The 112,287-nt window shown below is 72.5% G+C and carries 103 protein-coding genes and 3 pseudogenes (1 of these 106 running past the window's edge); 57 read left to right on the top strand and 49 right to left on the bottom strand.

Annotated features, from left to right (window positions below; all coding sequences use genetic code 11):
• Positions 1–157 precede the first annotated feature (157 nt).
• A complete protein-coding gene (locus ACH45E_RS01430) occupies positions 158–901 on the top strand; it encodes a universal stress protein (protein ID WP_361436396.1) in 744 nt (247 codons plus the stop codon).
• The gene (locus tag ACH45E_RS01425; RefSeq protein ID WP_399039740.1) at positions 850–1,041 is read left to right on the top strand and encodes a universal stress protein; all 192 of its coding nucleotides are present in this window, start codon (positions 850–852) and stop codon (positions 1,039–1,041) included. Before ACH45E_RS01430 ends, ACH45E_RS01425 begins: the two co-directional genes overlap by 52 nt.
• A 45-nt stretch (positions 1,042–1,086) precedes the next feature.
• Here ACH45E_RS01425 and ACH45E_RS01420 read toward each other — a convergent pair whose 3' ends face one another.
• The 4 genes from ACH45E_RS01420 to ACH45E_RS01405 all read right to left on the bottom strand — a co-directional run bounded on the left by ACH45E_RS01420 (position 1,087) and on the right by ACH45E_RS01405 (position 4,039).
• Complete coding sequence (locus ACH45E_RS01420) at positions 1,087–2,112, bottom strand: 6-phosphofructokinase (protein WP_361436401.1); 1,026 nt, start codon at positions 2,110–2,112, stop codon at positions 1,087–1,089.
• A 225-nt stretch (positions 2,113–2,337) separates the two neighbouring features.
• A complete protein-coding gene (locus tag ACH45E_RS01415) occupies positions 2,338–2,796 on the bottom strand; it encodes a CBS domain-containing protein (RefSeq protein ID WP_361436403.1) in 459 nt (152 codons plus the stop codon).
• Positions 2,797–2,829: 33 nt separating this feature from the next.
• A complete protein-coding gene (locus ACH45E_RS01410) occupies positions 2,830–3,711 on the bottom strand; it encodes a universal stress protein (RefSeq protein WP_361436405.1) in 882 nt (293 codons plus the stop codon).
• Positions 3,695–4,039, bottom strand: coding sequence for a DUF1918 domain-containing protein (locus ACH45E_RS01405; RefSeq protein WP_361436408.1), 345 nt, complete (start codon positions 4,037–4,039; stop codon positions 3,695–3,697). Before ACH45E_RS01405 ends, ACH45E_RS01410 begins: the two co-directional genes overlap by 17 nt.
• Before the next feature lie 185 nt (positions 4,040–4,224).
• Here ACH45E_RS01405 and ACH45E_RS01400 point away from each other — a divergent pair, with 185 nt between their 5' ends.
• A complete protein-coding gene (locus ACH45E_RS01400; protein ID WP_361436410.1) occupies positions 4,225–4,647 on the top strand; it encodes an Hsp20/alpha crystallin family protein in 423 nt (140 codons plus the stop codon).
• A gap of 64 nt (positions 4,648–4,711) precedes the next feature.
• Here ACH45E_RS01400 and ACH45E_RS01395 read toward each other — a convergent pair whose 3' ends face one another.
• Genes ACH45E_RS01395 through ACH45E_RS01355 form a run of 9 tightly spaced genes read right to left on the bottom strand, consistent with a single transcriptional unit; the run spans position 4,712 to position 12,451 of the window.
• Complete coding sequence (locus ACH45E_RS01395; RefSeq protein ID WP_361436412.1) at positions 4,712–5,332, bottom strand: V-type ATP synthase subunit D; 621 nt, start codon at positions 5,330–5,332, stop codon at positions 4,712–4,714.
• Positions 5,329–6,723 carry a V-type ATP synthase subunit B gene (locus tag ACH45E_RS01390; protein ID WP_361436414.1) on the bottom strand — a complete coding sequence of 465 codons (1,395 nt, stop codon included), beginning with the start codon at positions 6,721–6,723 and terminating at the stop codon, positions 5,329–5,331. The genes ACH45E_RS01395 and ACH45E_RS01390 overlap by 4 nt, the downstream gene beginning before the upstream one ends.
• A complete protein-coding gene (locus ACH45E_RS01385) occupies positions 6,720–8,528 on the bottom strand; it encodes a V-type ATP synthase subunit A (protein WP_361436416.1) in 1,809 nt (602 codons plus the stop codon). Before ACH45E_RS01385 ends, ACH45E_RS01390 begins: the two co-directional genes overlap by 4 nt.
• Positions 8,525–9,034: a hypothetical protein gene (locus ACH45E_RS01380; RefSeq protein ID WP_361436418.1), complete on the bottom strand. Its 510-nt coding sequence runs from the start codon at positions 9,032–9,034 to the stop codon at positions 8,525–8,527. Before ACH45E_RS01380 ends, ACH45E_RS01385 begins: the two co-directional genes overlap by 4 nt.
• Positions 9,034–9,258, bottom strand: coding sequence for a V-type ATP synthase subunit F (locus ACH45E_RS01375; protein ID WP_361436420.1), 225 nt, complete (start codon positions 9,256–9,258; stop codon positions 9,034–9,036). The genes ACH45E_RS01380 and ACH45E_RS01375 overlap by 1 nt, the downstream gene beginning before the upstream one ends.
• Before the next feature lie 2 nt (positions 9,259–9,260).
• A complete protein-coding gene (locus ACH45E_RS01370) occupies positions 9,261–9,674 on the bottom strand; it encodes an ATP synthase subunit C (RefSeq protein ID WP_361436422.1) in 414 nt (137 codons plus the stop codon).
• Positions 9,659–11,101 (bottom strand): V-type ATPase 116kDa subunit family protein, encoded by a 1,443-nt coding sequence (locus tag ACH45E_RS01365; protein ID WP_361436424.1) that lies wholly within the window; start codon positions 11,099–11,101, stop codon positions 9,659–9,661. The genes ACH45E_RS01370 and ACH45E_RS01365 overlap by 16 nt, the downstream gene beginning before the upstream one ends.
• Positions 11,088–12,017, bottom strand: a complete 930-nt coding sequence (locus ACH45E_RS01360; protein ID WP_361436426.1) for a hypothetical protein — start codon at positions 12,015–12,017, stop codon at positions 11,088–11,090. The genes ACH45E_RS01365 and ACH45E_RS01360 overlap by 14 nt, the downstream gene beginning before the upstream one ends.
• Positions 12,014–12,451 (bottom strand): hypothetical protein, encoded by a 438-nt coding sequence (locus ACH45E_RS01355; RefSeq protein ID WP_361436428.1) that lies wholly within the window; start codon positions 12,449–12,451, stop codon positions 12,014–12,016. The genes ACH45E_RS01360 and ACH45E_RS01355 overlap by 4 nt, the downstream gene beginning before the upstream one ends.
• A 167-nt stretch (positions 12,452–12,618) precedes the next feature.
• Between ACH45E_RS01355 and ACH45E_RS01350 the strand changes: the two genes are divergently transcribed.
• The gene (locus ACH45E_RS01350) at positions 12,619–13,458 is read left to right on the top strand and encodes a CBS domain-containing protein (protein ID WP_361436430.1); all 840 of its coding nucleotides are present in this window, start codon (positions 12,619–12,621) and stop codon (positions 13,456–13,458) included.
• 97 nt (positions 13,459–13,555) lie between these two features.
• Here ACH45E_RS01350 and ACH45E_RS01345 read toward each other — a convergent pair whose 3' ends face one another.
• Positions 13,556–14,269, bottom strand: a complete 714-nt coding sequence (locus ACH45E_RS01345) for a CBS domain-containing protein (protein ID WP_361436432.1) — start codon at positions 14,267–14,269, stop codon at positions 13,556–13,558.
• A 197-nt stretch (positions 14,270–14,466) separates the two neighbouring features.
• On the opposite strand from ACH45E_RS01345, the gene ACH45E_RS01340 reads away from it, so the two are divergent.
• Both ACH45E_RS01340 and ACH45E_RS01335 read left to right on the top strand, forming a co-directional pair.
• Positions 14,467–15,405, top strand: a complete 939-nt coding sequence (locus tag ACH45E_RS01340; RefSeq protein WP_361436434.1) for a universal stress protein — start codon at positions 14,467–14,469, stop codon at positions 15,403–15,405.
• Between the two features lie 23 nt (positions 15,406–15,428).
• Positions 15,429–16,304 (top strand): universal stress protein, encoded by an 876-nt coding sequence (locus ACH45E_RS01335; RefSeq protein WP_361436437.1) that lies wholly within the window; start codon positions 15,429–15,431, stop codon positions 16,302–16,304.
• Between the two features lie 134 nt (positions 16,305–16,438).
• Here ACH45E_RS01335 and ACH45E_RS01330 read toward each other — a convergent pair whose 3' ends face one another.
• From ACH45E_RS01330 to ACH45E_RS01320, 3 genes are all read right to left on the bottom strand, one after another.
• Positions 16,439–16,633, bottom strand: a complete 195-nt coding sequence (locus ACH45E_RS01330; protein ID WP_361436439.1) for a hypothetical protein — start codon at positions 16,631–16,633, stop codon at positions 16,439–16,441.
• A 174-nt stretch (positions 16,634–16,807) separates the two neighbouring features.
• On the bottom strand, positions 16,808–17,980 hold the full coding sequence (locus tag ACH45E_RS01325) for a site-2 protease family protein (RefSeq protein ID WP_361436441.1): 1,173 nt from the start codon (positions 17,978–17,980) through the stop codon (positions 16,808–16,810).
• Positions 17,981–18,008: 28 nt separating this feature from the next.
• A complete protein-coding gene (locus ACH45E_RS01320; protein WP_361436443.1) occupies positions 18,009–18,581 on the bottom strand; it encodes a hypothetical protein in 573 nt (190 codons plus the stop codon).
• 331 nt (positions 18,582–18,912) lie between these two features.
• Here ACH45E_RS01320 and ACH45E_RS01315 point away from each other — a divergent pair, with 331 nt between their 5' ends.
• Positions 18,913–19,983, top strand: coding sequence for a zinc-dependent alcohol dehydrogenase family protein (locus tag ACH45E_RS01315; protein WP_361436445.1), 1,071 nt, complete (start codon positions 18,913–18,915; stop codon positions 19,981–19,983).
• A gap of 98 nt (positions 19,984–20,081) precedes the next feature.
• Here ACH45E_RS01315 and ACH45E_RS01310 read toward each other — a convergent pair whose 3' ends face one another.
• The 3 genes and pseudogenes from ACH45E_RS01310 to ACH45E_RS01300 form a co-directional block, all read right to left on the bottom strand.
• Complete coding sequence (locus tag ACH45E_RS01310; protein WP_361436447.1) at positions 20,082–20,579, bottom strand: pyridoxamine 5'-phosphate oxidase family protein; 498 nt, start codon at positions 20,577–20,579, stop codon at positions 20,082–20,084.
• 184 nt (positions 20,580–20,763) lie between these two features.
• Positions 20,764–20,983 (bottom strand): annotated as a pseudogene (locus ACH45E_RS01305) (putative PEP-binding protein); the annotation flags it as partial.
• Positions 20,984–21,039: 56 nt separating this feature from the next.
• Positions 21,040–21,129, bottom strand: a pseudogene (locus ACH45E_RS01300) (inosine-5'-monophosphate dehydrogenase); the annotation flags it as partial.
• A 162-nt stretch (positions 21,130–21,291) separates the two neighbouring features.
• On the opposite strand from ACH45E_RS01300, the gene ACH45E_RS01295 reads away from it, so the two are divergent.
• Both ACH45E_RS01295 and ACH45E_RS01290 read left to right on the top strand, forming a co-directional pair.
• Positions 21,292–22,212 carry a pyridoxamine 5'-phosphate oxidase family protein gene (locus tag ACH45E_RS01295; protein ID WP_361436449.1) on the top strand — a complete coding sequence of 307 codons (921 nt, stop codon included), beginning with the start codon at positions 21,292–21,294 and terminating at the stop codon, positions 22,210–22,212.
• A gap of 97 nt (positions 22,213–22,309) precedes the next feature.
• Entirely contained in the window at positions 22,310–23,299 is a 990-nt protein-coding gene (locus ACH45E_RS01290) for an Acg family FMN-binding oxidoreductase (protein ID WP_399039730.1), read from the top strand.
• A 39-nt stretch (positions 23,300–23,338) separates the two neighbouring features.
• Here ACH45E_RS01290 and ACH45E_RS01285 read toward each other — a convergent pair whose 3' ends face one another.
• Entirely contained in the window at positions 23,339–24,016 is a 678-nt protein-coding gene (locus ACH45E_RS01285) for a CBS domain-containing protein (RefSeq protein WP_361436451.1), read from the bottom strand.
• A 217-nt stretch (positions 24,017–24,233) separates the two neighbouring features.
• Between ACH45E_RS01285 and ACH45E_RS01280 the strand changes: the two genes are divergently transcribed.
• From ACH45E_RS01280 to ACH45E_RS01265, 4 genes are all read left to right on the top strand, one after another.
• Positions 24,234–25,109 carry a universal stress protein gene (locus ACH45E_RS01280; RefSeq protein WP_361436453.1) on the top strand — a complete coding sequence of 292 codons (876 nt, stop codon included), beginning with the start codon at positions 24,234–24,236 and terminating at the stop codon, positions 25,107–25,109.
• A gap of 475 nt (positions 25,110–25,584) precedes the next feature.
• Entirely contained in the window at positions 25,585–26,004 is a 420-nt protein-coding gene (locus ACH45E_RS01275) for a CBS domain-containing protein (protein ID WP_361436455.1), read from the top strand.
• A 219-nt stretch (positions 26,005–26,223) separates the two neighbouring features.
• Positions 26,224–27,165: an NAD-dependent epimerase/dehydratase family protein gene (locus ACH45E_RS01270; RefSeq protein WP_361436457.1), complete on the top strand. Its 942-nt coding sequence runs from the start codon at positions 26,224–26,226 to the stop codon at positions 27,163–27,165.
• Between the two features lie 71 nt (positions 27,166–27,236).
• Positions 27,237–30,539, top strand: a complete 3,303-nt coding sequence (locus tag ACH45E_RS01265) for an aminotransferase class I/II-fold pyridoxal phosphate-dependent enzyme (protein ID WP_399039932.1) — start codon at positions 27,237–27,239, stop codon at positions 30,537–30,539.
• Positions 30,540–30,549: 10 nt separating this feature from the next.
• Here ACH45E_RS01265 and ACH45E_RS01260 read toward each other — a convergent pair whose 3' ends face one another.
• From ACH45E_RS01260 to ACH45E_RS01245, 4 genes are all read right to left on the bottom strand, one after another.
• Positions 30,550–31,128, bottom strand: coding sequence for a toxin (locus ACH45E_RS01260; protein WP_361436462.1), 579 nt, complete (start codon positions 31,126–31,128; stop codon positions 30,550–30,552).
• Positions 31,125–31,565 (bottom strand): helix-turn-helix domain-containing protein, encoded by a 441-nt coding sequence (locus ACH45E_RS01255; RefSeq protein WP_361436465.1) that lies wholly within the window; start codon positions 31,563–31,565, stop codon positions 31,125–31,127. The genes ACH45E_RS01260 and ACH45E_RS01255 overlap by 4 nt, the downstream gene beginning before the upstream one ends.
• 304 nt (positions 31,566–31,869) lie before the next feature.
• Positions 31,870–33,024 (bottom strand): MAB_1171c family putative transporter, encoded by a 1,155-nt coding sequence (locus ACH45E_RS01250; protein WP_361436467.1) that lies wholly within the window; start codon positions 33,022–33,024, stop codon positions 31,870–31,872.
• Between the two features lie 40 nt (positions 33,025–33,064).
• On the bottom strand, positions 33,065–33,754 hold the full coding sequence (locus ACH45E_RS01245) for a WHG domain-containing protein (protein WP_361436469.1): 690 nt from the start codon (positions 33,752–33,754) through the stop codon (positions 33,065–33,067).
• 99 nt (positions 33,755–33,853) lie between these two features.
• On the opposite strand from ACH45E_RS01245, the gene ACH45E_RS01240 reads away from it, so the two are divergent.
• Positions 33,854–34,321, top strand: coding sequence for an RpiB/LacA/LacB family sugar-phosphate isomerase (locus tag ACH45E_RS01240; RefSeq protein WP_361436471.1), 468 nt, complete (start codon positions 33,854–33,856; stop codon positions 34,319–34,321).
• 155 nt (positions 34,322–34,476) lie between these two features.
• Here the strand turns inward: ACH45E_RS01240 and ACH45E_RS01235 are convergent, their stop codons facing one another.
• On the bottom strand, positions 34,477–34,644 hold the full coding sequence (locus tag ACH45E_RS01235; RefSeq protein ID WP_361436474.1) for a hypothetical protein: 168 nt from the start codon (positions 34,642–34,644) through the stop codon (positions 34,477–34,479).
• A gap of 57 nt (positions 34,645–34,701) precedes the next feature.
• Positions 34,702–35,067: a DUF6479 family protein gene (locus ACH45E_RS01230; RefSeq protein WP_361436476.1), complete on the bottom strand. Its 366-nt coding sequence runs from the start codon at positions 35,065–35,067 to the stop codon at positions 34,702–34,704.
• A gap of 136 nt (positions 35,068–35,203) precedes the next feature.
• Here ACH45E_RS01230 and ACH45E_RS01225 point away from each other — a divergent pair, with 136 nt between their 5' ends.
• Both ACH45E_RS01225 and ACH45E_RS01220 read left to right on the top strand, forming a co-directional pair.
• Positions 35,204–35,581 (top strand): four-helix bundle copper-binding protein, encoded by a 378-nt coding sequence (locus ACH45E_RS01225; protein ID WP_361436478.1) that lies wholly within the window; start codon positions 35,204–35,206, stop codon positions 35,579–35,581.
• A 93-nt stretch (positions 35,582–35,674) separates the two neighbouring features.
• A complete protein-coding gene (locus ACH45E_RS01220) occupies positions 35,675–36,853 on the top strand; it encodes an acyl-CoA dehydrogenase family protein (RefSeq protein ID WP_361436480.1) in 1,179 nt (392 codons plus the stop codon).
• Here the strand turns inward: ACH45E_RS01220 and ACH45E_RS01215 are convergent.
• Positions 36,810–40,493, bottom strand: a complete 3,684-nt coding sequence (locus ACH45E_RS01215) for a CHAT domain-containing protein (RefSeq protein ID WP_361436483.1) — start codon at positions 40,491–40,493, stop codon at positions 36,810–36,812. The two genes, ACH45E_RS01220 and ACH45E_RS01215, sit on opposite strands and share 44 nt — an antisense overlap.
• A 3-nt stretch (positions 40,494–40,496) precedes the next feature.
• Positions 40,497–41,447, bottom strand: coding sequence for a hypothetical protein (locus ACH45E_RS01210; RefSeq protein WP_361436486.1), 951 nt, complete (start codon positions 41,445–41,447; stop codon positions 40,497–40,499).
• A 411-nt stretch (positions 41,448–41,858) separates the two neighbouring features.
• Between ACH45E_RS01210 and ACH45E_RS01205 the strand changes: the two are divergent.
• The 10 genes and pseudogenes from ACH45E_RS01205 to ACH45E_RS01160 form a co-directional block, all read left to right on the top strand.
• Positions 41,859–42,363: pseudogene (locus tag ACH45E_RS01205) on the top strand (oxygenase MpaB family protein); the annotation flags it as partial.
• A gap of 118 nt (positions 42,364–42,481) precedes the next feature.
• Positions 42,482–44,698 carry a serine/threonine-protein kinase gene (locus ACH45E_RS01200; RefSeq protein WP_361436489.1) on the top strand — a complete coding sequence of 739 codons (2,217 nt, stop codon included), beginning with the start codon at positions 42,482–42,484 and terminating at the stop codon, positions 44,696–44,698.
• A gap of 54 nt (positions 44,699–44,752) precedes the next feature.
• The gene (locus ACH45E_RS01195; protein WP_361436492.1) at positions 44,753–46,315 is read left to right on the top strand and encodes an NAD(P)/FAD-dependent oxidoreductase; all 1,563 of its coding nucleotides are present in this window, start codon (positions 44,753–44,755) and stop codon (positions 46,313–46,315) included.
• A 92-nt stretch (positions 46,316–46,407) separates the two neighbouring features.
• Positions 46,408–47,520, top strand: a complete 1,113-nt coding sequence (locus tag ACH45E_RS01190; RefSeq protein WP_361436495.1) for a nitronate monooxygenase family protein — start codon at positions 46,408–46,410, stop codon at positions 47,518–47,520.
• Positions 47,517–49,067 carry an acyl-CoA synthetase gene (locus ACH45E_RS01185; protein WP_361436498.1) on the top strand — a complete coding sequence of 517 codons (1,551 nt, stop codon included), beginning with the start codon at positions 47,517–47,519 and terminating at the stop codon, positions 49,065–49,067. Before ACH45E_RS01190 ends, ACH45E_RS01185 begins: the two co-directional genes overlap by 4 nt.
• A 53-nt stretch (positions 49,068–49,120) precedes the next feature.
• Complete coding sequence (locus ACH45E_RS01180) at positions 49,121–50,617, top strand: acyl-CoA synthetase (RefSeq protein ID WP_361436501.1); 1,497 nt, start codon at positions 49,121–49,123, stop codon at positions 50,615–50,617.
• A gap of 278 nt (positions 50,618–50,895) precedes the next feature.
• Positions 50,896–51,234 (top strand): antibiotic biosynthesis monooxygenase family protein, encoded by a 339-nt coding sequence (locus ACH45E_RS01175; RefSeq protein ID WP_361436504.1) that lies wholly within the window; start codon positions 50,896–50,898, stop codon positions 51,232–51,234.
• Complete coding sequence (locus tag ACH45E_RS01170; protein ID WP_361436507.1) at positions 51,231–52,118, top strand: NAD(P)-dependent oxidoreductase; 888 nt, start codon at positions 51,231–51,233, stop codon at positions 52,116–52,118. Before ACH45E_RS01175 ends, ACH45E_RS01170 begins: the two co-directional genes overlap by 4 nt.
• A complete protein-coding gene (locus ACH45E_RS01165) occupies positions 52,115–53,083 on the top strand; it encodes an amidohydrolase family protein (RefSeq protein WP_361436510.1) in 969 nt (322 codons plus the stop codon). Before ACH45E_RS01170 ends, ACH45E_RS01165 begins: the two co-directional genes overlap by 4 nt.
• Complete coding sequence (locus ACH45E_RS01160) at positions 53,080–54,321, top strand: cytochrome P450 (RefSeq protein ID WP_361436513.1); 1,242 nt, start codon at positions 53,080–53,082, stop codon at positions 54,319–54,321. Before ACH45E_RS01165 ends, ACH45E_RS01160 begins: the two co-directional genes overlap by 4 nt.
• Before the next feature lie 9 nt (positions 54,322–54,330).
• On the opposite strand, the gene paaK is transcribed toward ACH45E_RS01160, so the two are convergent.
• A complete protein-coding gene (gene paaK, locus ACH45E_RS01155; RefSeq protein ID WP_361436516.1) occupies positions 54,331–55,626 on the bottom strand; it encodes a phenylacetate--CoA ligase PaaK in 1,296 nt (431 codons plus the stop codon).
• Positions 55,627–55,812: 186 nt separating this feature from the next.
• Between paaK and ACH45E_RS01150 the strand changes: the two genes are divergently transcribed.
• Entirely contained in the window at positions 55,813–56,691 is an 879-nt protein-coding gene (locus ACH45E_RS01150) for an alpha/beta hydrolase (RefSeq protein ID WP_361436519.1), read from the top strand.
• On the opposite strand, the gene ACH45E_RS01145 is transcribed toward ACH45E_RS01150, so the two are convergent.
• Together ACH45E_RS01145 and ACH45E_RS01140 are read right to left on the bottom strand one after the other, a co-directional pair.
• On the bottom strand, positions 56,660–58,534 hold the full coding sequence (locus tag ACH45E_RS01145; protein WP_361436522.1) for a sulfatase: 1,875 nt from the start codon (positions 58,532–58,534) through the stop codon (positions 56,660–56,662). The genes ACH45E_RS01150 and ACH45E_RS01145 overlap by 32 nt on opposite strands.
• A 152-nt stretch (positions 58,535–58,686) precedes the next feature.
• Positions 58,687–60,297, bottom strand: a complete 1,611-nt coding sequence (locus tag ACH45E_RS01140; RefSeq protein ID WP_361436525.1) for an acyl-CoA synthetase — start codon at positions 60,295–60,297, stop codon at positions 58,687–58,689.
• A 187-nt stretch (positions 60,298–60,484) separates the two neighbouring features.
• Between ACH45E_RS01140 and ACH45E_RS01135 the strand changes: the two genes are divergently transcribed.
• The 6 genes from ACH45E_RS01135 to ACH45E_RS01110 all read left to right on the top strand — a co-directional run bounded on the left by ACH45E_RS01135 (position 60,485) and on the right by ACH45E_RS01110 (position 65,442).
• Positions 60,485–61,285: a crotonase/enoyl-CoA hydratase family protein gene (locus ACH45E_RS01135; protein WP_361436528.1), complete on the top strand. Its 801-nt coding sequence runs from the start codon at positions 60,485–60,487 to the stop codon at positions 61,283–61,285.
• 22 nt (positions 61,286–61,307) lie between these two features.
• Positions 61,308–62,249 carry an OB-fold domain-containing protein gene (locus ACH45E_RS01130; protein WP_361436531.1) on the top strand — a complete coding sequence of 314 codons (942 nt, stop codon included), beginning with the start codon at positions 61,308–61,310 and terminating at the stop codon, positions 62,247–62,249.
• Complete coding sequence (locus ACH45E_RS01125) at positions 62,246–63,295, top strand: thiolase domain-containing protein (protein ID WP_361436534.1); 1,050 nt, start codon at positions 62,246–62,248, stop codon at positions 63,293–63,295. Before ACH45E_RS01130 ends, ACH45E_RS01125 begins: the two co-directional genes overlap by 4 nt.
• Entirely contained in the window at positions 63,292–64,458 is a 1,167-nt protein-coding gene (locus ACH45E_RS01120; RefSeq protein ID WP_361436537.1) for a thiolase domain-containing protein, read from the top strand. The genes ACH45E_RS01125 and ACH45E_RS01120 overlap by 4 nt, the downstream gene beginning before the upstream one ends.
• An 81-nt stretch (positions 64,459–64,539) precedes the next feature.
• Complete coding sequence (locus ACH45E_RS01115) at positions 64,540–64,782, top strand: DUF397 domain-containing protein (RefSeq protein WP_132855509.1); 243 nt, start codon at positions 64,540–64,542, stop codon at positions 64,780–64,782.
• Positions 64,783–64,944: 162 nt separating this feature from the next.
• Positions 64,945–65,442 carry a hypothetical protein gene (locus tag ACH45E_RS01110; protein ID WP_132855511.1) on the top strand — a complete coding sequence of 166 codons (498 nt, stop codon included), beginning with the start codon at positions 64,945–64,947 and terminating at the stop codon, positions 65,440–65,442.
• A 5-nt stretch (positions 65,443–65,447) separates the two neighbouring features.
• On the opposite strand, the gene ACH45E_RS01105 is transcribed toward ACH45E_RS01110, so the two are convergent.
• Both ACH45E_RS01105 and ACH45E_RS01100 read right to left on the bottom strand, forming a co-directional pair.
• The gene (locus tag ACH45E_RS01105) at positions 65,448–67,418 is read right to left on the bottom strand and encodes a peptidoglycan recognition family protein (RefSeq protein ID WP_361436541.1); all 1,971 of its coding nucleotides are present in this window, start codon (positions 67,416–67,418) and stop codon (positions 65,448–65,450) included.
• Between the two features lie 299 nt (positions 67,419–67,717).
• Positions 67,718–68,860: an aminoglycoside phosphotransferase family protein gene (locus ACH45E_RS01100; RefSeq protein WP_361436544.1), complete on the bottom strand. Its 1,143-nt coding sequence runs from the start codon at positions 68,858–68,860 to the stop codon at positions 67,718–67,720.
• Between the two features lie 272 nt (positions 68,861–69,132).
• Between ACH45E_RS01100 and ACH45E_RS01095 the strand changes: the two genes are divergently transcribed.
• Positions 69,133–70,632 (top strand): hypothetical protein, encoded by a 1,500-nt coding sequence (locus ACH45E_RS01095; protein WP_361436547.1) that lies wholly within the window; start codon positions 69,133–69,135, stop codon positions 70,630–70,632.
• A gap of 12 nt (positions 70,633–70,644) precedes the next feature.
• Here the strand turns inward: ACH45E_RS01095 and ACH45E_RS01090 are convergent, their stop codons facing one another.
• Positions 70,645–72,078 carry a SpoIIE family protein phosphatase gene (locus ACH45E_RS01090; RefSeq protein WP_361436550.1) on the bottom strand — a complete coding sequence of 478 codons (1,434 nt, stop codon included), beginning with the start codon at positions 72,076–72,078 and terminating at the stop codon, positions 70,645–70,647.
• Positions 72,079–72,586: 508 nt separating this feature from the next.
• Between ACH45E_RS01090 and ACH45E_RS01085 the strand changes: the two genes are divergently transcribed.
• Positions 72,587–73,000 carry an SsgA family sporulation/cell division regulator gene (locus ACH45E_RS01085; RefSeq protein ID WP_361436553.1) on the top strand — a complete coding sequence of 138 codons (414 nt, stop codon included), beginning with the start codon at positions 72,587–72,589 and terminating at the stop codon, positions 72,998–73,000.
• A gap of 23 nt (positions 73,001–73,023) precedes the next feature.
• Here ACH45E_RS01085 and ACH45E_RS01080 read toward each other — a convergent pair whose 3' ends face one another.
• Together ACH45E_RS01080 and ACH45E_RS01075 are read right to left on the bottom strand one after the other, a co-directional pair.
• Entirely contained in the window at positions 73,024–74,031 is a 1,008-nt protein-coding gene (locus tag ACH45E_RS01080) for a Gfo/Idh/MocA family oxidoreductase (RefSeq protein ID WP_361436556.1), read from the bottom strand.
• A 62-nt stretch (positions 74,032–74,093) separates the two neighbouring features.
• On the bottom strand, positions 74,094–75,191 hold the full coding sequence (locus ACH45E_RS01075; RefSeq protein ID WP_361436559.1) for a chemotaxis protein: 1,098 nt from the start codon (positions 75,189–75,191) through the stop codon (positions 74,094–74,096).
• Positions 75,192–75,683: 492 nt separating this feature from the next.
• On the opposite strand from ACH45E_RS01075, the gene ACH45E_RS01070 reads away from it, so the two are divergent.
• Positions 75,684–76,469 carry an alpha/beta fold hydrolase gene (locus tag ACH45E_RS01070; RefSeq protein ID WP_361436562.1) on the top strand — a complete coding sequence of 262 codons (786 nt, stop codon included), beginning with the start codon at positions 75,684–75,686 and terminating at the stop codon, positions 76,467–76,469.
• Positions 76,470–76,513: 44 nt separating this feature from the next.
• On the opposite strand, the gene ACH45E_RS01065 is transcribed toward ACH45E_RS01070, so the two are convergent.
• Positions 76,514–78,097: an alpha/beta hydrolase gene (locus ACH45E_RS01065; RefSeq protein WP_361436565.1), complete on the bottom strand. Its 1,584-nt coding sequence runs from the start codon at positions 78,095–78,097 to the stop codon at positions 76,514–76,516.
• A gap of 273 nt (positions 78,098–78,370) precedes the next feature.
• Here ACH45E_RS01065 and ACH45E_RS01060 point away from each other — a divergent pair, with 273 nt between their 5' ends.
• From ACH45E_RS01060 to ACH45E_RS01050, 3 genes are all read left to right on the top strand, one after another.
• Positions 78,371–79,093 carry a chaplin gene (locus ACH45E_RS01060; protein WP_361436568.1) on the top strand — a complete coding sequence of 241 codons (723 nt, stop codon included), beginning with the start codon at positions 78,371–78,373 and terminating at the stop codon, positions 79,091–79,093.
• A 164-nt stretch (positions 79,094–79,257) separates the two neighbouring features.
• Positions 79,258–80,112 (top strand): GNAT family N-acetyltransferase, encoded by an 855-nt coding sequence (locus tag ACH45E_RS01055; RefSeq protein WP_361436571.1) that lies wholly within the window; start codon positions 79,258–79,260, stop codon positions 80,110–80,112.
• 46 nt (positions 80,113–80,158) lie between these two features.
• Positions 80,159–80,956, top strand: coding sequence for a GNAT family N-acetyltransferase (locus tag ACH45E_RS01050; protein ID WP_361436574.1), 798 nt, complete (start codon positions 80,159–80,161; stop codon positions 80,954–80,956).
• A gap of 301 nt (positions 80,957–81,257) precedes the next feature.
• Here ACH45E_RS01050 and ACH45E_RS01045 read toward each other — a convergent pair whose 3' ends face one another.
• On the bottom strand, positions 81,258–81,521 hold the full coding sequence (locus ACH45E_RS01045; protein WP_361436577.1) for a GlsB/YeaQ/YmgE family stress response membrane protein: 264 nt from the start codon (positions 81,519–81,521) through the stop codon (positions 81,258–81,260).
• 225 nt (positions 81,522–81,746) lie between these two features.
• Here ACH45E_RS01045 and ACH45E_RS01040 point away from each other — a divergent pair, with 225 nt between their 5' ends.
• Positions 81,747–83,195 carry a hydrolase gene (locus ACH45E_RS01040; RefSeq protein ID WP_361436580.1) on the top strand — a complete coding sequence of 483 codons (1,449 nt, stop codon included), beginning with the start codon at positions 81,747–81,749 and terminating at the stop codon, positions 83,193–83,195.
• Positions 83,196–83,264: 69 nt separating this feature from the next.
• Here ACH45E_RS01040 and ACH45E_RS01035 read toward each other — a convergent pair whose 3' ends face one another.
• Together ACH45E_RS01035 and ACH45E_RS01030 are read right to left on the bottom strand one after the other, a co-directional pair.
• Positions 83,265–85,988, bottom strand: a complete 2,724-nt coding sequence (locus ACH45E_RS01035) for a glycosyl hydrolase 2 galactose-binding domain-containing protein (protein ID WP_361436583.1) — start codon at positions 85,986–85,988, stop codon at positions 83,265–83,267.
• A 102-nt stretch (positions 85,989–86,090) separates the two neighbouring features.
• Complete coding sequence (locus ACH45E_RS01030; protein ID WP_361436586.1) at positions 86,091–87,275, bottom strand: ROK family protein; 1,185 nt, start codon at positions 87,273–87,275, stop codon at positions 86,091–86,093.
• Positions 87,276–87,401: 126 nt separating this feature from the next.
• Between ACH45E_RS01030 and ACH45E_RS01025 the strand changes: the two genes are divergently transcribed.
• Positions 87,402–88,883, top strand: a complete 1,482-nt coding sequence (locus tag ACH45E_RS01025) for an APC family permease (protein ID WP_361436589.1) — start codon at positions 87,402–87,404, stop codon at positions 88,881–88,883.
• A 111-nt stretch (positions 88,884–88,994) separates the two neighbouring features.
• Here ACH45E_RS01025 and ACH45E_RS01020 read toward each other — a convergent pair whose 3' ends face one another.
• Positions 88,995–89,432: an SPW repeat protein gene (locus tag ACH45E_RS01020; protein ID WP_361436592.1), complete on the bottom strand. Its 438-nt coding sequence runs from the start codon at positions 89,430–89,432 to the stop codon at positions 88,995–88,997.
• 70 nt (positions 89,433–89,502) lie between these two features.
• Positions 89,503–90,069 carry a sigma-70 family RNA polymerase sigma factor gene (locus tag ACH45E_RS01015; RefSeq protein ID WP_361436595.1) on the bottom strand — a complete coding sequence of 189 codons (567 nt, stop codon included), beginning with the start codon at positions 90,067–90,069 and terminating at the stop codon, positions 89,503–89,505.
• Positions 90,070–90,171: 102 nt separating this feature from the next.
• On the opposite strand from ACH45E_RS01015, the gene ACH45E_RS01010 reads away from it, so the two are divergent.
• Positions 90,172–91,203, top strand: a complete 1,032-nt coding sequence (locus tag ACH45E_RS01010; RefSeq protein ID WP_361436598.1) for a MerR family transcriptional regulator — start codon at positions 90,172–90,174, stop codon at positions 91,201–91,203.
• Positions 91,204–91,224: 21 nt separating this feature from the next.
• Here the strand turns inward: ACH45E_RS01010 and ACH45E_RS01005 are convergent, their stop codons facing one another.
• Positions 91,225–92,598 (bottom strand): deoxyribodipyrimidine photo-lyase, encoded by a 1,374-nt coding sequence (locus ACH45E_RS01005; RefSeq protein WP_361436601.1) that lies wholly within the window; start codon positions 92,596–92,598, stop codon positions 91,225–91,227.
• A 78-nt stretch (positions 92,599–92,676) separates the two neighbouring features.
• A complete protein-coding gene (locus ACH45E_RS01000; protein ID WP_361436604.1) occupies positions 92,677–94,206 on the bottom strand; it encodes an SDR family oxidoreductase in 1,530 nt (509 codons plus the stop codon).
• A gap of 194 nt (positions 94,207–94,400) precedes the next feature.
• Here ACH45E_RS01000 and ACH45E_RS00995 point away from each other — a divergent pair, with 194 nt between their 5' ends.
• Complete coding sequence (locus tag ACH45E_RS00995; RefSeq protein WP_361436607.1) at positions 94,401–94,577, top strand: hypothetical protein; 177 nt, start codon at positions 94,401–94,403, stop codon at positions 94,575–94,577.
• 17 nt (positions 94,578–94,594) lie between these two features.
• Here ACH45E_RS00995 and ACH45E_RS00990 read toward each other — a convergent pair whose 3' ends face one another.
• Complete coding sequence (locus ACH45E_RS00990; RefSeq protein ID WP_361436610.1) at positions 94,595–95,503, bottom strand: LysR family transcriptional regulator; 909 nt, start codon at positions 95,501–95,503, stop codon at positions 94,595–94,597.
• Between the two features lie 137 nt (positions 95,504–95,640).
• Between ACH45E_RS00990 and ACH45E_RS00985 the strand changes: the two genes are divergently transcribed.
• The 5 genes from ACH45E_RS00985 (at position 95,641) to ACH45E_RS00965 (ending at position 99,968) form a co-directional block, all read left to right on the top strand.
• A complete protein-coding gene (locus tag ACH45E_RS00985) occupies positions 95,641–95,724 on the top strand; it encodes a putative leader peptide (RefSeq protein ID WP_356352894.1) in 84 nt (27 codons plus the stop codon).
• A gap of 128 nt (positions 95,725–95,852) precedes the next feature.
• Positions 95,853–96,980 (top strand): dimethylsulfone monooxygenase SfnG, encoded by a 1,128-nt coding sequence (sfnG, locus tag ACH45E_RS00980; protein ID WP_361436613.1) that lies wholly within the window; start codon positions 95,853–95,855, stop codon positions 96,978–96,980.
• Positions 96,981–97,009: 29 nt separating this feature from the next.
• Positions 97,010–97,564, top strand: a complete 555-nt coding sequence (gene ssuE / locus ACH45E_RS00975; protein ID WP_361436616.1) for an NADPH-dependent FMN reductase — start codon at positions 97,010–97,012, stop codon at positions 97,562–97,564.
• Between the two features lie 5 nt (positions 97,565–97,569).
• Positions 97,570–98,754: an SfnB family sulfur acquisition oxidoreductase gene (locus tag ACH45E_RS00970; protein WP_361436619.1), complete on the top strand. Its 1,185-nt coding sequence runs from the start codon at positions 97,570–97,572 to the stop codon at positions 98,752–98,754.
• Positions 98,755–98,825: 71 nt separating this feature from the next.
• Positions 98,826–99,968, top strand: coding sequence for an LLM class flavin-dependent oxidoreductase (locus tag ACH45E_RS00965; protein WP_361436622.1), 1,143 nt, complete (start codon positions 98,826–98,828; stop codon positions 99,966–99,968).
• Here the strand turns inward: ACH45E_RS00965 and ACH45E_RS00960 are convergent.
• Positions 99,947–101,005 (bottom strand): acyl-CoA dehydrogenase family protein, encoded by a 1,059-nt coding sequence (locus tag ACH45E_RS00960; RefSeq protein ID WP_361436625.1) that lies wholly within the window; start codon positions 101,003–101,005, stop codon positions 99,947–99,949. The two genes, ACH45E_RS00965 and ACH45E_RS00960, sit on opposite strands and share 22 nt — an antisense overlap.
• A gap of 140 nt (positions 101,006–101,145) precedes the next feature.
• Here ACH45E_RS00960 and ACH45E_RS00955 point away from each other — a divergent pair, with 140 nt between their 5' ends.
• From ACH45E_RS00955 to ACH45E_RS00925, 7 genes are all read left to right on the top strand, one after another.
• The gene (locus tag ACH45E_RS00955) at positions 101,146–101,496 is read left to right on the top strand and encodes a YciI family protein (RefSeq protein WP_361436628.1); all 351 of its coding nucleotides are present in this window, start codon (positions 101,146–101,148) and stop codon (positions 101,494–101,496) included.
• Entirely contained in the window at positions 101,496–102,695 is a 1,200-nt protein-coding gene (locus tag ACH45E_RS00950) for an RNA polymerase sigma factor (RefSeq protein WP_361436631.1), read from the top strand. Before ACH45E_RS00955 ends, ACH45E_RS00950 begins: the two co-directional genes overlap by 1 nt.
• 115 nt (positions 102,696–102,810) lie before the next feature.
• A complete protein-coding gene (locus ACH45E_RS00945; protein WP_361436634.1) occupies positions 102,811–104,133 on the top strand; it encodes an aldehyde dehydrogenase family protein in 1,323 nt (440 codons plus the stop codon).
• 152 nt (positions 104,134–104,285) lie between these two features.
• Positions 104,286–104,660: a BlaI/MecI/CopY family transcriptional regulator gene (locus ACH45E_RS00940; protein WP_361436637.1), complete on the top strand. Its 375-nt coding sequence runs from the start codon at positions 104,286–104,288 to the stop codon at positions 104,658–104,660.
• A complete protein-coding gene (locus tag ACH45E_RS00935; protein ID WP_361436640.1) occupies positions 104,657–105,583 on the top strand; it encodes a M48 family metalloprotease in 927 nt (308 codons plus the stop codon). The genes ACH45E_RS00940 and ACH45E_RS00935 overlap by 4 nt, the downstream gene beginning before the upstream one ends.
• 111 nt (positions 105,584–105,694) lie before the next feature.
• Positions 105,695–106,087, top strand: coding sequence for a VOC family protein (locus ACH45E_RS00930; RefSeq protein WP_361436643.1), 393 nt, complete (start codon positions 105,695–105,697; stop codon positions 106,085–106,087).
• 78 nt (positions 106,088–106,165) lie between these two features.
• The gene (locus ACH45E_RS00925; RefSeq protein ID WP_361436646.1) at positions 106,166–107,260 is read left to right on the top strand and encodes an adenosine deaminase; all 1,095 of its coding nucleotides are present in this window, start codon (positions 106,166–106,168) and stop codon (positions 107,258–107,260) included.
• On the opposite strand, the gene ACH45E_RS00920 is transcribed toward ACH45E_RS00925, so the two are convergent.
• On the bottom strand, positions 107,227–107,739 hold the full coding sequence (locus ACH45E_RS00920) for a DinB family protein (protein WP_361436649.1): 513 nt from the start codon (positions 107,737–107,739) through the stop codon (positions 107,227–107,229). The genes ACH45E_RS00925 and ACH45E_RS00920 overlap by 34 nt on opposite strands.
• Positions 107,740–107,821: 82 nt before the next feature.
• Entirely contained in the window at positions 107,822–108,697 is an 876-nt protein-coding gene (locus ACH45E_RS00915; protein WP_361436652.1) for a LysR substrate-binding domain-containing protein, read from the bottom strand.
• A gap of 111 nt (positions 108,698–108,808) precedes the next feature.
• Here ACH45E_RS00915 and mgrA point away from each other — a divergent pair, with 111 nt between their 5' ends.
• A complete protein-coding gene (gene mgrA / locus ACH45E_RS00910; protein WP_361436655.1) occupies positions 108,809–109,798 on the top strand; it encodes an L-glyceraldehyde 3-phosphate reductase in 990 nt (329 codons plus the stop codon).
• Positions 109,799–110,211: 413 nt separating this feature from the next.
• Positions 110,212–112,287: the 5' portion of a LuxR C-terminal-related transcriptional regulator gene (locus tag ACH45E_RS00905; RefSeq protein ID WP_361436658.1), read on the top strand. Its footprint extends 603 nt past the window's final position; only the first 2,076 of its 2,679 coding nucleotides appear in the window; it begins with the start codon at positions 110,212–110,214; its stop codon lies off the right edge, out of view.

The following is a 112,287-nucleotide window of genomic DNA, read 5'->3' as shown; positions in this document are numbered from 1 at the left end:
TGCTCCTGACGCACTGAGCGGCATCCACGTGGCCGAGCCGGCTCCGGCAGGCCGCTGTCGCCATGGATGCGCGCGGATACGGTGCGGGCGCCGCCTGGACCCGACCGTGGAACAGTGGAGGAGAAGGGGGGCTGCGTGCCGGGTGAAGGAGGGCACGATGAGGCAGCCTGTGCTGGCGGGTGTCGACGGATCCCAGGGCAGTCTGGCGGCAGCCCACTGGGCGGCGCAGGAGGCAGAGTTGCGTGGGGTGCGGCTGCACCTCGTGCATGCTTCTCCACCGCTTCCGGGGGGCGTTCCCGTCTCGGCCGTGGATACCTTGCGCGGCGTGGGTGAGCGGCTGCTCGAGCGGGTGATCGCCGATCTCCGCGAGCGCTACCCGGGTATCGATGTGCGCGGTGAGCAGGTCGACGGTGCTCCGGCCGCGGCACTCCTGGCCGCGTCACGCGGTGCCGGGCTGCTCGTCGCCAGGACACGGGGATCGGGTGGCTTCGACGGTCTCACGGTCGGTTCGGTGGCCCTGCGAGTGGCGGCAGCAGCCGCTTGCCCCGTCGTGCTGGTGCCCGCACGGCCCGCCGGTGCCTACGAGAATGGACCGAGCGCGGGGAACGGCGCCGGTCGGGTGGTGCTGGGCTTCGACGCGCACCGTCCGGCCGACGAGGCTGCGGACTTCGCCTTCTCGGCCGCTGAGGCGCGCGGAGCGGTTCTGCACGTGGTTCAGGCGTGGGCCTTGCCTGCCGAGTCCGTGTCTCCACGAACGCTGTTCGTGGTTGAAGAGGACCGCGCCACCTGGGAGGACCAGGAGGTCTTCCGACTCTCGGACGCCCTGCGTGGCAGGAGAAGTATCCCGGGGTGGCGATCCGCGGCGATGTCGTCCTGCTTCACCCCGCGCAGGCAATGGTGAACGCCTCCCGGAGAGGAGATCTGCTCGTCGTCGGCTCCCGCACCGATCCCCATGCGGCCGAGGGACGGCTGGGGCCGGTCACGCACGCGGTACTGCACCACACCTGCTGCCCGGTGGCGGTCGTACCGCACGCCGAATGACTGCGCCTGCGGGGCTGAGCGGCGATGCGGCGGACGCCAGGACGGTCAGCCGAAGAACACCTCGAACTCGTCGTAGAGCGACAGGTCGACTTTCTTGGTCCGGGCCGTGGCGTCGGCGAGGGGCACGCGGACGATGTCGGTACCGCTCAGGGCCACCATCATGCCGAAGTCGCCGTCCTTGACCGCGTCGATGGCGTGCAGCCCGAAGCGCGTGGCAAGCCACCGGTCGAAAGCACTGGGCGTACCGCCGCGCTGGACGTGACCGAGGACCGTGGTGCGGGCATCCGTGCCCGTGCGGTGCGAGATCTCCCGCGCCAGCCACTCGCCGACGCCGGACAGCCGCACATGACCGAACTCGTCCACCGCCTGGTCCCTCAGGACCATCTGCCCGTTCTTGGGGACGGCCCCTTCGGCCACCACGACGATCGGCGCATAATTGATCTTGAACCGCTTCTGCACCCACGCGCAGACCTGCTCGACGTCGAACGGACGCTCCGGGATGAGGATCACGTTCGCGCCGCCGGCGACCCCGGCGTGCAGGGCGATCCATCCCGAGTGCCGCCCCATCACCTCCACCACGAGCGTGCGCATGTGCGACTCGGCCGTGGTGTGGAGACGGTCTATCGCCTCGGTCGCGATGCCTACGGCGGTGTTGAAACCGAAGGTGAGGTCGGTGCCGGACACGTCGTTGTCGATGGTCTTCGGCACGCCGACCAGATCGATCCCCTGCAGGCTCAGCTCGGTGGCCACACCGAGCGTGTCCTCCCCGCCGATCACGACGAGCGCGTCCACGCCCTGCGCGGCGAGGGTGTCCTGCACGCGGCGCAGGCCGTCCTCGTGCTTGAGGGGATTGGTGCGGGACGAGCCCAGGATGGTCCCTCCCCGCGGGAGGATTCCCCGCACACTGGTGATGTCCAGCGGGACAACAATGTTCTGGAGCGCGCCGCGCCAGCCGTCCCGAAGTCCGACGAAGTCGAAGGCGTACTCCTGAACGCCTTTGCGCACGACGCTGCGGATCACCGCATTGAGACCGGGGCAGTCGCCGCCGCCGGTCAGCACTCCGACCTTCATGGCTTCCTCCCTTCCGCCGGTCAGCCCACGATGTCACGCGGATCACCTCTCTCCAGCGTCCTCCCAGAGGCCGACAGCGACCACTCCACGGGCGGCACTGGCCGGTGGCTCAGACGTCACGTACGCCTGCTCGCGGCACGCGTGCACCGCGTCCCGCACCTCCGGCCGGGGCGGGTCGTACGTCCCGGCGAGTCCCGGCAGCGTCAGCTGCGACTCCAGGCCGGTTCAGGACTCGTACGAGGCTCCGGCTGCCGGCGGAGGCCCAGGTGGCTCCTGGAGCACACTCCAGGTGACCGGTCCCAGAAGGTCGGCCAGACGCCGGAAGACGTCGAGGAACAGGTCGTCGATCGTCAGCACCCCCACCACCCGGTCCCCGCCCAGTACCGGAAGCCGGCGCACACCGGTGCGGCGGAACGTCCGGTAGGCCGCCTGGAGGTCGTCTTCGGCGTCGACCGTGACCACCCGCGCCGACATGACCGCCTCCACCCGTGCCTCCGGCTCCAGGCCACCGCCCATGCCCCGTACGGCGAGATCGCGGTCGGTGACGATGCCGCGCAGAACTCCTTCATCGACCACGAGGAGCGACCCGACGGCGGACTCGGCCATCCGGCGGGTCGCCTCCACCAGGGAGACGTGCGGAGCGACGGCCACCGGCGGGGCGGTCATCACCTCGGACACCTTCATACGGCAACTCCACGGCGGGCGCTTCTCCCGAGATCAGCCCGCGGTCGACGGAACGACGATCACAGGGCAGCGGGCGTGGTGCAGCACACCCTGGCTGACCGAGCCCAGCAGCATGCCGGTGAAGCCTCCGCGACCCCGGGTACCCACCACCAGGCCCAGCGCGTGGGCGGAGGCGTCGGTGAGCGCTTGCACGGGATGTCCCACGACCAGTTCGTGGTGCAGGTCCACCTCGGGGTAGCGGGCATGGCGGCCGGCCACGGTCTCGGAGAGCAGACGGCGGCACTCCTGCTGCGGCTCGTACTCGTCGAAGATCCTCAGCGGCGCGGGCTGCCAGACGATCAGGGCCCGCAGCTGGGCGCCGCGCAGGGCCGCCTCCTCGAATGCCACGTCGACCGCGGCCACGGAGCGTTCGCTGCCGTCGACGCCGACGACGTAGTACGCGGGCTCCTGGGTCAGGTGCTCCGCCTCGGGAACGACGACCACGGGGCAGTGCGCATGGGCCATGAGCGGCAGGGCGACGGAGGCGGAGCCGAACACCTCCTGGGTCCGGCTCAGGTGCCGCGACCCCAGTACGACGGCGGTGGCTTCGCGACTCTGCTCGCGCAGTGCCCACGCGGGGGCGCCCTCCATGAGCAGGGTGTCCACCTCGAGCTGCGGGTGCCGCGTGGTGACGAAGGCCGCAGCCTCTTCGAGCACCTGCTTCCCGGCCTTGTGGAGTGCTTCGTTCCACTCCTCCCAGGACGGTGGGACCTCCCTCCCTCGGTAGCCCCTGGTCGGCACGCCCTCCGCATGGACCGGACGCAATGGCAGCCGACGGCGAGCGGCCTCGTCGGCGGCCCACGCCAGAGCCATCCGCTGGGTGGGGTCGGGAGCGACGCCCACCACGATCGGCCGGCGGTCACTCGACTGCGACATGGCCGCCTCCCGCTGCCGACTCGTCCCGAGCCGACGGTGTGCCGGCGGCTGGGCGCGCATGGGGCGGTGCCGACGTCAGGTGCCTGACGTAGGCGTCCGGTCCCGGGAAGTACAGAGTCACCCGTCCGCTGTCGGCCCAGCGCACGTCGTACGGGGGGCTGCCGTCCGGATGGTGCAGCCCGACGACCTCGCCGTCCCGTGCGACGACCCCTGCTCTGGTGCCGCGTACGACGATCTCGTCCCCGATGCGGGCGCGCAGCGCGGCTCCGGTCGCCTCGGTACTCGGGGCGGTCCGGTCGTTCTTCTTCGTGGGTGCGGGAGCGGTCATCGTTCTCGCCTCCTCCCTGCGGCGTGCAGACGAATGCTGCCGCCGATCCCATGGAAACCCCGGGGCCGCCGCGGCGAAAGGGACTTATGGGACCCAGGCGTGGGCTGTTCGGCCTCAGCGGCGGGGGACCGTGCGCGCTGGACTGGAAGCGTTGCCGGCCGCGACCACACCGAGGAGGTACCGCGATGGCCACGCTGACACGCAGGCAGAGGTTCCCGTTCCCGGAGATGCCGGACTGGTTCGAAGGCCTTCCGGCTCGCTTCGGGATGCCCACGATGAGCGACCTGTACACGGTCCGCATCGAGGACTACACGGAGGAGGGCCGCTATGTGATGCGGGCCGAGCTTCCGGGCATGTCTCCCGAGGACATCGACGTCCTCATCAGCGAAGGGGTGCTGACCGTCCAGGCCGAACGCACGGAGAAGGACGTCACGAAGGACCACAACGAGATCCGGTACGGCGCGATCAGCCGCAGCGTGGCGCTGCCGCCCGGCGCGAACGAGGACGACGTCACGGCCGACTACGCCGACGGCATGCTCACCGTCAGCGTGGGCCTGGGCGCCGAGAAGGCGCAGGCCAAGCACGTCGAGATACGGCACGGCAAGTGACGGCAGCCGATGCCGTTCGGCGGGCCCTGCCGGGGCCCGCCGTCGACTGTGCCCCTCGCCGCGCTCACCGGGCGCCCTGGGACGCGGCCCAGCGGCGTCGCACCGCTTCCTCGTGTTCGGCCTCCTCCAACGCCAGCTCCAGGGAGGCCAGTTCGCGCCGCAGCCGGGGGATCCAGTGCCGGCGCAGGGCGCGCACCCGCTGCCGGGTCCGTTCCGCTTCGGCGGCGAGCAGTTCGGCGGCTGCCCGGTGGGCGGCGTTCTCCGCCGCAGCGCGGGCCGCGGCACGGTAGGCGGTCTCGGCGTGCGCGAGGGCGGTGTTGGGCGGAGTCGGTTCCGCCGGGGAGCGGACGGGGTCCGTCCAGGTCACGGCCGCGGGATGGCGTACGCCCATCAGCGCGGCCCACTCGACGTCGACGCGCGCCCGTTCCACGGGCACCGCCTGGGCCAGCGCCTGTTCGCCGCCGAGGAGCACCCCGCGCACCAGCCAGGCGTCGGCCTCGGCCAGCCGTTCCTGCCACACCCGGCCCGTTTCCTCCGCCGCCCGTCGTGCCGCGCGCTCCCGGTCCAGCAGGAGCCGGAGCTTGCGTTCCAGCAGGTCCGCTCCGCGCAGCGCCGTGGCGAGACCGCGGCGCAGCCGCAGCCGGCCGGCCCGTCCCGCCGGTACGCGGCGCCCGTGCAGGCTCATGGCGGCTCGTCCTCCAGTGGAGGGGCGTGGGCATCCAGCAGGTCGGCCGGGATCATGCCGAGCTGGCTGCGCGGCAGGGTCAGCAGCGCCTCCCAGGCCCGGTCCAGGGCCTCTTCCAAGGGCCGGTTCTCGTCCATCGCCTGGGCGAGGAACCGGTGCCGGAAGACATCCTCCAGGTCGAGGTGGCGCAGGTCGGTCGGGCTGAGCGCCGGCCGTCCGATCAGGTCGGCGAGTTCCCGCACCTGCCGGGACCGGGCCAGCGCGGCGATCAGCTGCGCGGCCACGGCCGGATGCTCGGCCCGCGTCCGTCCCGGTCCGGTTCCCTTGCGCATCAGACGTGACAGGGAGGCCAGCGGGTCGACGGGCGGATAGGTGCCGGCCGCGTTGAGCTCGGCCGACAGCACGATCTGGCCCTCCGTGATGTAGCCGGTGAGGTCGGGCACAGGGTGGGTGATGTCGCCCGCCGGCATGGTGAGCACCGGCAGGACGGTCACCGAACCCGGCCGGCCCCGGATTCTGCCGCAGCGCTCGTAGAGGGAGGCGAGGTCGCTGTAGAGGTAGCCGGGGTAGGCCCGGCGGGCCGGTATCTCGCCGCGCGCGGCGGACACCTCGCGCAGTGCCTCGGAGTAGGCCGTCATGTCCGTCATCACCACAAGGACGTGGCGGCCGTTCGTGAACGCGAGGTGCTCGGCGACGGTGAGGGCGAGACGCGGGGTGAGCAGTCGTTCGATCACCGGGTCGTCGGCGGTGTTGAGGAACAGGACCAGCTCCCGCGCGGCGGAGCGTGCCGCCAGCCCGTCACGGACGAAAGCCGTGTCGGCATGGGTGAGTCCCATGCCGGCGAACACGACGGCGAACGGCTCGCCGCCGCACGTCGCCTGGGCGGCGATCTGCACGGCCAGTTCCAGGTGCGGCAGCCCGGCCGCCGAGAACACCGGAAGCTTCTGGCCCCGCACCAGTGTGGTCAGCACGTCCACGGCGCCCACGCCGGTGAGCACCGGCTCGTTCGGCGGTTCCCTGCGGACCGGGTTGATCGGCGCGCCGCCGACCGCCGCGTACGCGCCGCCCAGCACCGGCGGCCCGTCGTCGGCCGGTTCGCCCCGCCCGTTGCACACCCGGCCCAGCCACCCGGTGCCGACCGGGATCCGCAGCGGCGTGCCGGAGAAGGCGACGCGGGTACCGGTGCGATTCATGCCGGCCGTGTCCTGCAGCACCTGTAGCACGGCGAGATCGCGGTCCACCTCCAGCACCAGCCCGTGCCGTCGCTCACCGGAGTCGAGGACGATGGTGGCGAACTCGTCCCACCCCACCCCGCTCACCCCGTCGACGACCACGAGAGGGCCGCGCAGTTCCCGTATGCCTGTGTACTCGACGTCCACGAGGCGGCTCATCCCGCCTCCCCGAGCCGGGCCAGCACGGTGTCGCGGGCCGCCGCCACCGGAGCGGTCTGGGCCGGCCCCGCTGTCTCGCGCGCCCGTAGCAGCGGTGTGAAGTCGACTGCCTCGACGGAGTCCACCGGGGCACCGGAGTCCACCAGTCCCAGACAGCGGTCGATCACCGCCAGCACGGCCTCCACCAGGGCCGCGGTCTTCTCGGGGGCGCTGTAGACGTCCGTGGGCGACAGTGCGCTCTGCTGGACCACGGCCTCGCGCAGCAGCCTTCCGGCGAGCACGCTGATCCGTTCCCGGGGCGGCAGGGCCGTGATGCCGACCAGTTCGACCAGATCGGCCAGCCGGTCCGCATCGGCCAGCAGTCGGCTCACGCGTCCGCGCCGCTCGGCCCACTCCGGGTCGTCGGCCCGCGCGTGGGCGGCGGCCAGCGCGGCGGCGTCCCGGGAGAAGGAGTCCGCCCAGGAGACGGCCGGGTAGTGCCGTGCGTAGGCGAGGTCGCGGTCCAGGCTCCACAGGCATCGCACGAAGCGTTCGGTGTGCGCGCTGACCGGTTCGGTGCGGTCGCCACCCGGTGGGGACACGGCGCCGATCACCGTGACGGAGCCCGTCGTGCCGCCGAGGGTGCGCACAGCGGCGGCCCGCTCGTAGAACGCGGCCAGTTCCGAGGCGAGTCCCGCGGGATAGCCTTCCTCCGCGGGGAGTTCGCCCATGCGGGAGGCGAACTCGCGCAGTGCTTCCGCCCAGCGGGAGGTCGAGTCGGCGATCAGGACGACGTCGAGGCCCATGTCGCGGAAGTACTCGGCGACCGTCGCGCCCGTGTGCACGCTCGCCTCGCGAGCCATCATCGGCATGTTGGACGTGTTCGCGATCGTCACCGTCCGGTCCGCCAGCCGGCCCCCGGTACGGGGATCGGTCAGCTCGGCCAGTTCCTCGATGACGTCCGCCATCTCGTTGCCGCGCTCGCCGCAGCCGACGTACACGATCACGTCGGCGTCGCACCACTTGGCGATCTGCTGCAACAGCATGGTCTTACCGGTGCCGAAGCCGCCCGGTACGGCGACGGTGCTGCCGCGAGCCACGGGGAAGAGCAGGTCGACGGCCCGCTGCCCGGTGTGCAACGGCTGGTCCGCCGGCAGCCGCCGTGCCACCGGTCGCGGCCTGCGGACCGGCCAGGTCTGCGCCATGCGCACTTCATGCCCGTCCACCACGGCGAGCACGGCGAGCAGACGCTGTTCGCCCGCCGACGCGACGCGGGTCACCTCACCCGAGCGGTCAGGAGGCACGAGGAGCCGTAGGGGCACGCTCGCCCCGAGATCCCCGAGGACGTCTCCGGCCGCGACGCGCGCTCCCTCGGCCACCTTCGGTGTGAACGGCCACGTGCGCCGGTCGGGCACGCGGGCCGCCCCGCTCGGCAGCAGCACGTCGCCCGCACCGGACAGTGGGCGCAAGAGGCCGTCGAACACGCCGCCGAGCAGATCCGGGCCCAGCCGCACCGACAACGGACGGCCCTGCGGCTCCGCCGGGTGGCCAGGGGCCAGCCCGCCGGTGTACTCGTACGCCTGGACGGTGGCCGTGTCGCCGTGGATGGCGACCACCTCGCCCGGCAGCCGGGCGGTGCCCAGCACGACCAGGTCGTGCATGGCGACCGTGGCGGGGCAGGTGATCTCCACAAGGGGGCCCGCGACACGGAGGACGCTGGGGCGGGCCGCATCGTCCGTCCCGTCGGCCGCAGCACCGCCGCGAGTGGCCTGCGGGCGTGTCCTGGTGCCGGTCGGGGCCGCCATGGGGTTGCCGAGGACGGTCACGGCGGCCCCCACAGGGTTTCGGCCCGCGCACCCAGCCGCTCCAGGGCATGGTCGGCCAAGGCGTCCGCCGACAGGTCGACCCGTCGGCCGGGCACCTCGGCCGTCACTCCGCCCCCCGCGGCGGCCGTGATCCGGGCCTCCGCTCCCAACAGGGCCCGTGCCGCCTCCGCCAGCCGCGCCGACGGGACGGTGCCCTCCGCCAGTGCCCGGCGCACGCCCGCGCGGATCCTGGCGCGGAGTTGGGCGTACACCTCGGCGCGTGCCGCGAGTTCCACCGCCCAGGCGTCCTGCACCGCCCGGACCCGCTCCCGGTCCGCCTGCGCGGCACCGTCCGCCTCGCCGAGGTCCCGGGCCCGGGCGAGCATCGCCTGGGCTCTGCTGCGAGCCGCCCGCAGGGTTTCGTCCGCGTCGGCCCGCGCGCGGTCCAGGACGGTGTCGGCCGAGGCCCGCGCCGCGCGCAGCAGTTCGGCGCGCACGGGGTCCAGCGCGTTCACGGGTGCTGTCATCAGGGCATCACCGCCGTCAGCGGCCGCGACGGGTCCGGCGCCCTGGCCGCGACCTCCAGTGCTTCGGCGGCCTCGGCCGTCAGGATCACCAGGCCGACCGTGCCCGGAAGCGTCCGCCAGGCCCGGCGGACGGCGTCCGCATCCTCCGCGACGAGGACATCGATCCCTGCCAGGGCCAGACCGCATACGCGGGTCCGTGCGCCGATGGCGGCCACGGTGCCCATCGTCACGCCTTTCCGATCAGCAGGATCGCGACCACCAGGCCGTACACGGCGATGCCCTCCGCCAGCCCGACGATCACCATCGCCCGGCCGAACATCTCCGGTCGCTCGCTCAGCGCGGCCAGCGCCGCGGCGCCCGTGTAGGCGACGGCGATCGCGGCCCCGATCGAGGCTCCGGCCACCGCGATGGCGGCCCCGATCAGAGCGGACCCGTTGACCCCGACGGAGGCGGCGGCCGGCGCCGACGCCTGGGCGGGGCCCGCGAGTGCCGTGGCCAGGACGACACCGGCGCCGGCCAGGAGAGCCAGGTTCGTGGCCAGGAGCCAGCGGAAGGCGTGCCGGACCCGGCGCCGCCGCAGCAGCCGGACGGCGCCGACCACCGCGGCCAGGACCGGCAGGACGATCAGCCAGGTGAGCATGGGACCACCTTCGCAGCGCGGTCGGCAGGTTCCGCCGGGGGAACGTGCCAGGGACGGAACGGACGGCCCTCCGTCTCGAAGATCCGGGAGAAGAGCTCGTAGTACTCCAGCCGCAGGGCCTGCACACCGGCCACCAGGGCCTCCAGGCCGAAGGAGACGGCCGTACCCACGGCGAACAGCAGCATGGCGCCCACGACTCCGGCGGCACCGTGCCCGGCCAGGCCCGTGGTGCCGCGCCACACCAGGTCGGCGAGCGCGGCGTGGGTGAGGCCGAAGGCCGCGAGCCGGGCGAACGACAAGGTGTTCGTGCCCGTGCGCACGACGACGTCGAACAACCGCACCACCGTCTCGGCGAGTCCCGCACCGCCGCGCGCCGTGGCCCGGAACAGGCCGAACGCCACCAGCGCCAGTCCGGCCACGGCAAGCGCGGCCCCCACCGCGGCCATGGGCGGCCGGTGCAGGAGCAGGCCCGTCGCGGCCAGCGCCAGCCCCAGGTAGAACAGCAACCCGGCGCAGCCGGAAGCCGCGTACAGCCCCGTGCCCCAGCCGCCCTCACGCACGCGGTTGACCGCGCCGACGGCATGCGCGACCGCCAGCAGGCCCGCGCCGAAGACCACGGCGGCGGCGAGCAGACGGGCCGGGCTGCTCAGCGGGCTCAGCCACAGCACCGGCAACAGGCCGGTCGGACCGAAGAACTCGCCGTACGCGGCGCCCGCGAGCATGGCGGCGACTCCGGCGCCCGCCAGGAACGGCCACAGCCGCCCCAGCCGGGCCGGCCCCCGGGGCCGCCCGAGACGCAGCGCGAGCGCGCCCAGCAACAGCAGCGCCCCGTGCCCCACGTCACCGAACATCATGCCGAACATCACGACGTAGGCGAGGCCCGCCGGCCACGAGGGATCGAGGTCCGCGTAGGCCGGTGTGCCGTAGGTCGTCACCAGCGGCGCGAAGGAGACGGACCCGCCCGGCCGCAGCAGCGTCGGCGGATCGGTGCCGCGCGGGGAAGCCAGCGGCAGCAGCGCGCCACCCGCCGCGGCCAGCCTGCCCGCGACGCGGGAAACCTCCGAGGCCGGGCACCACCCGGCCAGCGCGGCCACCTCCCCACGCCATACGGCACTTTCCGCGCGCTCCTCCAATTGGGCCTCGCCCGCGAGCAGTCCGACATCGCGCTGCTGTTCGAGAAGGTCGAGATCGGGTGCGGCGGCAGACAGAACAGCCGCGGTGGCACTCGGCGACTTGGCCGTCTCGCCACGCCCCCGCAGCCGTTGCAGCCGCACGGCCGCCGAGCCCGAAGCCGTTTCCTCGGCGCGGTCCAGCTCCACGCAGCCTTCCTCCGCGATCCGCACCAGCGCGTCCCGCAGGGCCGCCTGCGGCACGATCACCGCGACACGGCGCATCCGGACGGGCGTCACCGACTCAGGCCAGGGCATCGAACACCTCTCCGGGCCGCCCGCCCCGCGCCGCCGATTCCAGCGCCGCCCGCACCCGCCAGGCGTCCACGGAGAGCACCGCGACCGCGCCCACCACCACACCGGGTCCGTACCGGCCGTGCCGCAGCAACGCCGCGCCATCGACCTGCACCGTCCGCCACCAGCGGCTCTCGGCCCGCCACAGTTCGCCCGGCTCGTCGACGTCCGCCAGCACCCAACGGGCCGCCGAGGGCAGAAGGTCGCGGAACTCCCCGTACGAGGCGGCGGCCGGTGCCCGCGCGCCGAGCAGCCGTGCCGCGTTCCGCCGCACGGCCTCCGGCAGAGCGCGGCGGTGCACGAACAGCTCCCGGGCTGTCAGCAGCACGGCGCGCCCCTCGGCCCAGCGGCGGGCGGACGGCACGGCGACGGCGGTGCGCCGCGCGGCGGCCATCCGCATGCCGGTGACCACGGCCCACGGCGTGTCGCCGCCCGGATCGCCCCAGGGCGAGCCGGCGAGGGCCGCGCGCAGTTCCGCGAGTGTCCCCGCGTGCTCCAGGCTCCGCCAGGCCGTCTCCAGCGCCCCGAGCCGGTACGGCTCCCGGGCATCTGTGCGCCGACCCTCCGGCGTGGGCAGCCGGGAGACCACGTTGGCGATCTCGAAGCCCGCGGCGAGCGGAACGAGCAGACGGGCACCACCCCGGGGCAGCCAGCCGGCCAGCACCCGCAGGTGCCACAGCAGGGTGGCGGACACCGCCCGCTGGGCCTCGGGCAAGCCGGCCGCCGTCCGCGTGTACCTCACGTACGGTGTCGCGGCGAGATGCTGAAGGGCGTCGTCGAGTGTCGGGCTCACCGCGATCCGCCGCGCTCCGCCGGCACCCGGGTACCGGCCGACGAGGGCCTTCGCCCGCGCCGCTGCGGCGACCCAGCCGGCAGTCATGGCGCTTCGCCCAGCCCGTCCGCCAGGCGCAGGGCGTCGGCCACCGCGAGGTCCACCAGGACCGGCATACGCTCCCCGGCCCGCTCGCGGATCGCCGAGGCTGCGCGGTCCCCGGCGGCGCGCAGGGTGTCCGTCTCCCGCCGCGCCTCCTGGAGGACGGGTTCCGCGGCCTGCCGGCGCATCTCCGGGGCCTGCTCCCGGGCGGCCGCGACGAGGCGCGCCGCTTCTCGCTCGGCGTCGCCCTGGAGGGCCACTGCCGTCTCGTCGGCGGCGGCCCGGATGCGTGCCGCCTCCATCTGGACATCCGACAGCTGGGCGAGAGCGGGTTCGAGCTCCGCGGCGCGTTCCGCCGTACGGTCGGCGGGCACGCCGGTCGCGGACGCACCCGGCGTTCCCGCCGGACGGAACCGTTCCAAGAAGTCCCGCAGGCTCATCGGCGGCCTCCTGCCGGTCGGCTGCTCCTTCAGTTTCGCCGTTCCCCTTCCGCCCCGCACCGGATAGGGCCGGCACGCCGTAGCGCCAGGGCCGTTCGGCTCTTGGGCGTGGCCAGTGAGAGCGAAAGACTGGGACGGCAGGCAGCTCGACGAGTCCGGAGGCCGCGGTGAACAAGCACGAGAACTTCTCCACGCAGGCCGAGGCCCGGCGGGACATGCCCGCCCGTCCCTGGAGCCCCGGCGAGACGGCAGGGCAGGACACGCTTGTCCGCTACCTGGGCGCCGTTGCCACGGCCGCGGCCAGACACGCGGGCACCCAGTGGGCCCCGGCGAGCGGCACGCCGCCGTCGGTACCCCCGGCCGAACCCGGGCTGCCGCTGGTGCGGGACGTGATGGACGTGCCCGCCGCCTCCCTCCCCGAAGACCTGCCGTATCGTGACATCGCCCGTCTGCTGGCCCGCGAGCAGGTCGGCGCCGTCCCGGTCGTGGACACCGAGGACCACGTGGTCGGCGTCGTCTCGGAGAACGATCTACTGGCGAAGGTCGCCTTCGAGGCCTCCGGCCACCGGCCGGGAACCATCGGCAGACTGCGCGAGCGCCGGGTGCACGACAAGGCCCGCGGTGAGACGGCGGCCGACCTGATGACGAGCCCGGCGATCACGGTGCTGCCGGGGGCGACCGTCGCCGAGGCCGCCTGGCTCGCCGCGTTGTCCCGGTTGAAGCGGATCCCGGTCACCGACCGTGAGGGCCGTCTGGTCGGCGTCGTGCGCCGTGAAGCGCTGCTGAGGGCGCTCATCAGGGACGACGCCGGAATACGGGCTGAGGTGGAGGCCAGGATCGCAGCTTGCTGCCCGCCGGGGGACCGGGCCGCCGTGGAGGTGGCCGTGCACGACGGCATCGTGGAGCTGACCGGGCGGATGCCCTCGGCGACGACGGCCCGGCTGGTGGCGGAGATCGAGAACATCGCCGATGTCGTCGAGGTGAAGAACCTTCTCACCGCCGCCTGATCGCGCCGCCCTCATCGCGGGGCTGCCGGAAAGGGTCGTCGACCCCCGGGCGGCAGCGAGGGGTGTCGAGTACGCTCTCGGTCCACGAGGCAGGTCGTCACCCGTCGGTGCCGGATGGACGGGGGTCGGCGGCCCCGCCCACCGCGTGGCTGGTGCCCTCCACGGCGTGCGCCCCTTCGTCGGGCGCGAGGTCGAACCGCACGTCCACCACCCCCTCGACCGCGCGCACCAATCGTGCGGCCACGGGGACCAGGGAGGTGTCGCGGACCCGGCCCGTCAGCGTGGCGACTCCGTCGTGCACCTCCACCTGGATGGCTGAGGCAGGTGGCGGGAAGAGGTACGAGACGATCTCGCGACGGATTGCGTCGGCGATGTCCTCGTCTTCGCGCAGGAACACCTTGAGCAGGTCGGCGCGGCTGACGACGCCCTCCAGCAGACCGATCCCGTCGACAACGGGCAGCCGCTTGACCCCGGCTCGCGCCATGATGCGCGCGGCCTCGGCGAGGGTGGCGTCCGCCCGCACGGTCAGCGCGGGGGAGGACATCAGGTCCTCCGCTGTGACGGCGCCGACCTTCGCCCGGTCGGCGGGCAGTCGCGGCTGGTCCTCCGGGGCGTCCCGGAGTTCCTCCGTGGGCAGCAGGTCGGCCTCGGAGACCACGCCGACCACCCGGCCCTCCCCCTCGATCACGGGCAGGGCGCTGACCTGCCAGTCCTGCATCATTTGCACGATCTCCTTGAAGGGGGCCCGCCGTCCGACGGCGGCGACCGTGTGGGTCATGACATCGCTGACGATGCGCGGTGTGCCGTACATGGTGACTCCGTAAGGTCCTCGGCGGGCCGTCCAACCCCTTCCAGGATGGGCCCGGGAGCCCGGGCCGGGCCATGCGGCCGCCCGGTGCCCCGTCGTCCCAGGGTCGGTCGGTCCCCAGCCGGGACGTGTGGCCCTGAGACCTGGGACCACCGCGGCGGCCAAGCTGGAAGGAACCCTCATCCCGGGAGGCGGAGGCCATGTCCCGAACCGTCACCGCAGGTCTCGACGACTCGCCCGAGAGCCGGGCCGCAGCAGAATGGGCGGCACGCGAGGCACTGATGCGCGGCCTGCCCCTGAAGATCGTCCACGTCTGGGAGCCGGTGCCCAGGACCCAGGCGTCACCGCCCGGTTCCGAGGCGCAGCGGCCATGGACCGAGCGAAGCGAGACGGGGGTGCCCCCGGCCGAAGAGTGGGGGAGCATGCCGCGCGCGTCCGCGGAGGGCATCCGTCTGCGCCACCCCGGTGTCGAGGTGCTCGGTGAGCAGCTCACCGGGAGCCCGGCCGAGGTGCTGTCCGAGGTGGCGGCCTCCGCTGAGCTGCTGGTTCTGGGCTCGCGGGGCCTCGGCCCGATCGGCGGGTTCATGGTCGGCTCGGTCAGTCTGGCCGTCGTCGCCCACGCCGAACGGCCGGTGGTGCTGGTGCGAGCCGGCGAGCAGGCCGCTGACGAGCACCTGATGGACCCCGCCGGCGTGCCGTCCGCGGCGGCACCCTTCCGGCCCGTCGTCCTCGGTCTCGACACCGGTGACGTGGACGAGACGTTGCTGGAGTTCGCCTTCGACGCCGCCGCGCGCCGGAACGCCCCCCTGCGGGTCGTGCACGTCTGGCCCGAGCCACCCACCTCCTTCTACCGCTTCTACGGTGACGCCGAACTCTACGACCAGCTCGAGCGCGGGCAGGCCGTCGTGCTGACCAAGGTGCTGCGCCCCTGGCGTCAGAAGTTCCCGGACGTCGAGGTCATCGAGGCGAGCCGGTGCGGCAGCTCCGCGCAGGTCCTCGTCAACGCCTCCCGCGATGCCTCCCTGGTCGTCGTCGGCCGGCGCATCCGCACAAGCCCGCTCGGTGCCCACATCGGCCACGTCACCCACGCCGTCCTGCACCACGTCGCCGCCCCCGTCGCCGTCGTCGCGCACGGCTGACCCGTCGCCCCGGAGGAGAACCCGTGACGGACATCCCGATCGTCGTCGGTGTCGACGGATCCGAGCCCAGCCTGAGGGCTGTCGACTGGGTTGCCGACGAGGCAGCCCTCCGCAAGTCAGCCCTCCGGCTGGTGTACGCCTCGCCATGGGAGCGCCACGAAGGCGCCCTTCTGGCCCAGGACCTCGGCGCACCGTCGGAGGAAGCGATGGCCGAGGACATCGTCGGGACCGCCGAGCGGCACGCTCACCGTCGCCGGCCGGGCGTGAAGGTCACCACCGACGTGCTGCCCGAGGAACCTGAGTACGCGCTCGTGCGCGAGAGTCGCACCGCCCTCGCGATGGTGCTGGGCTGCCGTGGCCGCAGCGGTGTGACCGAGGCACTCCTCGGCTCCGTCGGTGTCACGCTGGCCGGGCGCGCGCACTGCCCGGTGATCGTGCTGCGCGGCAGCCACGACAACCAGGCCCGCTGCGGGGCGCGCGGCCGCATCGTCCTGGGTGTGGGCGAGAAACCGGTGGGCTCGGCCGCCGTACGGTTCGCAGCCGAGGAGGCCCTGCTGCGCGGAGTTCCGCTGGTGGCCCTTCGGGCCTGGCGCGGCACCGTACACGCGACCACCGGCCATCCGCCGATCATGGGGGAACCGGCCCACTTGCAGGAGCGGCAGGCCGTTGAGGTGTTGGAGGAGGCTCTCCGGGACGCCCCGGCCGGCTTGCGGGTACAACGGCGTACGGTCGAGGGACTGGCCCGCGACGCCCTGCTGGCCGCCTCCCACGAGGCCGCCCTGCTCGTCGTCGGCGCCCGGCGCCGCCCCGGCCACTTCGGCCTCCAACTCGGTCGCGTCGCCCACAGCGTGATCCACCATGCCGCGTGCGCGGTGGCCGTGGTGCCCGAGCCGGGCTGAGGCCCGCACAGCGCCCACGAGTCGCCAGGCTTCGCCGTTTGCTCGGAGGAGCAACGACGGAGCGAGGCAGGGCGGGCTGGTCGCGTTCACCCGGCGTCGCGTTCACCCGGTGGTGCGGGCGGCGCAGGGACGGCTCACCCGAACCCGACCGACACCCGGGGAGATTTCGCCGTGGTGGGTTGTGCACCGTGCAGGCGGATGGAAGCGACGCGCGCCGGCCGGTCGTCGGCCATCGTGAAGTCGGCCTTGACGCGCAGGTGTTCGCGGTCGACGTGGTGGCGCTCCGGGAAGCGCCCCGCGTAGTGGGCGACGCACGAGGCGAGCGCCACGACGAGGACCTCGACGGGCGGGGGCCGCGGTCGTCGCCACTCGCCTCGACGGGCTGGTCGGCGATCGGGCCGCGGCAGCTACGGCGACTGTGAACGCCCGGCCTCCCGGGTGACGTACCTCGACGCGGCCCTCGGGCACGGGGACGGTCCGGCCGGCGGGCGAGACGGTGTCGCTCATGACGCCCCCCTCGGAACGTTCGGGCCGGTGCTCGGCCGGGTGGGGGCGGACGTGGTCGGCCAGGACAGGGCGCGGGCGACGTCGGCGATGGTGAGGATGCCGACGAGGCGTCCTTCGTCGAGGACCAGTGCCCGGCGGACGGGGCTCGTCTCCAGGCGCGGGAGCAGGTCGAGTACGGGTTCTCCGGGCGCGGCCGTGACGATGTCGTCGAGGGGCCGCATCACCTCGCGGACCGTTGTGTCCGTACGTGCCCGGGGCGGCGTCGCGTCGACGGTTCGTACGGTGAGCAGACCGGCCACCGAGCCGTCGGCCGCCAGGACCGGGAACGCGGAGTGGCGGTAGTGGCCGAACGGCCCCTCGGCCAGGAAGTCGGCGAGAGTCGCCGTGGCCGGCACGGTTGTCGGGTCCGCAGTCATGACGCGGCTGACCGGTACTCCGCCCAGTACGCCCCGCATGTCGGCCTGTCGGGCCTCGGCGGTGGCCGCGCCGATGAGGAACCAGCCGATCAGCGCCAGCCACAGACCGGACAGGGCACCGGCGAACAGCACGGCCGCGAAGCCGGTCACGACCAGGAACCAGCCCAGCGCCCGGCCGGCCGCCGAAGCGCCCCGTGTGGCCCGCAGCCGGTCGCCGGTGCGGTGCCACAGGTACGCCCGCAGCAGCCGTCCCCCGTCCAGCGGAGCGGCGGGCAGCGCGTTGAAGACGGCCAGCAGGATGTTGATCGCGGACAGCCAGCCGATCGCCTCGACCAGGAGCCCGGATGTGTTCAGCGCGTCCAGCCCCGCCGCGACGGCGGCCAGTACGCCACCGGTCACCAGGCTGGTGAGCGGACCCACGCCCGCGATGCGCAGCTCCGCGCCCGGTGTCGGGGCCTCGCCGTGCAGGCGGGCGGCACCACCCAGCATCCACAGGGTGATGCCGTCGACCTGGACGCCGTTGCGGCGGGCGACCACGGCGTGCGCCAGCTCGTGCGCCAGCAGCGAGCAGAGGAAGACGACCGCGGTCAGCAGGGCGAGAGCCCAGTACAGCGTGGGGGAGTGACCCGGGTGGGCGTCGGGGAAGCGGCCGCGCGCCAGGGTGACCGTCACCAGTACGACGATGACCAGGACACTCCAGTTCAGTCCGACCCGTACGCCGGCGATCCGGCCGAGGGACACCGTCTCGTTCATGAACCTCGCCTCATCCTCCGGCTGGGATTCAGCCCGTCTTCGGGCCCCAGCGGGGGCCCACCAGATCCCACTCCCGCTCCCAGTGGGCCATGCGTCGCCGGTCCAGCCGCGTTCGCGCGAGGGCACCCGCGCCGACGACCGGAGTTGCGACGGCGAGGGCGGCCGCGGCGCCGAAGAGGGCGGCCTCGACGTGCGCCTCGGCGCGACCCGTGGGCTGTGCGGGGGCGAGCCGACCCCGGTCGTCCTGCCAGATCACCACCCGGGTTCCAGCCTTCAGACCGGCGTCCACCGGCGTCTGCCCGGTACGGGATGTGCCGTCCGGCGCCGTCCAGCGGACCGATCCCCGGACCCGACCGTCCGTCGACCGGTCCGTGGCGGCAATGAGCGGGGAATCGGCGAGCAGCACCGCTCGAACGGGATGCCGGTGGGCGCGCTGCTCCGCGAATCCGTGCTCCGCAGCGCGGAACGTGACGAGTCCGGCGAGGGCGCCGCCGACCACCACGAACACCGAGACGACCAGGACGATCCAGGCCTCGACGAGGTCCTCCCGCCGCCGCAGCGGATTGCTCCGCCACCGCCACAGCCGTTTCCTGGCGCTCATGACGAAACACCTCCTCGTCGGACGGCTTCTTCGACGGTGACTCCGGTGGGCCTGCGCCCACAGGGGCCGAGGGGCCTCGTCGGCGGGCCACCCGGACCCGGCTTTCCTGTCAGGAGGGTCCATTGGTCCCCGGCGGCCCTCCGCGGCCGCCGGAGCCGATGGGCACCGTCCGGCCGTGGACGAGGGCCGGACGGCCCAAGCACAGTCCTCGCTCACCGCCCAAGCTGAACGTGCGGGGCACTTCCGGCACCGTGCCGGAGCCCGGCCCGCGTTCCCCGTCGTACGCGCCGGAACCCGGTCCCGCGGCAGACCGAAGAGGGTGAGGAGCGGGATGAAAGGCTTCGTCTTCCACGGCCCCGGCCACGCCTCCTGGCAGGACGTCCCGGATCCGGCCGTCAAGGAGCCCACCGACGCGATCGTGAAGGTCGGCGCCGTTACCATCTGCGGCACCGACCTGCACATCCTCAAGGGCGATGTCCCCGAGGTACGCCCCGGAACGGTGCTCGGCCACGAGGCCGTCGGCGAGATCGTCGAGGTCGGCGGCGACGTGCGCACCGTACGCCCCGGGGACCGGGTGCTCATCTCCTGCATCAGCTCCTGCGGGCGGTGCCGATTCTGCCGCGAGCGCAGCTACGGTCAGTGCCGCGGCGGCGGAGGCTGGATCCTCGGCCACCTGATCGACGGCACCCAGGCCGAGTACGTCCGCGTCCCTCACGCCGACCTGTCCGTCCACCCGCTGCCGGGCACCGTCCGCAGCGAGGACGCCGTCCTGCTCGCGGACATCTTCCCGACCTCCTACGAGGTGGGCGTCCTCAACGGGCGGGTACGCCCCGGAGACACGGTCGCCGTCGTCGGCGCCGGTCCCATCGGTCTGGCGGCGATCGCCACGGCGCGTCTGTTCACGCCGGAGCGGATCATCGCCGTCGACCTGGCTCCTGCCCGGCTGGAGGCCGCCCGGCGGCTCGGTGCCGACGCCGTGGCCGATGTCCACGAGGCACCGCGCGAACTCGTCGCCGACCTGACCGACGGGCTCGGAGCGGACGTGGTCATCGAGGCGGTCGGGGTGCCCGAGAGCTTCGAACTGTGCACCCGCATGGTCCGCCCCGGCGGACACGTGGCCAACATCGGAGTGCACGGCAAGCCGGCCACGCTGCACCTCGAAGACCTGTGGATCAAGAACGTCACCATCACGACAGGACTGGTGGACACGTACTCCACCCCCACGCTGCTGCGGATGGCGACCGCCGGCCGACTGCCCACCGGGCAACTGGTCACCCACACGTTCCCGCTGGGCCACATGGAGGAGGCGTACGACGTCTTCTCCCGGGCCGCCGAGACCGGCGCGCTCAAGGTGGTCCTCGGCGGGGAGCAGCACGCCGAAGTGGCCGTTCCCTCGCCCTGACACGTCCCTCGCCCTGACACGAACGTCCTGACACGAAAGCCTGACACGGAAGGAGGCCGCCGCACGCACCGGGATGGCGGCGGCCTTCGCCGCCCGCATCAGTCGGGCGGGCGGCGCCCGTGCGCTGTGGGTGCGGATCGATGCCGCCACTCGGTGAGGAGGACACCGGTCACCAGCTCGGGACGGATGCGCACCGCCTGGTCCATGCCCTCCACCTGGCCCAGCCCCTCCATGGGTGCCCAGGGCCGCAACGACTCCCGGATTCGGAGCAGTTCACCAGGGTCGGTCACCAGGCGGGCGTAGCCCGTGACCACCACGCTCCAGCCGAGGTGCGTGTCCGGATCGATGGCGTCGGCCTCGTAGGCGACGACAACACTGTTGTCGCCGGCCTGTTGGGCGTGGGACGTCAGGGCCTCGCCCTCGTGGGTGCGGATCACGATGTCCCCGTCGTCCAGGATGTGGTTGACCGGGCGCACGGTGGGCAGGGCCTGCCGGGTGAACACGATCCTGCCCAAGGACACGCTGCCCAACAGGCGCAGGGCCTCGGCTCGGTCGAGGTCGATGCGCCGGTGCTGCGACTCGTCGTTGCGGGTCATGGCTGGCTTCTTCGCGGGTGCGCGGCTTTCTTCTCGCCGGCTCCGGTGCCTCCGTGGGTGCCGGGCGGGACGCGGGCGGAGCGACACCGCGGGGGATCGGTGTCGCTCCTGTTCTGACTGTCGCTCATGACATGCCTGCCTTCCAGTGCCGTCCGGACCCGATGGAGGGGGCCGGACGTCCCTCTCACCTGCTGTCGCTCGAATCCATGCCGTTCAGTGCCGCCCGGCCGGCCTCCAGCCGGGCCACCGGGACCCGGAACGGCGAGCAGGAGACGTAGTCCAGACCGACGGTGTGGAAGAAGTGGATCGACTCGGGGTCCCCGCCGTGCTCGCCGCAGACGCCGGTCTGCAGACCGGCCCTCCTCGACGGCGATCCGGACCAGTCGGCCCACTCCCTCGCGGTCTGGATCCGCGCTCGTACCGGCAACTGCGTGAGCACGCACAGACGTTCGTCCACCACGGGCACGGCGGTGACATCGTTCTCCGCCAGCAGCCTGACGATCTCCTTGAACGGCGTGTCACGCCGTGCCCGGACGACGTCTTGGGTCATGAGGTCCGCGAGCGTTCGGTGGTGCATGTCGCCTCTCCCCTTCGGGACGTGGCAGCCGGTCGTCCCGGCCTGCCCCGCGGATACCGCCCTGCCATCCCGTGCGGCGGTCTGTCGCGCGTGGCACGTTGGATACAGCACGATTCTGAGGAGAGGGCGGCGATCATGCGAGCTCACCTCGGCGACCAGATCGTCATCGAGAGCCCGGCGACCGGGGCCACCAGGCGCGACGGCGAGATCATCGGACTTCATCATGACGACGGGACGCCTCCCTACGACGTGCGCTGGTCGGACAGCGAGGAAGTGACCCTCGTGTTCCCCGGGCCCGACGCGCACATCCGCCATGTCGAGCACGAACAGCCCGGCACCACCCTCGAGTCGCAGCAGCACGCGGGCATGGCAGAGGCCGCGTCCGCAGCCGCCCCGACAACCGGGACGCCCGGCCCCGGCGACATCGGCCGGCGGGTGACGGCCGAACGCCACAGGCGGGGACTCAGCCGGGTGGAAACGGCCCGCCGTGCCCGTATGGCGCCCGAGTACCTCGCCTATCTGGAGGAACAGCCCGCCGACCCGACCCCGGCGTCTCTTTTCAGGCTGGCCGATGCGCTGGGCACCACCGTCACCGCTCTGCGCGGCGGAGGCGCCGATCTGCCACCCGGCCAGGGACACGCGCTGCTGCACCCCCAGCTGCAGGACCTCGGTCCAGAGGAATGCCGCACCCTGCTGTCCACGCACGGTGTCGGCCGGATCGCGGTGTCGGCGCCCGACGGCCACCCGGCGGTCGTCCCGGTCAACTACGAGGTCATCGATGACGCGATCGTCTTCCGTACCAGGCCCGGCTCGGTGGCCGCGGCGGCCGTGGGAAGGGAAGTCGCCTTCGAGGTCGACCATGTGGACGAGGCTCTCAGCCAGGGCTGGAGCGTGCTTGCCGTCGGCCCCGCGCGCGTCGTCACGGAGCCGGCGGCCGTGCGGCGGCTGGCCCGCAGCGCGCACAGCGAGCCATGGGCGGGCGGTGAACGGGAGATGTGGGTGTCGATCCGGCCCACCCACCTCACCGGCCGCCGCATCACTCCGCCCCAGGAGTGAGCGGCCGGGGACTGCGCCTCGTCCGGCGCCCGCTCAGCGGCCGAGTGGAGAGGGCCCGCCTCGGTGGACCCGCGAGAGGGGGCGGGAGGTGGTTCCGGTGAGCCGACGAGCACCGTCCGACGAGCTCGTGTCGGACCTGGTCCACGACGCTGCTGCCGCCCCGTCCATGCACAACGCGCAACCATGGCGCTTCCGTTACGTCCGACGCAGCCGCACACTCGAGCTGCGCGCGGACCTCGAACGTGCCATGCCGCACTCGGACCCCGACAACCGCGCCCTGCCCATCGGCTGCGGCGCCGCCCTGCTGAACCTGAGGGTCGCCGTCGTCCACGAGGGCCGACACCCCGAAGTCCGGCTGCTGCCCGACCCCACCGACCGGGCGCTGCTCGCGACCGTACGCCTGACCGGCCCCGCGAGCGGCGAGCGGGACCTCGGTGCCCTGCATCCCGCGATCCATCAGCGGCACAGCAGCCGCTACCCGTTCGAGGAGACGGAGATCCCGGAGGCCGTGCGCGCGGCCCTCGCCGAGGCCGCTCGCGTGGAGGGAGCGACGCTGGCCTTTCCCACCTCATGGCACCTGCGGGAGGTGCTGGAGCTGGCCCAGGAAGCCGAAGCACGCAACATCACCGACCCCGGCAGCGACCAGGACCTGGCGCAGTGGACCCGTGTCGACACCCCGGCGGCGAACGCGGACGACGGAGTCCCGCACTACGCCTTCGGTCCGCGCATGCGTGGCGGCAAAGCCCCCATGCGCGACTTCGCGGGACCCCGGCAGACCGCGGGCCGGGACGCCGCGGGCTTCGAACGGACCCCCCAACTGGCCCTCCTCAGCACGGACCACGACAGCCCGGAGGACTGGCTCCGCGCAGGCCAGGCGGTGGAACGCGTCCTGCTGCTGGCCACCCTCGAGGGCTTGTCCAGCTCCTTCGCCACCCAACCCCTCGAGTGGACCGACCTGCGTTGGCCGCTGCGCGATCCGTTGACCGGGAGCGGCTACCCGCAGATGCTCCTGCGCCTTGGATACGGACCCGAAGGCCCCAGCACACCACGCCGCCCGGTGTCGGAGATACTCGACATCGAGCCCTGACCAGCCCCGGAGGATCGCCTTCGGGCCGGCGCACGTGGATCACCGGGCGGCTCCGGGCCCGCCCGGGCCGGCCTCCTCGCCACTGAGTCGGGACTCGACGGCCACCACGCCCTCCACCGCGCGGACGAGGCGCTCGGCGACCCAGACGAGCGAGGAGTCGTGGACCTGCCCGCGCAGCGTGACGACCCCTTCCTGCACGGACACGTGGATGGTGTGACTGAGCGCCGGGAAGAGGTACGACACCACGGTGCGGCGCACCTCCTCCTCGATCTCCTCGTCCGACCGCAGGAAGACCTTCAGCAGGTCCCCGCGGCTGACGATGCCCCGCAGCCGGTCCTCGTGATCGACCACGGGCAGCCGTTTGACACGCTTGACGGCCATGATCTGCGCTGCTTGGCCCAGGGTGGTGTCGGGGTGGACCGTGACAGCGGGGGTGCTCATGAGCTCCTCGGCGGTCACCGCCCCCGCCTTGGCGAGGTCGGACAGGCGTCCGGTCTGCTCGGCGCGGGTGAGGTCGCGGTCCCGGAACTCCTCCTTGGGCAGCAGGTCGGCCTCGGAGACCACGCCGACGACGCGTCCGTCATCCTCCACGACCGGCAGGGCACTCACGTGCCGCTGCTCCATCGCTCGCACGATCTCCTTGAACCGCGCGTCGCGTCCGACGGCCGCCACGGGCAGGGTCATCACATCGCTCACGATGTGCGGAGAGTCAGGCATGTCATGAGTCCTTGAACGGGGTCTTCGAGTGGGGTCCTCGAGGCGCGCCGGAACAACCGGTCGGCCGTATGCCTCCAGCATCACCGCAACCGGGCGTACCGCAATCCGGACCGAAGGCGATCCGAGTGCCGGTCCGTATGTCGCGGCGGTTCGTCGGCGGTGCGACGGTATTCACAGGGGGTCGCTCGGCAACCGGATGGACAAGGTGGTGGCGGCGATGGAACTCCCGCTGGTTGTGGGCGTCGACGGATCGGACTCCAGTCTGCGTGCGGTCGACTGGGCGGTGGACGAAGCGGCACGGCACGGGTTGCCGCTGCGTCTGGTCCACGCCTCCCTGTGGGAGCGCTACGAGGAAGCCTTGCCGTCCTTCAGCACCGACCGTCCTGCCGAGGACGTCATGGCGCAGCACATCGTCGCCTCCTGTACGGAACGCGTCGGGCTCCGCAACGCCGAGGTGAAGGCGTCGGGTGAGGTGCTGCCGGAGGATGCCGTGTCCGCGCTGTTGCGGATGGGACCCGAGGCGTTCGCCCTGGTCACCGGCTCTCGTGGGCGTGGCGGGATCGCCGGGATACTCCTGGGGTCGGTCAGCCTCGCGGTGGCGGCTCGTGCCACGTGCCCGGTCATCGTGGTCCGTGGCGCGGAGCCGAACCTTCAGGGAACCTTCGGTCGGATCGTGGTCGGGGTGGGCGGCTCGGCCGGGGCCGCGGACGCCGTGCGGTTCGCCGTCCGCGAGGCCGAGGTGCGCGGCTGTGCCCTGACGGCCGTACGGGCCTGGCGCAATCCCGCCCATGAGCCCGTGGACCACATGCTGATCGCCGACGATGCCGCGCGGTCGCGCGAGGAGCAGGCCGCGACCAGCCTCGACGATGCCCTGCGCGAGGCCGTGCGGGAGCATCCCCGAGTCGATGTCGATCGCCATCCGGTCGAAGGCCCCGCCCACAGGGTCCTCCTGAAGGCATCGACCGAGGCCGATCTGATCGTCGTCGGCGCCCAGCGGCGCCCCGGCAACACCGGTCTGCAACTCGGCAGGGTCGCCCACACCCTGCTGCACCACTCACAGTGTCCGGTCGCCGTCGTCCCTCAGCAGGACTGAGGTTCGCCGCGTGAACCCGGGCTCCCGCGGTCCCTGAAGCAGAGGGCAGGCGGCGAATGTCGGAGTGGACATGGGAGTGGACGGGCTACGAGCCCGCTGCCGAGCGGCTGCGGCCGCGCCTTCCGTCGCCGGGACGGGCGTGCTTCAGCGTCGAACGACCCGCCTGGTGCACATGGTGACCATGTGCACCGTGTGCGCACGGGGGCGCATGAGCCCCGAACGGATCCGTGTGGTACCTGGCCGACCGGGCCGTCACCGTCGCACCCGGAGAGACCTGCACGCTGGTGCTGCCGGAGAGTTGATCCGCGCAGATGGGCGTGGCCGGCCAGGCCCAGGCTCCCAGGAACGGTGTGCCGACCCTCCGCATGCGCAGGGGAGATGAGCAATCCACACTGTTCTGGAGGAGTATCGGCCGGGGCGGGCCAGGCTCCATGGGCTCTCCCCGCGTGGACAGCGACGCTCGAAGGAGACGACCATGACCACTGCCCGGGAGATCATGCACACCGGTGCCATGTGCGTCCAGGAGAACGAGACGCTTCAGGACGCGGCGCGCAGGATGAAAGAACTGGACGTCGGGGCCCTCCCGATCTGCGGGCCGGACGACCGGCTCCACGGAATCATCACGGACCGCGACATCGTGGTGAAGTGTGTTGCCAAGGGCAAGGATCCCAGGACCATGACCGCGGGCCAGCTGGAGCAGGGCAAGCCGGTCACGATCGACGCCGAGGCCGATGCCGGACGGGTCCTTCACGCCATGGAGGAGCACAAGATCCGTCGGCTGCCGGTGATCGACAACCATCGCCTCGTCGGCATGATCAGCGAGGCGGACCTCGCGCGTCACCTGCCCGAGGAACAGGTGGGCCACTTCGTTGAGGTCATCTGCGCGGCCCCCTGACCGCAGACACGGTCATCGCGCCGTCACGCGTACCGCCGTGATGGGAAGAGCAGAAGACCCGGCCGGGGACCGTCTGTTCACTGACGCGTGCGGTGAGCCGGGCTCGGCCGTGCCGGCGCTCCACCCCTACCCGCCGCACGCGCGGGCCTCACCCTTCTTGTGGCATGTCCCTGACGTCCCGGCCGCGGGTGTCACATGTGCTGGCGCTAGTGTGCGACCGTGAGCCTTCATATCGTCTTAGGTTTCGGGCCCGCCGGGGCGGCCACCGCCCGGTTGCTGGCCGAAAAAGGTCAATCAGTACGTGTCATCACCCGGTCCGGACGGAGTCCGGAACCCGGCATCGAGCATGTCGCGCTGGACGCGACCGACAGCGAGCGGCTGACCGACGCCGTGCGGGGCGCGGCCGCGATCCACAACTGCGCCGCACCGCCCTACCACCGCTGGGCGAGCGAATTGCCCCCGCTGGCCTCGTCGGTCTGCGCCGCGGCCGAGGTGAGCGGGGCCGTCCTGGTCGTGCTGGGCAATCTCTACGGCTACGGTCCGGTGGACGGTCCCCTGACCGAGAAGTCTCCGCTCGCGGCGACCGGCCCCAAGGGGCGGGTGCGCGCGGCGGTTTGGGAGCAGGTGCGGGAACTGCACGAGCAGGGGCGCATCAAGGCGGTCGAGGTACGGGCCTCCGACTTCTTCGGCCCCGGCGTGACCGACGGCGGGCACCTGGCCGCGCGGGTCATGCCACGGCTGCTGCGCGGCAAGCCGGTCGCCACCCTCGGGAACCCGGACACCCCGCACAGCTGGACCTACGTCCCGGACGTGGCCGCGGCCATGGCCGAGGTCGCGGGTGAGGAACGAGCCTGGGGACGGGCCTGGCACGTGCCGTCCCAACCCCCGCTGTCCACCCGGGAGATGACCGACCGCCTCGCCGCCGAGGCCGGCACCGGACCGGTCGCGGTCCGCAGACTGCCCCCGGCCGTGCTGGGCGCCGCCTCGGTCTTCTCCCCGCTGATCCGTGAACTCAAGGAGATCCGCTACCAGTTCGACCGCCCGTTCGTGATGGACTCCAGCGCCTACGAGGCGGAGTTCACGGTCCGGGCCACCCCTCTCGACGAGCAGGTCAGAGCGACCGTGGACTGGTGGCGCGGTCGACCGGGCACCAGCCGGTGACCTCCGTGACGGCGAAGGATTCCCCCGCGGACCCGGCGCGAGCCCGCCACGACGACATCGCGATCGTCGGGATGGCCTGCCGGTTCCCGGGGGCGCGGAACGTGAACCAGTACTGGCGGCTCCTGACGGCGCCGCGGGCCCAGTTCTCCACCGTCCCGGACTCGCGGTGGCGCACCGCCGCCTTCCTCAGTGACAACTTCCGTGACACGTCCGCGGCCTACACGGACACCATGGCGCTGCTGCCGGACGTGGACCACTTCGACGCGGCGCACTACGGCATCCCGCCGCGGCGGGCCCGGGCGATGGATCCGCAGCACCGGCTGCTGATCGACCTCGCCCGTGAGGCCGTCCAGGACGCGGGCTGGGAGGCCGACGGCTTCGACCGCGAGGAGACCTCGGTGATCACCTCGCTCACCGAGAGCGGCTACCGCGAGATCAGCACCCTGCACATCCGGATGCGTCAGCTGGCCGGCGGCGAGTTCGGGGCGCGGCCGGCCGACCCCCGGTGGCCGGACACGGCTCGCGCGGTCGACGGGCTGCACGGCACATCCGTGGCCGGGCTGCTGCTCAACATGGGCCCGAACACGATCAGTTCGGTCCTCGATCTGCACGGTGAGAGTTACGCGCTGGACTCGGCGTGCTCCGGCGGGCTCATGGCCGTGGCCAACGCCGTGTTCGCGCTGCGCGCGGGCCGATGCCGCATCGCCCTCGCCGGCGGCGCCCAACTCCTTCTCACCCCCGACCTGTTGGTGGGGCTCTGCCGGATCGGCGCCATCTCGCGCAGCGGCAGCTGCCTGCCGTTCGGCGCGGGGGCGGACGGGTTCGTCCTGGGGGAGGGGGCCGGGGTGCTGGTGCTGCGGCCCCTGGCCGACGCGCTGGCGGCCGGCGACCGGGTCTACGCGGTGATCCGCGGTGTGGGAACGGCCAACGACGGGACCGTGCAGGGCGGTATGCATCCCCAGGCGGCCGGTCAGCTCCGGGCGTTGCGCCGGGCCTACCGGGACGCGGATCTGGCCCCGGACGCGGTGGGCTACCTGGAGGCGCACGGCACGGGGACCACGGTCGGCGATCCGGTCGAGGTCGGGGTCCTGCGCGAACTGCGCGGCGAGCGGGGCGCGCCCGCCTTCCTCGGCGCGGTGAAGGCGGTGGTCGGGCACTCGCTCAACGCCGCCGGGCTGGCCGGACTCATCAAGGCCGTCCTGGCCGTGCACCGGGGAGTGGTACCGCCGCAGCCGGAGTTCGACCTGGCGGACCGTGCCGGGCTCGACGCCGCGCGGCTGACCGTCCCCACGAAGCCGGTCCGCTGGCCGGAGTCCGGGCAGCCGCGCCGGGCGGGGGTGAGCGCCTTCGGGTTCGGCGGCACCGGTGTGCATGTGGTGGTGGAGGAGTGCGCCACGGCATCGGCATCGGAATCGGCATCCGCCCGCCCCGTACCGGACGGCGGGCCGCACCCCCTGGTCCTCAGCGCCCGCGACCGGGCCGGGCTCGCCCGCTACGCCCGGGAACTGGCGGACACCGTCGCCGACGACCGGCCGCCGCTGGCCGTCGTGGCGGACACCCTGGCCCGCCGGGCCCCTCTCGCCGAACGCCTCGTTCTGGTGGCGGAGGACGCCGCCGACGCCGTCGCCAAGCTGGGCGCGGCGTCGGAGGCCGTCGCGGAGGGCCGTACCGTGGCGGCGCCTGCCGGGCTCGCGGTCACCGGCTCGGGACCGAGTCCGGGGACGGAGCGCATACCGCCTTGCACCCTGCCGCCCAGCCCGCTCGCCCCGGGCCGCCACTGGGTGGTGGACGAGTCGGCTCGCGAGCCGCAGGACACCTCCCGCCCCCTCGATGCCGTGGGGGAGGGGCGGCCCGGGCCGGTGGCGGCGCCGACCGGTGGCGCGTCGAGTGCGGCCATCGTGCTCGAAGAGGTGTCGCGGGCCGGTGTCTTCCCCCTCTCGGACCTCGGCGAGCGGATGGTGCTGGCGACCGACCTGGGCTTCGACTCCCTGATGCTCCAGGAACTGGAGGTCAACATCGGCAAGCGGGTGCCGGGCTTCCGCACCGACGAGATCTTCTCCCGCGGCCTCACCGTCGAGCGGCTGATCACGCTGGTCGAGCCGCACCTCACCGAGCCGTCGGCCCCCGGTGAGCCGCTGCCCGCGTGGACGCCGGCGGACTGGGCCGCCGGCACCGCGTGTGTGGACGAATTCCCGGAAGTACGGCTGTTCGAGGAGCGTTTGGGCTCGATCACCGGCAGCGGCGTGGACCTGCCGTACTTCCGGGTCCACGAGGGCAACATCCGCGACACCACCGTGATCGGCGGCCGGCCGTACCTGTCCTTCGGCAGCTACAACTACCTGGGGCTCTCGGGTCATCCGGCGGTCAACGAGGCCGTGCACGAGGCCGTGGAGCGGTACGGGACCTCGGTCTCCGCGAGCCGGGCGCTCTCCGGCGAACGGGACCTGACCGTACGGCTGGAGCGGGCGCTCGCCGGCTTCCTCGGAGTCCCGGACTGCCTGGCGTTGGTGAGCGGCCATGCCACCAATGTCACCGCGCTAGGGCATCTCGTCGGCGCGGGCGACCTGGTGGTGCACGACGCCCTCGCCCACGACAGCATCCTCCAGGGCTGCGCGCTGTCCGGTGCGGCACGGCGCCCGTTCGCCCACAACGACATCGGCGAACTGGAGCACATGCTGCGGCTCAACCGGTCCCGGTTCCGGCGGGTACTGATCGCCGTCGAGGGCGCCTACAGCATGGACGGCGACCTCGTCGACCTGCCCGCCGTGATCGAGCTGAAGCGGCGGTACGGCGCCCTGCTGATGGTCGACGAGGCGCACAGCATCGGCACCGTGGGCGAACTCGGCCGTGGCGTCGGGGAGTTCTTCGGGGCCGACCGGGCCGACGTGGACCTGTGGATGGGCACCCTCTCCAAGTCCTTCGCCAGCTGCGGCGGTTACCTCGGTGGCTCGGCCCGGATGGTGCGCTGGCTGCGGCACACGCTGCCCGGCTTCGTCTACAGCGTCGGCCTGACCCCGGCCAACGCCGCCGCGGCGCTGGCCGCGACCGAGCTGATGGCCGCGGAACCGTACCGGGTGCGCTCGCTGCGGCGGAACGCGGAACTCTTCCTGGGGCTCGCCGCCTCGGCCGGTCTGCCGACGGGCTCCAGCGCCCACACTCCGATCGTGCCGTGTGTGCTCGGCGACTCCGCGAGGACCCTGCGCGTCGCGGACCGGCTGTTCGCCCGGGGAGTCGTGGCCGATCCGATCTTCCATCCCGCCGTGGAGGAGGGGCTCGCGAGGCTGCGGTTCTTCGTCACCAGTGAACACCGTGAGGACGACATCCGACGGGCCGTGTCGATCCTCGCCGAGGAGGTGGCGTCCGCGGGAGGGTAAGCGACGCACGTCAGATCAGGGTGCGTTCGATCCGGCTGAGTGTGGCGTTCTTCGCCAAGTCCCGCTCCTTGCCGGCCTCCTCGGCCGGGGGCGCGCCATGCCGTTCCTGGGTGCTGCCCACCCGCTGGGAGAGCAGATAGGCGATGATCTCCGCCTCCTGTTCCTGTACGTCGTCGTAGGTCGCGCGCAGGAGCATGTCACGCACGAGCTCGGGGTCGAGGTTGGGGAAGAGGAGGCGGGCGGTCGCCTCGTCCAGCCAGCCCGCCCCGCGGTGGCAGCAGATGATGTGGCCCAGCTCGTGCAAGATGATGTGCTCCTGATGCGCGCCGGTGGTGTTGGCGTCGTAGAAGATGAGGTCCTCGTCGCGGGCGGCGACCCACATGCCGCACGGGTGCGACGCGGGCATCTGCATCGGCACCAGGGTGATCGGACGGTCGCGGACCTCCCCGAGATGGCGGCAGAGCTCGGCCACGTCGGCCACCTCCGGCAGACCGAGTTCGGAGATCCGCCGCGCGCCGGCTCTCCGGAGCCTTTTGAGCTGGGTGCGCCGGTCCTGGTCGGCGGACCGTCCCTTCCCGGCGCGTCTCACTCGGCGTCCGAGGGGTCGGAGACCGGTGGAAGACCCTGCAACTGCCGGTACTGGTCCATGATCGCCGTGATGGCCTGGAGGTTCTCCTTCTTCATCCCGGCCGCTCGCATCGCCACGGCACGGACCCCCGACTGGCGCAGTGCCTCCACGGCGGCGAGCTCGCCGAGTACCGACTCGGCGACCTTGTCGTCGAAGAAGTAGGCGACCGACACGCCGAAGAAGCGAGCCAGGGCGGCCAGCAGGTCCGGTGAGGGATTGGCCCGTTTGCCCGTCCGCAGCTGCGACAGATACACACCGCCGACCCTGAGTTCGGGGCTGGCCCGCTTCAGCTCCTCCGCCACTTCGGCGTTGGTCCAGTGCTTGCCCTTGGGACGAACCGTCTTGAAGAGGTCGTCCAGGCGCACTGCCAGCAGTGGGCGGTCGTCAGGCTCGGACACGGTGAATCTCCCTCCCGTCACCTCCTCGGCCTTACTCTGGGCTATTCATAAGTTTCGCAGATTAGCTGTCAGTTGACAATCGGACTGGAGTCCGTCAACGTGGATCTCGCCGATAGCTGGCAGTTAACTTGGCTCACGGGGGTGGCCGAGTTCGCCGCCGGCCGGGGCAGCCTGGCCCGGCCTTCGGGGGAGGGACGGGCCAGGCGAAGAGGTAGTGGGGAAGCACCGCGAAACACGGGGAACCACGGGGGAGACAAAGAAAAACCCGCCCGGTCTGACGGGGGAACAGACCGGGCGGGAGCTCTCAACCCACGTTGCTGAGTCTACGGTAGGCGGACGCGACCTTGGTGAGCCAGGCGACCTCCGCGGAGAAGTTGTCCGTATCCCGGTCCTCGAAGTCATGCGCGTCCCCGTTGTCGTCGGGGATGGTGCCGGTACGTTTGGCGTGCAGCGCCTGTCTGATACGTGCCGCTTCGGCGAGCGCCTGCCGGGACTCCTCGCTCGCCCCCGGGTCCGGCGTGCCGGACCCGTTGGGAGTGCGGTCGATGTAGGGACGCAGGTCCCGCCATCCGTCCCGGATCTCGATGACCCGCCGGTGCAGACGGTAGTCGAGGTCGGAGACCGAGGCCCCGGGCGGCTCCAGGACGATGTCCGGCGAGGACTCGTACAAGTCCCGCCAGAGCGGGTACAGAGCCCGGTACGACCGGTAACTGTCCGCCCAGTCCAGCAGCTTGGCGATCCGGGCCCCCCAGGAGGGCATCGTCAGGCTGAGTGAGAGGACGACGATGCCCAGCGCGCTGAAGACGGACGCGGCGACCTTCCAGACGCCGATGTCGATCCCGCACGCGGCGGTGAGGATGTTGAGCGTCCTGGCCAGGCAGTACAGGAAGAGGATCACCGCGGCGACGGAGAGCAGTTGCAGGGCCTGGCGCAGCGAGGCCTTGTCGGTCATCCGCGCGTAGGGGCCGCACTGGCGGAAGATGGTGACGCACGGAACCGCCTGCGACACGATGAAGAGCAGCAGGTAGGTGAGCACCAGCGGCTGCCCGCTGCCGGTGTCGAAGTCCGAAGCCGGCCGGCCGGGGCCGTCGGCGACGAAGAACAGCACCGTCAGCAGCGTGTCGAGGGCGATCCCGGTGATCAGCCAGTAGCGGGTCCCCCGCACCGCCTCCTCGTCCGCGATCGCCCAGCGCAGCAGGATGATCTGCGCGCTGACGCAGAAGGCGACCGCCGACAGATGCATCAGCAGGATGGCGAGATTGCCGACGCCGAGGAAGCTCTCGCCCCCCATGGCGACGGCACCCATCGTGAAGGTGAGGCACTGGAGCAGCAGAGTGACGACCAGCGTCCGGTAGGCGTTGTCCCGCCAGCCGCGCCTGACCTGGCACAGCCGGTACACGAGCGCGGCATACGAGGAGAGCGCCGCTATGACGAAGCAGAGTGTTCTGGTGGTGGTCACGGCCTGACTCCCTGCCGGTGCCGCGCACGCGGCGGACGGATCATTCGGCGTCGTCGCCCAGGGGCACCTCGAGTCCGATGCCTTCGGCCGCCACGGCGATGGCGAAGTCGAAGAACGCGGACTCGTCGCGGACGCTGTCGTGGGTACGGCTGAAGACCTGGAACACCAGCAGCCCGATCAGATTGCTCCACAGCACGATGCCGCGCTCGATGATGTCCGAGAACGGAGCCTCGGGAATGCCGCCGAAGAGCTCCACGGCCTCCGGGAGGAGCAGCGGCGGGCCGGCCACCGCCCGCCTGGGCGGGGCGAGTTCACCGGCCTGGAGCGCCGAACGCACGATGGCCGCCAGCACCGCGGGGGTGCGCGAGGCGGGCGGGACCGTGTCCTGCGGGGCGTGGTACCCCGGCACGGGCGAGCCGTAGATCAGCGTGAACTCGGCGGCGTTGTCGAAGGACCACCGCCGCAGCGCGCGCGTGACCGCGAGGAGCCGTGCGCCCGCCGACGCCCCCGCGTCCCTGGCTGCCTGGTCGGCCTGCTCCATCGCCGCGGCGGACTCGTTGTAGGCGTCGACGACCAGCGCGGTCAGCAGGTCGTCACGGCGTGGGAAGACGGTCTCCACGTCGGCGACCGCCAGTCCGCCCTCGCGGGCCACAGCATCCAGGGACAGCCCTCCGGCGCCCAGCTTTTCCAGCAGTTGGCGCGCGGTGGCCTTGATCTCGGAAAGCTCCATGGCCAAACCGTACCGGTGGGTCACAACGCCCAGGCGTACGGCCGTCCGAGCGCCGGGATCATGCGCTGTGATCCGGCCATCCGGCGTTACGCTCGGAGCATGCGGATCTCCGTCTCCTCCGACATGGACGAACCCGTCGCCCGGCTCCTCGTCGAGGAGCTGCGCCGGCGTGGTCACGAGGTGCGCGTGTACGGCGCGCTGGACCCGGGCGCGGATCCGCAGTGGGCCCTCTGCTCGGAGGCCGCCGCCCGTGAGGTGGCCGCCGGGACCGCGGACCAGGCGGTGGTGTGCTGCTGGACGGGGACGGGCGCCTCGATCGCCGCGAACAAGGTGCCCGGCGTACGGGCCGCGCTGTGCCCGGACGCGTACACCGCGGACGGCGCCCGCCGCTGGAACGACGCCAACGTACTGGCCATCGGTCTGCGCCTGACCTCCGAGGCGGTGCTGAAGGAGATCCTCGACGCCTGGTTCACCGCCCGCCCCAGCGAGGACGCCGAGGACCGGGACAACGTCGCCCACGTGACACAGATGGACGGGCACCGGGCGGGGGACCGCAGCCTTCCCTGACCGCACCCACATGGGTGCGCCACACCCGGGTACCCGGCGGCGCATGGTGGTGCACGACACGTCGGCCCGATCGCTCCCGGTGCCGCCGCGGCCGACGCGGCGCTCGCCCCTGGGCCGCGCCCTGCTGCGCTGGACGACCACGACCGATCACAAGGTCATCGGCAACCTCGTGCGTTCACCGGCGGCCGGTCGGCGTGGCCCCGCTCGTGGGCGAGGAGCTCCTCGACGTCCTCGGCGCCCAGCGAAACTCGGCTCTCCACGCTGCCGATCGGCAGCTGGTCGTAGTCGGGCAGGGGCAACCCGCTGTGGCCCGAGTCCGCCATACGTCTGACTTCCTTCGCCTGCCAGCGGGCCGCGCCTGTCAGTGAGGCCGCGCCTCGTCAGTGGGCGCCCAGTCCGCCACCGCCGAACGAGCCGCTCGACCCCTTGCTCCAGCGGGGCCGGTCCTTCGACTCGCTGGGCCTCGTGTCCTGGTTTCTCAGGTCGTAGGGGGTCATGGCGCGACCGCCCTTCGGGACCACGGGCACCTCTTCGGACTCCCGGTTCTCCCGTACCTCGTGCACGGCGCCGCCCGGGGGCAGGTGCGGCTGCTCATCCGGGCGCGGCCGGGGCGACTCGTTGTACTTGACCCGGGAGGTCAGCCAGAAACCCCCGGCCAGTACCGCAAGCACGACCACGGCCACCAGGAAGAGGACCAGACTCATGAGGCCGCTCGCGGCGGCCAGCTGCATCGACGCGGTACTCATACGAGATGAATACCCCGCCAGAACGGTGCGAACCGGACACCTTCCGTGACGGGTCGCGACGCCCGGCGACCACCCGCTGCCCCTTGCATTCCCCGGTCGCTGGTTTGACAGCTCGGGCCACGGCAACCCGGTCGGTGTGACACCGACGACGACTACCCAACAGGACCTGTACCGGTTCCTGGAGGACCGCTTCGCGTGTGCGCAGGCGTGTACGGAGTGCGCGCGGGCGTGCGCGCTGCGCGCGAGCCTCCTGGATCCGGGTGGTACGGACGAGCAGGAGCGGGCGCGGCGGCGGGGCATCATGTGCGCCGAGGTGTGCGACGCGACCTGCCGTGTGCTGTCCGAGTACAACTGCCTGGACGAGAACGGCATCCGTATCCAGCTGGAGCTGTGCCGGACGGTGTGCCTGGAGTGCGCGCACGCCTTCGACGAGCAGCCGGGCGCGGAGGAGAGTGCGGCGGCGTGCCGGGCGTGCGCGCGGGCCTGCACGGAGTTCATCGCCACGCTGCGCTGACGCTCTCCTTGCCTCCCTCGCTTCCCAATTTCTGTAACACGTTCTACGGTGTGCGCCGACAGGACCGACCCGCCCTGGGAGCCTGGAGGCGCCGTGCACCTCGACCACACGCCCGAGCAGCAGCGGCTGCGCACCGAACTGCGCGCCTACTTCGCCGGCCTGGTACCGGACAACGCCTACGCCCGCTACGCCGACCCGGTCGCCCAGAAGCGCTTCTACCGCGAGACCATCCGCCGGCTCGGCACCGACGGCTGGCTCGGCGTGGGCTGGCCGAAGGAGTACGGCGGGCGCGGCATGACCGCGATGGAGCAGTTCATCTTCTTCGACGAGGCCGCGCAGGCCGGCGTCCCGCTGCCGCTGATGGCGCTGAACACGGTCGGCCCGACGATCATGCGGTTCGGCACGGAGGAGCAGAAGGCGTACTTCCTGGCCCGCATCCTCTCCGGCGAGATCGACTTCGCCATCGGCTACAGCGAGCCCGACGCCGGCACGGACCTGGCCGCCCTGAAGACCCGGGCGGTCCGGGACGGCGACGAGTACGTGGTCAACGGACAGAAGATCTGGACGACCAACGGCGACACCGCGGACTGGGTCTGGCTCGCCACCCGTACCGACCCCGAGGCACCGCCCCACAAGGGCATCACCATGCTCCTGGTGCCGACCTCCGACCCGGGCTACTCCTGCACCGTCATCAACACCCTCGCCTCCCACGACACCACGGCCAGCTACTACGAGAACATCCGCGTCCCCGTCTCCCGCCGCGTCGGCGCCGAGAACCAGGGCTGGCGGCTGATCACCAACCAGCTCAACCACGAACGCGTCACCCTCGCCGCCCACGGCACCATGGCGATCCGCGCCCTGCACGACGTCCAGCGCTGGGCGATGGAGACCAAACTCGCCGACGGCCGACGCGTCGTCGACCTGCCCTGGGTGCGCCGCCTGCTCGCCCGTACACACACCCGCCTCGACGCCATGAAGCTCCTCAACTGGCAGATGGTGACCGCCGTCCAGGAGGGCACCCTCACCCCGCAGGACGCCTCCGCGGTCAAGGTCTACGGCTCCGAGGCCCGCCGCGACGCCTACGCCTGGCTCATGGAGATCCTCGCCGCCGCCGGCCCCCTGAAGGAGGGCTCCGCGGGCGCGGTCCTCCACGGCGACCTGGAACGCGGCTACCGCTCCGCGGTGATCTTCACCTTCGGTGGCGGCAACAACGAGATCCAGCGCGAGATCATCTCGTGGATCGGTCTGGGGATGCCCCGGGTGCGCCGCTGACGTCGGTGCCCACGTGGATGAACGCGGCCCAGTAACGGGCCTCCGCGTAACAGCGGGTCCCGGGCGGGCGGTCCCCGAAGAAGGCGACGGCCGTCTCGAGCCGCTCGCGGTGCGACGGCTCGTCCACCAGGTCCGAGAGGTGCCGGCACCACCGGGCGAACTCGGCGGCGGTGGAGTCCCTCAGCCACAGCTGCGCCAACTGCAGGGCCCGCCCGGTGCCGTGCCCGAGTTCGGCGTGGAAACGGGTCGCCAGCAGCATCGTCGCCAGGTCGTCCACGTTCCACAGGGAGGCGATGACCTCGCTCGCCCCCGCCTGAAGGAGGCCGGAGGCCAGCCCGATGGCCTCGTCGGCGACGAACGTGTCGGTGGACGCGGTGCCGCAGGCCGAGGCGAAGACCAGGCGGACCCCCCGGAAGGCACGCTCCGCCACGATGCGGCGCAGCGTCAGGCGGCCCCCCTCCGCGAGCACGAAGGCGGACTCCATCGGGCGCGCGGCGTCGAAGACGCCGTGGCAGGCGAGATGGACGTGGGTGGCGCCGCGCAGGTCCTCCTGGAAGGCCTCCGGGGCGGCGTCCGTGCCGTGCCGCACCGTCGCGCGCGACCAGGAGCCCAGCGCGGTCGCGGCGGCCACCTCGACCGACGCGTAGCGCAGGTCCGCCGTGGGGTTGCCGACGGCAGCCAGGACCGGGGGGCCGGACCGGGGCGGGTGCCGGCGGGCGAGGACGGCCGCCGACGGGGTGAAGGAGAGCCGGAAGTCGTCCACCAGGCAGCGACCGTCCGAGACCAGGGCGTGCAGCGGCCACCGGCCCACGGGCCCGCAGGCGACCAGCGTGACCTCCTCGACCCGCAGACCCCGCAGCCAGGACGCCAGAGTGCCCGCGAGCCTCTCCCGCAACGTGGCCGCGGCCTCGACCGCATCGAGTCCCCGGACACTTGCCGTGCTCCGGCTGTCCACGTCGAGGCCCCCCTCGCCGTCTCGCCGTACCAGCACCAGGTGGACCGCCGCCTCGAACACATACGCGTAGACCAGTGGACGGTGCGGGCCGACCGCCGCGGCCAGTTCGCCGACGCCCGGCGGCTCGAGGAGCCCGGTCGCTCCGCTCAGCCGCGCGAGCGCCGCGTCCCGTTCGGTGCGGGCCCGGGCGATCGCCCGCACCAGGGAGAGGTTCAGCCGCTCCACCTCCTGGGGGCCCAGACCGGCGACCGGAACCGACCGTTCGGCGCTGCTGAGCGCGGCGAGCCGGTCGGCCGCCGCCCGGAAGGCGGCCAGCGCCCCGGGATCCGCCTGCCGCGCCCGGTCGAGCCGCTCACGTTCCTGCCCCAGCGTCTCGCCCAGCTCCCTGGCGCGGGTGCGTTCGAGGAGCAGTACCGCGTCAAGTGCGCGGCCCGCCCGCAGCATGACGGTGACGATCTCCATCAGGTCGCCGGACACGGCCCGCTGCTCCATGTGGCGGCTCTCCCGCAGCAGTGCCTCCTGGTAGAGGCTCTCGTGCAGCTCCGCCGCTCGCCCGCCGGCCTCCGCCGCACCCGCCCAGTCCCGCCGTTGGCCCAGCAGCCGTACCTGGAGCATCCAGGCCGTGTAGGCGTCGTTGCGCCGCCCGTGCTCGGTCAGGACCCTGATCGTGTCGTGGAGCGGTTCCCGTTCGTCCGCCGGAACCAACTGGGCGAGGTTCAACCGCGCCGTCGCCCAGTCGCGGGGGCTGTTCTCGGGGTTGAGGACACGCAGAGCGGCGCGGAAGTGCCCGGCCGCCGCGGTGTGCTGCTCGGCCAGGTCCGACTGCATCCGCATGATGCCGAGGAACGCCTGTGTCAGCGCCCAGTTCAACGGCGTGCTCTCCTCGGTGAACACCTGGAGGCAGGCGGACAGATGGGTGATGGCCTGTTCCGGATCCGGATCGGTCCGCACCTCGATGTCGCCCAGGGCCACACCCAGACCGAACTCGGCGGTGGCCCAGTGCCTGGGGTGGTCCCGTAGCGTGAAGACCGACAGGGCGGCCATGAACGCGTCGACCGCCAGCCGCTGGGTGGCCTCGATGTCCCTGCCCCGCATCATGCTGTACCCCACGCCCAGGGCCGACTGGGTCATGGCCCAGTCCACGGGCATCGTTTCCTTGGGCTGCGCGACGAGGCATGCCCGGTAGTGCTCGATGGCGTGCCACAGGTTCGCCTCCCTGCCCCCGGCGAGCCGCTCGCGGTACAGGCCCGCGAGATTGTGGTGCATGTTCCCCCGATCGACGGTGTCCCGGTCCGCGTGCAGCAGTTCGAGGGCCTGGTGCGCCAGGGCGATGCCCTCCTCGAGGTTCGCCTCCGGGTCGCCGGTTGTTCGCCGGGGCAGCAGGAACGCCAGCGAGCCCAGCACACGAGGCCGCACTTTGGGATCCGTGTCGGGGGTCAGGGCGGCGAGGGCGGCGCGGCACAGGGTGATGGCCCGGTCCACCTCCGAGGACTGGCTGCCTCGGTGGTCGTCACGCACCAGGCGGCTGATGGCGACGGCGAGGTACGGATGGAGGTGGTGACCCGGTTCCACTTCGCCGAGGCACTGCTCGAACAGCGCCATGGCCGCGCGCTCGTTGTCCGGTATGTCGCCGGCCCGGCGTCGGCTGTAGGCCATGCCGAGGTTGTACGTCAGCTCCAGCCGGATGGGGGTCGCGGGACCGCCGGGCTCGTCCAGCGCGGCCCGCAGCGCGGTGATGGCCTCGTCCGTCTCGATCTTCTCGTTGGTGTCCGCCTTGAGGATCTCGTCGGAGAGGGCGACGCAGAGCAGCACCCAGGTGTCCCTGTTCGCGTCGTGAGGATTCTGCCGCAGCGCCGCACGGATCCTGCTCAGGCGTTCCTCGCGCTCGGGGATCTCCTTGAGGCCGTCCACCCACTCGAAGAGATCCAGCCGCTGCGGCGGACCCGGATCGGTGGGCACGGGGGCGTTCTCGTCGATCCACTCGCGCAGCCCGCGGATCTTCTTCGCGACGTCGATCGCCGCCTGCCGTTCGGGCCCGGCGGGCAGGGCCCGACAGCTCTCCTCGGCGAGCGCGAGGGCGCGTGCCGCCATGCCGGGGGAGCCTGCCGGATCCAGGTGCAGGAGATCGACGAGTGCGACCGCCAGTAACAGCCGGTGCCAGTCGGGCTCCGGGGCGTCCGCCTGTGCCAGCAGGTGCTCCAGCACGGTGACGCGCAGCCGTCGCAGGGCGTCGGGCCTGTCACCGGTGTGCCGCTCGATGTGCGTGGTCACCCACAGGCATATCGAGCGAGCGGTCACCCCGGGCGGCGGGGTGCCCACGAGGCCCCACATCGTGTGAGCCGCCGCGAGCAGGTCCTCGGCGTCCTGGCTGCGGCGGTACCGGCGCTGCTGAGCCTGGGCCAGGTTGTACCGGCACATGGCCCCGAGTTCGGGGCGCAGGGGGCGGGACACGTGGACCGCGCTCTCCAGGCAGGTGAGCGCGCCCGCCAGATCGTCGATCCGGGCATCGGAGTCGTACCTCTTCAGACGGACGGCACCCAGTTCGTTCAGCGCGTTCCACCGTGCCTCGGGCGCGAGGGTGTCGTAGTCGGGATGCGTCAGGACGGCCTCCCAGGCCGCGATGGCGGGCGACGGATCGGCCTCCTTGGTCAGCAGGAAAGCGCGTCGGAAGAGTTCGTTCAGCATGGGTCAGCCGCTTTCGGGCGATACGAAGGCCGGGTCGGCCCGGCGGGATCCGGCCGTGAGGTACGTGGTGAGACGCTGGCCCGCGAGGTGCTCGGCGAGCGGGTTCTCCGGCAGCGGATGGCGCAGGGAGGTGTACAACTGGCGCCGGTACAGGTCGAAGCAGGACTCGACGAGTTCCGCGTACTGGCCGGCGGCGGACAGCAGGAAACCGCGGTAGGCCGTCGCGGCGACCACCAGGCACAGCGGGATCGCCCAGGGGGACCACACCGTCCACACCGCGGACGCCACGGCACACACCCACACCTGGACGCTCAGGTACAGGGACCGGCGGGCGGCGACGATCTCGTTCCTGGCGGTGTCCGGCAGCAGCAGCCACAGCCGGGGCCAGCAGATCACGGGGTCCAGGCCGTAGTGCGCGCGCACCCGGTCCTCCGAGGCGCGCAGCAGGTTGCCCAGCCGGGTCGGCATCCTGCGGGCGGGATCCAGCGGAGCCGACCGCATCGCGCGGACCAGCCGCCCCCGCGCCGCGAGTTCGCCGGCGTCCAGGTCGGCGGCCGGCCGGGCGGCCAGCACGCGCAGGCGCCCGATGTCCCGGTCGGCCCTTCGGCTCAGCCGCTCCCGCATCAGGCGTCCCGGGCCGCGGGAGGTTCCGTAGCCCTCCAGCAGACGTACGGCCAGCCGGGAGAGGAACTGCAGCAGCAGACCGGACAGCGTGAGCAGCAGCAGCGACGCCACCACGGTGAGGCCCTGCACCAGGGCGGGCAGGCCGGTCAGCCCCTCGGTCCACGCGGCGGCTGCCCCCGCCCAGCCCTTGTCGTGGACCGTGGCCCGCCCCGGGCCGTGCAGCCAGGCGAGCGCCCCCGCGAACCAGAAGAGGCAGGCGGGCGAGAACAGCGCGGTCAGCCAGCGTTCGGCGAGCTTCCCCCCGAGCCCCTTCCAGAAGTCACCCAGCATGCGGCCGCCAGCCGGCCGTGCGGAACACCAGATCCGCGTGGCACCGCGGGCAGCGGTTCGGCGGAGTCACCGGGTCGCCCACGTCCAGCAGTGGCCACGCGAAGTCACCGCCCGGGCAGACGAGCCGGTCGAAGTCGGCGAAGGCATCCCCCGCGAGCCCCTCGAACCCCCCGGGGCCGGACCGCACGCCCTGGCTGCGCTCCGCTTCGTCCGCGGGCTCAGAAGGCTCAGACGGCTCAGAAGGCTCAGAAGGCTTCAACGACAGTTCCCCCGTTCCCCCGTTCCGCCGCTCACGTCCCCCTCACGACACTCCCCACTCCGGGGCCGGTCCAGCCATGAAATCCGAACACTCCCGCTTTGGACCGAACTTGACCGACAGGGCCCAGATCTGATCGCCAAGGGTCCTGTGTGACGACGGAGGCCGCCGAGCGGGCCGGTGCCCGGGTGCGGAAGATCCACGCGATGCTGAACGCGTCCGATCCGCAGACGGGGGAGCGGTACGGCGTCGACGAACCCGAGCTGCTGCTGTGGGTGGTACCCGCCGGGGACAGAGCCGGGACGGCCGCCTGCTTTCGAGACCGTGCGGCCGCGGCTCGACGCAGGGGCCGACGCACGCGCGGTGGACGACTTCCTGCTCCGCCCGCCGACGCACCCCCTGCTGGTCCCGGTGCGCGCGCTGCTGTGGCGGAGGGTGGCGCATCTGGCGTACGCCTCCCTGCCGCCGTACGCCCACGAGCTGTACGGAAGACCGGCCCCCGCACCCGCCGCCGCCACCCGGCGGTTGCGCGCCACCGGCACCGTGCTGCGCGGGATTCCCGCACGTCTGCGCCGACAACTGCCGCCCAAACACATCCCGCGCGCCAGGGCGAGACTCGGACCGGACGCGCGCCCCGCACCGTACAAAGCCGGACGATAGGCCGCCATACTGGACGAGCAGGGGGGACGGATCGGGCCGGCCGGCTGCGCGCGACCGCATCTCGACGCCCTCCCCCGGGGGAGGCGCGGGGCGACAGCGACGGGGGCGACGGCGCGCGATGGCGGACTCCAGGCTGATCCAGGGCCGGTACCGGCTGCTGGACCTGATCGGGCGGGGCGGGATGGGCGAGGTCTGGCGTGCCCGGGACGAGTCCCTCGGCCGCCAGGTCGCCGTGAAGTGCCTGAAGCCGCTCGGCCCGCAGCACGACCACACCTTCACCCGTGTCCTCAGGGAGCGGTTCCGCCGTGAGGCCCGGGTGGCCGCCGCGCTCTCGCACCGCGGGGTGACCGTGGTCCACGACTTCGGCGAGGCCGAAGGCATCCTGTACCTGGTGATGGAACTGCTCCAGGGCCGCAACCTCAGCCAGCTCCTGGAGGACAACAGGCACCACCCGCTGCCCGTCGCCGACGTCGTCGACATCGCCGAGCAGGTCGCCGCCGCCCTCGACTACACCCATCAGCAGGGCATCGTGCACCGGGACCTGAAACCGGCCAACATGGTGCGGCTGACCGACGGCACGGTGAAGATCTGCGACTTCGGCATCGCCCGCCTCGGCCACGACATCGGCTTCACCTCCCGGCTGACCGGCACCGGCGTCGCCATGGGCACCCCGCACTACATGTCCCCGGAGCAGATCGGCGGCGACGAGGTCGACCAGCGCAGCGACCTGTACTCGCTGGGCTGCGTGCTGTACGAGATCGCCACCGGGGTGCCGCCGTTCGACCTGGAGGACGCCTGGGCCATCCTGATCGGCCATCGCGACACCCCGCCCCGGCCGCCGCGCGGTCACCGCGCCGAACTGCCCGCGTACCTGGAGCGGATCATCCTGGACCTGCTGGCCAAGCGGCCCGAGCAACGGCCGGGCGACGCCAGGGAGCTGGGCCGCCGGATAGCGGCCGGCCGGTCGTTGCCCGGATACGTGCCGACCGTGGTCACCGCACGCCCAAGGACCTCCGAACCGCGGCTGCCGTCCTGGACCCGGGGCATGACCACCGGGCACAAGGCGACCGGCACCGGGTTGCCGGGCCCGGCCCCCGACCCCGGCGCCGGGCTCACCGGCGAATGGATCGCCCGCCCGGTCCCCGCCCGCCCGGTCACCGCCCTCCCGCAGGCCCCGCCCCTCCCGCCCCCGCAGGCCGTGACCGCGCTCGACGGACGGCACCACGCGGCCCTCGGCCTGGGCCGGCTCGGCCGGTGGGACGAGGCGGGCGAGCTGCACCGGGCCGTCGCCGCCGAACGCGCCCGGCTGCTCGGCCCGGACCACCCCGACACCCTGGCCAGCCGGTACGAGCTCGGCTTCACCCTCAGCCGCGCCGGCCGCCCCGCCGACGCGCTGCGCGAGTACACGGAGGTCGCCCGGGCGAGAGCGCGCGTGCTGGGCGCCGGCCATCCCGACACGCTCGCCGCCCGGCAGGAGACGGCGTACGTACTGGGCCGGCTGGGCCGCCACTTCGACGCCCACCAGACGTACACCTCCGTGCTGGCCGCCCGGGAGCGCACGATGGGCGCCGAGCACCCCGACACCCTGCGATGCCGCCACAACCTCGCCTTCAACCTCAGCCGCCTCGGCCGCCTCGACGACTCCCACCGCATGGCCTGCGAAGTGGCCGCCGCCCGCGCCCGGGTCCTCGGCCCCCGCCACCCGGACACCCTGGTCACACGGTACGAAGTGGCGTACGCGCTTGGTCAGTTGGGCCGCTGGGCAGAGGCCCTGCGGACCTACCGGGAGGTCGCCGAGGCACGGGCGGCGGTCCTCGGCCCCGACCACGCCGACACCCTCGCCGCCCGCTACGAGGTCGGCATCAGCCTGGGCCGCCTCGGCCGCAGCGCCGAGGCGCTCCGGCTCTACCGCGACCTGATCGACGACCGCACCCGCGTCCACGGCGCCGGCCACCCCGAGACCCTGCGCGCCCGCCACGGCCTCGGCGTCAACCTCGGCCGCCTCGGCCGCTGGGAGGAGGCCCTCGCCGAGTCCCGCGACGTGCGTGCCCTGCGCGAGCGCGTGCTCGGGCCGGACCACCCCGACACCCTGGTCAGCCGCCGGGAGGTCGCCGTCGGCCTGGGCTGGCTCGGCCGCTGGCCGGACGCGCTGGCCGAGTACCACCACGTCGCCGCCGCCCGCGAACGCGTGCTGGGCGCCGACCACCCCGACACCCTCGCCAGCCGCAACGACGAGGCCCACTGCCTGGAACAGCTCGGCCGAGGAGCGGAAGCCGTCGCGCTGTACCGCCGGGTGGCGGTACAGCGGCAGCAGCGGGCGTCCGGCGGACACTGAGCCGCCACCGGCACGCCTCTGGCCCCTGTAGATCATCACGTGTTACGAAGAACCATGCCCCCACGCGAGCCATCTGGGACCTACGACGCCGTCATCGTCGGCGGCGGCCACAACGGCCTCGTCGCCGCCGCCTACCTGGCCCGGGCCGGCCGGTCCGTGCTGGTACTCGAACGGCTGGACCGCACCGGCGGCGCCGCCGTCTCCACCCGCCCGTTCGCCGGGGTCGACGCCCGGCTGTCGCGCTACTCGTACCTGGTCAGCCTGCTGCCCCGGAAGATCGTCCGTGACCTCGGCCTGAACTTCCGCGTCCGAGGGCGCACCATCTCCTCGTACACCCCCGTCGAGCGGGCCGGGCGGCCCACCGGGCTGCTGGTCGGCGGCGGCGAGCGGCGCACCCGGGAGGCCTTCGCCCGGCTGACCGGCGGCACCCGTGAGTACGAGGCGTGGCAGCGCTTCTACGCCATGACCGGCCGCCTCGCCCAGCGGGTCTTCCCGACGCTCACCGAACCGCTGCCCACGCGGGAGGAACTGCGCCGCCGCGTCGACGACGAGTCCGCGTGGCGGGCCCTGTTCGAGGAACCGATCGGCGTGGCGGTCGAGGAGAACTTCGGTGACGACCTCGTACGGGGTGTGGTGCTCACCGACTCCCTCATCGGCACCTTCGCCGACGCGCACGACGCCTCCCTGGCACAGAACCGCTGCTTCCTCTACCACGTCATCGGCGGCGGCACCGGCGCCTGGGACGTGCCCGTCGGCGGCATGGGCGCACTGACCGACGCCCTGGCCACCGCCGCGCGCGAGGCGGGCGCGGTGTTCGCGACGGGACACGAGGCGGTACGGATCGACACCGACGGGCGCTCCGCCGAGGTCGGCTACCGCACCGCCGACGCCGAGGGCACCGTCACGGCCCGGCACGTTCTCGTGGGCGCCTCCCCGCAGGAGCTGGCGGCCCTGACCGGCGATCTGGCCCCGGCGCCCGCCGAGGGCGCCCAGCTCAAGGTGAACATGCTGCTCAAGCGGCTGCCGAGGCTGCGGGACACCGACGTCGACCCGCGCGAGGCCTTCGCGGGCACCTTCCACATCGCCGAGGGCTACGAGCAACTGGCCACCGCCCACGCCCAGGCCGCGTCCGGCGAACTGCCCGCCGCGCCGCCCTCGGAGATCTACTGCCACTCCCTCACCGACCCCACCATCCTCGGCCCCGAACTGGTCGAACGCGGCTACCAGACCCTCACCCTGTTCGGCCTGCACACCCCTGCCCGGCTCTTCGCCCGGGACAACGACGCCGTCCGTGACGAGCTGCTGAAGTCGACCCTGGCCCAGCTCGACGCCCACCTCGCCGAACCCCTCGCCGACTGCCTGGCCGTCGACGCGGACGGCCGCCCCTGCATCGAGGCGAAGACGCCGCTGGACCTGGAACGCGATCTGCGCCTGCCCGGCGGCAACATCTTCCACCGCGCCCTGGCCTGGCCGTACGCCCAGGAGGACACCGGCCGCTGGGGCGTGGAGACACGGCACGCCAACGTCCTGCTGTGCGGGGCGGGCGCGGTCCGCGGGGGAGGGGTGAGCGGGGTGCCCGGGCACAACGCGGCCATGGCGGTGCTGGAGGGCGACTGACGCACGCCGCAGGGCAGTTGGCGCCCTGAAAATCTGACGGAGTATCAGAAAGAGGCTTCCGTCCTCCGGGGGACTGCGGCATCCTGCGCCCCATGCAGACGGAGCTGAGCAAGAAACTGGGAGTCGAGCACGCCGTCTTCGGCTTCACGCCGTTCCCCGCCGTCGCCGCGGCCATCAGCCGGGCCGGCGGCTTCGGAGTGCTCGGCGCGGTCCGCTACACCGACCCCGACGAGCTGAAGCGCGACCTGGACTGGATCGAGGCGCACGTCGAGGGCAGGCCCTACGGGCTGGACGTCGTCATGCCCGCCAAGAAGGTCGAGGGCGTCAGCGAGGCGGACGTCGAGGCGATGATCCCCGAGGGGCACCGGCGGTTCGTCACGGACACCCTCGCCAAGTACGGCGTGCCCGAACTCGCCGAGGGCGAGGCGTCCGGCTGGCGGATCACCGGCTGGATGGAACAGGTCGCCCGGACCCAGCTCGACGTCGCCTTCGACTACCCGATCAGACTGCTCGCCAACGCCCTCGGCTCGCCGCCCGCCGACGTCGTCGCCCGCGCCCACGAGCGGGACGTACTCGTCGCCGCGCTCGCGGGCAGTGCCCGGCACGCCCGCAAGCACAAGGACGCCGGCATCGACATCGTCGTGGCGCAGGGCTACGAGGCGGGCGGCCACACCGGGGAGATCGCCTCCATGGTGCTGACCCCCGAGGTGGTCGAGGCCGTCGCCCCGCTGCCCGTGCTGGCCGCGGGCGGCATCGGCAGCGGCCAGCAGGTGGCGGCCGCGCTGGCACTCGGCGCGCAGGGTGTGTGGCTGGGCTCCGTATGGCTGACCACTACGGAGGCCGATCTGCACTCGCCCGCGCTGACCCGCAAGCTGCTCGCCGCGGGGTCCGGCGACACCGTCCGCTCCCGCGCGCTGACCGGGAAGCCCGCACGCCAGCTCTGTACCGAGTGGACCGACGCCTGGGACGACCCGGCCGGGCCCGGCACGCTGCCCATGCCGTTGCAGGGCCTGCTGGTCGCCGAGGCGGTCTCCCGCATCCAGAAGTACGAAATCGACCCGCTGCTCGGCACCCCCGTCGGCCAGATCGTCGGCCGGATGAACAGCGAACGCAGTGTGCGGGCCGTCTTCGACGACCTCACCCGCGGCTTCGAGCGGGCCGTCGACCGCATGAACCGCATCGCCGGAAGGAGCGGCCAGTCGTGAGCACACCCCCCACGGGCTTCTGGGCCCAGGCCACCGCCGACCCCGACCGCACGGTCCTGATCGCCCCCGACGGCGAGGAGTGGACCGCCGGGAAGCTGCACGCCGCCGCCAACCGCCTTGTGCACGGCCTGCGCGCCGCCGGCCTGGAACGCGGCGACGCCTTCGCCGTCGTCCTGCCCAACGGCGTCGAGTTCCTCACCGCCTACCTGGCCGCCACCCAGGCCGGCCTCTACCTCGTCCCCGTCAACCACCACCTCGTCGGACCCGAGATCGCCTGGATCGTGTCCGACTCCGGCGCGAAGGTGCTCCTCGCACACGAGAGGTTCGAGGCCGCCGCCCGCCATGCCGCGGACGAGGCGGGCCTGCCCGCGACGCACCGGTACGCGGTCGGCGCGGTGGAGGGATTCCGGCCGTACGCCGAACTCCTCGACTCCCAGCCCGAGTCGGCGCCCGCGGACCGCGAACTCGGCTGGGTCATGAACTACACCTCGGGTACGACCGGCCGCCCCCGCGGCATCCGCCGCCCGCTGCCCGGCAGACTCCCCGAGGAGGCCTACCTCGGCGGATTCCTCGGCATCTTCGGCATCAAACCGTTCGACGGCAACGTGCACCTCGTCTGCTCGCCGCTCTACCACACCGCCGTCCTGCAGTTCGCGGGCGCGTCCCTGCACATCGGCCACCGACTGGTCCTGATGGACAAGTGGACACCCGAGGAGATGCTCCGCCTCATCGACGCGTACCGGTGCACCCACACCCACATGGTCCCCACCCAGTTCCACCGCCTCCTCGCCCTCCCCGGGGACGTACGCGCCCGCTACGACGTCTCCGCCATGCGCCACGCCATCCACGGCGCCGCCCCCTGCCCCGACCACGTCAAACGGGCCATGATCGACTGGTGGGGGCACAGCGTGGAGGAGTACTACGCGGCCAGCGAGGGCGGCGGCGCCTTCGCCACCGCCGAGGACTGGCTGAAGAAGCCCGGCACCGTCGGCAAGGCCTGGCCGATCAGCGAACTGGCCGTCTTCGACGACGACGGCAACCGGCTCCCGCCCGGCGAACTCGGCACGGTGTACATGAAGATGAGCACCGGCGGCTTCGCGTACCACAAGGACGAGGCCAAGACCCGCAAGAACCGCATCGGCGACTTCTTCACCGTCGGCGACCTCGGCCTGCTCGACGAGGACGGCTACCTCTTCCTCCGCGACCGCAAGATCGACATGATCATCTCCGGCGGGGTCAACATCTATCCCGCCGAGATCGAGTCGGTACTGCTCGCCCACCCCGCCGTCGCCGACGCCGCCGCCTTCGGGATCCCGCACGACGACTGGGGCGAGGAGGTCAAGGCCGTCGTCGAACCCGCCCCCGGCCAAGAGCCCGGACCCGCCCTCGCCGCCGCCCTGCTCGACCACTGCGCGGAGCAACTCGCCGGCTACAAGCGGCCCAAGAGCATCGACTTCATCACCGAGATGCCCCGCGATCCCAACGGCAAGCTGTACAAGCGACGGTTGCGCGACCCGTACTGGGAAGGCCGCACGCGACCCGTGTGATCCGCCCCCGAAGTCCTTGACCTCGCCCACGAGCGGCCCGAAGATCATGTGACATGACGCAGGCACAGGGCAGCACAGTCGACGGGGTGCTGCGGCGCAGTGCCCGCCGCACCCCGGCACGGGTCGCTGTGGAGTACGGCGAGCGGGCGTGGACGTACGCGGAGCTCGACGACGCCGTCTCCCGCGCGGCGGGCGTACTCCTCGGCCAGGGCCTGGCCAAGGGCGACCGGGTCGGCGCCTACGGCCACAACTCCGACGCCTACCTGATCGCCTTCCTCGCCTGCGCCCGCGCGGGACTCGTCCACGTCCCGGTCAACCAGAACCTGACCGGCGACGACCTCGCGTACATCGTCGGCCAGTCGGGCAGCGGCCTGGTGCTCGCCGACCCGGACCTCGCCGGGCAACTCCCGGACGGGGTACGGGAGATGCCGCTGCGGGACACCGAGGACTCGCTCCTCGCGCGGCTGGCGGACGCACCGCCGTACGACGGCCCCGAACCGCGCACCGAGGACCTGGTGCAACTGCTGTACACCTCGGGCACCACCGCCCTGCCCAAGGGCGCCATGATGACCCACCGGTCGCTGGTGCACGAGTACCTCAGCGCGATCGCCGCCCTGGACCTGAGCGCCGGCGACCGGCCGGCGCACGCACTGCCGCTGTACCACTCCGCCCAGATGCACGTCTTCCTGCTGCCCTACCTCGCCGTCGGCGCGACCAACATCATCCTCGACGCGCCGGACGGTGACCGCCTGTTCGACCTCGTCGAAGCGGACCGCGTGGACAGCCTGTTCGCGCCGCCCACCGTGTGGATCGGCCTGGCGAACCGGCCGGACTTCGCCACCCGGGACCTGAGCGGCCTGCGCAAGGCGTACTACGGGGCGTCGGTCATGCCGGTGCCCGTCCTGGAGCGGCTGCGCGAGCGGCTGCCGAAACTGGCCCTCTACAACTGCTTCGGCCAGAGCGAGATCGGCCCCCTGGCCACCGTCCTCGCACCCGACGAGCACAAGGGCAGGCTCGACTCCTGCGGCCGCACCGTGCTGTTCGTGGACGCCCGCGTGGTCGACGAGGACGGCGAGGACATGCCCGACGGCACGCCCGGCGAAATCGTCTACCGCTCCCCGCAGTTGTGCGAGGGCTACTGGGACAAGCCGGAGGAGACCGCCGAGGCCTTCCGCGACGGCTGGTTCCACTCCGGCGACCTCGCGGTGCGGGACGCGCACGGCTACTTCACGATCGTCGACCGGGTCAAGGACGTCATCAACTCCGGCGGCGTACTGGTCGCCTCCCGGCAGGTCGAGGACGCGCTGTACACGCACGAGGCCGTCGCCGAGGCCGCCGTGATCGGCCTGCCCGACGAGCGCTGGGTCGAGGCCGTCACGGCGGTCGTCGTCCCGCGCGGCGAGGTCACCGAGGACGAACTCATCGCCCACGCGCGCGAGAGGCTCTCCGCCTTCAAGGCGCCCAAGCGGGTGCTGTTCGTGGACGCACTCCCGCGCAACGCCAGCGGCAAGATCCTCAAGCGCGAGCTGCGGGACAGGTTCGGCGGCTGACGGCCGCGCCGCTCGCCGGTCCCGCCTGCCCTGGACTTCGCCCGATCGAGCGTCACCCGAGGGCCGGTTCGCGAGGTCCGGCAGTGCCCCGTCCGGGTGAGGTGATCCGCGTCCGGCAGCCCGGCGACGGCACCTCTCGTCACCCACCCGAACGGGCTAACCACGGAGCGTGAAGGCCTTGTGCCCACTGGCCCGTCCCCCATTCGGAGTTGCGTCCGTACGGCGGTCATGAGTCGGTGGGATGCGTGTCCTGCCGGATCTCACCCCCAGGAGGAGACATGGGCACCGAGCACAAGGGCCATTCGGCCGAGAAGCTGGGAGTCGTCTTCACGGTCCGTGTGATCGAGGGCGGCGAGCAAGGGTTCCTGGATCTGTACGACCGGATCCGGAAATCCGTGTCCCGCACCCCCGGCCACATCGTCGAGAGGCTGGGCGAACCCGTGGACGACTCGCGGCAGTGGGTGATCACCAGCGAGTGGGAGACGGCCGAGCACTTCTTCGCCTGGCAGCAGAGCGAGGAGCACCGCGCGCTGGTGGCCCCGCTGCGCCAGTGGGTCGACTCGACGCAGTCGCTGCGGTTCCGGGTCGTCAAGGAGACCCAGGGGGTGTCGTCATGACACGGACGGCCAACGAACCCGTAGCCGTGCTCGGACTCGGGACGATGGGCGCCGGACTGGCCGCCCGCCTTCTCGACCAGGGGGTACCGGTCCGGGTCTGGAACCGCACCGCGGACCGGGCCGAACCGCTCGCCGAGGCGGGCGCCTTCGTGGCACCCCACCCCGCCGACGCCGCCGCCGGTACGAGGGCCGCCATCTGCGCGGTCGCCGACGGCGAAGCCCTCAGCGCCGTGCTGCGCGGACCCGACGGCGTACTGGCCCGGGGCGCCTACCCCGGCGTCCTGATCTGCGCGAGCACCGTCGCGCCCGAAGAAATCGTCCAGCTCGCCGGGGACGTCTCCTCGGTCCTGGACATGGGCATGCTCGGCAACCGCGACCACGCCCGTGACGGCGAGCTGCGTCTGTTCGTCGGCGGCGAGGAGCAGGCGTTCGAGGCCTGCCGGCCCCTGCTGCGGATGCTGGGCAAGGAGGTCGTCCATCTGGGCGTACTCGGTTCCGGCATGCGGATGAAACTGCTCCTCAACCTGCTGATGGGCATAGAGGTGCAGGCCCTGGCGGAGGCCGGCGAGCTGGCCGCCGCCTGTGGACTCGACCGGAAGCTGGTCCTCAAGACGATCGCGGGCAGCGGCTTCGCCTCGCCGGTCATGGCGTTCAAGTCACGGCGCCTGGCCTCCGGCCGCTTCGAGGAGCCGGACTTCCGGCTGCGGCTGATGGCCAAAGACCTCATGCTCGCTTCCAAGCAGGCAGCGGCGGCCGGCCTGAGCCTGCCGCTGGCGACCGCCGCGGCGGAGACCCACGTCCGCGCCACCGAGCTGGGACTGGGCGACGAGGACTGCGCCGCGGTCGTCCGCGCACTCACACCGAAACCGGGAAGCGACACGTGATCATCGACATCCACGGGCACCTGTCCCCACCGGAAGCGGCCGAACGCTTCCCCATGCCCCCGAGCCTGACCGACGTCGACGGCATGCTCGCCGCCCGCGCCGAGGCCGGAATCGACCTCACCATCATCGGCAGCCCCGTCGGGGCCGGCGCGATGGCCCGGGTCCCGGGCGTCGACAACTACGCGCAACCACGCGACCGGCTGCGCGGCTTCCACGCCTGGATGTCGGGCCTGATCGGCAGGTTCCCGGACCAGTTGCGCGGATACGTGTACGCCAACCCGTTCGGCGACGACGATCACCTCGAAGGGGTGCGGGAGACCCTGGCGGACCCCGCCTTCGTCGGTCTGATCACCACGTCCAGCGTCCACGGGGAGCTCCTCGGCTCCCCGCGGGCCGACTCCTTCTTCGCGCTGGCCGCGGAGGCGGGGGTGCCGGTCCTGGTGCACGCGCCGGCCGAACCGGTCGGCACCGAACGGGTCGACGAGATCGGCTTCGTCGAGCAGATCGGCCGGTTCGGCGACATCACCGTGGGCATGGCCATGATCGCGTTCGCGGGATGGCTGGACAAGTACCCCGGTCTCCGGCTGATCGGCGCGACCGGCGGCGGCGCGATGGCGCTGCTGCCGGAGCGCCTGCGGACGGCGGCGCGCCCCCGGCACTGGGCCGGGGGCACCCCGCCCCCCGGCCGGCCCGGAACGGCCTCCGCCCCGCCGGCCGCCGACCCGGCCGCGGCGCTCCAGCGCATGTACGTCGACACGAGCCCGTTCAGCCCGGCGCACCTGAGCCTGAACGCGGAGGTGCTGGGGCCGGAGCGGATGCTGTTCGGCACCGACTCACCGCCGATGGCGGCGCCGCTGGAGGACTCCATCCGCATGATCGAGAAGCTGCCGCTCGACAAGGCGTCCCAGCAGCTCGTCCTCGGCGGCAACGCCGAGGCCCTCTTCGACCTGAGGAGCCGTCCGTGACCACCACACAGGAAGCCGTCACCGCGGCGGAGCGGTGCACCCCCGAGTTCCGGCGGGATCCGCACCCGGTCTACGCCCAGCTCCGGGAAGCGGCGCCGGTCTGCCCCATGAGACCGCCGCACGGCAACGAGACGTACCTGATCACCCGGTACGAGGACGCGCGGGCCGCCCTGGCGGACCCGCGGCTGAGCAAGGACATGTACGGGGCGATGGACGCCTACCGGAGGATCTTCGGTGACTCGTCCGTCGCGCTGGACGACAACATGCTCAACTCCGACGCGCCCAAGCACACCCGGCTGCGCAGGCTGGTCAACTCCGCGTTCACCCCGCGCCGTGTGCAGGCCCTGCGGCCGAGGATCCAGGAGATCGTCGAGAGCCTGCTCGACGCGTGCCCGGCCCGGGAGCCCTTCGACCTGCTGCCCGCGTTCGCGTTCCCGCTGCCGATCATCGTGATCTGCGACCTGCTCGGCGTGCCGCCCGAGGAGCGGTCGCGGATGCAGCACCTGTCCACCACGGTGGCGCAGACCGGCTTCGGCGAGGAGGCCAAGCGGGCCCAGCAGCAGGCGGAGGAGGACCTGCACGCGTACTTCACGGACCTCATCGCGGCGAAGCGCCGCCGGCCGGGCGACGACCTGCTGAGCGCGCTCACCGCGGTCCGGGACAACGACGGCGGGCTCTTGGAGAACGAGCTGGTCTCCACGGCGTTCCTGCTGATGTTCGCGGGCCACAAGACGACCGCCTACCTCATCGGCAACGCCGTCCACCACTTCCTGTCCCATCCGGAGCAGCTCCGCGCCGTCCGCGAGGACCCGGAGCTGATCCGGGCGGCGGTCGAGGAACTGGTGCGTTACGAAGGCTCCGTGGAGAGCTCGACGTTCCGCTACGCGACCGAGGACCTGGAGTACGCCGGGACGCGGATCCCCAAGGGCGCCCTGGTCCAGATCGCCCTCAGTTCCGCCAACCGCGACCCGCGGAAGTTCGACGCCCCGGACGAGTTCGACGTGCGGCGGCCGGGGAACGCGCAGGACGCCCATCTGGGGTTCGGGCACGGCAGCCACTACTGCCTGGGAGCCCCCCTGGCCCGGCTGGAGACCCAGCTCGCCCTCACCGGCCTGTTCGACCGGTTCCCGAGGATCGCTCCGGCCGGCCCCGCCGGGCAGGCACGGTGGCTGGAGGTCCCCTTCCCGGCCTTCCGCGGCCTCGCGGAGCTGCCGGTCGTGCTCGAACCCGCCGGCTAGGGCGGGGGCCTAGCGGGGCCGGAGGTCCACGATGCGGCGGATCTTGCCCACCGAGCGCTCCAGTGACTCCGGTTCGACGATCTCGACGGTGACGGACACGCCGATGCCGTCCTTCACGGCCGCCGCGATGGACCGGGCCGCCGCGTCCCGGGCCTCCGGGCCGGCGCCCGGGCGGGCCTCGGCCCGCACGGTGAGGGCGTCCAGGCGGCCCTGGCGGGTGAGGCGCAGCTGGAAGTGCGGGGCGACGGCCGGGGTGCGCAGGACGATCTCCTCGATCTGCGTCGGGAAGAGGTTCACCCCGCGCAGGATCACCATGTCGTCGCTGCGGCCGGTGACCTTCCGCATCCGCCGGAACACCCGGGCCGTGCCGGGCAGGAGCCGGGTCAGGTCACGGGTGCGGTACCGGATCACCGGCATCGCCTCCTTGGTCAGCGAGGTGAAGACCAGCTCGCCCTCCTCGCCCTCCGGCAGCACCTCGCCCGTGATCGGGTCCACGACCTCCGGGAAGAAGTGGTCCTCCCAGATGTGCAGGCCGTCCTTGGTCTCCACGCACTCCTGGGCCACGCCCGGGCCGATCACCTCGGAGAGCCCGTATATGTCGACCGCGTCGATCGCGAACCGCTCCTCGATCTCGCGCCGCATCTCCTCGGTCCACGGCTCGGCGCCGAACACACCGACCCGCAGGGAGGTGGAGCGCGGGTCCACGCCCTGCCGTTCAAACTCGTCGAGCAGAGTGAGCATGTACGAGGGCGTGACCATGATGATCCCGGGCCGCAGGTCCTGGATCAGCTGGAGCTGCCGTGCGGTCATGCCCCCGGAGGCCGGGACGACCGTACAGCCCAGGCGTTCGGCGCCGTAGTGGGCGCCGAGGCCGCCGGTGAACAGCCCGTATCCGTACGCCACATGCACGGTGTCGCCGGGCCGCCCGCCCGCCGCCCGCAGGGAACGGGCCACCATGTCGGCCCACATCGACAGGTCGTTCTCCGTGTAGCCGACCACGGTCGGCCGTCCGGTGGTGCCGCTGGAGGCGTGGATACGGCGGATCCGCTCGCGGGGCACGGCGAACATCCCGTACGGGTAGTTCTCCCGCAGGTCGGCCTTGGTGGTGAACGGGAAACGGGCCAGATCGGCCAGTGAGCGGCAGTCCTCCGGGCGGACCCCGGCCTTGTCGAAGGACTCCCGGTAGAAGGGCACGTGCGCATAGGCGTGCCGGAGGGACGCCCGGAGCCGCTCCAGTTGCAGCGCCCGCAACGCCTCGACGCCGAGCCGCTCTCCCGCGTCCAGCAGGCTGCCCGTCTCCGCCATGGCACTTCTCCCTCGCCGACCGCACCGATCCTCTCGACCGATCGTTCGGTCGACCCGCACGGGATCAGTTAACGCAGCCCACCCCGCCCCGGGCAAGAGGTCCGGCCGCGGATTCCCGGGGGCTACGCGTGCGATGCCGGGCGAACTCCGTTGCGGCCGACGGTCCCGCGGTCCATGATCGGCTCCATGCCGACCTTCACCGCGCCCGACGGGACCGAGCTCGCCTATCACGTCCGTGGTGAGGGCGAGCCCCTCGTCGTCCTGCCGGGCGGGCCCATGCGGGCCTCCGTCTACCTCGGCGACCTCGGAGGACTGACCGCCCATCGGCGGCTGGTCCTGCTGGATCTGCGGGGCACCGGGGACTCCGCGGTGCCGGCGGATCAGGCGACCTACCGGTGCGACCGCATGGTCGACGATGTGGAGGCGTTGCGCGCCCACCTGGGGCTGGAAGGCATGGATCTGCTCGCGCACTCGGCCGCCGGCAGCCTGGCGATGCTGTACGCGGCGCGGTATCCGGCACGCGTGCGGCGGCTCGCGCTGATCACCCCCAACCCGTCGGCCCTCGGCATGCGGGCCACCGCCGAGGAGCGTCTGGCCGCGGCCCGGTCCCGCACGGACGAGCCGTGGTTCGAGAAGGCGTTCCCGGCGCTGGAGAACTGGCTGACGGGGAGGGGCGCGTTCGACCCCGCATGCGTGCCTCTCTTCTACGGGCGGTGGGACGAAGCCGCCCGTGACCACGACGCGGCCACCGAGGAGCAGACCAACGAGGCGGCGGGCGAGGTCTACTTCGCCGACGGAGCCTTCGACCCGGACGTGACCCGCGCCGCGCTCACCGCCCTGACCGCCCCGGTCCTCGTCCTCGCCGGCGCACTGGACGGCGGCCCGTGCCCCGCCCTGGCCCGGCGTACCGCCGAGGCCTTCCCCGACGCCGAGTCCGTGGTGCAGCCCGGCGCCGGGCACTACCCCTGGCTGGACGACCCGGAGTGGTTCGTGCGCCGGGTCGCCGGCTTCCTAGGCGCCGGCGAGACCCCGCTCAGCCCCCGTTCGGGCCGTACGCCGTCATGAAACGGTCGCGGAACTTGTTCATCGGCCATTCCGGCGCGTCGGCGGCGGGCTTGAGGCCGTCCGTCCAGCCCCAGTCGGAGACGCGGTCAAGCACCTTCGGGTCGCGGGCGACGATGGTGACGGGTACGTCCCGGTTGGCGCTGCCCCCCGTGACCGTCGGGACGGGCTGGTGGTCGCCGAGGAAGACGAGGACGGTGTTGTCGTCGCCGTAGCGCTGGACCCACTGGGTCAGGCTGTCCAGGGAGTACTGGATGGCCTTGCGGTACTCGGTCCGCACCCGCTTCGCGCTCTTCCAGACCTCCGTGGGGTTCGTGCCCTCCTTCTTGATCTTGTAGAAGACCGAACCGTCCCCGAGGTCCTTCCAGTCGATCATGTGGGCGATGGGGGACCAGGGGTTGTGGCTGGAGGCGAGGATGATCTCCGCCATGATCGGGTCGCGGTTCTTCTTGCCGTGCTCCAGCTTCTGGAAGGCCTCCAGGCTGAACTGGTCCGGCACCGGCGTCCAGCTGAAGTACGGGCCCTGGTAGCCGAGGTGCGTCGAGTCGTATATGTGGTCGAGGCCGAAGTACTTGCCCTCGGGCCAGGGCTTGCGGACGCCCGGGACGACGCCGACCGTGCGCCAGGCGCCTGTCTTCTGGAAGTAGCTGGTCAGGGTCGCGCGGTCGCTGGTGGTCAGGGACCGGTACCGCTGCTGGTTCTTGACCCACGTGCCGGACAGGAACGTCGAATGGGCGAGCCAGCTGCCGGCCCCCGACACGGGCGACCTGAGCCAGCCGCTGCGCGCCGAGAATCCGGCCGCCTTGAGCCGGGCGTCGCCCGCCTTGAGCGTCGCGTCGACCTCCGGTCCCATCGTCGGATCGTCGATGGCCACCCGGCCGTAGCTCTCGATGAAGGTGAGCATGACGTCCTTGCCGCGCAGCCCGGTCAGCAACTGGTCGGACGGGGTGTGGGCGAAGGCGTCGACGGCCATCTGCTTCTTGTAGACATCGGCGTCGCCGAGGCCGTCGCGAACGTACTGCACCCGGTTGAAGAGGAACTGGGCGTAGCCCTTGGTGGCGAAGGGGACACCGCCGAACTGCAGGCCCATGGTGAAGCAGACGACCCACACGACACCCAGGACCAGCGTGCCGCGCACGGCCACGGTGCGATGCCGGGCCAGCGCGCCCGCCAGCCGCATCGTCGCGAGCACGCTCAGCGCGAGCACGGCGATGACCAGCACGATCACCCCGACCACCGCGAGTATCTCGCCCGAGCGCCCGAACGAGTCCTTCACCCAGTCCGCCCCGTCGCTCAGCAGCACCCAGTCGAAGACCAGGTCGAACGGCCGGGCCAGGGTCTGCCGGAAGCCCATGTCGAGGCACTTCAGGATGCCGGACAGCCCGATGAGGACCCCCAGAGCTCCGGCCGTGATCCGCCGCGCCCTGGCCGGCAGTACGAGCAGAACGGCCGCGAGGAAGACCGCCTCGACCGGGATACGGAGGAACCTCTGGACGGACATCCAGTCGAGGCGGTTGGGCACGAGGAACACGGTGAGCACCAGCGCACCGGCCAGGACGGTCGTGCCCACCCGTACGACCCGTGCGGCCCGGGGGTAACGACGGCGCCAGCCGAACCAGCCGGGGCGGACGGCGGAGGCGGTGCCGGCAGCGGGCTCGACGGCGGTCTCGCCGCGCGCTTCGTCGCCGGCCGCCGCCTCTTCCTGCTCCTCCGTGCCGGGGCTCGCGTCCGCCCCGGTCTGTTCGGCTGTCCCGGAGTTCCCCCGGGTCCCGTCCGTCGCCGTCGCGTCGGGGTCCGGACCCGCGTCGTCGTCCGGCAGTTGGCGAGGGGGCGTGAGGTGCGACACCCGAGGGTCCTTCCGTGCGTAACGCGGTGCTGGTTCGACGGAGGCTGTTCCGTCATCCCCCGTACGACCGGCAGCCACCTTTGGTTCAAAGGCGGAGGCCGGCCGCGCACAGGGTACGCCGCCACGATCACCCGGATGGCACCCGCCCGCGGTTACCGGTCCGCCGCCACCGCCACCTCCCGCGCCCACCGGTAGTCGGCCTTCCCGCTCGGCGACCGCTGGATGGACTCCGCGATCACCAGCTGGCGCGGGACCTTGTACCCGGCCAGCTGGGTACGGCAGTGCACCTGGATGTCGGCCAGGGACGGCCGGGCAGCGCCCTCGCGCAACTGCACCACCGCCGCGACGTGGTTGCCCCAGGTGGCGTCCGGCACCCCGGCCACCAGGGCGTCGTACACGTCCGGGTGCGACTTGAGCGCCTGCTCGACCTCCTCCGGATAGACCTTCTCGCCGCCGGTGTTGATGCACTGGGAGCCGCGCCCGAGTACGGTGACGACGCCCTCCTCGTCGACGGTCGCCATGTCGCCGAGCAGCACCCAGCGCCGGCCGTCCTTCTCGAAGAAGGTCTCGGCGGTTTTCCCCGGGTCGTTGTAGTAGCCGAGCGGTACGTGCCCGCACTGCGCGACGCGGCCGATCTCGCCGGGCGCGACCGGCTCGTGGGTGGCCGGATCCACCACCCAGGTGCGGGAGTTGACGCGGATGCGGAAGCCGCGCTCGAGACCGGAGTCCTCCGTCGCCGTTCCGTTGAACCCGGATTCGGAGGAGCCGAAGTTGTCCAGCAGCCTGGCGTTCGGGACGAGTTCCCGGAACTGCCGGCGCACCGTCTCCGACATGATCGCGCCCGAGGACGAGACGCTGAACACGGAGGAGCAGTCGGTGCCCTTCATGGGCCCGTTCAGCCCGTCGATCAGCGGGCGCAGCATCGCGTCGCCGACCAGGGACATGCTGGTGACCCGCTCCTTCTCGACCGTCCGCAGCACCTCCTCGGGGACGAACCTGCGGTGGATGACCACCCGTTGCCCGAAGTTGAAGCCGACGAACGCGGTGAGGGTGGAGGTGCCGTGCATCAGCGGGGGAGTGGGGAAGAAGGTGATCCCCGAGCCGCCCGCGGCGACCCGCTCGGCCAGTTCCTCCGGCTTCTTCACCGGATCGCCGGTCGGCGCCCCACCGCCCAGACCGGCGAAGAAGAGGTCCTCCTGGCGCCACATCACGCCCTTGGGCATACCGGTCGTCCCGCCGGTGTAGATGATGAACTGGTCGTCGCCCGACCGGGCCGGGAAGCCCCGCTCGGGCGAACCGGCGGCCTCGGCCTCGGCGAACGGGACAGCGCCGGGCACCTTGGTCTGCCCTCCCACGCTCAGCAGATGCCGCAGCCTGGGCGCACGCGGCCGCGCCGCCGCCACCCGGTCGCCGAACTCCGCGTCGAAGACCAGCGCGACCAGGTCGGCGTCCCGGTAGAGGTAGACCAGTTCCTCCTCGACATAGCGGTAGTTGACGTTGACCGGCACGATCCTGGCCTTGAGGCAGCCCAGCACCGTCTGCAGGTACTCGACGCCGTTGTACAGATGCAGACCCAGATGCTCACCGGGCCGTATCCCGCTGTCGATCAGATGGTGGGCGATGCGGTTGGCGGCGGCGTCCAGTTGCGCGTACGTCAGCCGGTGCTCGGCACCCGTGCCGGGGTGGTCCACGTAGACGAGCGCCTCGCGGTCCGCGACCACGTCGACGACCGACTCGAACAGGTCGGCAAGGTTGTACTCCACCGCTCCTCCTGACCCCGGGCAGTCGTACCTGGCAGCTGTCGGTTCGCCGGTCATCAGAGCAAAGGGCACCGCAACTGTGAAGGGTTCCGGCACAAGAATCTGACTACCTGTCAGAAAACCCTTGAAGTGCCCACTCCACTACTGCAACCTGTTCTCGTTCTGCCGCTCTGCAGAGGGGAGATGGGCGATGGGTGGAACCGAACACCTCACCGTGCGGCGCGAAGGCGGCACACTGGTGCTCACGCTCAACCGGCCCGAGGCCAGGAACGCGCTTTCGTTGCCGATGCTCGTCGGCCTGTACGACGGCTGGCTCGAGGCCGACGAGGACGACGCGGTCCGCTCCGTCGTGCTCACCGGAGCCGGCGGCGCCTTCTGCGCCGGGATGGACCTCAAGGCGCTGGCCGGCAAGGGCATGGAGGGCCAGCACCACCGGGACCGGCTCAAGGCCGATCCCGACCTGCACTGGAAGGCGATGCTGCGGCACCACCGCCCGCGCAAGCCGGTGATCGCCGCCGTCGAGGGCCACTGTGTCGCGGGCGGTACCGAGATCCTGCAGGGCACCGACATCAGGGTCGCGGGCGAGTCCGCGACCTTCGGCCTGTTCGAGGTCAGGCGCGGGCTGTTCCCGATCGGCGGCTCCACCGTCCGGCTGCAACGCCAGATCCCGCGCACCCACGCCCTGGAGATGCTGCTCACCGGACGGCCGTACACCGCCCGCGAGGCCGCGGACATCGGGCTCGTCGGCCACGTCGTCCCCGACGGCACCGCACTCGCCAAGGCCCTGGAGATCGCCGAACGGATCAACGCCTGCGGCCCGCTCGCCGTCGAGGCCGTCAAGGCGTCGGTGTACGAGACCGCCGAGATGACCGAGACCGACGGCCTGGCCGCCGAGCTCAAGCGCGGCTGGCCCGTCTTCGACACCGCCGACGCCAAGGAGGGCGCCCGCGCCTTCGCGGAGAAACGGCCCCCCGTCTACAAGCGCGCCTGACCCACCGAAGGAGCCCTCAGGCATGCCCGAAGTCCTCAAAGCCCCCCTCGTCGTCGAGTTCCCCTTCACCCGCTCCCTCGGCCCGGTCCAGAGCGCCTTCCTGACCGGACTGCGCGAACGGATCGTCCTCGGGGTGAAGACCAGCGACGGCCGCACCCTCGTCCCGCCCGTCGAATACGACCCCGTGACCGCCGAGGAGATCCGCGACCTCGTCCACGTGGCCTCCACCGGCACGGTCACCACCTGGGCCTGGAACCACGAACCCCGCCGCGGCCAGCCCCTCGACACCCCCTTCGCCTGGGCCCTGGTCCGGCTCGACGGCGCCGACACCGCCCTGCTGCACGCCCTCGACGCCCCCGGCCCCGACGCCGTGCACACGGGCATGCGGGTCCGGATCCGCTGGGCCGAGGAACGCACCGGCGCCATCACCGACATCGCCTGCTTCGAGCCGTACGACGGTGACGACACCGAAATCACCGTCCACGCGGGCGAGTTCGAGGAGCCGGTCACCGGCATCGTCGCCGCCGCCCGCCTCGACTACACCTACTCGCCCGGCCGCGCCCAGTCCGCCTACATCCACGCGTTGTCCGGGCAGCGGACCTTCGGCGAGCGCTGCCCCTCCTGCCGCAAGGTGTACGTCCCGCCGAGGGGCGCCTGCCCCACCTGCGGGGTCGCCACGGCCGAACAGGTCGAGGTCGGTCCGCGCGGCACGGTCACCACCTTCTGCATCGTCAACATCAAGGCGAAGAACCTCGACATCGAAGTGCCGTACGTCTACGCCCACATCGCCCTCGACGGCGCCGACCTCGCCCTGCACGCCCGTATCGGCGGCATCCCCTACGACCAGGTGCGGATGGGGCTGCGCGTGGAGCCGGTATGGACCGAGGGCGCCCGCTACCCCGACCACTACCGGCCCACCGGCGAACCCGACGCGGACTACGAGACGTACAAGGAGCTGGTATGACGCGGGACATCGCGGTCGTCGCCTTCGCGCAGACCGACCACCGGCGCACCAGCGACGAGCTCTCCGAGGTGGAGATGCTCATGCCGGTGCTGCACGACGTGCTCGACCAGACCGGCCTGAAGACCGCCGACATCGGCTTCACCTGCTCCGGCTCCAGCGACTACCTCGCCGGCCGCGCCTTCTCCTTCACCCTCGCCCTCGACGGCGTGGGCGCCTGGCCGCCGATCTCCGAGTCGCACGTCGAGATGGACGGCGCGTGGGCGCTGTACGAGGCCTGGACCAAGCTGCTCACCGGGGACGCCGACACCGCGCTCGTCTACTCGTACGGCAAGTCCTCGCCCGGCTCGGTGCGCGACGTCCTCACCCGGCAGCTCGACCCGTACTACGTCGCCCCGCTGTGGCCCGACTCCGTCGCCCTGGCCGCGCTCCAGGCACAGGCGCTCATCGACGCGGGGGAGACCGACGAACCCGCGCTCGCCGCGATCGGGGCGCGCAACCGGGCCGACGCCGGCGGCAACGCCCACGCCCAGCTGCGGGGCCCGGTGCCGCAGGGCGAGTACCTCGTACGGCCGCTGCGCACCGGTGACTGCCCGCCCATCGGCGACGGCGCGGCCGCGGTGATCCTGGCGGCCGGGGACCGGGCCCGTGAGCTGTGCGCGCGGCCCGCCTGGATCCGGGGCATCGACCACCGCATCGAGGCACACGGCCTCGGCGTCCGCGACCTGACCGACTCGCCGTCCGCCCGGCTGGCCGCCGAGAAGGCGGGCGCGTTCGAACGGCCCGTCGACACCGCGGAGTTGCACGCGCCGTTCAGCTCGCAGGAGGTGGTGCTGCGCAAGGCGCTGCGGCTGGACGACAGCGTGTGCGTCAACCCCTCCGGAGGAGCCCTCGCCGCCCACCCGATCATGGCCGCCGGGCTCATCCGCGTCGGCGAGGCCGCCGCCCGCATCCACCGCGGCGCGAGTGACCGGGCGCTCGCGCACGCCACGTCCGGCCCGTGCCTGCAACAGAACCTGGTCGCCGTACTGGAGGGGGATCCCCGATGAGCAAGGAGCCCGTGGCCGTCACCGGGATCGGCCAGACCAAGCACGTGGCGGCCCGCCGGGACGTGTCGATCGCCGGACTCGTCCGGGAGGCGGCGCAAAGGGCGCTGGACGACGCCGAGTTGACCTGGGCCGGCATCGACGCCGTCGTCATCGGCAAGGCGCCCGACTTCTTCGAGGGCGTCATGATGCCCGAGCTCTACCTCGCCGACGCGCTCGGCGCGGTCGGCAAGCCGATGCTGCGGGTGCACACGGCCGGCTCCGTCGGCGGCTCGACCGCCCTCGTCGCCGCGAACCTCGTCGCCGCCCGGGTCCACGGCACCGTGCTCACCCTCGCCTTCGAGAAGCAGTCCGAGTCGAACGCCATGTGGGGACTGTCCCTGCCCATCCCCTTCCAGCAGCCGCTGCTGGCCGGCGCGGGCGGCTTCTTCGCCCCGCACGTACGCGCCTACATGCGGCGCAGCGGAGCCCCCGACACGGTCGGCTCCCTGGTCGCCTACAAGGACCGGCGCAACGCGCTGAAGAACCCCTACGCCCACCTCCACGAACACGACATCACCCTGGCGAAGGTCCAGGCCTCCCCGATGCTGTGGGACCCGATCCGCTACTCCGAGACATGCCCGTCCTCCGACGGCGCCTGCGCGATGGTCCTCACCGACCGGGCCGGCGCGGCCCGCGCGCCCCGGCCGCCCGCCTGGATGCTCGGCGGGGCCATGCGCAGCGAGCCCACGCTGTTCGCCGGGAAGGACTTCGTCTCCCCGCAGGCCGGAAAGGACTGCGCGGCCGACGTCTACCGGCAGGCCGGCATCGCCGACCCGCGCCGGGACATCGACGCCGTCGAGATGTACGTGCCGTTCTCCTGGTACGAGCCCATGTGGCTGGAGAACCTGGGCTTCGCCGACGAGGGCGAGGGCTGGAAGCTGACCGAGTCCGGGGTGACCGAACTCGACGGGGACCTGCCCGTCAACATGTCGGGCGGTGTGCTGTCCACCAATCCCATCGGCGCCTCCGGCATGATCCGTTTCGCGGAGGCCGCCCTCCAGGTACGCGGACAGGCCGGAGAACACCAGGTGGAGCGGGCCCGGAAGGTGCTCGGGCACGCCTACGGCGGCGGATCGCAGTTCTTCTCCATGTGGCTCGTCGGCTCCGAACCGCCCGACTCCTGAAAGTCCCGGTCACGTGGCCTGTCGGCGGTCGGAACCGATCGCTAGGCTGGCCGCGGACGACGAACCGGGAGGAGCACGGACGTGGCCGAGAGCACCACCCAGCAGAAGCCGCTCATGGGCTGGGACAAGCCGGAGCTGGACCTCAGCAACGCCGAATGGCAGTCCAGCAGCCGAGGCGCGGGAGATGTCCAGATCGCCTTCGTCGAGGGATTCATCGCGATGCGCAACAGCGGCCGCCCACAGAGCCCCTCCCTGATCTTCACCCCCGCTGAGTGGGGCGCCTTCGTGTCGGGTGCGAGGGAGGGCGAGTTCGACCTCACCTAGGCCACACCTCGGCCACGATCCCGGCCACGCGCCGGGTCCGACCCGGGGTGCGACGAGTGACGAGGACCGACGGTGGCCGGCGCGGTCACCGTCGGCCCGCCGGGGGAGGAAGAGACACCGCCCACACGGCGCCGAACGCGTCCGGGCACGTACCATGGCCGCATGTCGTTCCTCCGCCGCCGCAGTGCCACTCCCGCCGGGCCCGACTTCGACGTACTGGCCATGGACCCGGGTGACTGGCCCGGCAATCTGGGCGCCGGACTGCTGCCCGCTCCCGATGGCAGCTGCCAGGGCGTCTTCCTGCGCTACGACCTGTTCGGCGGCCGAGGCCCCGCCATGATCATCGGCAACCTGCCGGAGGGCTCCCCGGCCCGCGAGGTCGCCGAGACCGAGATCCCCTTCGAGGTGGCCCAGCTGCTGCTGGCGCTGGAGAACGACGAGGAGGTGACGGTCACCGACACGGAGGACATGCCGGTGCTCCAGGGCGACAACCTCCTGATCGTGCGGAGGCTGAAGCTCTCCGAGAGCCGGATCTCCTGCGTGCAGTTCGACCGCAGCGACGGCGTCCTGGTCACCATCGCCGCCTGGGACCGGCCCATCACGGACGACCTGTACGCCCTGCTGAAGCCGCTCCCGGCGGAGCTTTTCCAGCAGGGCTGAACCGGCTATCCGGCGGACGGCTCCAGCGTGACGTCGGCGGCGCGCACGAACGCCACCCGGTGGCCGAACTGGATCTCGTAGTACAGGTCCTCGCCGGCCACCACCCGGTGCGAGTCGGTGGTGAAGGTGACCGAGTAGAAGTACTCGCCCGGCACCGCGTCACCGACCACATACCGCTGGCCCGCGGGCAGCGTGTACGGCAGCGGTGACACCGACTGCACCGGCACGCCCGCCGGGTAGGCCTCCTTCTCCGGGTAGGCGCGGCCGTACACCGGTACGCCGCTCGCACCGTCCTTCGGCGTGACGACCAGGCCGGAGGCGTTCACCGCCGTCGGGTCCTGCCTCGGGTCGCGGAACCAGGCCTTCTGGCCCAGGTACCAGATCGCCGTCCAGTCGCCCCAGCGGTCGGCCACCGCGAACTGCTGCCCGGTGGACACCCGCGAGGACAGGTCGTTCACCCCGATGGTCGGGTCCGTACCGAGACCGACGTCCTTGATCAGGGCCGAGTTCTCGTCGTGGTCGGAGTACAGCCGCACCTCGCTCGAACCGTGCGCCGCGCACGGCTCGCCCTTGGTCACGCAGCCCGTGTACACCGGCTGGTTCGCCTCGTAGTCAGGCCGGATCGTCACCAGCCCGCCCTTCTTGCCCGCGGTGCGGTGGAAGGGGCGGCCCAGCAGCTCGAAGTAGTGCCGCCAGTCCCAGTACGGGCCCGGGTCGGTGTGCATGCCGGGGATGTACGACGTGGTCGGGCCCGGAACGTTGTCGTGGCCGAGGATGTGCTGCCGGTCCAGGGGAATGCCGTACCGCTTCGCCAGGTACTTCACCAGCCGGGCCGAGGAGCGGTACATCGCCTCCGTGTACCAGGCGTCCGGCGCGGCGAGGAAACCCTCGTGCTCGATGCCCACCGACTTGGCGTTGACGTACCAGTTGCCCGCGTGCCAGGCCACGTCCTTCGCCTTCACATGCTGGGCGATCAGTCCGTCGGTGGAGCGGATCGTGTAGTTCCAGGACACGTAGGTGGGGTCCTGGACCAGGTTGATGACGCCGTCCCAGGCGCCCTCGGTGTCATGGATGACGATGTACTTGATGCTCTGCGACGCCGGGCGGTCGCCCAGGTCGTGGTTGCCGTAGTCGTTGTCCCCGAATTCGGCGTACGGCGCCGGGATCCACTCGCAGGACACCTTCTTCGGGCACTCCGTGCCGTCGTCGGAGACCGTGCGCAGCCCGGTCCGCCGCAGCTGGGCGGTGTCCGCGCCGATCCGCGGCTGGGCGGCCAGGGCGAGACGCTGCCCGGCGTCCGTGGTGCGCTCCTCGCCGGTGCGCAGCACGTCGTACACGTCGTTCGCGTACGCCGCCGCCGTCGCCGTGTCGTCCGCGCCGGAGAAGCGGGCCACCGCGCCGTACCACTCGGCCGGATCCGCGCTCAGCGGCTCGCCCAGGTCCTGCTGGGCGGCGGCCAGCAGGGCGGCGCCGCCGGCCACGTTGGCCTCCGGGTCGGTGCGCAGCCGAGCGGCGGGGATCCCGGTCAGCTCGGCCGCCTTCGGCAGCGTCTTCAGACGGGCGGGCAGCGCGGAGTCCGCCGGGATCCGCGCGGTCGGGTGCAGGGCCGCGCGGGCGGTGTCGCCGCGGGCGTCCTCGGCGCCCTCGCTGTGGTGCGGCAGCGCGGCCAGCGCGGTGCGCGCGTCGGTGAGGTGCATCGGGCCGTAGCCGCCGGTGACGCTCGGCGCTCCGGCGTGCGTGTCCCAGCGGGACTGGAGATAGGAGACGGCCAGCAGGACGCTCTGCGGCACGTGGTACTCGGCGGCGGCGGAGGCGAAGGCATGCTGCAGCCGGCCGGTGGAGGAGTCGGTGGCACTCTGGGCAGGGGCCGCGCCCAGCAGCGGGAACAGGAGAGCGGCGGAGGCGACGGCGACTCCTGTCGCGTGCCTGCGTCTGCGTCCGGGTGCGGGCGTCGGGTCGGTGGCGGATCCTCGCAATGCAGCCTCCAGGAACGGGCGAGCTGACGGGGCGTGCGGGACTGTCGGTCATTTGCGCCCCTGCGGCGCCGGCGGTGGGTCAGTGGTACCCGCTGGCCGACGATCCGTCAATCATGCCTGGAGGAAGGAGATTTCCCATGTCACACGGGGGGTGTGGGAGTTTCGCGGCGCATGCGCGCGGGCCTGCGGGGCGTCAGTGGAGTACACCACTGCGGGCCCCAGGAGCTGGGAAGCCGGAGGCACACGAAGGTCCGCGGTGCGCCGCCGCTCTGGGCGCACCGCGGACCCTTGTGTCCCCGTCAGCGAGTGCCGACCGCCGCTCGTACCGCCCTGCGGGCGAGCTGGCAGTCGTCGTGCAGCCGCCTGAGCAGCAGCCGCTGTTCCTCGCCGGACGGCGCAGCGCCCGGGTGGGCCAGGCCCGGTGCCGCCGGGGTCGTGTCGTGCATCGAGCGCTGCACGGCCGTCTCGTACGTACGGATCTCCCGCGTCAGCACGAGCATCAGGTTCACCAGGAAGGCGTCCCGTGAGGCCGGGCCCGCCGCCTGGGCGAGCTGGCTGATCTGCCGCCGGGCCGCCGGCGCGTCCCCGAGGACCGACCACAGCACCGCCAGGTCGTACCCCGGCAGGTACCAGCCCGCGTACTCCCAGTCCACCAGCACTGGACCGGCTGGTGACAGGAGGATGTTCGACAGCAGTGCGTCACCGTGGCAGAACTGCCACATGCCCTGGCGTCCCGCCGCGTGTGCGATGTCGTGCAGCAGCTTCTGCAGGTCGCCCAGGTCCCGGTCGGTGAGCAACCCCAGCTCGTGGTCCCGGGCGATACGGGCCGGGTAGTCCAACGGTTTGTCGAACGTGTCCGTCGGGGGACGCCAGGTGTTCAGCCGGCAGATCGCGGCCAGGGCCGCCCGGATGTCCGCCCGGGGCGGGGCCTCCGCCGGATGCCGCTGGAGTGCCGCCACCCGGCCCGGCATCCGCTCGATGACCAGGGTGCAGTTGTCCGGATCCGCCGCGATCAGTCTCGGCACCCGGATCGGTGGCCGGTGCCGGACGAACGAGCGGTATGCGGCTATTTCGTGCCTGGTCCGCTCCGCCCAGGCGGGGGAGTGGTCCAGAAGACACTTGGCCACTGCCGTGCTGCGCCCCGTCGTCCCGACGAGGAGCACGGACCGCCCGCTGCGGCGCAGCACCTGCACCGGAGCGAACTCCGGGCAGATCCGGTGCACCGACGCGATCGCGGCGCGCAGCTGCGCGCCCTGCGGGCCGGACAAGTCGAGTCTCCCGCTGAGCGGTTGCGTGCCCGGGCCCCCGGCGCGCCGCGGCCGGCCCGCGCCGAGCACGGGTGGCCCTGGACGCGCCCCGGGGTCCAGATAGGGGCCGCTGCCCGCCGGGCGGGCACGCAGCGGCCGGGGCGGGGCGGACACGGAGGACGATGCTGCGTACATGGGCGGAACAGATCCCTTCGTGTGCCTGCGGTGCCTGCCTTGGTAAGTCCTTGCGCTCATCCCGGCCCGGTCGCGGCCCGGAAGCCCGGGTGCACCCTGGGGAATGCACCCGTCATATGAACCGGCGAACCGGGTCGGGGTGGCGCGTTCCTACTCGACACCCGTCGCCCAGTGGCACACCATCTGGCGCACCCTGGCGAACCGTGGCGAATAGTCGCCCGGCAACCTCCGCAGGGCTACTGTCAACTCAGCCGAGAACCTGGGGGCTTGACGTGAGCGGACAACCCAACGCCCGCCTCGCGGACCTGTTCGGCCTGGCCGGCTGGTCCAAGGGCGAACTCGCGAGGCTGGTCAACAAGCAGGCGGCGGCCATGGGCCACCCCCAGCTGTCGACCGACACCTCCCGGGTGCGGCGGTGGATCGACACGGGAGAGATCCCGCGCGATCCGGTGCCGCGGGTGCTGGCGGCCCTGTTCACCGAGCGTCTCGGCCGTGTCGTGACCATTGAGGACCTCGGTCTGGTACGGCACGGGCGTGCGGGGAAACGGCCTGGCGGCGGGAGTGTGGAACATCCCGACGGAGTGCCGTGGGCGCCCGAACGGACCGCCGCGGTCCTCACCGAATTCACGGGAATGGACCTCATGCTCAACCGACGCGGCTTGGTGGGCGCGGGCGCCGCGCTCGCCGCGGGATCCGCACTCAGCAGCGCCATGCACGACTGGCTGCACACCGATCCGACCCTGAAGGCCGACGCCCCTGTTCTCGACGACCCCCTGCATGCCGACCCCGCCGGGTACGACCGTTACGAGGCCGCTCCCATCGGGTCGCAGGAGATCGAGGAACTGGAGCGCTCGGTGGAGGTGTTCCGAGCCTGGGACGCGGCCCGCGGTGGCGGGCTGCAGCGCAAGGCGGTGGTCGGCCAGCTCAACGAGGTGGGCGGCATGCTCGCCTACCGCCACCCGGACCACCTCCAGCGGCGTCTGTGGGGCGTCGCCGCCAACCTCGCCGTCCTCGCGGGATGGATGTCCCACGACGTCGGCCTGGAACCGACAGCCCAGAAGTACTTCGTCATCGCCGCTCATGCCGCGCGTGAGGGCGGCGACCGGCCGCGCGCCGGGGAGGCGCTCTCCCGGGCGGCTCGCCAGATGGTGCACCTCGGCCGGCCCGACGACGCACTCGACCTGATGAAGCTCGCCCGGTCCGGCTCGGGCGACGAGGTGCTGCCCCGCACCAAGGCGATGCTCTACACCATCGAGGCCTGGGCACAGGCCTCCATGGGCAAGGGCCAGGCGATGCGCCGCACCCTCGGCCAGGCGGAGGACCTCTTCGTCTCCGACAAGGGCGACGTGCCGCCGCCGAGCTGGATGCAGATGTTCAAGGAGGAGGATCTGTACGGCATGCAGGCCCTCGCCTACCGCACGCTGGCGGAGCACGACCCGAGCGCGGCCGCGCACGCCCAGCACTTCGCGGAGAAGGCCCTGGCCCTCAGGGTCGACGGGCGCCAGCGGTCTAAGATCTTCGACTTCCTGTCCATGGCCTCGGCGTGCTTCATCGCCGACGACCCCGAACAGGCGGACCGGTACGCGCGCCTGGCCCTGATGTCGATGGGCTCGAACTCCTCCCACCGCACCTGGGACCGGCTGCGCCAGATGTACCGGCTCACCGCCGAGTACGCGAGCTATCCGAAGATCCATGAGCTGCGGGAGGAGATCAGGCTCGCGCTGCCCCTGCCCAAGACCAAGGGCAGTGGCATCGACAGCGCACAGGCCTAGCCTGTTTTTCTCTCAGTCACTCACCTTGGCGATGAGCACGCAGGCGTTGTCCTGACGCTCGGTCTCGCCGCATTCCTCCACGACCATGCGCAGGCAGTCCCGCGCGGTGCGCGCCGCGCCCAGGCCCGGAGCCAGGTCGAGGAGGCGGTCCACGGCTGCCGTTCCCCCGTGCCCCGGCACCAGTCCGTCGGTGTGCAGCAGGAGCAGGTCGCCGGGTTCGAGGGTCACTTCGGCCTGCCCGTAGGTGGCTCCGGTGGTGGCGCCGAGCAGGACGCCGTCGGGTGCGTGCAGTGTGCGCCCCGTCCCGTCGCGGTACAGCAGCGGGGCGGGGTGGCCTGCCTGCGCCCACATCAGGGTGCGGGTGGCGGGCCGGTAGCGGCAGCAGACGGCGCTGCCGAGGGCCGGTTGCACGGTGGCGTCCAGTAACTGGTTGAGACACGCCATCAGCCGGCCGGGCTCGGTGCCCGCCATCGCCATGCCCCGCAGGGCACCCAGCAGCATCGCCATCCCCGAGGTGACGGCGACGCCGTGCCCGGTGAGGTCGCCGACGCTGAGCAGCGTTTCGCCGTCCGGCAGTTCGAGCGCGTCGTACCAGTCGCCGCCGATCAGCGAGCTCGTCGCGGACGGCAGGTAGTGGGCCGCCAGGTCCAGCGTCCGCGGTCCCCGGTGCGGGAGCCGCAGGGAGCCGCGCCACGGCGGCAGCACGGCTTCCTGGAGCTCGACCGCGAGCCGGTGCTCGGTCTGTGCCTGCTGCTGGTGGCGGTGCAGTGAGTCACGGGTCTCGCGCACCGTCCGCCGGTGGCGGCGCAGTTCACTGACGTCCCGCAGCACGGCCCACATGGAGGCGGTGCTGCCGTCGGGGTCGAGCACGGGTTCGCCCATCATGTGCACGGTGCGGACGGACGCGTCCGGCCGTACGACACGGAACTCCCCGTCGATCGGTCTGGCGTCGACGAGGCAGTCCGTCACCATCGCCGTGAGCTTCGGGCGGTCCTCGTCGAGGATCAGCGACGGCAGTTCGTCCAGGGTGAGCGCGGGTGCGGCCGGGTCGAGGCCGAGGATCCCGTACAGCTCCCCGGACCAACTCGCCTCGTCCGTCAGCAGGTTCCACTCCGCGCTGCCGACCCGGCTCAGCAGCGAGCCGCCCGGGGCGCCGCCGGCGTCCGGGTGCCCGGCGGGCGCGACCACGTCCGGGACGGGGGGCGCGGGGGCCGGTCCGTCCCGCAGCTGCGCCAAGTGCTCGTCGAGGTCGCTCAGTTGGTGCAGCGCGAGGTCGTACAGGGCGCGCTGCCATCGTTCCTGCGGGTCGGCATCTTCCCCCGGCGATTCCCGTCGTGCCGCGTGCACGTCGCCCTTGAGCCGCCGGGCCTGCGAGATCAACGCGTCGACCGAGCCTCGGCCCGGTGGCTGGGCGGCGGGGTGGTCCGCGGAGAGATGGGACGGCATGACGCACTCCGATGCGGGGACGGTACGGCCAGGGCCGGCGGAAGGACCGTTACGACTGTTGCACAGGGAGCGACGCCCTGTAAGGGATTTGGCAACACACGATACGGTGGTGCTTCTGGCATATGCCAGAGTCTCCAATGCGTGGTCGGCAGGCCTTTGTGGCGTAGGCGACCGATGGGTCAAGTCGTAGACCGGGTACGTGACTTGATCGACCTGAGGCGCTCTCCGTGTAGCGCCCAGGCGGGTGTTCGACGCTCCTGTGTTCCATGGTGCCCCGTCGCTGTGGACCGGACCCGGCCAACCGTGACGGGTGCCGGCGGGGCGCGCCGGAGCGTGGGTGACCCGGAAGGACGGTGATGGGCGGCGGAGCCGCCGGTCGCGTCGGTCCGTGCGGCCCCGTGGCGGCATGGCGGAAATCTTCCCGCCCTCCTTCGGGGAGTGACGCAGGTCACACAGAATCGGTCGCTGTTTCCCGTAATGCGTACGGCCCCGGCGAAGTCCTAAAGGCATGGACTTCTCCTTCACACAGCCCGCCCTCGTCCGCCTGATCACCGCCGGGGACCACGAGGTCCCCGTGACCGCCACCCTCCGGTACACCGCCGAGGATCCGCTCGCCGTGTTCATCGACTTCCCACCCGAGGCGACACTCGACGGGGAGGGCGCCACGTGGACCTTCGCCCGCTCCCTGCTGGACGAGGGGCTGGGGTCGCCGGCCGGATGCGGGGACGTGCAGATATGGCCGTGCGGGCGGGGGCGTACGGTCCTGGAGTTCCATTCGCCGTACGGCGTCGCCCTGTTGCAGTTCGGCACGCCCGCGCTGCGCCGGTTCCTGCTGCGCAGCTACGCCGTGGTCCCGGCCGGGCAGGAGGACGTCGAAGCGGTGGTCGAGCGCGGGCTCAGCGCCCTCTTCGGCGGCGTGTGACCGCCCGTGGCCCGGCCGGTCGCCTACGGGGCCGGGCGCGGGGCGAGGCCGACGGTGACCCTGCTCCCGCTCTCCAGCGCCCGCACCCCGGCCTCGGCGACCACGGACGCGGCATAGCCGTCCCAGACGCCGGGCCCGGTGACCTCGCCGCGCCGGGTGGCGTCCACCCAGGCCTGCACCTCGCGGTCGTAGGCGTCGGCGAACCGTACGAGGTAGTCCTGTGCGACGTCCTCGCGGGCGCCGCCCCCGCTGGTGACGACCATCGTGTGCTCGTCGCCGATCCGCGCGCTGCCCGACTCGCAGACGGCCTCGCAGCGGACCTGGTAGCCGAAGCCGCAGTTGACGAAGACCTCCACGTCCACGAGGGCACCCCGCTCGGTCTCGAACAGCACGAACTGCGGGTCGAGCAGCCCCTCGGGGGCGCCCGCCGAGGACGCCGGGCGCAGCACGGTCACGGCCGTGAGCTCCTGCCCGAGCAGCCAGCGGGCCGCGTCGATCTCGTGCGAGACCGAGCTGTTGACCAGCATGGCGCTGGTGAAGTCCGGCGGGGAGGAGACGTTGCGGTGCGTGCAGTGCAGCATCAGCGGCCGTCCCAGGCGCCCGCTGTCCAGCAGGGTCTTCAGACGCCGGTACTCGCTGTCGTAGCGCCGCATGAACCCGACCTGCGCCAGCCGCCTGCCGAGCCGCGCCTCCGCCTCCACCACCCGCAGCGCCCCGGCGGAGTCCGGCACCATGGGCTTCTCGCACAGCACCGGCAGCCCGCGCGCGAAGGCCGCGAGCAGCGCCGCCTCGTGCGCCGGGCCGGGCGAGGCGATCAGTACGGCGTCCACACCGGGCGCGCCGAGGGCGGCCTCCGTCTCCGCGTGCACCGAGACCCCGTCGATCCCGGCCGCGGCCTCCTTCGCCCGGGCGGTGTCGAGATCGGCCACCGCGGCGACCCTGGCCCCGCTCACCACTTGGTCCAGGCGCCGTATGTGGTCGGCCCCCATGTGTCCCGCACCCAGCACAGCCACGCCCAGCAGGTCACCCACGTGTGCACTCCCTCGCCGTCAAAGGTCCCGGCGTAGCGTAGGCACACGTCCGGCCGGATGGCTCAGTAGCGCAGTACGCCCGCGATCCCGGCCTCGTCGCCGAGGGTGCCGTCGGGGACGAAGCGGACGTCGGCGCCGGTCTCCAGGCACTGCTCGACGATCTCGTCCACGATGTCCTCACGGGCCTCGAGGTCGCCGCCCACGGCCGGAACGAGGTGGTCGCCGCCCTCGTCGCGGACCGTCACGCGGTAGTTCTCCTCGACCGCCAGCAGCCGGACGCGGCCCTCCCGGGCGCTGTGCCAGACCTCGTCGACGCCGGCAGCGAAGGTGCGGTGGCCGCGCGCCGAGTCCAGTTCCCGGGCCACGGCGGCGGTGTCCCTCCTGGCCTGCGCGTCGAGCACCGGTTTCACCGCCTGCCACACCGCTTCGGGGCCGGCCTGCGCGAGGCCGCCGTGTCGCACCTGCACGGCGCCCCTGGCCACGCTGCCGGCCTCTTCCAGCAGGGACAGTGCCGCGTCCTCGCCGGTGATGTACAGCGGGTGGGGCTGCTCGCGCAGGACCTTGGTCATCGCGGTGTCCGCCTCGCGCAGGAAGTGCCGGGTGTCCTCGTCGCGGAAGGTGCTCGGCAGGTCGCCGATGCGTTCCTGGCGCTCGGCGTCGAAGTTCTCCCGGCCACGGGCCAGCGGGAATCCGCCGGAGCGGTCCTCCACGATCCGGTCGCCGGCGCCTCTCCACAGCGTGACGCGGTCCGCGGAGACGGACAGCACCCAGAACGGCCGCTCCGCGGCGTGCGCGGAGACGAGGTTGCGGGTCAGGAAGGTGTCCGAGAGCACCACCCGCTCGGGCACCTCCCGGGCGAGCGACCACACCTGGTGCTCACCCGGCGCGGCGAAGATCACCAGGCCGTCCTCGGCGTGCGCCAGATCGACCTCGGCGAGTGCCCGGTCGAGCTGCCGCACGACAGCGGCCCGCCGTTCTCGGGTGACCGCCGGGTCGGCCTCCAGCTTCTTCTTGGCCTCGACCACCACATTGCGCAGCCGGACCTGATCCTGGGCGTTGTAGGGCTCGCGCCGGTGCGTCGGCGTCAGTACGGAGACCGCCGGGTAGGGGCGCGGACGGCGCAGCTCGGCAAGGGTCGCGGGACTGAGTGCGTGCTCCATGACAGCACCATAGGACTGATTCGCTTATCGGGCATTCGGGGTAATCGGACCTGTCGGATCCGGCGGCACGAGAAGCCGGCCGCGGCGGCCGGGGGTGATGGCCGAGCCGGACCGATGACCGGGCCGGCCGGATCCACCGCGGGCGGGCACGCGGCGCTCCGCCGAGGCTCCATCGGCCGCACCCCTCGACAAGGGACCGACCTTCGAGCGGCTCCGGTCGCGCTGGGCCGGCTGGCGGGCGGCGCACTCGGGTGCGGTGGGCAGTCACGCGGCTGCGAGGGCGAGCCTCGGTCGAGGCGTCGCCGCGGGCTTGCGGGCGTCGCCGGCCCGCCCAACGCCCGTCCTGCCGTCTCCATGCCCCGATCCCGGCGTGCGCCGCCGTGCGGGGATGCGGGAACATCCTGGATCTCCTGGCCGGACAACGGTGACGCGGGGCCTGGCGGCCCGTTACCGTACCGGTCAGTAACCCGCTCGCACTCCTGGAGACGCCCCATGCCGCAGTTCGAGGTCGACGGCGCAGCGCTGACGTACGACGACGAAGGCCCCCGTGACGGCGACGGCGTGCCCCTGGTGTTCGTCCACGGCTGGACGGCCAACCGGCGCCGCTGGGACCACCAGATCGCCCACTTCGCCGGGAAGCGGCGGGTGATCCGGCTGGACCTGCGTGGGCACGGGGAGAGCGGCGGGTCGGGGGTGCCCACGATCGAGGAACTGGCCGGGGACGTCCTGGCCCTCCTCGACCACCTCGAGGTCGAGCGCTGCGTGCTGATCGGTCACTCCATGGGCGGGATGATCTCCCAGACCATCGCACTCTCCCACCCCGAGCGGGTGGAACGCCTGGTCCTGGTCGGCTCCATCAGCCGGATGGCCTTCAGCCGGGGCCGCGGTCTGCTCATGGCGGCCTCCACCCTCGTGCCCTTCAAGCTGTTCGTCGCCGCCAACATCCAGCGGGCCTTCGCCCCCGGCTACCCGCGCGAGCGGATCCGGGAGCACATCAAGGCCTCGGCGGCGACCCCGCGCGAGGTGGTCATGACGCTGTACGGCGCCATGCGGGCCTTCGACGTCCTCGACCGGGTCGGCGAGATCCGCACGCCCACCCTGCTGGTGCACGGCTACCACGACATCCAGCTGCCGGTGAAGCAGATGCTGCGGATGGCGACGGCGTACCCGGACGCGGTGATCCGCATCATCGACGCGGGGCACGAGCTGCCGCTGGAGAAGCCGGCCGAACTGACCGCCGTGCTGGACCGGTTCCTGAGCCCCGTGCCGGTGGCCTGATCCGTCCGCCGCCGCGAGTCGGACTTCGCGCTGACTCCTTCGCCTCAGTTGAGAACCGGCTCCCGGTCCGCCCCGCACGAACTGCCGCTGGCCGGCAGGGAGCCGTACAGCAGGAAGTCGTCGACCTTGCGGTGTACGCACGTGGAGGAGGAGTAACCGGTGTGCCCCTCGCTCCTGTTGTCGAGCACCACGGCCGACGGGCCGAGCCGCGCGGCCGTCTCCACGGTCCAGCGGTACGGCGTCGCGGGGTCGCCCCGGGTCCCGACCAGGAGCAGCTTCGGCGTGTGCAGGTCCTTGACCCGGTCACGGATGAAGTCGGTGCCCCGGGGGCGGCCGTAACACATCACCAGCTGGGTGAGCCGGTACCGGCCGAAGACGGGCGACGCGTGCTCGTACTGCCCGCGCAGCCGCCGGAGTGCCTCGACTATCTGTCCGGCGCCCGGGCGGTCGGGGTCGTCCGCGCAGTTGACCGCCATCAGGGCGGCCGGGAGGTTGTCCGGGGGGACCTCGTCCGGGCCCACGAGCCCGCCGTCACCGGAGCGTCCGGCGGGCCGCGCAATGCCGCCCGAGGCGAGGTTCTCCACCCCGCGCGTGTCCCCGTCCGCCACCAGCGAGGCCAGGGCCCGCTCCAGCAGCGGCCACAGGTCCTGGCTGTACAGCCCCTGACTGATGGCGCCCACCAGGTCCTGGCCGGAGTAGCGGTCGCCGAAGGGCGTGGGTACCGGAGCCGCGTCCAGCGAGTGCACCAGCTGGACGATCTGCTCGCCGGCCGCACGCCGGTCCTGCCCGAAGGGGCAGGAGGGGTCGGTCGCGCACCAGTCCAGGAAGTCGTCCAGCGCCGTCTGCTGCCCCGAGGCGCCCGCGATGCCCTGCTCGGCCAGCGGTTCGGTCAGCGTGTCCACACCGTCCAGCGCCAGCCGGCCCACCTTGCCGGGGAACTGGGCCGCGTACACCGCGCCCAGCCGGGTCCCGTAGGAGAAGCCCAGATAGTTCAGCTTCTTGTCGCCGAGGGCCTGTCGCATGACGTCCAGGTCCCGGGAGACGTTCACGGTGCCGATGTACGGCAGGACCGGGCCGGAGTGCGCGGCGCACTCGGCCGCCGCCTTGCGCACCTTCTCCAGGGCGGCCCGCGGATCGCCGACGACCGCGCCGTCCTCCGTGGCGGCGAAGGCCTGGTCGGACCCGTCCCCGCAGCTGACGGGGGAGGACCGGCCGACCCCGCGCGGATCGAAGGTGACCACGTCGTAGCCGTTGGTCAGGCCCATGAAGTCCTTGCCGCCGAAGGCGAGTTCGTTGATGCCCGCACCGCCCGGCCCGCCGAAGTTGAGCAGCACCGAGCCGCGTGACCTGCCCGTGGCCCGGTAGCGGGCCAGGGCCACGTCCAGCGTGCCCACGTCCGGCCGGGCGTAGTCGAGCGGCACGGTGACCTTGCCGCACTGAAGGTCCGCGGGCATGTCGGGGCCCTCGCACGCCGACCAGACGATCTTCTGCCGGTAGAACCGGGAAAGGTCGGGCTGGGGCGGGCCGGTCCCCGTGGCGGGCAGTCCCGCTCCCAGCAGGGTCAGCGCCACGGCGCCGACGCCCGTACAGCGCCGGGTGGCGGGCCGGGTGGACAGCTTCGCCAGCATCGATGCCTCCAGGGACCCCCACTGTGGACCGGGACGGCGTCTCCCGCTCACCTTAGGCGGGCCCCGGAGGGCACGCCTCCGGGCGGGCGCAGCAGCATGCGGCGTCGTATCATACGCACGGTCCGTGATCGTTCGATTACTTTGCGTGTGGTTCGACAGTCGGACCCACTCGATGGGGTGAAAGGCCGATAAGCCATAACTCGGATTGGATCGCCTGCGTTTAGAGCGGTGCGGGTGATCGCCCGCGCTACATGTCTGGAAGGCAGGGAACCGATGAGACGGCTTACCCGAAACGGTGTGATCGGCGTCGTCGCGGCCTCCGGCGCGATGGCCGTGGCGATGCCGGTGTGCGCCGCCTTCGCGGCCGACGGCGCCGCCGCCGACGGCTCGGCGGCCGGCTCGCCCGGGCTGATCTCCGGCAACACCGTCCAACTGCCGGTGCACGTGCCGGTGAACGCGTGCGGGAACACCGTGAACGTGGTGGGGCTGCTCAATCCCGCGGCCGGCAACGCCTGCGCCAACGGCGGCGGGTCCGGCGGGTCCGGGAGCACGGCGTCCGGCGGCGCGTCGGCGAGCGGTGGCGGTTCCGCGCACAGCGGCGCTTCCGCGCACGGCAGCGCGCAGGACTCCCCGGGTGTGCTGTCCGGCAACGGCGTCCAGCTCCCCGTGGACCTCCCGGTGAACGTCAGCGGGAACACCGTGAGTGTGGTCGGCGCCGGCAACCCCGCGCAGGGCAACACGTCGGTGAACGGCCCCGGCGACAACTCGCCGCAGCCGTCGAACCCCACGCCTCCGACGCGCGCGGTTCCCCGGCCGACCCCTGTGACCAAGACCCACCCCCGTCACGCGACGCCCGACTCCGCGCCGCCGCGGGCCGGTTCCACCCTTGCCCACACGGGAGCGGACGAGATGGTGCCCGCCGCCGCCGCGAGCGCCGCGCTCCTGCTGGCCGGTACGGTCCTGTACCGCCGCTTCCGCTCCCACGCGGAGCGCTGACACCGGCCGCCACCTCCACCCCCCTCCCGAGGCCCCACCGGCCCCCCGACCGGTGGGGCCCGGCCGTGGCCGGTCAACGGCTCGATCCCGTCGTAGCGGATCCCCGTGTGATCGGGAAGGATGCTGCGGGCGCGATCGACCAACGCCACGGAATGGAGCGCCCGATGACCTCTGAAGCCCCCAAGCACCTCGTCATCACGCGGGCCACCCTCGCGGACTGGCCGGTGATCAGCGGGTGGGCGGCGGACGAGGGCTGGAACCCCGGGCTGTCCGACGGACCCGCGTTCTTCGCGCAGGACCCCGAGGGCTTCTTCCTCGGCCGGATCGACGGCGAACCGGTGTCGGCCGTCTCGGTCGTCAACTACGGCACGGACTACGCCTTCCTGGGCTGCTATCTGGTGCGCCCGGACCTGCGTGGCCGCGGCCACGGCATCACCACCTGGAAGACGGCCCTGGCGCACGCCGGGAACCGGACCGTCGGCCTGGACGGCGTGGTCGCCCAGCAGGGAAACTACCGTCAGTCCGGTTTCGAACTCGCCTACCGCACCGTCCGGTTCGCCGGCACCGCCCCCGCGGCCGAACCGCCCTCGGGCGTCCGCCCGGCCGGCCCCGCCGACCTGGCGGCCGTCACCGCCTACGACAGCGCCTGCCACCCGGCCGACCGCCCGCGCTTCCTGGCCGAGTGGCTGACCGACCCCGGACACCGGACCGTCGTCCGCCACGACGGTGACCGCATCACCGGCTACGGTGTCATCCGGCCCGCCCGCGACGGCCTGCGCATCGGCCCCCTCTTCGCGGACGGAGCGGACGACGCCCGCGCCCTGTTCGCCGCCCTCACCGCGGAGGCGGCCGGCACCGAGGTCGCCCTCGACGTGCCCGAGCCGAACACCGCGGCGGTCGCCCTGGCCGAGGCGGCCGGTCTCACCCCCTCCTTCGAGACGGCACGCATGTACACCGGCCCGGTCCGCCCGTACGCCACAGAGCGGGTGTTCGGCGTGACGACGCTCGAACTGGGCTAGCGGATATTCCGTTGCCCTGTCCGGCCGCGGATGCTGGAGTGGGCGTATGGATCATGCTGCAGTGCTCGACCTCTACGACCGGGAGATGCGCGCGGGCGCTCGGCCCGACGGTTCCGGCGCCCGGGTGGAGCGCACCGGTGCGTTGGTGCGTCACGTCGCGGACGCGCACGGCTGGAACGCCGTCCTGTGGTCCGCCCTGGACGACACGACCGCCGACGCGGTGATCGCCGAGCAGGTCGCGTACTTCACGGGCCTGGGCCGCGACTTCGAGTGGAAGCTGTACGGCCACGACCTCCCCGTGGACCTCGGATCACGGCTCACCGCGGCCGGGTTCGCGCGCGAACCGGAGGAGACGCTGATGATCGCCGAAGTGGCGGATCTGACCGTCGACCCGGAACCGCCGAAAGGCATCCGCATCGTGCCCGCCGTCGACCGGGACGGCGTCGACCTCGTGGTGGACGTGCACGAGCGGGCTTTCGGCGCCGATGGCACCCGGCTGCGTCACCAGCTGCTCGCCCAGCTCGCCGCCGCCCCGGACACCGTCGTGGCCGTCGTCGCGCTGGCCGGCGAGGAGCCGGTCTCCGCGGCCCGTATGGAGCTGGTTCCGGGCACGCGGTTCGCCGGGCTCTGGGGCGGCGGCACGGTCGAGGCATGGCGGGGCCGCGGCATCTACCGGGCCCTGGTCGCCCACCGCGCCCGCGTCGCCGCGGCCCACGGCTACCCCTACCTCCAGGTCGACGCCTCGGCCCTCAGCCGTCCCATCCTGGAGCGCCTGGGCTTCCACCGGCTCACCACGACTACGCCATACGTGTACGAGGTCGCTGCCGCTGGGCTTGGCCGGTGAACCCTGGGCGGGGTCGACCCTGGGGCTCCGCCCCAGACCCCGCCTGGGGCTCCGCCCCTGGACCCCGGGGTCTCCCACCCTCCCACCCGTGACGGCCAACTGAAGGGTTGCCGCCCCCTGGGGCTCCGCCCCAGACCCCGGCGGGGACCGCGTCCCCCGCACCCCTCGTGCCCCGTGCACGCGCCCCCAAGGGGCGCGGGGAACTGCGCGACCAGCCACAGACAACCCGCACTCGCCCATGGCGAATCCCCGGCACCCCACTGGGCGAACCCCCGACCCAACCCCGGCGGCCGGCCGAGCGTCAGCGGTGCGCCCTCGACCGGTCGAGCGCGGAGACGCCCAGCGCCGCCAGGCCGATCTGGATGAGCCACTCGATCCAGTCGACGCCCTTGGTGTCGGCCACGCCGAACCCGGCGGCGATCGCCGAGCCCAGCAGGGCGGCCACGATGCCGACCAGGATCGTCCACAGGATGCCGATGTGCTGCCGGCCCGGGACGACCAGGCGGCCCAGCACACCGATGATGATGCCGATGACGATGGCGCTGATGATGCCCGAGATCTCCATCTCCGCCCCTCCTCCTCGAGATCCCCGCTTCGTCCAATCTGCCCGCTTACTGTGGAAACAGTCCGTTCCGCTTGTTCCCTGTGAATGCCGGGACTTTCTGTTCACAGGGCCGTCATGCCATGTACCTTTCAATCGATTGACGCGTGTAGAACCCTCAACCCGGTTCTACGCGCGCAGACTTGGCGCCCGCACCGCCTCTACCCCACCCACACGGAGGTTCGCCGGATGCTTGGATCGAGGAGATCCCGCCGCAGAGTCACCACCGCCCTGGCCGGATTCGGACTGCTCGTCACCGGAGCCGCCCTCCAGGTCACCACCAGCGCCGCGCCCGCTCACGCGGCCACCACGCACCGCATCCTGTTCGACAACGCCCATGCCGAGACGGCCGGCAACGCCGACTGGATCATCTCCACCAGCCAGCCCGACCCGCTCTCCCAGGACTCCTCCCCGTCCTCCGAGACGGACTGGACCGGCGCCCTGTCCTCCTGGGGTGTCGCCCTGCAGAAGACCGGCGGCTACAGCCTGAAGACGCTGCCCTCGGGCTCCAGTCTCAGCTACGGCGGCTCGTCGACGACCGACCTGTCGAACTTCGACACCCTGGTGCTGCCGGAGCCCAACACCCTCTTCACCACCGCCGAGAAGACGGCGATCATGAACTTCGTCAAGAACGGCGGCGGACTGTTCATGATCTCCGACCACACCGGCGCCGACCGCAACAACGACGGCGAGGACGCGGTCGAGATCCTCAACGATCTGATGACCGACAACAGCGTCGACTCCACCGACCCGTTCGGCTTCTCCATCGACTCGCTGAGCATCAGCTCCGGCTACCCGTCGGCCATCAGCGACAGCAGCGATCCCGTCCTGCACGGCTCCTTCGGCACCGTCTCCAAGAGCCTGATCGCCAGCGGTACGACCGCCACCCTCAAGCCCTCCGACAACTCCGCAGTCAAGGGCCTGCTGTACCGCACCGGCTACTCCGGCAACACCGGCGCCTTCTTCCTCACCAGCACCTTCGGCAGCGGCCGCGTCGCCTTCTGGGGTGACAGCTCGCCGATCGACGACGGCACCGGCCAGTCCGGCAACACCCTGTACGACGGCTGGAACGACTCCGGCGCCACCAACGCGGCCCTCGCCCTCAACGCCACGGAATGGCTCGCCGGCGCGGGCAGCAGCAGCGGAGGCGGGGGAGGCTCCGGCTCCTGCACGGCCGCCCAGCTCCTGGGCAACACCGGCTTCGAGTCCGGTAACACCACCTGGAGCGCCACCAGCGGCGTCATCACCAACTCCAGCGGCGAGTCGGCCCGTACCGGCTCGTACTACGCCTGGCTCGACGGAAACGGAACCGCCACCACCGACACCCTCTCCCAGTCGGTGACCATCCCGTCCGGCTGCTCCGCGACCCTCAGCTTCTACCTGCACATCGACACGGCGGAGACCACCACCAGCACCGCCTACGACACCCTCAGCGTCCAGGTGCTGGGCAGCTCCGGGTCGGTCCTGGGCACCCTGGCGACGTACTCGAACCTCAACGCCGCCTCCGGCTACACCCAGCGCAGCTTCAGCCTCAGCGGCTACGCCGGGCAGACCGTCACCCTCAAGTTCACCGGCACGGAGGGCTCCAAGCTCCAGACGTCGTTCGTCGTCGACGACACGGCGCTCAATGTGAGCTGATACGGCCGATATGGCTGTGAGCCGACGCCCTGGGGGGCCGGGCCCGTCCGGGCCCGGCCCCCCACCGGGTCACTCCGCCGGAACCGTCTGCTCCGCCGTGTTCCAGCCGGACACCCGCACCCTGGGGGCCGAGTCATGCAGATCGGCCGTGCGGTAGGTGGCGGTCAGCGTCACCGACTCGCCCGGCCACAGGCCGACCTCGTTGTCCGACCAGCGCACCGGCAGCACCGGCTTGCCCGCCGCGTCGACGAGATGGACGTCCGTCAGCAGTGACGGGGTCTTCCCGCTCCCCGTGGCGCGCAGGGTCACCGTCGTGGTCGACGTGCCGTCCGACGACCGGGTGGACGCCGTCGCCGACAGCGGCGCCTGCGCCATCGCGGCCAGCCCCTTCAGATCGGCGTAGTGCGTCGTCGGCGTGTAGTACCAGTCGGTCCTGTCCCAGTCGAGGGTGTCCGGCTCGGTGGACAGCCAGTACACGTTCCGGCTCACCTCCTTGCCGGACGAGTCGGTGAGAGTCAGCCGGACCAGGTACGTCGTTGACAGTCCGCTCACCGAGGAGGGCAGCGTGAGCGCGGTGCTGTGGGCGCCGTCCCCGTTGACCGCCACCCCGGTGACGGTCTTGTCGTACTTCTGCGTCCCGTCGGGGTTGAACAGCGTCGCCCGTGCGGTGAGTCCGGAGGCGGCGGCATGTCCGTTGTCGACCACGACGACCGTGCGGTTGTCGTACGAGTACTGCACGTGCAGCGGCTCGTTCGCCTTCTTCGCGCCGAAGTAGGCGCCGCCCTGGTCGAGGTAACGGTCCATCAGCTGCCAGTGCAGGGATGTCCAGCCGCTGTTGAACATCCAGTGGATCACGCCGGTGGACGGCTTCGAGGAGTCGGTCGCGTTGCGCTGGTACGCCTCGAACTGGGCGCGGACGGCCTCGTACTGCGCGAGCTGGGCCTTGCGTACGTAGTCGGTGAGGCTCGTCGGGGCGCCGTAGCGGCCGGTGAGGGCGTCGTCGTAGATCTTGAGGGTGCCGAAGACGGGTGACGGGGAACGGTGGTACTGCTTGACGCCCGGGTTCTTCCAGAGCGTGTCCAGCTCGGCCGGCGTCATCATCCGGCGCAAGGTGTCGAGGGTGGGGATGTCGGGGCCCGCGCTGGTCTCGGAGTTGAAGCCGGTGGCCCCGCCCTCACGCTTGGCGTACCAGTAGCCGGGCGGGATCCAGTCGTACGGGCCGGTCATCTTCATGCCCGAACCGCCGAGCTGCGGCGAGGACTTGTCGGAGGCGGCGGCCACCACGGGGGCCGTCCAGTCGGCGGCCTTCAGCGCGTCCAGGTAGTTCTTCTCGATGGTGGCGTCGGGCGCGAAGTCGCTGCCGATCAGGAAGGAGATCACGCTCGGGTGGTTCCGCAGCCGGGCTGCCTCGGCGGCCATCGAGGCCTTGGCCACGGGATAGTCGGCGTCAGTCCAGGTGTCGCCGGACTCGCCGCTCCCGTTGACCTGCCCCTCCCACTTGTCGCAGCACTCCCAGCCCGGCAGCGTGAGGATGCCGTACCGGTCGGCGAGGTCGAAGAACTCGTCCGGCTCGATGTGGCCTTCCAGCCGGATGGTGTTGAGGCCGAGGTCGAGGGCGTACCTCAGCCGGTCCTCGACATAGGCGGGGTCCCAGCGCAGGAACTCGTCAGGGGACCAGCCGCCGCCCTTGATCAGCAGTTCGCGGCCGTTGATCCGGTACTGGCGTGCCCCGTCGGAGTTCAGCGGCGCCCGCACGTCCCGGATGCCGAAGCTCTCGTGCGCGGTGTCCGACACCGTGCCGGAGACGGACGCGGTGAGGTCGAGTCCGTACAGGGGCTGCCCGCCCATGCCCGCCGGCCACCACACCTTCGGGGAGCCGAGGTGCAGGCCGGGGACGTCGGCGGGCGTGAAGGTCACGGTCTTCGTCTCGTGCGCGGCGAGCGGGACGGTCCTGGTGAAGGTGGTTCCGCCGATGCTTCCGGTGACCTCGGCGGTGACGGGCGCGGCGGAGTCGTTGCGGGCCTGCGCCTTCACCGTCAGGTCCGCCGAGGCCAGCGACGGCACGTCGAGCTTCGTCACCACATGCGCGTCGCGCAGCGCGACCGGTCCGCCGCGGCGGACCAGGACGTCGCGGACGATGCCCATGTTCTGGTCCGGCGGCGGCTGGAGCCAGTCGATCCAGCCCATCGTCAGGTTCTTGTTGGGCTCGTTGGGCTGGATGCGGAAGGCGACCGTGTTCGTGCCCGCCCGCACCAGCGAGGTGACGTCCAGTTCGTGGTGGGTGTAGGCGCCCGTGACGTCCGCGGCCCGGGCGACCCGCGTGCCGTTGACGTACACGTCGGCCGCCGAGATCACGCCGCTGAAGTCGAGGTAGGTGCGCTGCCCGGTGTCGGCGACCGTGAAGTCGGAGCGGTACCACCACGGGACCTGGAAGTCGGCCTTCGGGATCTTCTGCTGGTTGGTGGACCAGAAGGGATCGGCGTACACCCCGTCGGCGAGCAGGGCCGCCAGGACGGTGGAGCGGGACCCCGCGGGGTACCAGCCGGCCGCCGGATAACCGGGGGAGGAGACGGCGGACGCGGAGTCGCTCACCTTCGCCGTGGACTGGATCGCGTAGCCGGTCAGCGCAGTGCCGGTGCCGGCGGCGGTGGGGACGTGGGTGGTACGGGGCCGGCCGTGCGACGGAGCGGGGTGCGGGGACCCGGCCCAGGCGCCGGTGTTGAGCGAGCAGAGCATGCCCAGGGTGGCGGCGGCCGTGGCGAGGCGGCGGTGGGCGGCGGGGCGAGGGAACACGGCGGTCTCCAGCCTCGGTAAAGTTAGGAAACTTTACTAACCCGGCTCAAGCTAGGGCGCCGAGCAGGTCGTGTCAATCACCGTGCGTGAGGAGCGCATCGCTCACGACCCGGACGACCTGCGCTCGAACACCATCTCCCGTGCCGTCCCGAGTGCCGTCGCCACCGCGCCGAGGAGCACCGCGTCCTCACCCAGCCGGCTCGGGGCGATCTTCGGCCGCAGCGGGGTGAGCGTACGGAGGTGTTCCCGGACCGGCCCCAGCAGCAGGTCCACGCTGTGCCCGACGCCCCCGCCCAGCACCACCAGATCGGGGTCCAGTACCGCGGCGGCCGCCGCCACGGTGTGCGCTATCCGCTCGCCCTCCAGCCGCACCGCCTGACGCGCCGCCGTGTTGCCCTGCCGGGCCGCGTCGAACACGGCCTTCGCCGTGAGCTGCCCGCTCATCCCGAACCGGCGCGCCGCCTCCACGACGGCCACCCCCGACACCGCGTCCTCCAGCCGCTCGGGCTTCTGCTGCCCCGGCCACGGCAGGAACCCGATCTCCCCGGCCAGCCCGTGCGCGCCGGTGAACAGCCGTCCCTCGCTGACGACCCCCATGCCGAGCCCGGTGCCGATCAGGATGTACGCGAACAGCCTGCTGCCCGCGCCGACCCCGTAGGTGTACTCGCCCAGGGCGGCCAGATTGGCGTCGTTGTGCACCTCCAGCGGCACGCCCAGTTCCTCGCGCAGCCGGTCCAGCAGCCCGGCGCGGCCCCAGCCCGGCAGGTGCATCGCGTACCGCACCCGCCGCTGCCTCTCGTCGTACACACCGGGCGTGCCCACCACGCCGTGCACCACCTCGGACGGGTCCACGCCGGAGTTCGCGACCACCTGCCGGGCGGAGGAGACCACCAGGTCGGCGAGGGCGTCGGCGCCGCGGGCCCGGTTGCGCACGTCGGCGCGGGCGACCAGCGTGCCGTCCAGGTCGGCGACGGCCACCCGCAGCCAGCCACGGCCCACGTCCACGCCGAGCGCGTAACCGGCGGCCGGGTCGGCGGAGTACAGGACCGCCGTCCGGCCGCGCTCGGGGGCGTGGGTGCCGACCTCGCGGACCAGCCCGGCGGCCTCCAGGGCGGCCAGCGCACTGGACACGGTCGGCTTGGACAGCCCCGTCTCACGGGCGAGTTGGGCGCGTGAGGCCGTGCCGAGGGCCCGCAGCCGGTCCAGCAGCAGCCGTTCGTTGGTGCTGCGCAGGCGCTGCCGGTTCCAGGGCTGATCCGGCTGCTCTACGGCGTCGCTGGCGGGCATCCGACCATTCTCATGCATTCCCGGCGCATACTTGACGCATCTAGTAAACCTCCTTAACTATATCGGCCACTCGGCTACTCGGCCCCGCCGGGCGAGCCCTCTGCCTGCCGCGCGTCAGGAGTTTCTATGTCCGGTAGTCCCGGTAGTCCCGGTAGCTCTGGTAGTCCGCCACCCACGGGTGGCTTCGTCCGTCGCGTCGGCCTGTTCCAGGCCACCGCCATCAACATGAGCCAGATGTGCGGGATCGGACCGTTCGTGACCATCCCGCTGATGGTCGCCGCGTTCGGCGGCCCCCAGGCGGTCATCGGTTTCGTCGCGGGCGCGGTGCTGGCCCTGTGCGACGGACTCGTCTGGGCCGAGCTGGGGGCCTCGATGCCCGGCTCCGGCGGCAGTTACGTCTACCTCCGCCAGGCGTTCCAGTACCGCACCGGCCGGCTGATGCCGTTCCTGTTCGTCTGGACGGCGATGCTCTTCATCCCGCTGATCATGTCCACGGGCGTGGTCGGCTTCGTCCAGTACCTGGGCTATCTCGCCCCGGACCTGACCCGGACCCAGGGCGACCTGGTCGGCCTGGGCATCATCGCCCTGGTGGTGCTGCTGCTGTGGCGGGGCATCGAGCACATCGCCCGGATCACCGCCGTGATGTGGGCCGTGATGATCGCCTCGGTGCTCCTGGTGATCGTCGCGGCGGCCACGGACTTCAGCCCGCACCTGGCCTTCACGTACCCCGCTCACGCCTTCGACCTGACGAGCGACCACTTCTGGCTCGGTTTCGCCGCCGGTCTGACCATCGGCATCTACGACTACCTCGGCTACAACACCACCGCCTACATGGGCGCCGAGATCAAGGACCCCGGCCGCATCCTGCCGCGGTCCATCCTCTTCTCGATCCTCGGCATCATGGCGATCTACCTGCTGCTCCAGATCGGCACGCTCGGGGTGATCGACTGGCACCGGATGACCGACCCGCACGACATCGCCGCCACCTCGGTGGCATCGGCGGTGCTGGAGGAGACCTGGGGCAAGGGGGCCGCCGACACGGTGACCGTCCTGATCCTGATCACGGCCTTCGCCTCGGTGTTCACCGGGCTCCTCGGCGGCTCGCGGGTGCCCTACGACGCGGCCCGCGACCGGGTGTTCTTCCGTCCGTACGGGAAGCTGCACCCCCGGCACCGCTTCCCGATGCTGGGCCTGGCCACCATGGGCGTGATCACCGCGATCGGCTTCCTGATCGGCCGTCACACCGACCTGGCGACCCTGATCCAGCTCCTCACCACGGTGATGGTGATCGTGCAGGCGCTGGCCCAGATCGTGGCGCTGAGCGTGCTGCGCAGGCGCCAGCCGGCCCTGCGGCGCCCGTACCGGATGTGGCTCTACCCGCTGCCGAGTGTCCTGGCCTTCGCCGGCTGGTGCGTGATCTACGGCTACGCGGACAAGAACTCCCCGGGCCGCCACCCCATCGAGTGGTCCCTGGCCTGGCTCGCCCTCGGCTGCGTGGCCTTCCTGATCTGGGCCCGGCTGGAGAAGGTGTGGCCCTTCGGCCAGAAGGAGATCACCGAGGAGTACCTCACCGTACCGGCGCCCGAGACGGAGCGGGCCGGTACCTGACCGCACCCGAGGACCCCGACGGCGAAGGGGACATGCGGCGGGGCCGGTCCGTCGTCCGCGGACCGGCCCCGCGTCCTCCCTTCCAGGGGCGCTTCGATCACGGCATGGGAGTTACGGCATGGGCGCGCTCTTCGCCGCCGTGCCGGCGCACATCATCCCGAGGAGCACGGCCAGCGCGCCGATGACGACGTTATTGACGATCACACCGGTGTCCGGGCCGCTGCCCACGATCCAGGGGGCGATGATCATCCAGACGCCCATGGCGCACATGGCCCAGCTCAGGCCGTACATCCGCGCCGGGGCCGTGGTGAATCCGAGTGCCAGCAGGCCTATGGCGATACCCATGATCAGGTTGTGGGCCGCGAGCGCGGGCTGGCTCGTCGTGTAGTGGAGGATCCAGGGCGACACGGCGCAGTACAGACCGAGCAGGAACACCGGCCCGTCCACGAGCGCCACATCACGACCGCCGAGCATGCGGGCGTAGCGCTCCCGCATTTCGGATACATCGGGGTGACTCGCTATGTCACCTCTGTGTGAGACGTTGGCCATGAGTCGTCTCCTTCGTGCTTGTGCAGGCCTGACCGCGTCAGGTGCGGTATGCGGTGAGCGCGGCTTACGGTCATTCTGCTCTTGTTTCTTCCTTATGTGTAGGCTCGTCGAGCAGGTTCCGGAGCCGGTGCAGCCCGCGCCGCGCGTGGCTCTTGACCGTGCCCAGCGGCAGCCCCGTGCGCGCCGCGATCTGGGGCTGCGTCAGGTCCTCGTAGAAGGCCAGGTCCAGCACCCGGCGTTGGGGTGCCGGGAGCCGGGCCAGTTCCCGCCGGACGAGGACGCGGTCGAGCACCGCCTCCGGTCGTCCGGCCCCGGTGTCCGCGGCCGGGCGGACCGCCGCCGCGGCCGTCGCCAGTTCGCCGCGCCGGGTCCGCGCCGCCAGGGCGTCGGCGATCCTGCGCCGGGTGATGCCGACGATCCAGCCGCCGAGCGGGCCCCGTTCGGGCCGGTAGCCGTGACGCCCGCGCCAGACGCCGAGGAACACCTGCTGGGTGACGTCCTCCGCCTCCCCGGCATCGCCCAGCGAGCGCCGGGCCAGCGTGTAGACCAGCGCCGACCAGCGCCGGTAGACCGCCGCCAGGCAGGCGTCGTCGCCCGTCAGCAGGCTGCGTGCCAGGTCCTCGTCGGTATGGCTCATGGCCGTCGCTCCTGACCTGAGAAGACTGTCATCCGTGCGTCATGGTGGGAGCCCGCCGGGAGGGTCTCAACTCGCATCGATTCTGCGTCGTATAGTCACCGTGTGGGTGACTTCGACACGGTTCGCGAACCGGAGGGCACGCCGGCCGCCGGTGCCGCCGTGACCACCGGCGCGCTGGCCCGCAGGCTCGGCGTGTCGCCTACCACCCTGCGCTCCTGGGACCGCCGGTACGGCCTCGGCCCCGCGGTCCGCGCCGACGGCCGGCACCGCCGCTGGACCCCCGGGGACGTGGCGGTCCTGGAGACGATGTGCCGGCTGACCTCGGCCGGTGTACCGCCTGCCGAGGCCGCCCGCGCGGCCGGACGGGCGACGAGCGCCGCCGACCGTACGGCCGCCGCGCCGCCCCCCGACCGGGGACCGGCCCCCGCGGCCGGACGCTCGCGGGCGGCCGGGGCCCTGCCGCTGGGCGAGGTGCGCCAGGAGTGCCGGGGGCTGGCCCGCGCCGCCGTACGCCTCGACGCCGCGGCCGTCGAGGCGCTGCTGGCCTCGGCCGTGGCGGAGCACGGGCTCATCGCCGCCTGGCAGGAGGTGATGGTGCCGACCCTGCACGCCGTGGGACGCAAGTGGGCGTCCTCGGGGGACCGTTACGTCGAGGTGGAGCACCTGCTGTCCTGGCACGTCTCGACCACCCTGCGCCGCCACACGCAGCCGCCCGTCCCGGCGGGCGGCACGCCGGCCGCCGGTCCCGTGCTGCTGGCCTGCGTCCCCGGCGAGGAGCACACCCTGCCGCTGGAGGCGCTCAACGCCGCCCTGGGCGAACTACGGCTCCCCACCCGGATGTTCGGCGCCGCCGTGCCCGCCCCGGCGCTGGCGGCGGCGGTACGGCGGCTGGGCCCGGCCGCCGTGGTCCTGTGGGCGCAGGCACGCGCCACGGCGAGCCCGCCGCTGGCCCGCGACGTCGCCGCCACGGAATGGGGCGTCAAGGGCGCGCGCCGCCGGCCATTGGTGGTGCCGGCCGGCCCGGGCTGGGCCGGCCGCCGCACCCGGGGCATGCCGCGTCCGGCGGGGCTCCGGGAGGCCCTCGACCTGCTGGCCGACGCGTACGGGGCGGCTCCGCCCGGCGGTTCGCGGTGACGGCCCTCAGGACCTGCGGCCTCACTCGCGCGCCCGTGCCTGCCGGAAACGGGCCAGCCCCTCGGACAGTTCGACGATCGGCTCCGGGTAGTCGACCGCCGCCCGCTCCGGGCCCCGCAGCTTCCACGGCTCGTGCACCGACGGCGCCTCCAGTGATGCCAGTTCCGGCACCCACCGCCGTACGTAGGCGCCCTCGGGGTCGTAGCGCTTGGCCTGGGTGACGGGGTTGAGCACGCGGTTGGGGCGGGTGTCCGTGCCGGTCCCCGCCACCCACTGCCAGTTGAGCTGGTTGTTGGCGAGGTCGCCGTCGACCAGGAACCGCAGGAAATGCCGGGCTCCCACCCGCCAGTCGACGTACAGCGTCTTCGTCAGGAAGCTCGCGGTCAGCAGGCGCCCGCGGTTGTGCATCCAGCCCTCGTGGCGCAGCTGGCGCATGGCCGCGTCCACGACCGGGTAGCCGGTGCGGCCCTCCCGCCAGGCCTCGATGTCGTCCCCGGCGGTGCGTTCGGTCCGCCAGCGGTCGTGCTTCGTGCGGTAGTCGGCGCCGGCGGCGGCCGGCCGGGCGGCCAGGAGCTGGCGGTGGAAGTCGCGCCAGGCGAGCTGCCGTACGAAGGCCTCGGCGCCCGGGCCGCCCGCCTCACGCGCCCGGTGGACGAGTTCGACGGGGGAGAGCGTGCCGAAATGGAGATGGGGTGAGAGACGGGAGGTCGCGTCGCCCGCCAGATCGTCGTGGCGGTCCTCGTACGCGGCGACGCCCGAGCGCAGCCAGGCCGCGAGCCGCCTCCGGCCCTCCGCCTCGCCGCCCGCGGCCAGCCCCTCCGACACCCCCGGCACCGAGGCACGCGACCAGATCCCCTCCGAACCGACTCCGTCCGGCACGTGAACCGTCCGGGGAGCGCCCAGCGCGTCCCGCAGCCGCTGCCTCGACCACTGCCGGAAGTACGGTGTGAACACCGCGAAGTGGTCCGAGGAGGCCGGGGTCAGCGCGCCGGGAACGACCGCCGTGGTCACCGTGTCGTGCACGTGCAGCCGGCGCCCGTCCGCCTCCAGGGCGCGCCGCAGCCGCTCCTCCCGGCGGTGCGCGTACGCGCTGACGTCGGCCGCCATGTGCACCTCGTCGGCGTCCGTCTCGGCCACCACCTTGCACAACTCGTCGACCACGTCACCCGACCGGACGACGAGCCGCCCGCCGCACCGGCGCAGCCCCGCGTCCAGATCCCGCAGGCAGTCGGCGAGGAACGCCAGCCGGTTGGGCGCGGCGAACCCGGCCGCGTCCACGCCCCGGTCGCGCACGAAGAGGGGGACCACCTGGCGGGAGCCCTCCAGGGCGGCCCGCAGCGGCGGATGGTCGTGCAGGCGCAGGTCGGAGGTGAACAGGACGACCGAGACGTTCATGGGGGCTCCGCAGGAGACGGTGTGGACGGTACGGGCGATGAGCTGGTTCGGGCCCGGGCGGCCCGCCGGACGCGGGCGTCAGCGGACCGGTTGGCGTTCCTCCGTCCGGGTGAGCGGGCGGCCGGCCGCGACGCGCGCGATGTTGCGGGCCATGCCGCCGAACACCAACGCGTGGAACGGCGACACGCTCCACCAGTACGCGTGACCGAGCAGCCCGCGCGGATGGAACAGGGCGCGCTGCCGGTACCGGCTGCGGCCGGTGCCGTCCGGCTCGGCGTACATCTCCAGCCAGGCCAGGCCCGGCAGCCGCATCTCGGCCCGCAGCCGCAGCAGCCGGCCCGGCTCGATCTCCTCCACCCGCCAGAAGTCCAGCGAGTCGCCCGCGCGCAGCCGCTGCGCGTCCCGGCGGCCCCGGCGCAGCCCCACCCCGCCGACCAGCCGGTCCAGCCAGCCGCGCAGGGCCCAGGCGAGCGGGAAGGAGTACCAGCCGTTCTCACCGCCGACGCCCTCGATCACCCGCCACAGCGCGTCGACGGGCGCGTCCACCCGCGCCTCGCGCTGATCGGCGTACAGGCTGCCGCCCGCCCAGTCGGGGTCGGTGGGCAGCGGATCGCTCGGCGCGCCGGGCACCGAGGCGGAGGACCAGCGCGTGCTGACACCGGCCTCGCGCACCCGCCGCAGGGCCAGCCGTACCGCCTCGTCGAAGCCGACGGGGTGACCGGCGGGTGCGGGCACGTACCGGGTGATGTCCTGCTCGCGGCAGACCACCTCGTGCCGCAGCGACTCGGTGAGCGGCCGGGCGAGGGACGCGGGCACGGGAGTCACCAGGCCCACCCAGTGACTCGACAGTCCGGGCGTGAGCACGGGCACGGGGATGATGACCCGGCGGGGCAGACCCGCCACCGCCGCGTACCGGGTCATCATGTCCCGGTACGTCAGGACGTCCGGCCCGCCGAGATCGAAGGCCCGGCTGACGTCGTGCGGCATGCCCGCGCTGCCGACGAGGGCGCGCAGGACGTCCCGTACGGCGACGGGCTGGATGCGGGTGCGCACCCAGCTCGGGGTGACCATCACCGGGAGGCGCTCGGTGAGGTAGCGGAGCATCTCGAAGGAGGCGGAACCCGACCCGATGATCATCGCGGCGCGCAGGACGGTGGTCGGCACCCCCGAGTCCAGCAGGATGCGGCCCACCTCCGCCCGCGACCGCAGGTGCGGCGACAGCGCGTGCTCCGGCACGCCCGCCGGGGTGAGTCCGCCGAGGTAGACCACGCGCCGGACGCCCGCGGCCCGCGCCGCCTCCCCGAAGACCGCCGCCGCCCGGCTGTCGGTCCGCTCGAAGCCCCTGCCCGTGCCCAGCGCGTGCACCAGGTAGTAGGCGACGTCGACGTCCCGCATCGCCGCGGCGACCGAGGCGGCGTCCGTGACGTCTCCCCGGACCACCTCCACGTCACCCGCCCATGGATGGTCCCGCAGCTTGCCGGGGGAGCGGGCCAGGCAGCGCACCTGGTACCCGGCGGCCAGCAGCTCGGGCACCAGCCGGCCGCCGATGTACCCCGTGGCACCCGTCACCAGACAGCGCGGCCCCGCTCCGGCCTCGTCACCGCTCATCGGCCGTCCGTCCTTCCTGTCGGCCCCCCTGAGATCCCTTCCACACATCCCTTCCACGCGGACGGGGCCTTCGGATGCGCCCTCACGGACATCGGCCCCGATCCGGGTCATGTCCACGCCGATCCAGGGCAGCCGGAGTAGTACACACGGCGAAAAGCCCGTAACCCTGTCGATACTGGAGGTGACCTGCCGCTATGGGCGCGAAGGTGCTGGAGCGGTTTCCTGCGGGGGCTCCGCGCGGATCGTGGCCGGCGGAGGAGTTCGCGGCGGCGCGCCGCGCCGCGGGCGAACCCGCCACCGTGGTGATGGACCTGAAGTCCGACGCCTTCCTCGTGGTGGTCGAGCGGCAGGACGACGACGGACGGCCCTGACCGGGACCGGCGGCGGTCTACCGGCGGTCCGCCAGTTCCCGCGCCCGGCACACGAACGCCTCGTGCAGGTCCCGCGCCGCCTGCGGCACGGACTCCGCCCGGCGGCGCTGGAGCATCAGCAGCACCCGCGTGGCGCCGTCGGTGAGCGGCCGGTGGGTGAGCACGCCGCACCGCTCCAGCGGATCCCCGACGACACTGAAGTCGGGCAGCACCGTCGCGCCCAGACCCTCGGCGACCATCAGCTTGCCCATCTCGGCGCCGTCCGTGGAGTACGAGAAGGACGGCGCGCGCCCGGCCAGCAGCCGGTGGACGTAACGGTGCATCACATACCCGGCGCGCATGGCGATCAGGGGCACGCCGAGCAGATCCTCGACCGAGACCACCGACAGGGACGCCAGCGGGCTGTCGGGACGCACGCACACCACCGGACGGCCGCGCAGCAGCTCGGTCGACTCGAAACCCGCCGGCACGTCGTCCCCGTCCAGATGGTTGACCAGACCGAGGTCGAAACCGCCCTCGGTCAGGGCCCGGTGGATCTCCGCCTGCTGGGCGCCCACCACCTCCACCTGGGTGACGGGGTGCGCGGCCCGGAAGTCCCGGACGACCGGGATGAGCAGCGGCACGGTCGCCGCGTTGACCGTGCCCACCCGCACCATGCGACTGACCCGGTGCTGCTCGCCCGCGGCCGACCTCAGCCGGTCCACCGCCTCCAGTACGCCGACGATGTGCGGCAGCAGTTCCCGGCCCTCCGCGCTCATCGTGGCGCCGGACCGCTTGCGTTCCAGCAGATCGACTCCGAGCTCCCGTTCGAGATTGCGCACGGTCTCGCTCAACGCGGGCTGCGACAAACGCAGTTCCTCGGCGGCCCGGCGCAGCGAGCCGAGCCGGGTGACGGCCGCGATGTATTCCAGCTGTTCTATCCGCACCACCGCACAATGCGGCCGTTTCCCGGGAGCGTTCAAGGGATTCCCTGTCACACCTTCGTGAAATTCAATGGTCCGCGATACGAGAACGGTCGGGTTTTCCTTGACTGCCGTCGCCGGCGACTGCCACGATCGACGGCATGAAGATGCGACTGGACCTCACGCGGCGACGCCACGTCGACCTCGCGCGCGTCTCCAGCGCCTCCTGTTGCCCCGCGGCCTGATCCTCGTCCCGGTCCGCCGCCCCGCACTCCCCTTCACCGCCTGAATTCCCCGGCCTTCGCGTGCCCTTTCGCCTGCCCGGAATTCGGCGTGCCCGAAAACCGAGTACATTCCGCAACAGGAGTTCCGCATGTCCGCAGCGCCCGTGAAATTCGCGTACTGGGTCCCCAACGTCAGCGGAGGACTGGTCACCAGCAAGATCGAGCAGCGCACCGACTGGGGGTACGACTACAACCGCGAACTCGCCGTCCTCGCCGAGAACAACGGCTTCGAGTACGCCCTCAGCCAGGTCCGCTACATGGCGAGCTACGGCGCCGAGTACCAGCACGAGTCGACCAGCTTCAGCCTCGCCCTGCTGCTCGCCACCCAGCGCCTGAAGGTCATCGCGGCCGTGCACCCCGGACTGTGGCACCCCGGCGTCCTCGCCAAGCTCGGCGCCACCGCCGACCACCTCTCGAACGGCCGCTTCGCGGTCAACGTCGTCTCCGGCTGGTTCAAGGGCGAGTTCACCGCGCTGGGCGAGCCCTGGCTGGAACACGACGAGCGCTACCGTCGCGCCGAGGAGTTCATCACCGCCCTGCGCCGGCTCTGGACCGAGGACCACGCCGAACTCGCCGGTGACTTCTACCGGTTGCGCGACTTCTCTCTCAAGCCCAAGCCCCTCAACACCCCCGAGCGTCCGCACCCGGAGATCTTCCAGGGCGGCAACTCCACCGCCGCCCGGCAGATGGCCGGCCGGGTCTCCGACTGGTACTTCTCCAACGGCAAGGACTTCGACGGGGTGACCGAACAGCTCGCGGACGTCCGCAGGTCGGCGGCGGAAGCGGGACGTACGGCACCGAAGTTCGGCCTCAACGGCTTCCTCATCGCCCGCGACACCGAGGCCGAGGCCCACGAGACCCTGCGGGAGATCGTGGCGCGGGCGGACACCGAGGCCGTCGAGGGCTTCGGGGCGGCCGTGAAGCAGGCCGGGCAGTCCACCGCCGACGGCAAGGGCATGTGGCAGGACTCCACCTTCCAGGACCTCGTCCAGTACAACGACGGATTCCGGACCGGGCTCATCGGCACCCCGGAACAGGTCGCGGAGCGCATCGTCGCCTACAAGAAGCTCGGCGTCGACCTCCTCCTGCTCGGCTTCCTGCACTACCACGAGGAGGTCGAATACTTCGGCAAGCGGGTGCTGCCCCTCGTACGCGAGCTCGAGTCCCAACTGCCCGAGACCGAGACCGGGGACGTGTCCGTTCCCGCGCACGCCTGACCACCCGCTCCTGTTCGAAAGAGGACCCCATGGCCACCGTCCTGTCCGTCTCCGGCAGTCCGTCCGCCTCCTCCCGTACCAACCGCCTGCTGCGCCATCTGGACCAGCGGCTGACCGCCCAGGGCCACGAGGTGATCCCGCTCGACGTCCGCACGATCCCCGCCGACGCGCTGCTGGGCGCGGACTTCCGGCACCCGGCGATCGTCGAGGCGACCGAGCTGTTCGCCCGCGCCGACGGCGTCGTGGTCGGCACCCCCGTCTACAAGGCCTCGTACAGCGGAGTCCTCAAGGCGCTGCTCGACCTGCTGCCGCAGTACGCGCTCACCGGCAAGACCGTGCTGCCGCTGGCCACCGGGGGCAGCACCGCCCATGTCCTCGCCATCGACTACGCGCTGCGCCCGGTGCTGAACTCCATGGGCGCCGCGCACATCGTCCAGGGCTGGTTCACCCTCGACAAGGACATCACGGTGCACGAGGACGGCGCCCTGACCGTCGGCCCGGCCACCGCCGAAGCCCTCGGCCAGGTACTCGACCAGTTCTCGGCCGCGCTGGGCCGCACCCCGCTGCTGGCCGCGGCGGGCTGAGCGCCATGACCGCACACGTCATCGCCGACGACGCCGAGGCCCTCGCCGTCGCGGCGGCCCTGGCCGACGAGTTCCGGGCGGGCGCGGCCGGACGGGACGCGGAACGGCGGCTGCCCCGAGCCGAGCTGGACCGCCTGTCCGCCTCGGGTCTGCTCGCGGTCACCGTGCCCGCCGAGCACGGCGGGGCGGATGTGAGCGCCCGGACCCTGGCGGAGATCTTCCGGCTGCTCGGCTCCGCCGACGGCAGCCTCGCCCAGATCCCGCAGAGCCACTTCGCGTACGTCAACGTCATCCGCCGCCAGGGCAGCGAGCAGCAGCGGAAGTTCTTCTTCGGCGAACTGCTCGCGGGCCGCCGCTTCGGCAACGCCCAGTCGGAGGCGGGCACCAGGCACGTCCAGGACATCCGCACCCGCCTGGAGCCCCAGGCCGACGGCTCCTACCTCCTGACCGGCGTCAAGCACTACTGCACCGGCGCCCTCTTCGCCGACTGGATCCCGGTGCTGGCCCGCGCCGAGGACGACAACCCGCATGTGGCGTACGTCCCCCGGGACGCCCCCGGTGTCACGGTCGTCGACGACTGGGACGGCATGGGCCAGCGCACCACGGCCAGCGGCACCGTCCACCTGGACGCCGTCCAGGTACCCGCGGACCGGGTCCTCGCGCACCACCTCACCTTCCAAGGGCCCCAACTCCACGGCGCGGTGGCCCAGTTGCTGCACGCCGCCATCGATACCGGGATCGCCCGGGGAGCACTGGACGAGGCCGCCGCGTTCGTCCGGACGAAGAGCAGGCCCTGGTTCGAGAGCGGCATCGACACGGCCGCCGAGGACCCGCTGCTGATCCAGCGGTTCGGTGAACTCGCCCTGCACGTACGGACCGCGGAGGCCCTGCTGCGTGAGGCCGCCCGCGTCGTGGACGCGGCCCGGGCCGGCCTCACCGACGACACGGCGGCCGAGGCATCCATCGCCGTCGCCGCGGCCAAGGTACGGGCCGCCGAGGCCGCGGTGGAGGTGGCGAGCGCCCTGTTCGAGGTGTCCGGCACCCGGTCGGCGCTCGACTCCCTCAATCTGCACCGGCACTGGCGGGACGCCCGCACCCACACACTGCACGACCCGACGCGCTGGAAGATCCAGCACATCGGCCGGTACGTGCTCAGCGGCACCCGCCCGCCCCGCCACGGCCTGCTCTGACGGCGTTGGACAGCCCGACAACCCGACAGCCCGACAGCCGGACCACGGACACTCGCGATCGGAGACCCCACGTGTCCCTCACCTTCCACTGGTTCCTGCCCACCAACGGCGACAGCCGCCATGTCGTCGGCGGCGGCCACGGCACCCCGGCCACCGTCTCCGGACGGGACCGGCCTCCGACGGTCGCCTACCTGAGCCAGATCGCCCGCGCCGCCGAGGACCTCGGCTTCGCCGGTGCGCTCACCCCGACCGGTGCCTGGTGCGAGGACGCCTGGCTGACCACCGCGATGGTCAGCCAGAACACCGAGCGGCTGAAGTTCCTCGTCGCCTTCCGGCCCGGCTTCGTCTCACCCACGCTCGCCGCGCAGATGGCCGCCACCTTCCAGCGGCAGACCGGCGGGCGGCTCCTGCTCAACGTGGTCACCGGCGGGGAGAGCCACGAACAGCGCGCCTACGGCGACTTCCTGGACAAGGACGACCGCTACCGCCGTACCGGCGAATTCCTCGAGATCGTACGGGGGTTGTGGGACGGCAAGACGGTCGATCTGCACGGCGAGCACCTCCGGGTCGAGGACGCGCGACTGGCCCGGGTGCCGGACCCGGTCCCCGAGGTGTACTTCGGCGGGTCCTCGCCGATCGCAGGAGAGATCGCGGCCCGGCACGTCGACGTGTACCTCACCTGGGGCGAGCCGCCCGAGCAGGTCGCCGAGAAGATCACCTGGGTCAGGGGGCTGGCCGCGAAGGAGGGGCGGACGCTGCGGTTCGGGATCCGGCTGCACGTCATCACCCGGGACACCGCCGAGCAGGCCTGGGCCGAGGCGAACCGGCTCCTCGACGGCTTCGACCCCGAGACCGTCAACTCCGTCCAGGCCGGGCTGGCCCGCAGCGAGTCCGAGGGGCAGCAGCGGATGCTCGCCCTGCACGGCGGCGGCCGGGACGGGCTGGAGATCCACCCCAACCTGTGGGCCGGCATCGGACTGGTCCGGGGCGGGGCGGGGACGGCCCTGGTCGGCAGCCACGACGAGGTCGCCGACCGGATCGAGGAGTACGCGGCCCTCGGCATCGAGGAGTTCGTGCTGTCCGGGTATCCGCATCTGGAGGAGGCGTACTGGTTCGGCGAGGGCGTGCTGCCGAGGCTCGCCGCGCGCGGAGTGTGGCGGCACCCCTTCCGGCAGGACACCGCCCCCGCCGCTCAGGTGCCGTTCGCGAGCTGAGGCCCGTGCCCCGTCAGGGCGTCGAGATGAGCCCTGCGCGACTGTGCCGTCTGCCCTTGCACCAGCAGGAACAGGCCTTCCCTGGCCAGGCGTTGGGCCTTGCTGTCCAAGGTCATCGCCCGGCCGCCGCCGGCCACCACCGCCGCGGTGGTGGCCGTCCGCATGACGTCGTACGACCGGGTACGCACCGCCAGCCGTTCCGCCGGGTGCTCGGCCGCGGCCGGATCGTCGGCCAGGGCGTAGGCCCGGCGGCGGACCTCGTCCAGGCGGGCGCGGATCGGGCCGGCCGTCTCCTCGTCCAGCAGGGCCAGGGCCGCCTCCGCGACGCCGATCACCGCCGGGGAGGCGTTCACCGTCCGGTCGCGGTCGGCCGCCGCCCAGCGCTCGTGCGGCATCCGGAGAGCCACCGCCTCCTCGGGCAGCCAGAGGCCGTCCAGCTCCAGTGACACCGTGCGGGCGGCGGTCAGGGCCGCGAGGCGGATGGGCGACGACGCGCGCAGGCCGGGCTGGTCGCGGGCCTCGCCGAAGGCGAAGACCACCTCGTCGGAGTCGGTGAACCCGGCCAGCAGCAGCACGTCGTTCAGACCCCAGCCGGTGTACCAGGGGACGGTGCCGTCGAAGCGCCAGCCGCCCCGGTCCCGGGCGACCCGGACCGGAGTGCGCGGATGTGACCGCAGGTGCGCGTACGCCACGCCCGACATGAGTTCGCCGCGGGCCAGCGGACCCAGCAGCCGCTCCCGGACGGGCGTTTCGGCCTTGGCCAGGATCTGCACGGGCGTGTGGTGCTGCGTCTGCACGAACCACGTCGAGCAGCAGGCCCCCGCCAGGATCTCGGCCGTCTCCCGCGCCACCGAGGAGGGCGCCGCCGAGCCGCCGTACGCCACCGGCGCGCTCAGCCCGAGCAGCCCGGCCCGCTTGACCGCCTCGATGTGACTCGCGGGCACCTCCGTCCGGTCGACGCGCTCGGCGTTGGGGGCGAGCAGCTCGTCCGCGAGCCGGCGGGCACGGACGACGAGAGGGTGTGCTGCGATGGTCATACGGAGAATTCTCCCGATCCGGGCGGCCGAGGTGTCGAACCGGGGGTGTGCCGTTCGTGTAGGAGGTGGGACGCCCCCCATCGGGAGTCCCACCGGGAGCTCCCAGCGGAAGCATCCCCGGCGACGCCAAGGAGGACATCATGAAGCACTACCTGCTCAGCGTGGTCACGCCGACCGACGGCACGCCGCCCGAGCCCGACGAGCTCGCCGAGATCATGCGCAACGTCAAGGCCTACAACGACGAGCTGCGCGAGGCCGGCGCCTGGGTCTTCGCCGGCGGACTGCACGGCCCGGAGACGGCCACCATGTTGCGGCCCAAGGACGGCGACGTGCTCATCACCGACGGGCCGTACGCCGAAGGCAAGGAGTACCTCGGCGGGCTGTGCCTGATCCAGGCCCCCGACCTGGACGCGGCCCTGGAGTGGGGCCGCAAGGCGGCCCTCGCCACCACCCTCCCCATCGAGGTGCGGCCCTTCGTGGACCAGCACTGATGCCGGACACCCCGGACATCGAGGCCGTCTTCCGTACCGAGTACGGGCGTGCGGTCTCCGTCCTCGTCCGCTTCCTCGGCGACATCGACCTCGCCGAGGAAGCGGTCCAGGACGCCTTCACCACCGCCGTGCGGAAGTGGCCGGAGACCGGGGTGCCGCCGAGCCCGGCCGGCTGGATCATCACCACCGCCCGCAACCGCGCGATCGACCGGCTGCGCCGCGAGGCGGGCCGGGACGCCCGGCACACCGAGGCCGCCCGGCTGTACGCGCCCGACGCACCGGCCGAGGAGGGCCCCGTGCGCGACGACCGGCTCCGCCTGATCTTCACCTGCTGCCACCCCGCCCTCGCCCCGCAGGCCCGGGTCGCCCTCACCCTGCGCCTGCTCGGCGGCCTGAGCACCGCGCAGATCGCCCGCGCCTTCCTGGTGCCGGAGCCGACCCTGGCCCAGCGGCTCGTCCGGGCCAAGGCGAAGATCCGCGACGCGGGCATCCCGTACCGCGTGCCCCGGGACGCCGACCTGCCCGACCGGCTCGGCGGCGTGCTGGCCGTCCTCTACCTGATCTTCAACGAGGGGTACACCGGCGAACCCGGACTGTGCGCCGAAGCCATACGGCTCGGCCGACTGCTGGCGCGGCTGATGCCGGACGAGCCCGAGGTCACCGGCCTGCTCGCGCTGATGCTGCTGGTCGAGGCGCGGCGGCCCGCCCGGCAGGACGGGGACGGCGTCCTCGTACCGCTGCCCGAGCAGGACCGCGCCCGCTGGGACCGCGACCGGATCGCCGAGGGCCAGGACCTGGTCCGCCGCTGCCTGCGCCGGAACCGGCCGGGGCCGTACCAGATCCAGGCCGCGATCAACGCCGTGCACAGCGACGCGCCGACGGACCGGGCCACCGACTGGGGGCAGATCCTGCGGCTGTACGACCAGCTGACGGCCGTCGCCCCGAGCCCTGTGGTCGCCCTGAACCGTGCGGTCGCCGTGGCCGCGGTCGAGGGCCCGGCGCAGGCGCTCCGCCTGGTCGACGCGCTCGATCTCCCGGGCTACCACGTCCTCCACGCCGTCCGCGCCGAACTGCTGCGCCGACTGGGCCGGCACACCGAGGCCGTACGGGAGTACGAGACGGCCGTGGAGCTCGCCAGGAGCCCGGCGGAGCGGGCGCATCTCGAACGGCGCCGGCAGGAGCTCGCACGCGCGAAGTGATCCGACCCGGCCCCGGGAATTTATTTTGGTACCTGAAAGGTTGGCATTTACATCTGACCTTTCGAAGCCGTACCCTCGGGCCGCAAAGTCCGTGTATCCACCAGCGAGGCACACCGTGAACCACTCCACTTCCGAGCAGCCCGCCGACGTCGTGGCCCGGCTGCGCGCCACCTTCCGTACCGGCCGAACCAAGCCCGTCGAGTGGCGCACCGGCCAGCTGGGCCGCCTGCGCGCGCTGCTCACGGAGAACGGCGACGAACTCGCCGCCGCGCTCCACGCAGACCTCGGCAAGAGCGCCACCGAGGCCTACCGCACGGAGATCGACTTCACGGTCCGCGAGATCGACCACACCCTCGACCACCTCGCCGAGTGGCTGCGCCCCGAGCCCGCCCCCGTTCCGGCGTACCTCGGCGCGGACGCGACGGCCTGGACGCAGTACGACCCCCTGGGCGTCGTCCTCGTGATCGCCCCCTGGAACTACCCCGCGCAGCTCCTGCTCGCGCCGGTGGTCGGCGCGCTGGCCGCGGGGAACGCGGTGGTGGCCAAGCCCAGCGAGCTGGCCCCGGCCACCTCGGCCGCGCTGGCCCGGCTGATCCCGGTGTACCTCGACACCGACGCGGTCGCCGTCGTCGAGGGCGGTGTCCCTCAGACCACGGCTCTGCTGGCCGAGCGCTTCGACCACGTCTTCTACACCGGCAACGGCACCGTCGGCCGCATCGTCATGCGCGCGGCCGCCGAGCACCTCACCCCCGTCACCCTCGAACTCGGCGGCAAGTCACCGGCGTTCGTCGACCGCGGGACCGACCTCGACGTGGTCGCCGACCGGCTGGCGCGCGGCAAGTTCCTCAACGCGGGCCAGACCTGCGTGGCCCCCGACTACGTCCTCACCGACCCCGAGACCGCCGCCGCCCTCGAACCCGCGCTCGCCCGGGCCGTGGAGGCTCTGTTCGGCACCGACCCCGCGACGTCGCCCGAGTACGGCCGGATCGTCAACGAGCGCCATTTCGACCGGCTCAGCGGCCTGCTCGACTCCGGCCGTGCGGTCGTCGGCGGCGCGGGTGACCGTACGGCGAAGTACATCGCACCGACCGTGCTGGCCGACGTAGACCCGAAGTCCCCCGTCATGCAGGAGGAGATCTTCGGCCCCATCCTGCCGATCGTCACGGTGCCCGGCCTCGACGCGGCGATCGACTTCGTCAACGACCGCGACAAGCCCCTCGCGCTGTACGTGTTCACCGAGTCCGACGGGACCCGGGAGCGGATCGCCGCCGAGACCTCCTCCGGCGGCCTCGGCCACGGCCTGCCGCTCGCCCACCTCACCGTCTCCGACCTGCCGTTCGGCGGCGTGGGGGAGAGCGGCATGGGCAGCTACCACGGCCGCTATTCGATCGAGACGTTCAGCCACCGCAAGGCGGTGCTGTCGAAGCCGCTGCACTGACCCAGGGCTGCCCGTGGGCCCGGCCGTACCACCGACGGCCGGGCCCGGCTCTTGGCGACGAGGACCACCAGCGGTGGAACCTGAATAATGGAGACGGCATCGTGCGGATGAGCCGCTCATCCGCGGGCGGATACGGGGTGAGGAACCTTCCCATGACCGACGCGAAGGACGAACGGCGTCCGGCCGGCGAGCTGGAGGCGAGCGTCATGGCCGCCCTCTGGGCCGCAGGTCTGCCCCAGACTCCCGGTCAGGTGCAGCTCAGCCTCGGCGCCGGCCTGGCGCGCACCACGGTGACCACGATCCTGTCCCGGCTGCACGACAAGGGGGTCGTCGACCGGCGGCGGCAGGGCCGCGGGTACGCCTACTTCCCGGTCCAGGACGCCCAGGGCCTCACCGCCCGCCGGATGCACACCGAACTCGACCGCGACAGCGACCGCGAGACCGTGCTCGCCCGGTTCGTCGCCCAGCTCAGCCCCGACGACGAGCGGATCCTGCGCGACCTGCTCGAACCCCCCGCAGAGCGATGACCGCCCTGCTGCTCCTGCCGCTCGTGCTGACGTTCGCCCTGCCCGCACTCGCCCGGCGGACCCTCGACCGGCTGGCGCCCGGCGCCGCGCTGTGGCTGATCACCGTCTCGGCGGTCGTGTGCGCGGGCTGCTCACTCGCCGCGCTCGGCGCCTTCGTGCTGATCGGCCTGCTCAAGGTGTCCGTCTTCGCCACGTTCGGTGAACTCGTCCACCCCCTGCGCACCGCCTCCGACCTCTTCGTGGTCCCGGCGGCCGCGGCCTCCGTGGGCGTGCTCGCGGTGTGCGCCTGGACCCTCGTGCGCTCGGTCCGCCGCCAGACCCGTGCCTTCCGCGTGGCGCGCTCCCAGGCCGGGCGCGGGCCCGCCGCGGGCGACCTGTGCGTGGTCGACTCGCCGCACCCGGACGCGTACGCGCTGCCCGGGCGCCCGCACCGGATCGTCGTCACCACCGGGATGCTGCGCAGTCTGGACGCCGCCGAGCGGGAGGCGCTCTTCGCCCATGAGCGGGCCCACAACCAGGGCGGCCACCACTACTTCCTCGCCGCCGCGGAACTCGCCGCCCACTGCCACCCCGCGCTGCGCCCGGTCCGGGAGACCATCCGGCTCGCCGCCGAGCGCGTCGCCGACGAGGCCGCGGCCGACGCCGTCGGCGACCGGCGGCTGACCGCCCGCGCCATCGCCCGCGCCGCGCTCGTGGGCCAGTCCGCCCGCGGTGAACGCCCGGACTTCGCGCCCGCCGTGACGACCGGCCCCGTACCCCAGCGGGTGCAGGCCCTCCTGGCCGCGCCGCGCCGCGCCGCCGCCCGCTCCTGGATCGCCCTCGTGCTCGTCGCCTGCGCGGGCCTCTCGTTCGCCGCCTCCGCGACCGGGGTGATCGACTTCCACCACCGGGTGGAGGTCGCCCAGGGCGAGGAGCACGGCTGAGCGCGGGCTCACCGGCCGCCGGACCTCATGCTTTCTGACTGGCGTCCGCGAAGTTTTACGTATAACCTCACCCGTCAACCACCCCGTCCGGCACCTCCGTGAAAGGCCCCGATGAGACGCGTCGCGCTGGTCACCCTCGTCGTCGACGACTACGACGAGGCGATCCGCTTCTACACCGAGGCCCTCGGATTCCGGCTCGCCGCGGACGAGGCGCGCCCCGACGGCTCCCGCTGGGTCGTCGTGGAGCCCGGGCCGGACGGGGCCGGAACCGGTCTGCTGCTGGCCCGCGCCAAGGGTGACGCCCAGGCGGCCCGGGTCGGCGACCAGACCGGCGGGCGGGTCGGGTTCTTCCTGCACACGGACGACTTCGCCCGCGACCACGCCCGGATGACCACCGCCGGCGTGACCTTCCTGGAGGAGCCGCGCCACGAGCCGTACGGCACGGTCGCCGTGTTCCAGGACCTGTACGGCAACCGCTGGGACCTGCTCCAGCCCGCCGGCTGAGCCTCGGCCCGCCGCACGTTCCCACCGCCGCCCGCCCTCACCGCCGCTTCGAACAGCCCGCTCAAGGAAAGACCCGCCATGACTGCTACGCGCGTAGACGCCGAAGTGATCCGCCGCCTGCCCAAGGCCGTCCTGCACGACCACCTCGACGGTGGCCTGCGCCCCGCCACCGTCGTCGAGCTGGCGGCCGCGGTCGGCCACACCCTGCCCACCACCGACCCCGACGAGCTGGCCGCCTGGTACTACGAGGCCGCCAACTCCGGCGACCTGGTCCGCTACATAGCCACCTTCGAACACACCCTGGCCGTCATGCAGAACCGCGAGGGCCTGCTGCGCGTCGCCGAGGAGTACGTCCTGGACCTCGCCGCCGACGGCGTCGTCTACGCCGAGGTGCGCTACGCCCCCGAACTGAACACCAAGGGCGGGCTGACGCTGAGCGAGGTCGTGGAGACCGTCCAGGAGGGCCTCGCCGCCGGCATGGCCAAGGCGGCCGCCGCCGGTACCCCCGTCCGCGTCGGCACCCTGCTGTGCGGCATGCGGATGTTCGACCGCGTCCGCGAGGCGGCCGAGCTGGCCGTCGCCTACCGGGACGCCGGTGTCGTCGGCTTCGACATCGCCGGCGCCGAGGACGGCTTCCCGGCCGCCGACCACCTGGCCGCCTTCGAACACCTGCGCCGCGAGAGCGTGCCGTTCACCATCCACGCCGGCGAGGCGTACGGCCTGCCCAGCATCCACCAGGCCCTCCAGGTGTGCGGCGCCCAGCGCCTCGGCCACGGTGTGCGCATCACCGAGGACATCCCCGACCTCGCGGCCGGCAAGCTCGGCCGCCTGGCCGGCTGGGTGCGCGACCGCCGCATCGCCCTGGAGATGTGCCCCACCTCCAACCTCCAGACGGGCTGCGCCACCTCGATCGCCGAGCACCCCATCACCGCCCTGAAGGACCTCGGCTTCCGGGTCACCCTCAACACCGACAACCGGCTGGTCTCCGGCACGACGATGACCCGGGAGATGTCCCTGCTGGTCGAGGAGGCGGGCTGGACCGTCGAGGACCTGCGCACGGTCACGGTGAACGCCGTCAAGAGCGCGTTCATCCCGTTCGACGAGCGCAGGGCCCTCCTCGAGGACGTGATCCTGCCCGGCTACGAGTCCGAGCTCTGCAAGCCGCGCGCGTAGGCGGCCTGCCCGATGTGCTGAAGGTCGTCGGACAGGACGCTGACCAGCCGGGCGCCCAGGCTGACCGGGGGATCCCAGCGTTCGTCCACGATGCGCTCGAGGTCCTTGGCGGGCAGGTCGCGCAGCACGCCGAGCGTCTGCTCGTGCACGGCGTCGTAGTACCCGGTCAGCAGGTCCGCCGCGTCGACCCGTACCTTCGCGACCTTGGCGGGGCTGTGCCCGTAGCCCGTGTCGTGGCGCGGCAGATCGAGCCCGAAACGCTTCTCCCAGCCCTGTGAGAGCCACACCTGGTCCAGGTCGAAGGCGTCGGCGACATGGTCGTCCTGGACCCGGGTGAGGTGCCAGACCAGCCAGGCGACCGAGTTGGCGGCGGGGTCCGGGCGGGCGTGGAGTTCGTCCGGACCGAGCCCGTCGAGGACGGCATGGACTTCTTCCTGGATGCGGCCGAAGCCGTCGATGAGGATGTCCCTTGCGTGCATACGTCCACCATCGCGCATCGCACGCCCTCATGCGTCCGGTCCCCGGCCGGTATCCGGCCGGGGAAAGGGCACTGACTGTCCGTCAGTCGCTGAGCAGCGCGACCAGCGCGCGGGCGGCGGGGCTGGTGGCCTGCTCCGGCGGCAGCAGGGCGACGGTCTCGTACTCCGCCTCGCCCGTGCCCTTCAGAGGCAGAGCGGTGAGCCCCGGCCGCTTGTGGCGGAAGTGCCGGGGCACGACGGCGATCCCGAGGTTCTCGTCGACCAGGTCCAGCAGGCCGTGTACGTCGTTGACCTCCAGGGCGACCGTACGCCGCACGCCCGCGGCGGCGAAGGCCGCGTCCGTGGTGCGGCGCGGACCCCAGTCGGGGTGGAAGTCGACGAAGACCTCGCCGCCGACGTCGTGCGGTGTCAGCGCCGCCCCGGCCGTCGCGAGGCGGTGGCTGGGATGGCACAGCACGGTCATCGGCTCGCTCGTCAGTGACACCGACCGCAGCTGGTCGCTGTCCGCCTGCGTGCGGTAGGCGAAGGCGAGGTCCAGCCGGCCGGCCGCCACCTCATCCGCCAGCGCGCCCGAGCCCGCCTGCCGCAGCCGGATCTCCACGTCCGGGTGCCGCCGCCGGAACGCGGCCAGCAGCCCCGCCACATGCACCCCGGCGATGCACTGCTCGGTGCCCAGCGCCAGCGTCCCGCGCAGCACGCCCTGCACCGCGGCCACCGCCTCGTGCGCGGCCCTGACCTGCGCCAGGATCCGCTCCGCCTCGGCGAGAAGCGCGCGGCCGGCCTCCGTCAGCGTCACCCGGCGGGTGGTCCGTACGAACAGCGGCGCCCTCAGCTCCCGCTCCAGCGCGCGGATCGACGCGGACAGGCCCGACTGGGACACCATCAGCCGCTCCGCCGCCCGGGTGAAGTGCTGGTCCTCGGCCACGGCGACGAAGTGCTGGAGATGACGCAGTTCCATGATTGAGAAGCCTATCCGCTGAATTCCATCGGATTCTTCTGTTGGACCGCTGCACACCGTTCGGGGAAGAGTGGCACCGGTAGATCGTGTGCCAACACCTCTGGAGTCGCGTTGTACACCGCACACCCCGACCGCTACACGGACATGCCCTACCGGCGCACCGGACGCAGTGGTCTGAAGCTCCCCGCGCTGTCGCTCGGTCTGTGGCACAACTTCGGTCCCGACCGTCCCGTCGAGGCCCAGCGCGCCATCCTGCGCCGCGCCTTCGACCTCGGGGTCACCCACTTCGACCTGGCCAACAACTACGGCCCGCCGCCCGGCGCGGCCGAGTCCGCACTCGGCGAGGCCCTGAAGGCCGACTTCGCGCCCTACCGCGACGAGCTGGTCATCTCCACCAAGGCCGGCTACCTCATGTGGCCCGGCCCGTACGGCGAGTGGGGCTCGCGCAAGTACGTGCTGTCCTCGCTCGACCAGAGCCTGAAGCGGATGGGCCTGGAGTACGTCGACATCTTCTACTCGCACCGCCCGGACCCTCAGACTCCCCTGGAGGAGACGATGGGCGCGCTGCACTCGGCGGTCCAGCAGGGCAAGGCGCTCTACGTCGGCGTGTCCAACTACTCCCCGGAGCAGACCCGCGAGGCCGCCCGCATCCTCGGTGAGCTGGGCACCCCGCTCCTCATCCACCAGCCGCGCTACTCCATGCTCGACCGCCGCCCCGAGGAAGGCCTCCTCGACGCCCTCGACGAGCTCCGGATCGGCTCCATCGCCTACTCCCCGCTGGAGCAGGGCCTGCTCACCGGCCGCTACCTCGACGGCATCCCCGAGGACTCCCGGGCCGCGAGCGACAGCCCCTTCCTCAACTCCGACGCGGTGACCGCGGAACTGGTCGGCAAGCTCCGCGCCCTCGACGACATCGCCAAGTCCCGCGGCCAGAGCCTGGCCCAGCTCGCCCTGGCCTGGGTACTGCGCGGCGGCAGGGTCACCTCCGCCCTGGTCGGCGCGAGCAGCCCCCAGCAGCTGGCGGACAGCGTCGCCGCGATCGGCAACCTGGACTTCGACGCGGAGGAGCTGGCGCGGATCGACGCGCTGGTCAAGGGCTAGGCCCTTCTTTTCCTCCCCGCCTGCCGCGCGGTCGCCCTCCGGGCGGACGACGGGAAGGCGACGGCACGCCCCAGCGGGGCGCAGGCCGCGCCGATCGCTCACCACCTCGGCCGCGACCACGGGCCCGGCGCACGGGGGCGTGGTGCTCCGCCGCCGTGCGCGACGGGCCTGCGCCGGCGGCGTCGTGCGGCGCGGGCGAGCAGTCGGCCGTGCCGCAGGCCGTCGCCGCCTCTCCGAGGCGGGCTGCCGGGCCTCCGGGGCGAGCCCGCGCCCGTTCAGGCCCAGCTGTGGAATCCCCGGGCGGGAGCCCCCTTGCCCGGGTGGTCCGTCTCCGCGTGCCGCGCGCGCGGACGGGAACGCTGAGAAGCTGAGCGGAGAAGGTGCGCTGTTCCCGGCCCGATGGACAGCGGGTGGTGAGTGCGGTGGCTGTGATCGACGAAAACGACTGGGGGCCGGCCGGCACGGGTGTGGATCCCCTGGGGGATCCGATCCTGCACACCCGGTTCGCGCTGCCGACGAGGCCGACCACGTTCCTGCGGCGCGAGCGGCTGGTCCAGCACCTCCAGCGAGCGCTGGAAACCCCTCTGACCATGGTCAACGGAGCCGCCGGCGCCGGCAAGACCCTGCTGGTCGCCGACTGGGCGGCGGGGCTGGCAGAGCCGGTCGCCTGGCTCACCCTCGAGGCGGGCGACCAGCGCCCCGGGATGTTCTGGGCCTACCTCCTGCACGCCCTGCGGGACTGCGGTGCGCCGGTACCCGAGGAGATCGGCTGCCCGGCCGAGGCGACGCGCGTCGACCAGAGGCTGCTGGCCGCGCTCGCCGCCGGTCTCAGCGGCCGTGACCGGGCCGTCACCGTCGTCCTCGACGAGTACGACCGGGTGCCCGCCCCGCGGATCGCGGAGCAGCTGGAGTTCGTCCTGCACCACGCGGGCCGCGGCATGCGCCTGATCATCGTCACCCGCACCGAGCCGATGCTGCCGCTGCACCGGTACCGGGCGGCAGGCGAGCTGACGGAGATCCGCGACGCGGAACTGGCCTTCACCCCGGAGGAGGCCGTCACCCTGCTGGAGCTGCACGGCCTGCGCCTGCCCGTCGACTCCGCGCGCGGCCTCGTCGAGCGCACCCGGGGCTGGGCCGCCGGCCTGCGCCTGTGTGCCCTCGCGGCACAGGAGAGCGCCGACCCGGAGACGTATCTGAAGGAGTTCGAGGCGGACCGGAGCACGGTCGCCGACTATCTGCTGGCCGAGGTGCTCAAGCGGCAGCCGGAGGAGACGCAGAACCTGCTGCTGCGGGTCAGCGTCCTGGAGCGGTTCTCTCCCGATCTGGCGAACGCGATGACATGCCAGTCCGACGCCGAGGCCATCCTCGCCGGACTGCACCGGGAGAACGCCTTCGTGGAGGACCTCGGGCACGGCTGGTACCGGCTCCACCCGCTGTTCGGGGAGATACTCAGGGCCCATCTGCGGGTGCGCCTGCCCGGGCTCGAACCCGAACTGCACCGGCGGGCGGCCCAGTGGCTGCGGAGGGCCGGCTCCCTCCCGGAGACCCTCGCGCACGGCGCCGCCGCGGGCGACTGGGACTTCACCGCCGCCGCCCTCGTCGACGACCTGGCGATCGGACAGCTCCTGACCGGTCTGCGCTCCGACGACCTCACCGAACTGTTCTCCCGGATGGGATCCGAGGCCGCGACTCCCGCGACGGACCTGGTGCGCGCCGCCCGCGAACTGTCCCGCAGCGATCTCGACCACGGCCTGGCCCACCTGCACCACGCCGAGGAACTGCTGACCGGTGACGTACCCGGCCAGGCGGCGGCCCTGCTGACCTGTGCGCTCCTGGAGACGCTGGCCGCCCGCCTGACCGGGTCTCCCAGGCAGGCGGAGAAGGCCGCCGAGACCGCCGCGGACCTGCGGCAGGAGGTCCCGGCCCACCTGCTGGAGAAGCATCCCGAACTCACCGCTCTGCTGCTGACCCATCTGGGTGCCACGCGCCTGTGGGCCGGGCATTTCGAGGACGCCCGCGCCGCCCTGTCCACGGTGGCCGGATCGTCCGGCGGGGCGGCCACCGTGCTGCCCCGGGAGGAGTCGCTGGGGCACCTGGCCCTGCTCGACTACCTGAACGGCTGGCCCGGCAGGGCGGAACGCAAGGCGCTGGCGGCGGTCTCCGAGACGGAGCGGTACAGCCTGCCGCAGCCGTCCGGTTCCGGTATCGAGCGGCTCGTGCTGGCGGCGGTGGCCGTCGACCGCGACGAACTGGACCGGGCCGAGGCCTTCCTCGACGAGGTGGCCGGGCTCCGCTCCGCGGTGCGCGACCCGGTGATGGCGGCGGGACAGGCCATCGCCAGGGCGCGTCTGCTGCTGGCCCGGGGCAAGGCCCGGGCCGCGCTGGAGGCGGCGGGCCCGGCCGTCCTGGCCGAGGTGGTCTCCCCCTGGGCGGAGAGCCACGGGGCCCTGGTCGCCTCCGCCGCCCATCTGGCCGCCGGCCGGCCGGAG

This window comes from Streptomyces sp. NPDC020299, from assembly GCF_044387825.1.
Lineage (GTDB): Bacteria > Actinomycetota > Actinomycetes > Streptomycetales > Streptomycetaceae > Streptomyces.
Note: the sequence above shows the minus strand (reverse complement) of the source record. Positions and strands in the feature narration are given on the sequence as shown.

Bases quoted from the DNA above. Each gene is read 5' to 3' on its own strand.
- ACH45E_RS01390 (WP_361436414.1), bottom strand. From the start codon at position 6,723: ATGAGCCGCCTCGTGGACGTCGAGTACACAGGCATACGGGAACTGCGC.
- ACH45E_RS01085 (WP_361436553.1), top strand. From the start codon at position 72,587: ATGGACTTCTCCTTCACACAGCCCGCCCTCGTCCGCCTGATCACCGCC.
- ACH45E_RS01215 (WP_361436483.1), bottom strand. From the start codon at position 40,493: ATGCTGAACGAACTCTTCCGACGCGCTTTCCTGCTGACCAAGGAGGCC.
- ACH45E_RS01015 (WP_361436595.1), bottom strand. From the start codon at position 90,069: ATGAGCCATACCGACGAGGACCTGGCACGCAGCCTGCTGACGGGCGAC.
- ACH45E_RS01025 (WP_361436589.1), top strand. From the start codon at position 87,402: ATGTCCGGTAGTCCCGGTAGTCCCGGTAGCTCTGGTAGTCCGCCACCC.
- ACH45E_RS00940 (WP_361436637.1), top strand. From the start codon at position 104,286: ATGACCGACGCGAAGGACGAACGGCGTCCGGCCGGCGAGCTGGAGGCG.
- ACH45E_RS01060 (WP_361436568.1), top strand. From the start codon at position 78,371: ATGAGACGGCTTACCCGAAACGGTGTGATCGGCGTCGTCGCGGCCTCC.
- ACH45E_RS01325 (WP_361436441.1), bottom strand. From the start codon at position 17,980: ATGAACGAGACGGTGTCCCTCGGCCGGATCGCCGGCGTACGGGTCGGA.
- ACH45E_RS01075 (WP_361436559.1), bottom strand. From the start codon at position 75,191: ATGGAGCACGCACTCAGTCCCGCGACCCTTGCCGAGCTGCGCCGTCCG.
- ACH45E_RS01135 (WP_361436528.1), top strand. From the start codon at position 60,485: ATGGGTGGAACCGAACACCTCACCGTGCGGCGCGAAGGCGGCACACTG.
- ACH45E_RS01430 (WP_361436396.1), top strand. From the start codon at position 158: ATGAGGCAGCCTGTGCTGGCGGGTGTCGACGGATCCCAGGGCAGTCTG.
- ACH45E_RS01000 (WP_361436604.1), bottom strand. From the start codon at position 94,206: ATGAGCGGTGACGAGGCCGGAGCGGGGCCGCGCTGTCTGGTGACGGGT.
- ACH45E_RS00970 (WP_361436619.1), top strand. From the start codon at position 97,570: ATGACCGCACACGTCATCGCCGACGACGCCGAGGCCCTCGCCGTCGCG.
- ACH45E_RS01125 (WP_361436534.1), top strand. From the start codon at position 62,246: ATGACGCGGGACATCGCGGTCGTCGCCTTCGCGCAGACCGACCACCGG.
- ACH45E_RS01180 (WP_361436501.1), top strand. From the start codon at position 49,121: ATGACGCAGGCACAGGGCAGCACAGTCGACGGGGTGCTGCGGCGCAGT.
- ACH45E_RS01310 (WP_361436447.1), bottom strand. From the start codon at position 20,579: ATGACCCGCAACGACGAGTCGCAGCACCGGCGCATCGACCTCGACCGA.
- ACH45E_RS01195 (WP_361436492.1), top strand. From the start codon at position 44,753: ATGCCCCCACGCGAGCCATCTGGGACCTACGACGCCGTCATCGTCGGC.
- ACH45E_RS01045 (WP_361436577.1), bottom strand. From the start codon at position 81,521: ATGGAGATCTCGGGCATCATCAGCGCCATCGTCATCGGCATCATCATC.
- ACH45E_RS00930 (WP_361436643.1), top strand. From the start codon at position 105,695: ATGAGACGCGTCGCGCTGGTCACCCTCGTCGTCGACGACTACGACGAG.
- ACH45E_RS01360 (WP_361436426.1), bottom strand. From the start codon at position 12,017: ATGACTGCCGGCTGGGTCGCCGCAGCGGCGCGGGCGAAGGCCCTCGTC.
- ACH45E_RS01210 (WP_361436486.1), bottom strand. From the start codon at position 41,447: ATGCTGGGTGACTTCTGGAAGGGGCTCGGGGGGAAGCTCGCCGAACGC.
- ACH45E_RS01275 (WP_361436455.1), top strand. From the start codon at position 25,585: ATGACCACTGCCCGGGAGATCATGCACACCGGTGCCATGTGCGTCCAG.
- ACH45E_RS00950 (WP_361436631.1), top strand. From the start codon at position 101,496: ATGCCGGACACCCCGGACATCGAGGCCGTCTTCCGTACCGAGTACGGG.
- ACH45E_RS01050 (WP_361436574.1), top strand. From the start codon at position 80,159: ATGGATCATGCTGCAGTGCTCGACCTCTACGACCGGGAGATGCGCGCG.
- ACH45E_RS01170 (WP_361436507.1), top strand. From the start codon at position 51,231: ATGACACGGACGGCCAACGAACCCGTAGCCGTGCTCGGACTCGGGACG.
- paaK (WP_361436516.1), bottom strand. From the start codon at position 55,626: ATGGCGGAGACGGGCAGCCTGCTGGACGCGGGAGAGCGGCTCGGCGTC.
- ACH45E_RS01030 (WP_361436586.1), bottom strand. From the start codon at position 87,275: ATGCCCGCCAGCGACGCCGTAGAGCAGCCGGATCAGCCCTGGAACCGG.
- ACH45E_RS01410 (WP_361436405.1), bottom strand. From the start codon at position 3,711: ATGTCGCAGTCGAGTGACCGCCGGCCGATCGTGGTGGGCGTCGCTCCC.
- ACH45E_RS01090 (WP_361436550.1), bottom strand. From the start codon at position 72,078: ATGCCGTCCCATCTCTCCGCGGACCACCCCGCCGCCCAGCCACCGGGC.
- ACH45E_RS01005 (WP_361436601.1), bottom strand. From the start codon at position 92,598: ATGAACGTCTCGGTCGTCCTGTTCACCTCCGACCTGCGCCTGCACGAC.
- ACH45E_RS00985 (WP_356352894.1), top strand. From the start codon at position 95,641: ATGAAGATGCGACTGGACCTCACGCGGCGACGCCACGTCGACCTCGCG.
- ACH45E_RS01280 (WP_361436453.1), top strand. From the start codon at position 24,234: ATGGAACTCCCGCTGGTTGTGGGCGTCGACGGATCGGACTCCAGTCTG.
- ACH45E_RS01340 (WP_361436434.1), top strand. From the start codon at position 14,467: ATGTCCCGAACCGTCACCGCAGGTCTCGACGACTCGCCCGAGAGCCGG.
- ACH45E_RS01320 (WP_361436443.1), bottom strand. From the start codon at position 18,581: ATGAGCGCCAGGAAACGGCTGTGGCGGTGGCGGAGCAATCCGCTGCGG.
- ACH45E_RS01405 (WP_361436408.1), bottom strand. From the start codon at position 4,039: ATGACCGCTCCCGCACCCACGAAGAAGAACGACCGGACCGCCCCGAGT.
- ACH45E_RS01055 (WP_361436571.1), top strand. From the start codon at position 79,258: ATGACCTCTGAAGCCCCCAAGCACCTCGTCATCACGCGGGCCACCCTC.
- ACH45E_RS01235 (WP_361436474.1), bottom strand. From the start codon at position 34,644: ATGGCGGACTCGGGCCACAGCGGGTTGCCCCTGCCCGACTACGACCAG.
- ACH45E_RS01395 (WP_361436412.1), bottom strand. From the start codon at position 5,332: ATGAGCCTGCACGGGCGCCGCGTACCGGCGGGACGGGCCGGCCGGCTG.
- ACH45E_RS00960 (WP_361436625.1), bottom strand. From the start codon at position 101,005: ATGACCATCGCAGCACACCCTCTCGTCGTCCGTGCCCGCCGGCTCGCG.
- ACH45E_RS01100 (WP_361436544.1), bottom strand. From the start codon at position 68,860: ATGTACGCAGCATCGTCCTCCGTGTCCGCCCCGCCCCGGCCGCTGCGT.
- ACH45E_RS01295 (WP_361436449.1), top strand. From the start codon at position 21,292: ATGCGAGCTCACCTCGGCGACCAGATCGTCATCGAGAGCCCGGCGACC.
- ACH45E_RS01400 (WP_361436410.1), top strand. From the start codon at position 4,225: ATGGCCACGCTGACACGCAGGCAGAGGTTCCCGTTCCCGGAGATGCCG.
- ACH45E_RS01150 (WP_361436519.1), top strand. From the start codon at position 55,813: ATGCCGACCTTCACCGCGCCCGACGGGACCGAGCTCGCCTATCACGTC.
- ACH45E_RS01415 (WP_361436403.1), bottom strand. From the start codon at position 2,796: ATGAAGGTGTCCGAGGTGATGACCGCCCCGCCGGTGGCCGTCGCTCCG.
- sfnG (WP_361436613.1), top strand. From the start codon at position 95,853: ATGTCCGCAGCGCCCGTGAAATTCGCGTACTGGGTCCCCAACGTCAGC.
- ACH45E_RS01240 (WP_361436471.1), top strand. From the start codon at position 33,854: ATGCGGATCTCCGTCTCCTCCGACATGGACGAACCCGTCGCCCGGCTC.
- ACH45E_RS01370 (WP_361436422.1), bottom strand. From the start codon at position 9,674: ATGCTCACCTGGCTGATCGTCCTGCCGGTCCTGGCCGCGGTGGTCGGC.
- ACH45E_RS01120 (WP_361436537.1), top strand. From the start codon at position 63,292: ATGAGCAAGGAGCCCGTGGCCGTCACCGGGATCGGCCAGACCAAGCAC.
- ACH45E_RS01230 (WP_361436476.1), bottom strand. From the start codon at position 35,067: ATGAGTACCGCGTCGATGCAGCTGGCCGCCGCGAGCGGCCTCATGAGT.
- ACH45E_RS01365 (WP_361436424.1), bottom strand. From the start codon at position 11,101: ATGCCCTGGCCTGAGTCGGTGACGCCCGTCCGGATGCGCCGTGTCGCG.
- ACH45E_RS00915 (WP_361436652.1), bottom strand. From the start codon at position 108,697: ATGGAACTGCGTCATCTCCAGCACTTCGTCGCCGTGGCCGAGGACCAG.
- ACH45E_RS01355 (WP_361436428.1), bottom strand. From the start codon at position 12,451: ATGAGCCTGCGGGACTTCTTGGAACGGTTCCGTCCGGCGGGAACGCCG.
- ACH45E_RS01380 (WP_361436418.1), bottom strand. From the start codon at position 9,034: ATGACAGCACCCGTGAACGCGCTGGACCCCGTGCGCGCCGAACTGCTG.
- ACH45E_RS01345 (WP_361436432.1), bottom strand. From the start codon at position 14,269: ATGTACGGCACACCGCGCATCGTCAGCGATGTCATGACCCACACGGTC.
- ACH45E_RS01110 (WP_132855511.1), top strand. From the start codon at position 64,945: ATGTCGTTCCTCCGCCGCCGCAGTGCCACTCCCGCCGGGCCCGACTTC.
- ACH45E_RS00925 (WP_361436646.1), top strand. From the start codon at position 106,166: ATGACTGCTACGCGCGTAGACGCCGAAGTGATCCGCCGCCTGCCCAAG.
- ssuE (WP_361436616.1), top strand. From the start codon at position 97,010: ATGGCCACCGTCCTGTCCGTCTCCGGCAGTCCGTCCGCCTCCTCCCGT.
- ACH45E_RS01200 (WP_361436489.1), top strand. From the start codon at position 42,482: ATGGCGGACTCCAGGCTGATCCAGGGCCGGTACCGGCTGCTGGACCTG.
- ACH45E_RS00955 (WP_361436628.1), top strand. From the start codon at position 101,146: ATGAAGCACTACCTGCTCAGCGTGGTCACGCCGACCGACGGCACGCCG.
- ACH45E_RS00995 (WP_361436607.1), top strand. From the start codon at position 94,401: ATGGGCGCGAAGGTGCTGGAGCGGTTTCCTGCGGGGGCTCCGCGCGGA.
- ACH45E_RS00920 (WP_361436649.1), bottom strand. From the start codon at position 107,739: ATGCACGCAAGGGACATCCTCATCGACGGCTTCGGCCGCATCCAGGAA.
- ACH45E_RS01375 (WP_361436420.1), bottom strand. From the start codon at position 9,258: ATGGGCACCGTGGCCGCCATCGGCGCACGGACCCGCGTATGCGGTCTG.
- ACH45E_RS01070 (WP_361436562.1), top strand. From the start codon at position 75,684: ATGCCGCAGTTCGAGGTCGACGGCGCAGCGCTGACGTACGACGACGAA.
- ACH45E_RS01065 (WP_361436565.1), bottom strand. From the start codon at position 78,097: ATGCTGGCGAAGCTGTCCACCCGGCCCGCCACCCGGCGCTGTACGGGC.
- ACH45E_RS01420 (WP_361436401.1), bottom strand. From the start codon at position 2,112: ATGAAGGTCGGAGTGCTGACCGGCGGCGGCGACTGCCCCGGTCTCAAT.
- ACH45E_RS01175 (WP_361436504.1), top strand. From the start codon at position 50,896: ATGGGCACCGAGCACAAGGGCCATTCGGCCGAGAAGCTGGGAGTCGTC.
- ACH45E_RS01265 (WP_399039932.1), top strand. From the start codon at position 27,237: ATGGCCTGCCGGTTCCCGGGGGCGCGGAACGTGAACCAGTACTGGCGG.
- ACH45E_RS01285 (WP_361436451.1), bottom strand. From the start codon at position 24,016: ATGCCTGACTCTCCGCACATCGTGAGCGATGTGATGACCCTGCCCGTG.
- ACH45E_RS01245 (WP_361436469.1), bottom strand. From the start codon at position 33,754: ATGGAGCTTTCCGAGATCAAGGCCACCGCGCGCCAACTGCTGGAAAAG.
- ACH45E_RS01020 (WP_361436592.1), bottom strand. From the start codon at position 89,432: ATGGCCAACGTCTCACACAGAGGTGACATAGCGAGTCACCCCGATGTA.
- ACH45E_RS01130 (WP_361436531.1), top strand. From the start codon at position 61,308: ATGCCCGAAGTCCTCAAAGCCCCCCTCGTCGTCGAGTTCCCCTTCACC.
- ACH45E_RS00935 (WP_361436640.1), top strand. From the start codon at position 104,657: ATGACCGCCCTGCTGCTCCTGCCGCTCGTGCTGACGTTCGCCCTGCCC.
- ACH45E_RS01190 (WP_361436495.1), top strand. From the start codon at position 46,408: ATGCAGACGGAGCTGAGCAAGAAACTGGGAGTCGAGCACGCCGTCTTC.
- ACH45E_RS01040 (WP_361436580.1), top strand. From the start codon at position 81,747: ATGCTTGGATCGAGGAGATCCCGCCGCAGAGTCACCACCGCCCTGGCC.
- ACH45E_RS01315 (WP_361436445.1), top strand. From the start codon at position 18,913: ATGAAAGGCTTCGTCTTCCACGGCCCCGGCCACGCCTCCTGGCAGGAC.